This is a genomic window from Corynebacterium sp. HMSC074H12 (genome assembly GCF_001813755.1).
GTDB lineage: Bacteria > Actinomycetota > Actinomycetes > Mycobacteriales > Mycobacteriaceae > Corynebacterium > Corynebacterium hiratae.
The window spans coordinates 1-101,139 of the sequence record NZ_KV813914.1; the positions used below are offsets into that span (position 1 = coordinate 1).

General features: G+C 60.9%; 96 protein-coding genes, 6 tRNA genes and 2 pseudogenes. 63 read left to right on the plus strand and 41 right to left on the minus strand.

The window, feature by feature from the left end; all coding sequences use genetic code 11:
• Window positions 1-306 precede the first annotated feature (306 nt).
• Window positions 307-834, plus strand: a complete 528-nt coding sequence (locus tag HMPREF2932_RS07030) for a CPBP family intramembrane glutamic endopeptidase (protein ID WP_071409893.1) — start codon at window positions 307-309, stop codon at window positions 832-834.
• Here the strand turns inward: HMPREF2932_RS07030 and HMPREF2932_RS13700 are convergent.
• From HMPREF2932_RS13700 to HMPREF2932_RS07045, 4 genes are all read right to left on the minus strand, one after another.
• Window positions 831-1,034, minus strand: coding sequence for a hypothetical protein (locus tag HMPREF2932_RS13700; protein WP_210397772.1), 204 nt, complete (start codon window positions 1,032-1,034; stop codon window positions 831-833). The two genes, HMPREF2932_RS07030 and HMPREF2932_RS13700, sit on opposite strands and share 4 nt — an antisense overlap.
• A 216-nt stretch (window positions 1,035-1,250) precedes the next feature.
• Entirely contained in the window at window positions 1,251-2,615 is a 1,365-nt protein-coding gene (gene mgtE, locus HMPREF2932_RS07035; RefSeq protein ID WP_071409894.1) for a magnesium transporter, read from the minus strand.
• Between the two features lie 169 nt (window positions 2,616-2,784).
• Window positions 2,785-4,299 (minus strand): phytoene desaturase family protein, encoded by a 1,515-nt coding sequence (gene crtI, locus HMPREF2932_RS07040; RefSeq protein WP_071409895.1) that lies wholly within the window; start codon window positions 4,297-4,299, stop codon window positions 2,785-2,787.
• Window positions 4,300-4,301: 2 nt separating this feature from the next.
• Window positions 4,302-5,150 (minus strand): phytoene/squalene synthase family protein, encoded by an 849-nt coding sequence (locus tag HMPREF2932_RS07045; RefSeq protein WP_070547169.1) that lies wholly within the window; start codon window positions 5,148-5,150, stop codon window positions 4,302-4,304.
• Window positions 5,151-5,243: 93 nt separating this feature from the next.
• On the opposite strand from HMPREF2932_RS07045, the gene HMPREF2932_RS07050 reads away from it, so the two are divergent.
• Both HMPREF2932_RS07050 and HMPREF2932_RS07055 read left to right on the plus strand, forming a co-directional pair.
• Complete coding sequence (locus HMPREF2932_RS07050; protein WP_070547170.1) at window positions 5,244-5,984, plus strand: ABC transporter ATP-binding protein; 741 nt, start codon at window positions 5,244-5,246, stop codon at window positions 5,982-5,984.
• A gap of 3 nt (window positions 5,985-5,987) precedes the next feature.
• Window positions 5,988-8,534, plus strand: a complete 2,547-nt coding sequence (locus HMPREF2932_RS07055) for an ABC transporter permease (RefSeq protein ID WP_071409896.1) — start codon at window positions 5,988-5,990, stop codon at window positions 8,532-8,534.
• A 37-nt stretch (window positions 8,535-8,571) separates the two neighbouring features.
• Here the strand turns inward: HMPREF2932_RS07055 and HMPREF2932_RS07060 are convergent, their stop codons facing one another.
• Window positions 8,572-8,931, minus strand: a complete 360-nt coding sequence (locus tag HMPREF2932_RS07060) for a fluoride efflux transporter FluC (RefSeq protein ID WP_049157650.1) — start codon at window positions 8,929-8,931, stop codon at window positions 8,572-8,574.
• The gene (locus HMPREF2932_RS07065) at window positions 8,928-9,245 is read right to left on the minus strand and encodes a fluoride efflux transporter family protein (protein WP_049157652.1); all 318 of its coding nucleotides are present in this window, start codon (window positions 9,243-9,245) and stop codon (window positions 8,928-8,930) included. Before HMPREF2932_RS07065 ends, HMPREF2932_RS07060 begins: the two co-directional genes overlap by 4 nt.
• A gap of 83 nt (window positions 9,246-9,328) precedes the next feature.
• Here HMPREF2932_RS07065 and pgm point away from each other — a divergent pair, with 83 nt between their 5' ends.
• From pgm to HMPREF2932_RS07100, 7 genes and pseudogenes are all read left to right on the plus strand, one after another.
• Window positions 9,329-10,951: a phosphoglucomutase (alpha-D-glucose-1,6-bisphosphate-dependent) gene (gene pgm / locus HMPREF2932_RS07070; protein ID WP_071409897.1), complete on the plus strand. Its 1,623-nt coding sequence runs from the start codon at window positions 9,329-9,331 to the stop codon at window positions 10,949-10,951.
• Between the two features lie 6 nt (window positions 10,952-10,957).
• Window positions 10,958-11,419 carry a MauE/DoxX family redox-associated membrane protein gene (locus HMPREF2932_RS07075; protein WP_070754683.1) on the plus strand — a complete coding sequence of 154 codons (462 nt, stop codon included), beginning with the start codon at window positions 10,958-10,960 and terminating at the stop codon, window positions 11,417-11,419.
• A gap of 17 nt (window positions 11,420-11,436) precedes the next feature.
• Entirely contained in the window at window positions 11,437-11,904 is a 468-nt protein-coding gene (locus tag HMPREF2932_RS07080; protein ID WP_070516121.1) for a MauE/DoxX family redox-associated membrane protein, read from the plus strand.
• A gap of 57 nt (window positions 11,905-11,961) precedes the next feature.
• Complete coding sequence (locus tag HMPREF2932_RS07085; protein WP_070700739.1) at window positions 11,962-12,717, plus strand: DsbA family protein; 756 nt, start codon at window positions 11,962-11,964, stop codon at window positions 12,715-12,717.
• A gap of 100 nt (window positions 12,718-12,817) precedes the next feature.
• Window positions 12,818-12,890: transfer RNA gene (locus HMPREF2932_RS07090), tRNA-Ala, on the plus strand.
• 22 nt (window positions 12,891-12,912) lie between these two features.
• Window positions 12,913-12,985: transfer RNA gene (locus HMPREF2932_RS07095), tRNA-Ala, on the plus strand.
• 175 nt (window positions 12,986-13,160) lie between these two features.
• Window positions 13,161-13,956: pseudogene (locus tag HMPREF2932_RS07100) on the plus strand (methyltransferase domain-containing protein).
• Window positions 13,957-14,038: 82 nt separating this feature from the next.
• Here the strand turns inward: HMPREF2932_RS07100 and HMPREF2932_RS07105 are convergent.
• Window positions 14,039-14,323 (minus strand): cupin domain-containing protein, encoded by a 285-nt coding sequence (locus HMPREF2932_RS07105; protein ID WP_046647394.1) that lies wholly within the window; start codon window positions 14,321-14,323, stop codon window positions 14,039-14,041.
• Window positions 14,324-14,534: 211 nt separating this feature from the next.
• On the opposite strand from HMPREF2932_RS07105, the gene HMPREF2932_RS07110 reads away from it, so the two are divergent.
• The 4 genes from HMPREF2932_RS07110 to HMPREF2932_RS07125 are packed head-to-tail and all read left to right on the plus strand — an operon-like array spanning window position 14,535 to window position 18,441.
• Window positions 14,535-15,500, plus strand: coding sequence for an ABC transporter substrate-binding protein (locus tag HMPREF2932_RS07110; RefSeq protein ID WP_046647393.1), 966 nt, complete (start codon window positions 14,535-14,537; stop codon window positions 15,498-15,500).
• A gap of 6 nt (window positions 15,501-15,506) precedes the next feature.
• Window positions 15,507-16,556 carry a FecCD family ABC transporter permease gene (locus HMPREF2932_RS07115; protein ID WP_083306493.1) on the plus strand — a complete coding sequence of 350 codons (1,050 nt, stop codon included), beginning with the start codon at window positions 15,507-15,509 and terminating at the stop codon, window positions 16,554-16,556.
• A 5-nt stretch (window positions 16,557-16,561) separates the two neighbouring features.
• Complete coding sequence (locus HMPREF2932_RS07120) at window positions 16,562-17,641, plus strand: FecCD family ABC transporter permease (protein WP_046647392.1); 1,080 nt, start codon at window positions 16,562-16,564, stop codon at window positions 17,639-17,641.
• A complete protein-coding gene (locus tag HMPREF2932_RS07125; protein WP_046647391.1) occupies window positions 17,638-18,441 on the plus strand; it encodes an ABC transporter ATP-binding protein in 804 nt (267 codons plus the stop codon). Before HMPREF2932_RS07120 ends, HMPREF2932_RS07125 begins: the two co-directional genes overlap by 4 nt.
• Here HMPREF2932_RS07125 and HMPREF2932_RS14010 read toward each other — a convergent pair.
• The gene (locus HMPREF2932_RS14010; protein ID WP_198525906.1) at window positions 18,430-18,804 is read right to left on the minus strand and encodes an Lrp/AsnC ligand binding domain-containing protein; all 375 of its coding nucleotides are present in this window, start codon (window positions 18,802-18,804) and stop codon (window positions 18,430-18,432) included. The two genes, HMPREF2932_RS07125 and HMPREF2932_RS14010, sit on opposite strands and share 12 nt — an antisense overlap.
• Before the next feature lie 732 nt (window positions 18,805-19,536).
• Here HMPREF2932_RS14010 and HMPREF2932_RS07140 point away from each other — a divergent pair.
• On the plus strand, window positions 19,537-20,262 hold the full coding sequence (locus tag HMPREF2932_RS07140; RefSeq protein WP_175973587.1) for a fructosamine kinase family protein: 726 nt from the start codon (window positions 19,537-19,539) through the stop codon (window positions 20,260-20,262).
• 16 nt (window positions 20,263-20,278) lie between these two features.
• Here the strand turns inward: HMPREF2932_RS07140 and nadE are convergent, their stop codons facing one another.
• Complete coding sequence (gene nadE, locus HMPREF2932_RS07145; RefSeq protein ID WP_369799707.1) at window positions 20,279-21,094, minus strand: ammonia-dependent NAD(+) synthetase; 816 nt, start codon at window positions 21,092-21,094, stop codon at window positions 20,279-20,281.
• Window positions 21,095-21,311: 217 nt separating this feature from the next.
• On the opposite strand from nadE, the gene ykgO reads away from it, so the two are divergent.
• The 4 genes from ykgO (at window position 21,312) to nrdE (ending at window position 24,768) form a co-directional block, all read left to right on the plus strand.
• Window positions 21,312-21,434, plus strand: coding sequence for a type B 50S ribosomal protein L36 (gene ykgO / locus HMPREF2932_RS07150; RefSeq protein WP_003847162.1), 123 nt, complete (start codon window positions 21,312-21,314; stop codon window positions 21,432-21,434).
• Between the two features lie 433 nt (window positions 21,435-21,867).
• Window positions 21,868-22,107, plus strand: coding sequence for a glutaredoxin-like protein NrdH (gene nrdH, locus HMPREF2932_RS07155; RefSeq protein ID WP_046647387.1), 240 nt, complete (start codon window positions 21,868-21,870; stop codon window positions 22,105-22,107).
• 9 nt (window positions 22,108-22,116) lie between these two features.
• Entirely contained in the window at window positions 22,117-22,542 is a 426-nt protein-coding gene (gene nrdI, locus HMPREF2932_RS07160) for a class Ib ribonucleoside-diphosphate reductase assembly flavoprotein NrdI (protein WP_070516120.1), read from the plus strand.
• 63 nt (window positions 22,543-22,605) lie between these two features.
• Window positions 22,606-24,768 (plus strand): class 1b ribonucleoside-diphosphate reductase subunit alpha, encoded by a 2,163-nt coding sequence (gene nrdE, locus HMPREF2932_RS07165; protein WP_071409932.1) that lies wholly within the window; start codon window positions 22,606-22,608, stop codon window positions 24,766-24,768.
• On the opposite strand, the gene HMPREF2932_RS07170 is transcribed toward nrdE, so the two are convergent.
• Entirely contained in the window at window positions 24,765-25,454 is a 690-nt protein-coding gene (locus HMPREF2932_RS07170; RefSeq protein WP_070700736.1) for a FadR/GntR family transcriptional regulator, read from the minus strand. The genes nrdE and HMPREF2932_RS07170 overlap by 4 nt on opposite strands.
• A gap of 123 nt (window positions 25,455-25,577) precedes the next feature.
• Here HMPREF2932_RS07170 and nrdF point away from each other — a divergent pair, with 123 nt between their 5' ends.
• From nrdF to HMPREF2932_RS07190, 4 genes are all read left to right on the plus strand, one after another.
• Window positions 25,578-26,567, plus strand: a complete 990-nt coding sequence (gene nrdF, locus HMPREF2932_RS07175; RefSeq protein ID WP_046647383.1) for a class 1b ribonucleoside-diphosphate reductase subunit beta — start codon at window positions 25,578-25,580, stop codon at window positions 26,565-26,567.
• Between the two features lie 351 nt (window positions 26,568-26,918).
• Window positions 26,919-28,610, plus strand: a complete 1,692-nt coding sequence (gene ctaD, locus HMPREF2932_RS07180) for an aa3-type cytochrome oxidase subunit I (protein WP_071409898.1) — start codon at window positions 26,919-26,921, stop codon at window positions 28,608-28,610.
• Between the two features lie 101 nt (window positions 28,611-28,711).
• Window positions 28,712-29,905: a phosphoserine phosphatase SerB gene (serB, locus tag HMPREF2932_RS07185; RefSeq protein WP_071409899.1), complete on the plus strand. Its 1,194-nt coding sequence runs from the start codon at window positions 28,712-28,714 to the stop codon at window positions 29,903-29,905.
• Window positions 29,898-30,623: a peptidyl-tRNA hydrolase gene (locus HMPREF2932_RS07190; protein WP_071409900.1), complete on the plus strand. Its 726-nt coding sequence runs from the start codon at window positions 29,898-29,900 to the stop codon at window positions 30,621-30,623. Before serB ends, HMPREF2932_RS07190 begins: the two co-directional genes overlap by 8 nt.
• On the opposite strand, the gene HMPREF2932_RS07195 is transcribed toward HMPREF2932_RS07190, so the two are convergent.
• Genes HMPREF2932_RS07195 through HMPREF2932_RS07205 form a run of 3 tightly spaced genes read right to left on the minus strand, consistent with a single transcriptional unit; the run spans window position 30,620 to window position 34,590 of the window.
• Complete coding sequence (locus tag HMPREF2932_RS07195) at window positions 30,620-32,581, minus strand: ATP-dependent DNA helicase (RefSeq protein ID WP_071409901.1); 1,962 nt, start codon at window positions 32,579-32,581, stop codon at window positions 30,620-30,622. The genes HMPREF2932_RS07190 and HMPREF2932_RS07195 overlap by 4 nt on opposite strands.
• A 36-nt stretch (window positions 32,582-32,617) precedes the next feature.
• A complete protein-coding gene (locus HMPREF2932_RS07200; protein WP_084739002.1) occupies window positions 32,618-33,970 on the minus strand; it encodes a nicotinate phosphoribosyltransferase in 1,353 nt (450 codons plus the stop codon).
• Window positions 33,971-34,011: 41 nt separating this feature from the next.
• Entirely contained in the window at window positions 34,012-34,590 is a 579-nt protein-coding gene (locus HMPREF2932_RS07205; RefSeq protein ID WP_071409902.1) for a spore germination YkwD domain-containing protein, read from the minus strand.
• Between the two features lie 88 nt (window positions 34,591-34,678).
• Between HMPREF2932_RS07205 and clpS the strand changes: the two genes are divergently transcribed.
• The 8 genes from clpS to rdgB all read left to right on the plus strand — a co-directional run bounded on the left by clpS (window position 34,679) and on the right by rdgB (window position 40,224).
• The gene (gene clpS, locus HMPREF2932_RS07210) at window positions 34,679-35,014 is read left to right on the plus strand and encodes an ATP-dependent Clp protease adapter ClpS (protein WP_049155733.1); all 336 of its coding nucleotides are present in this window, start codon (window positions 34,679-34,681) and stop codon (window positions 35,012-35,014) included.
• Between the two features lie 3 nt (window positions 35,015-35,017).
• Entirely contained in the window at window positions 35,018-35,554 is a 537-nt protein-coding gene (locus tag HMPREF2932_RS07215) for a DUF2017 domain-containing protein (RefSeq protein WP_046647374.1), read from the plus strand.
• A 22-nt stretch (window positions 35,555-35,576) separates the two neighbouring features.
• A complete protein-coding gene (locus HMPREF2932_RS07220) occupies window positions 35,577-36,521 on the plus strand; it encodes a P1 family peptidase (RefSeq protein WP_071409903.1) in 945 nt (314 codons plus the stop codon).
• A 13-nt stretch (window positions 36,522-36,534) separates the two neighbouring features.
• Window positions 36,535-37,257, plus strand: a complete 723-nt coding sequence (locus HMPREF2932_RS07225; RefSeq protein ID WP_232751589.1) for a rhomboid family intramembrane serine protease — start codon at window positions 36,535-36,537, stop codon at window positions 37,255-37,257.
• Complete coding sequence (murI, locus tag HMPREF2932_RS07230; RefSeq protein WP_071409904.1) at window positions 37,257-38,033, plus strand: glutamate racemase; 777 nt, start codon at window positions 37,257-37,259, stop codon at window positions 38,031-38,033. Before HMPREF2932_RS07225 ends, murI begins: the two co-directional genes overlap by 1 nt.
• Before the next feature lie 67 nt (window positions 38,034-38,100).
• Window positions 38,101-38,868: an MBL fold metallo-hydrolase gene (locus HMPREF2932_RS07235; protein WP_071409905.1), complete on the plus strand. Its 768-nt coding sequence runs from the start codon at window positions 38,101-38,103 to the stop codon at window positions 38,866-38,868.
• A 22-nt stretch (window positions 38,869-38,890) separates the two neighbouring features.
• Window positions 38,891-39,619, plus strand: a complete 729-nt coding sequence (rph, locus tag HMPREF2932_RS07240) for a ribonuclease PH (protein WP_046647369.1) — start codon at window positions 38,891-38,893, stop codon at window positions 39,617-39,619.
• Window positions 39,613-40,224, plus strand: a complete 612-nt coding sequence (gene rdgB, locus HMPREF2932_RS07245; RefSeq protein WP_071409906.1) for an RdgB/HAM1 family non-canonical purine NTP pyrophosphatase — start codon at window positions 39,613-39,615, stop codon at window positions 40,222-40,224. Before rph ends, rdgB begins: the two co-directional genes overlap by 7 nt.
• 122 nt (window positions 40,225-40,346) lie before the next feature.
• On the opposite strand, the gene HMPREF2932_RS07250 is transcribed toward rdgB, so the two are convergent.
• Window positions 40,347-40,428 (minus strand) — tRNA-Leu (locus HMPREF2932_RS07250).
• A 143-nt stretch (window positions 40,429-40,571) separates the two neighbouring features.
• On the opposite strand from HMPREF2932_RS07250, the gene HMPREF2932_RS07255 reads away from it, so the two are divergent.
• From HMPREF2932_RS07255 to HMPREF2932_RS07265, 3 genes are read left to right on the plus strand one after another with little or no spacing between them, the layout of a single operon-like run.
• The gene (locus HMPREF2932_RS07255) at window positions 40,572-40,967 is read left to right on the plus strand and encodes an SURF1 family protein (RefSeq protein ID WP_071409907.1); all 396 of its coding nucleotides are present in this window, start codon (window positions 40,572-40,574) and stop codon (window positions 40,965-40,967) included.
• Window positions 40,967-41,323 (plus strand): DUF3817 domain-containing protein, encoded by a 357-nt coding sequence (locus tag HMPREF2932_RS07260; protein WP_070443384.1) that lies wholly within the window; start codon window positions 40,967-40,969, stop codon window positions 41,321-41,323. The genes HMPREF2932_RS07255 and HMPREF2932_RS07260 overlap by 1 nt, the downstream gene beginning before the upstream one ends.
• Window positions 41,324-41,329: 6 nt before the next feature.
• On the plus strand, window positions 41,330-41,935 hold the full coding sequence (locus HMPREF2932_RS07265) for a hypothetical protein (protein ID WP_070546629.1): 606 nt from the start codon (window positions 41,330-41,332) through the stop codon (window positions 41,933-41,935).
• A gap of 41 nt (window positions 41,936-41,976) precedes the next feature.
• Here the strand turns inward: HMPREF2932_RS07265 and HMPREF2932_RS07270 are convergent, their stop codons facing one another.
• A complete protein-coding gene (locus HMPREF2932_RS07270; RefSeq protein ID WP_070754695.1) occupies window positions 41,977-43,899 on the minus strand; it encodes a solute carrier family 23 protein in 1,923 nt (640 codons plus the stop codon).
• 354 nt (window positions 43,900-44,253) lie between these two features.
• Between HMPREF2932_RS07270 and pflB the strand changes: the two genes are divergently transcribed.
• The 5 genes from pflB (at window position 44,254) to HMPREF2932_RS07295 (ending at window position 50,081) form a co-directional block, all read left to right on the plus strand.
• Window positions 44,254-46,365 (plus strand): formate C-acetyltransferase, encoded by a 2,112-nt coding sequence (gene pflB, locus HMPREF2932_RS07275; protein ID WP_256381031.1) that lies wholly within the window; start codon window positions 44,254-44,256, stop codon window positions 46,363-46,365.
• Window positions 46,366-46,400: 35 nt separating this feature from the next.
• The gene (gene grcA2 / locus HMPREF2932_RS13950; RefSeq protein WP_039676708.1) at window positions 46,401-46,652 is read left to right on the plus strand and encodes an autonomous glycyl radical cofactor GrcA2; all 252 of its coding nucleotides are present in this window, start codon (window positions 46,401-46,403) and stop codon (window positions 46,650-46,652) included.
• Window positions 46,653-47,522 (plus strand): pyruvate formate-lyase-activating protein, encoded by an 870-nt coding sequence (gene pflA, locus HMPREF2932_RS07285; protein WP_046647360.1) that lies wholly within the window; start codon window positions 46,653-46,655, stop codon window positions 47,520-47,522.
• Window positions 47,523-47,526: 4 nt separating this feature from the next.
• Window positions 47,527-48,777, plus strand: a complete 1,251-nt coding sequence (locus HMPREF2932_RS07290; RefSeq protein ID WP_046647359.1) for an alpha/beta fold hydrolase — start codon at window positions 47,527-47,529, stop codon at window positions 48,775-48,777.
• Between the two features lie 104 nt (window positions 48,778-48,881).
• Window positions 48,882-50,081, plus strand: coding sequence for an SPFH domain-containing protein (locus HMPREF2932_RS07295; RefSeq protein WP_071409908.1), 1,200 nt, complete (start codon window positions 48,882-48,884; stop codon window positions 50,079-50,081).
• A gap of 86 nt (window positions 50,082-50,167) precedes the next feature.
• On the opposite strand, the gene HMPREF2932_RS07300 is transcribed toward HMPREF2932_RS07295, so the two are convergent.
• The 5 genes from HMPREF2932_RS07300 to HMPREF2932_RS07320 all read right to left on the minus strand — a co-directional run bounded on the left by HMPREF2932_RS07300 (window position 50,168) and on the right by HMPREF2932_RS07320 (window position 57,116).
• A complete protein-coding gene (locus tag HMPREF2932_RS07300; RefSeq protein ID WP_071409909.1) occupies window positions 50,168-51,877 on the minus strand; it encodes an ABC transporter family substrate-binding protein in 1,710 nt (569 codons plus the stop codon).
• A 62-nt stretch (window positions 51,878-51,939) separates the two neighbouring features.
• A complete protein-coding gene (locus HMPREF2932_RS07305) occupies window positions 51,940-53,910 on the minus strand; it encodes an ABC transporter ATP-binding protein (RefSeq protein WP_070546621.1) in 1,971 nt (656 codons plus the stop codon).
• Window positions 53,907-54,992: an ABC transporter permease gene (locus HMPREF2932_RS07310; RefSeq protein WP_070546619.1), complete on the minus strand. Its 1,086-nt coding sequence runs from the start codon at window positions 54,990-54,992 to the stop codon at window positions 53,907-53,909. Before HMPREF2932_RS07310 ends, HMPREF2932_RS07305 begins: the two co-directional genes overlap by 4 nt.
• On the minus strand, window positions 54,993-55,976 hold the full coding sequence (locus HMPREF2932_RS07315) for an ABC transporter permease (protein WP_070516086.1): 984 nt from the start codon (window positions 55,974-55,976) through the stop codon (window positions 54,993-54,995). It abuts the gene before it with no gap.
• A gap of 369 nt (window positions 55,977-56,345) precedes the next feature.
• Window positions 56,346-57,116, minus strand: a complete 771-nt coding sequence (locus HMPREF2932_RS07320; RefSeq protein ID WP_071409910.1) for an HNH endonuclease family protein — start codon at window positions 57,114-57,116, stop codon at window positions 56,346-56,348.
• A gap of 37 nt (window positions 57,117-57,153) precedes the next feature.
• On the opposite strand from HMPREF2932_RS07320, the gene HMPREF2932_RS13570 reads away from it, so the two are divergent.
• From HMPREF2932_RS13570 to HMPREF2932_RS07345, 6 genes are all read left to right on the plus strand, one after another.
• Window positions 57,154-57,324 (plus strand): hypothetical protein, encoded by a 171-nt coding sequence (locus HMPREF2932_RS13570; protein WP_168166988.1) that lies wholly within the window; start codon window positions 57,154-57,156, stop codon window positions 57,322-57,324.
• 5 nt (window positions 57,325-57,329) lie between these two features.
• Window positions 57,330-66,254: a type I polyketide synthase gene (locus HMPREF2932_RS07325; protein ID WP_071409911.1), complete on the plus strand. Its 8,925-nt coding sequence runs from the start codon at window positions 57,330-57,332 to the stop codon at window positions 66,252-66,254.
• A gap of 97 nt (window positions 66,255-66,351) precedes the next feature.
• Entirely contained in the window at window positions 66,352-67,347 is a 996-nt protein-coding gene (locus HMPREF2932_RS07330; RefSeq protein WP_070509737.1) for a substrate-binding domain-containing protein, read from the plus strand.
• Window positions 67,344-68,402, plus strand: a complete 1,059-nt coding sequence (locus HMPREF2932_RS07335) for an ABC transporter permease (RefSeq protein ID WP_070702290.1) — start codon at window positions 67,344-67,346, stop codon at window positions 68,400-68,402. Before HMPREF2932_RS07330 ends, HMPREF2932_RS07335 begins: the two co-directional genes overlap by 4 nt.
• A gap of 2 nt (window positions 68,403-68,404) precedes the next feature.
• Window positions 68,405-69,157, plus strand: a complete 753-nt coding sequence (locus tag HMPREF2932_RS07340; RefSeq protein WP_071409912.1) for an ATP-binding cassette domain-containing protein — start codon at window positions 68,405-68,407, stop codon at window positions 69,155-69,157.
• Window positions 69,158-69,188: 31 nt separating this feature from the next.
• A complete protein-coding gene (locus HMPREF2932_RS07345; protein WP_071409913.1) occupies window positions 69,189-69,620 on the plus strand; it encodes a holo-ACP synthase AcpS in 432 nt (143 codons plus the stop codon).
• Window positions 69,621-69,633: 13 nt separating this feature from the next.
• Here the strand turns inward: HMPREF2932_RS07345 and HMPREF2932_RS07350 are convergent, their stop codons facing one another.
• Together HMPREF2932_RS07350 and bcp are read right to left on the minus strand one after the other, a co-directional pair.
• The gene (locus HMPREF2932_RS07350; RefSeq protein ID WP_046647350.1) at window positions 69,634-70,272 is read right to left on the minus strand and encodes a TetR family transcriptional regulator; all 639 of its coding nucleotides are present in this window, start codon (window positions 70,270-70,272) and stop codon (window positions 69,634-69,636) included.
• A 3-nt stretch (window positions 70,273-70,275) separates the two neighbouring features.
• Window positions 70,276-70,746, minus strand: coding sequence for a thioredoxin-dependent thiol peroxidase (gene bcp / locus HMPREF2932_RS07355; RefSeq protein WP_046647348.1), 471 nt, complete (start codon window positions 70,744-70,746; stop codon window positions 70,276-70,278).
• A gap of 198 nt (window positions 70,747-70,944) precedes the next feature.
• On the opposite strand from bcp, the gene HMPREF2932_RS07360 reads away from it, so the two are divergent.
• From HMPREF2932_RS07360 to HMPREF2932_RS07380, 5 genes are all read left to right on the plus strand, one after another.
• Window positions 70,945-71,223 (plus strand): DUF3618 domain-containing protein, encoded by a 279-nt coding sequence (locus HMPREF2932_RS07360; protein WP_046647347.1) that lies wholly within the window; start codon window positions 70,945-70,947, stop codon window positions 71,221-71,223.
• A gap of 195 nt (window positions 71,224-71,418) precedes the next feature.
• Window positions 71,419-72,639 carry an ABC transporter substrate-binding protein gene (locus tag HMPREF2932_RS07365; protein WP_084739004.1) on the plus strand — a complete coding sequence of 407 codons (1,221 nt, stop codon included), beginning with the start codon at window positions 71,419-71,421 and terminating at the stop codon, window positions 72,637-72,639.
• Between the two features lie 2 nt (window positions 72,640-72,641).
• Window positions 72,642-73,757, plus strand: a complete 1,116-nt coding sequence (locus HMPREF2932_RS07370) for a FecCD family ABC transporter permease (protein WP_232745235.1) — start codon at window positions 72,642-72,644, stop codon at window positions 73,755-73,757.
• A complete protein-coding gene (locus tag HMPREF2932_RS07375) occupies window positions 73,748-74,509 on the plus strand; it encodes an ABC transporter ATP-binding protein (RefSeq protein ID WP_046647345.1) in 762 nt (253 codons plus the stop codon). The genes HMPREF2932_RS07370 and HMPREF2932_RS07375 overlap by 10 nt, the downstream gene beginning before the upstream one ends.
• Before the next feature lie 11 nt (window positions 74,510-74,520).
• Window positions 74,521-75,063: a 2'-5' RNA ligase gene (locus tag HMPREF2932_RS07380; protein ID WP_071409915.1), complete on the plus strand. Its 543-nt coding sequence runs from the start codon at window positions 74,521-74,523 to the stop codon at window positions 75,061-75,063.
• 388 nt (window positions 75,064-75,451) lie between these two features.
• On the opposite strand, the gene HMPREF2932_RS13825 is transcribed toward HMPREF2932_RS07380, so the two are convergent.
• The 9 genes and pseudogenes from HMPREF2932_RS13825 to HMPREF2932_RS07420 form a co-directional block, all read right to left on the minus strand.
• Entirely contained in the window at window positions 75,452-76,126 is a 675-nt protein-coding gene (locus HMPREF2932_RS13825) for a hypothetical protein (RefSeq protein ID WP_246818641.1), read from the minus strand.
• Between the two features lie 315 nt (window positions 76,127-76,441).
• Window positions 76,442-76,585 (minus strand): annotated as a pseudogene (locus HMPREF2932_RS14015) (WhiB family transcriptional regulator); the annotation flags it as partial.
• A gap of 58 nt (window positions 76,586-76,643) precedes the next feature.
• Window positions 76,644-77,144, minus strand: a complete 501-nt coding sequence (locus HMPREF2932_RS07390; protein ID WP_071409917.1) for a hypothetical protein — start codon at window positions 77,142-77,144, stop codon at window positions 76,644-76,646.
• A gap of 182 nt (window positions 77,145-77,326) precedes the next feature.
• A complete protein-coding gene (locus HMPREF2932_RS07395; protein ID WP_071409918.1) occupies window positions 77,327-78,001 on the minus strand; it encodes a hypothetical protein in 675 nt (224 codons plus the stop codon).
• Between the two features lie 311 nt (window positions 78,002-78,312).
• Window positions 78,313-78,498, minus strand: a complete 186-nt coding sequence (locus tag HMPREF2932_RS07400) for a hypothetical protein (protein ID WP_071409919.1) — start codon at window positions 78,496-78,498, stop codon at window positions 78,313-78,315.
• Between the two features lie 266 nt (window positions 78,499-78,764).
• Window positions 78,765-79,814 (minus strand): AAA family ATPase, encoded by a 1,050-nt coding sequence (locus HMPREF2932_RS07405; protein WP_071409920.1) that lies wholly within the window; start codon window positions 79,812-79,814, stop codon window positions 78,765-78,767.
• Window positions 79,811-80,359 carry a hypothetical protein gene (locus HMPREF2932_RS07410; protein ID WP_071409921.1) on the minus strand — a complete coding sequence of 183 codons (549 nt, stop codon included), beginning with the start codon at window positions 80,357-80,359 and terminating at the stop codon, window positions 79,811-79,813. Before HMPREF2932_RS07410 ends, HMPREF2932_RS07405 begins: the two co-directional genes overlap by 4 nt.
• Before the next feature lie 299 nt (window positions 80,360-80,658).
• Window positions 80,659-80,916, minus strand: a complete 258-nt coding sequence (locus tag HMPREF2932_RS07415) for a hypothetical protein (protein ID WP_071409922.1) — start codon at window positions 80,914-80,916, stop codon at window positions 80,659-80,661.
• Window positions 80,917-80,987: 71 nt separating this feature from the next.
• On the minus strand, window positions 80,988-81,173 hold the full coding sequence (locus HMPREF2932_RS07420) for a helix-turn-helix domain-containing protein (protein ID WP_071409923.1): 186 nt from the start codon (window positions 81,171-81,173) through the stop codon (window positions 80,988-80,990).
• Between the two features lie 138 nt (window positions 81,174-81,311).
• Between HMPREF2932_RS07420 and HMPREF2932_RS07425 the strand changes: the two genes are divergently transcribed.
• On the plus strand, window positions 81,312-81,971 hold the full coding sequence (locus HMPREF2932_RS07425; RefSeq protein ID WP_071409924.1) for a hypothetical protein: 660 nt from the start codon (window positions 81,312-81,314) through the stop codon (window positions 81,969-81,971).
• The gene (locus HMPREF2932_RS07430) at window positions 81,928-83,112 is read left to right on the plus strand and encodes a tyrosine-type recombinase/integrase (RefSeq protein WP_071409925.1); all 1,185 of its coding nucleotides are present in this window, start codon (window positions 81,928-81,930) and stop codon (window positions 83,110-83,112) included. The genes HMPREF2932_RS07425 and HMPREF2932_RS07430 overlap by 44 nt, the downstream gene beginning before the upstream one ends.
• A 68-nt stretch (window positions 83,113-83,180) precedes the next feature.
• Here HMPREF2932_RS07430 and HMPREF2932_RS07435 read toward each other — a convergent pair.
• Window positions 83,181-83,253, minus strand: a tRNA-Lys gene (locus tag HMPREF2932_RS07435).
• A 286-nt stretch (window positions 83,254-83,539) separates the two neighbouring features.
• Between HMPREF2932_RS07435 and HMPREF2932_RS07440 the strand changes: the two genes are divergently transcribed.
• The 4 genes from HMPREF2932_RS07440 (at window position 83,540) to sucD (ending at window position 87,732) form a co-directional block, all read left to right on the plus strand.
• A complete protein-coding gene (locus tag HMPREF2932_RS07440; protein ID WP_049155797.1) occupies window positions 83,540-84,769 on the plus strand; it encodes a L,D-transpeptidase in 1,230 nt (409 codons plus the stop codon).
• 55 nt (window positions 84,770-84,824) lie between these two features.
• Window positions 84,825-85,469, plus strand: coding sequence for a hypothetical protein (locus tag HMPREF2932_RS07445; RefSeq protein WP_046647341.1), 645 nt, complete (start codon window positions 84,825-84,827; stop codon window positions 85,467-85,469).
• A gap of 203 nt (window positions 85,470-85,672) precedes the next feature.
• Complete coding sequence (sucC, locus tag HMPREF2932_RS07450) at window positions 85,673-86,845, plus strand: ADP-forming succinate--CoA ligase subunit beta (RefSeq protein ID WP_175973599.1); 1,173 nt, start codon at window positions 85,673-85,675, stop codon at window positions 86,843-86,845.
• 8 nt (window positions 86,846-86,853) lie between these two features.
• Window positions 86,854-87,732: a succinate--CoA ligase subunit alpha gene (sucD, locus tag HMPREF2932_RS07455; RefSeq protein WP_070509719.1), complete on the plus strand. Its 879-nt coding sequence runs from the start codon at window positions 86,854-86,856 to the stop codon at window positions 87,730-87,732.
• Between the two features lie 47 nt (window positions 87,733-87,779).
• On the opposite strand, the gene HMPREF2932_RS07460 is transcribed toward sucD, so the two are convergent.
• The 4 genes from HMPREF2932_RS07460 to orn form a co-directional block, all read right to left on the minus strand.
• Window positions 87,780-88,325 (minus strand): DNA-3-methyladenine glycosylase, encoded by a 546-nt coding sequence (locus HMPREF2932_RS07460; protein WP_046647337.1) that lies wholly within the window; start codon window positions 88,323-88,325, stop codon window positions 87,780-87,782.
• 27 nt (window positions 88,326-88,352) lie between these two features.
• Entirely contained in the window at window positions 88,353-89,213 is an 861-nt protein-coding gene (locus HMPREF2932_RS07465; RefSeq protein WP_049155805.1) for a siderophore-interacting protein, read from the minus strand.
• Between the two features lie 222 nt (window positions 89,214-89,435).
• Window positions 89,436-89,508 (minus strand) — tRNA-His (locus HMPREF2932_RS07470).
• Between the two features lie 49 nt (window positions 89,509-89,557).
• Window positions 89,558-90,190, minus strand: a complete 633-nt coding sequence (gene orn / locus HMPREF2932_RS07475; RefSeq protein WP_070516132.1) for an oligoribonuclease — start codon at window positions 90,188-90,190, stop codon at window positions 89,558-89,560.
• Between the two features lie 260 nt (window positions 90,191-90,450).
• On the opposite strand from orn, the gene HMPREF2932_RS07480 reads away from it, so the two are divergent.
• A complete protein-coding gene (locus HMPREF2932_RS07480; RefSeq protein WP_071409926.1) occupies window positions 90,451-91,995 on the plus strand; it encodes an alanine/glycine:cation symporter family protein in 1,545 nt (514 codons plus the stop codon).
• A gap of 46 nt (window positions 91,996-92,041) precedes the next feature.
• Here HMPREF2932_RS07480 and cmrA read toward each other — a convergent pair whose 3' ends face one another.
• Window positions 92,042-92,854 carry a mycolate reductase gene (gene cmrA / locus HMPREF2932_RS07485; protein ID WP_071409927.1) on the minus strand — a complete coding sequence of 271 codons (813 nt, stop codon included), beginning with the start codon at window positions 92,852-92,854 and terminating at the stop codon, window positions 92,042-92,044.
• A 129-nt stretch (window positions 92,855-92,983) separates the two neighbouring features.
• Between cmrA and HMPREF2932_RS07490 the strand changes: the two genes are divergently transcribed.
• On the plus strand, window positions 92,984-93,169 hold the full coding sequence (locus HMPREF2932_RS07490) for a PspC domain-containing protein (protein WP_046647333.1): 186 nt from the start codon (window positions 92,984-92,986) through the stop codon (window positions 93,167-93,169).
• Here the strand turns inward: HMPREF2932_RS07490 and HMPREF2932_RS07495 are convergent, their stop codons facing one another.
• From HMPREF2932_RS07495 to HMPREF2932_RS07505, 3 genes are all read right to left on the minus strand, one after another.
• The gene (locus HMPREF2932_RS07495; RefSeq protein WP_071409928.1) at window positions 93,170-93,802 is read right to left on the minus strand and encodes a hypothetical protein; all 633 of its coding nucleotides are present in this window, start codon (window positions 93,800-93,802) and stop codon (window positions 93,170-93,172) included.
• 76 nt (window positions 93,803-93,878) lie between these two features.
• Window positions 93,879-93,952 (minus strand) — tRNA-Arg (locus HMPREF2932_RS07500).
• A 39-nt stretch (window positions 93,953-93,991) separates the two neighbouring features.
• On the minus strand, window positions 93,992-94,924 hold the full coding sequence (locus HMPREF2932_RS07505; RefSeq protein WP_070679998.1) for a LysR family transcriptional regulator: 933 nt from the start codon (window positions 94,922-94,924) through the stop codon (window positions 93,992-93,994).
• Between the two features lie 76 nt (window positions 94,925-95,000).
• On the opposite strand from HMPREF2932_RS07505, the gene HMPREF2932_RS07510 reads away from it, so the two are divergent.
• The 5 genes from HMPREF2932_RS07510 (at window position 95,001) to HMPREF2932_RS07530 (ending at window position 100,792) form a co-directional block, all read left to right on the plus strand.
• Window positions 95,001-97,073, plus strand: coding sequence for a bifunctional copper resistance protein CopD/cytochrome c oxidase assembly protein (locus HMPREF2932_RS07510; protein ID WP_071409929.1), 2,073 nt, complete (start codon window positions 95,001-95,003; stop codon window positions 97,071-97,073).
• A gap of 208 nt (window positions 97,074-97,281) precedes the next feature.
• Entirely contained in the window at window positions 97,282-97,872 is a 591-nt protein-coding gene (locus HMPREF2932_RS07515) for a single-stranded DNA-binding protein (protein WP_049155822.1), read from the plus strand.
• Window positions 97,873-97,952: 80 nt separating this feature from the next.
• Window positions 97,953-99,623 (plus strand): energy-dependent translational throttle protein EttA, encoded by a 1,671-nt coding sequence (gene ettA, locus HMPREF2932_RS07520; RefSeq protein ID WP_070516054.1) that lies wholly within the window; start codon window positions 97,953-97,955, stop codon window positions 99,621-99,623.
• A 49-nt stretch (window positions 99,624-99,672) separates the two neighbouring features.
• The gene (locus HMPREF2932_RS07525) at window positions 99,673-100,146 is read left to right on the plus strand and encodes an acyl-CoA thioesterase (RefSeq protein WP_071409930.1); all 474 of its coding nucleotides are present in this window, start codon (window positions 99,673-99,675) and stop codon (window positions 100,144-100,146) included.
• The gene (locus HMPREF2932_RS07530; protein WP_071409931.1) at window positions 100,136-100,792 is read left to right on the plus strand and encodes a DUF8185 domain-containing protein; all 657 of its coding nucleotides are present in this window, start codon (window positions 100,136-100,138) and stop codon (window positions 100,790-100,792) included. Before HMPREF2932_RS07525 ends, HMPREF2932_RS07530 begins: the two co-directional genes overlap by 11 nt.
• Here HMPREF2932_RS07530 and HMPREF2932_RS07535 read toward each other — a convergent pair.
• Entirely contained in the window at window positions 100,789-101,091 is a 303-nt protein-coding gene (locus tag HMPREF2932_RS07535; RefSeq protein WP_083306492.1) for a chromate transporter, read from the minus strand. The two genes, HMPREF2932_RS07530 and HMPREF2932_RS07535, sit on opposite strands and share 4 nt — an antisense overlap.
• Between the last annotated feature and the right edge of the window lie 48 nt (window positions 101,092-101,139).

Here is a 101,139-nt window from a genome sequence, read left to right on the forward strand (position 1 = left end):
AAGAAACCGCCGACACCAAACAAAACAAACAACTCAATACAAAGTTGAAGGACCAAGACTTATCGAGTCTTGGTCCTTCAATTCGTTTTACAACCATTGTGTGTTGCAATTTAAGGGTCCATTTCTGATTGCGCACGAACCACCCGAGACGTTGCGTATATCGATACCTGGAGCCAATTTGTCAGGGCGGCATTACTTACCCCACCAATGTTGCTCAGTCCTGTTCTCACACAGAATCGTAGAATGAGAAGCGCGAGTATTTTAGGGTCGCGTTGCTTCGCCGGTTCACGTTAAAGGACTAGGAACATGGTTGAATTTCTTTTCTTCCTTGCCCCTTCAGTGCTCTATATCCTTGTCCGACGCGGGTCAATCGGGGTGTCTCGAGCTCGGGCAAATGTGGGTTGGCGCTGGGGAAACCTGCAGGCAGCAGCTTTAAGTGTCATCTTGTTCCCTGTGCTGCTTGGATTAGGTTATCTTGGTATCCGTCTTGTATCTACGGATAGTCTCGGCATGCCGGGCGTCGTTTTTGTTCAAGGGGTAAGTGTTGCCGCGATTCTAAGGGCTGTAGGCGAAGAGTTTTTCTTCCGCGGATTTCTCGGGGGTTTACTTCTTCGGCGTTGGGGATTGTGGGCTGGAAACACTTTTCAGGCGGCTCTTTTTCTTTTGCCCCATTTGGTGTTGTTGAGCTTTGATGCTCATCTGTGGCCCGTACTTCCGGTTCAATTCCTCGGTGGGTGGATACTTGGCGCGGTGAGATTTCGCTCCGGTAGCGTCATTGAGTGCTCAGTCTTACATGCTGCCCTTAACATAGGTATCGGATTGCTGGCGGGTTAGGCGAAGGATTGCATGTGGCTGCTCAGGGCGACTATTTGTTGACACTGAGCACAAAGCCGCGTGCCGCAGGCATTTTCTTCGGACGTCAGGCGGGCAACTGCTTCGCGAATGACTTCAGGACGCTTGCAGAAGGCAAGGCGCACCTTGTACTGCCACGGTTCTGGGCCGTCCGTAAAAGCGGCAAGAGAGGTTGCAGCCACACTCTTTGTGGTGGACAGTTGGACGCAGAAATCGATGGTGTTCAGCCCGGTAGAGGAGAGGGGGTAACCGCATAGCAAGCGGCTCTAGTGTCATGCATGTGGAAGCCCAGCTGCTCTAGGGTGCTAAGGACTTGTTTCCAAGAGGACGATGCGGCTCTAGTACGGCCGCAGGAAGGTCGGCAGGCCGTGCGATGCAGCGCCGAAGCTTCTATCGGACTAGATACCCAGGACGGACTTTGCGATGAAGAAGTAGATAATCAAGCCCGTCGCGTCACAGAACGTGGAAATAAACGGGTTAGAAAACACAGCGGGATCCGCGCCCACCGTCTTAGCCACAATTGGCATGAGCCCACCTACCGTCGCTGACATCGAGCAGATAAGAAACAGGGTGGAACCGATCACGATACCGATATCGACGCCGTAGACCACCGTCGCCAAGACGAGACCAGCCAGTCCCAGTACGGCGCCGAGCAGCATTCCGACGCGCAGCTCGCGCCACATTACGGAAAGGAGGTCGCGCGTTCGGACGTCGCCAAGCGCGAGCGCACGGGTCACTGTAGTAGCCGCCTGGTTTCCTGTATTGCCGCCCGTGCCGGTGAGCAGAGGGATGAACAGCGACAGTACAACCGCCTTGGCCAAGGTGTCCTCGAAGGAATCGAGAACCCGCACGGTCAGCAGAGCTGACACAGCGAGCACGAGCAGCCAGAGAATGCGGGAGCGAACGAGCTTGAGCAACGGCGTCGACAAGTAAGGCTGCTGGAGTGCTTCCGTACCACCGGAACGAGCCGAGTCCTCGCTGTCCGCTTCCTCCATGATGTCCGTAGCGTCGTCCCACGTAAGAAGACCGACGAGGCGGTGGGAATCATCCACAATCGGCAGCGCTAGCATATCGAGGGGCAGGAACCACCGCACGGTTTCTTCGGCGTCAGCAGTCGCACGCGCATAAACCGGTTCCTTCATGATGTCCTCAATGAGCACGCCCCTCTTCGCGGTGAAGAGATCGCGCAGGCTTACGACGCCCACCAGGCGACGGTCCTTGCGCGTCACCGGAACGGTATAGATGGTCTCCAGTTCATCGGCCGTATCCCGTAGCGTGTACAGGGCATCTTCCATGCTCATTTCCGGGTGAATGTCGGGCACCTCGGGCGACATACGACGCCCGACGGAGCCCTTCGTGTATCCAAGGATCACTCCGGTCACATCGCGCTGGGTTTGGGTCAGCGATCGGAGGAGGCGATCCGCAATCTCGGCGGGCAGCTCATCCAAGAGGGCCACGCGGTCTTCGGGATCCAACTCGTCGAAGAATTCATAAACATCGGCATTCCCCAGCTCATCAATGATGTCCGCCTGGTGCTTTGCATCGAGCGCATCAAAGACCGCGATGGACTTTTCCCGCGGCAGCAGGCGGAGGGCTAGCGCAGCGCGGAGAGCATTTTGACGCTCCACAATCGCGATGAGGTCTTGACGGGGAACGCGGGCTAAGAGCTCCTGGAGACGAGGGGCCTTTTTAGGATCGATAGCGTCTTCTTGCTTCAGCCATGACTCTACGGTCTCGCTGGCCTGCTCAGTAGTTTCTGCCATCGCTTCGCCTTTCCACTCGACGTCAACCTCCTCAGACTACGCTATGCAGCGCTGCACGGCCTTTTCGTGAATTCCATGCCGTGGAGTGGGGACTGAGAACCAAGTTCTGTCACGGGGGTCAGCACTGGGGGAATTCAGCGCGAATTGAGAGTGCACTCGGGCCCAACGTTTAGCGCTGTTCACGCATCCGCGTGAGGACGTTGTGCGCAGAAATAAGGCACATTGGCACTCCCACGCCCGGCACGGTCGTTCCGCCCGCGTAGAACAGGTTCTTCAGTTTTCGCGAGACGTTGCGCCCACGGAAGAACGCGGACTGCTGCAGCGTATGTGCAGGCCCCACCGCTCCACCTGCCCACGCGTTATAGCGCTGCGCAAAATCAGAGGGCCCCACCGTTCGGCGCACGACGATGCGCTCGGCAAAGTCCGGAATGCCAAGCCATGTGCCTAGCTGGTGGATAGCGGCGTCAGCAATCGCGGCGACGCGGGCAGATTCTGTGTCGTTGTAGGCACTTCCGTGGCCAAACGCTTCTTCCGCCGGCACAGGGACGAGCACAAAGAGGTTCTCGCAGCCCTCCGGCGCCACGTCAGGATCCGTCGCGGACGTCTTCGACACGTAGATCGACTCCGAAGCACCCAGCGGGCGCGAGGCCTCCGGGCCGTGGTAGACGGCGCGGAAATCGGGCTCCCAGTCCTTGCTAAACAACAGAGTGTGGTGCTCAAGCTGCGGCAGCTCGCCGCGGACGCCGAGGAACACCAGAACCGTACCCAAACCCGGATCGCGCCGTGCGAAGTAGCTTTCCGGGTAGGTCCGCGCTGCCTCTGGCAGTAACGCGGTTTCGGTGTGGCGCAGGTCCGCCGCCGACACCACGGCCTCTGCAGAAATGAAGCGGCCGTCATCCAGCCGCACGCCAGTTGTGCGCCCGTCCGTGCACTCAATTGCCGTCACCGCGGTACCCATGAGGAAGGTTGCACCCTCCGCTTGGCGCGCAATCGCCGCGACCACCGCGGCGAAGCCCCCCTGCGGGTAGCGCACACCTTCGACCAGGTCGGTGTGGCTCATCAAGGAATACAGGGCCGGCGCGGCCTGAGGCTCGGTCGACAAAAACACCGCCGGATAGGTCAGGACCTGACGCAGGCGATAGTCCTGAAACTGCGCCGCTACCAGCCTGTCCAGCGAACGCGTCAGCAGCATCGCGAGCGTGCCCAGCCGCGTGAGCACCTCCCGTGTCAGCAGCTCAGTAGGGCGCGAAAACGTGGTGTACAAAAAGCTGCTCAGCGCCACCGCGTAGACGTCGGAGGAGCGCGCCAAATACGCCCGTACGCGCTCACCCGCGCCCGGCTCAATAGACTCGAATAGGTGCGCGACCTCCTCCACGCCGCTCTCCACATCTAGGAACGCGCCGTCCTCGTTGTACACGCGATACGCAGGCGAGAGGGGGACGAGGTCCAGCTCACGCTCGGTGCTCGTCCCACAGGCCCGGAAAAACTCATCAAAAGCCTCCGGCATGAGATACCACGAAGGCCCCGTATCGAAACGGAAGCCGTCGACTTCTAGGACTCCCGCCCGCCCGCCGACGCTACGCTGCTTCTCGACGACGACCACGTCCCAGCCCTCCCGCAGCATCAACGCCGCGGTGGCAAGCCCCGCGATGCCAGCGCCGATGACGACAACCCGCTTGCCCATGTTTATTTCACCGCCGATGCAGCTGCCCGGCTCACGAGGAAGGCCTTACGCGCTGGTGATACCGACACCCTTGTCGTGAGGATCTCGACGGCGGGGGTTGCCTCGAGCTGGTCGGTGAGCTCAGTAAAGAGGGCGGTAGCCGCCGCCACGCCCATGCGGGAGCCGCGCGGCAGCAACTCGATGGCACCCTGCGCTACAGACAGGTCCTCGCGAATATCAGCGATGATGGCAGCCTTCCTCTCCTCGTCCAAGCCAGTGGGATCGGGCAGCGCTGGAAAATACGAGCGGCCGAGGTCTGCGGAGTCCTCGCGCAGATCGCGCAAGAAGTTGATCTTCTGAAACGCCGCGCCCAAGCGCCGCGCGCCTTCCTCGATGCCGGCCGGTCGCGCCTGACCGGCGTAGAAGGCATCCAAACACAAGAGCCCAATGACTTCCGCGGAGCCGGACACGTAATTCTCGAAGGAGTCGTGTGTGTGCGTGCTCTGGGTCAGATCGCAGCGCATGGAAGCAAAGAACTCTGCGATGTGCTCGTCCTGGAATCCGCAGCGCCGCGCGGAGAGCGCATACGCGTGCACCACGGGGTCGGCGTGAAAACGCTGGGAGGGGGCGGCGCGGACGGTGGCCTCGTAGGCGTCGAGAAGCACGGCGGCGTCCTGGGGAGCAAGCCCCGCGTCGACGATCTCATCGGCCGTGCGCACCATGGCGTATAAGTTACGGATATCCACGCGCACCCTGGGTGAGAGAAGCCGCGTGGCCAGGGAAAAACTAGTGGAGTAGTGGCGCATGACCTGAGCCGCGGCTGCTTCGGCACAACGGTCGTAATGCTCTAGAGCGGAAAGGGATGCGCGCATGGAGCATATTTTAGACCACACGCGTCACATAACTTACCCAAGGCAAGATAGGGTAGTGACGTTACTTTCCCTATCTATAAGGAGAACACGTCCATGACCACCCCAACGACGACTGCCGCGGCACGCGCCGTTGACCTGTTCAAACAATACGGTCAGGGAGATACCGCAGTCACCGCGTTGGACCACGTCGACGTTGAGTTCGCGCGCAATACCTTCACCGCCATCATGGGCCCGTCGGGCTCCGGCAAATCCACCCTCATGCACACTATGGCGGGCCTCGATTCGGCGACGTCCGGCTCGGCTTTCATCGGTGACACCGATATGTCGCAGCTCAGCGATAAAGACATTACCGCCCTGCGCCGCGACCGCTTGGGTTTCATCTTTCAGTCCTTTAACTTGGTGCCCACGTTGACCGCGGCAGAGAACATCACGCTGCCTACCGATATCGCTGGCAACAAGGTCGATAAGGCGTGGTTTGATGAGGTCACCACGCGTCTTGGTCTGTCCCACCGCCTGTCCCACCGCCCAGCCGAGCTCTCCGGCGGCCAGCAGCAGCGCGTGGCGTGTGCGCGCGCCCTGGTTTCCCGTCCGGAGATCATCTTCGGTGATGAGCCCACCGGCAACCTGGATTCGAACTCCTCCGCCGAGGTGCTCGACATTTTGCGCACCGCCGTGGACAAGGATGGGCAGACCGTGGTTATCGTTACGCACGACGCCAAGGCCGCCTCGTACGCCGACCGCGTGGTCTTCCTCGCCGATGGCCGCCTGGTTAATGAGCTCATGAATCCGACCATGGAGTCCATCCACGCCGTGATGGCAGAAATCGAGGGCTAGAGCATGGCCACAAAGAACACCATGCGCACGGTCTCCGTGCGCAATATTCTCGCGCATAAGCTGCGCCTTGCCCTGACCCTGCTGGCGGTGGTGCTGGGTACCGCGTTTATCTCGGGTTCCTTCATGTTCACCAACTCGCTGTCGAACACCTTCGACTCTGCGGTGTCTACCGCATTTACCGGTGTGGATGCGGCCGTGAGCCAGAAGGAAGGCGGCCCAATCCTCGACCAGAAGATGCGCGATGACATCGCCGCCGACCCCGACGTGCGCGCAGTCAACATGCAAAGCAGCCAGACCGTCGTGGTTGCCAACAAGGATGCCGAGGCCTTTCAAACCGGCGGCGGCACCTCCAGCGTGCAGCCCTACTACCCGGAGGACCAATCCGTCGGTGAGCCCGCCACGCTTGTCGACGGCTCCGAGCCCCACGGGACCGGCGAAGTCCTCATCAACGACTCCGCCGCCGAGAAGTTCGGCATCCACGTCGGCGACACCCTCCTCGTCGTGCACCCGGACCAGCGCGATGAGGTGAAGGTCGTGGGCGTCGTCAAGCCTGTGGTGGACCAGGGCCCCAGTCTGACGTTGCTCATGGAACACGAGGCCTTCGTTGAGCGCTATGGAGACTCTTCCCAGCTGAAGGTCGCTGCGGCCGACGGCGTCGATGCCGATGCGCTCGTGGAGCACCTCAACAACACCTTCGAGGTCGAGGCGGAATCCGGCCAGAAGCTGGCCGATGAGCTGTCGGATCAGATTTCCTCTGCCCTGAAATTCGTCAACTACTTCCTCATCGCCTTTGGCCTCATCGCGCTGCTGGTGGGCACGTTCATTATCGCGAATACCTTCTCCATGATCGTGGCCCAGCGCACCAAGGAGTTCGCGCTCCTGCGTGCGCTCGGTGCTTCCCGCAGCCAGATCACGCGTTCGGTGGTGACGGAGGCCTTCATCGTGGGGCTCGTCGGCTCAGCCGTCGGCGTGGTGGCAGGTATGGGCTTAGTCGCACTCATCAAGGCAGTCTTTGAAGCTAAGGACATGCCCATGGGCGGCGGTCTGGGCCTGAGCGTCAGCGCAGTAGTCGTGCCGCTGCTCTTGGGCGCGGTGGTCACCATCGTGTCCGCGTGGGCGCCGGCGCGCCGCGCGGGTGCGGTAAAGCCGGTGGAAGCCATGCGCACAACCGAGTCTGCAGCTGGTTCTTCGCTCCTCGTGCGCAGCGTGCTGGGTGGACTGTTGCTCGTCGCGGGCATTATCTTCGCGGTCCTCGGCGTGCTTATCGACGCCTCCACGGGCATCCGTGCCTCCCTCGTGGGTCTTGGCGCGCTCAACCTGATCCTTGGCTTCTTCCTGGCTGGACCGGCCATCTCCCTGCCCATCGTTCCGGCGATTGGCCGCGTGATTGGTGCGCCCTTTGGTGCGGTGGGCAAGCTAGCCTCGACGAACTCGGCGCGCAACCCGCGCCGTACCGCGGCGACCGCATTCGCTCTCATGCTGGGCGTGGCGCTGGTGACCTCGATCGGCATGTTGGGTGCGACGATGAAGGCCTCGGTGGCCGGCACCGTCGAGCAGGACGCCCGCGCGGACTTCTTGCTGTCCGGCCCGACGTCTGGAAACTTTCCGACCCCGAACGAGACCGTGCAGCGCGCCAGCGATACTGAGGGCGTCGGACAGGTCGTGTCGATGAGTACCGCGCCGTTGCAGGTCGATGGTCAGGCCTCCATGAACTACAGCCCGGAGATGGCGATCAGCCAGGTGGTTGACGGCAACGCCGATGACGTCCTTAACCTCACCCTGGTGGAAGGATCGCTGAAGACGGGCGAGGAGCCGGGCTTCATCGCCGAAGCCGACCTGGCTGCAGAGCAGGGCTGGGAGGTCGGCCAGAGTTATGAGCTGGCGGGCCCGGATCTGTCTCGTACCACGCAGGTGAAGCTCCTCGGCACGTATGAGCCCTTCCAGATGCTCCCGCGCTTAGCTGTCTCCGCCTCCGCGGCAACGGAGGTCGTCGACCCGACTAGCCTCAACGTCATGGTGGTCTCCGTGAACGCGGAGGAAGGCTATGACAAGGAAAAGCTGCGCGCCAACCTGGAGGAGGCCGTCAAGGACCTCGTCGTGGTGCAGGTGCGCACCGGCGAGGAATACGCAGGCGAAGCCGCCGGCATGATTGACCAGATGCTCACCATCCTTTACGCGCTGCTGGCGTTGGCTGTGGTCATCGCGATCCTGGGCATCGTCAATACCCTCACCTTGGGCGTGATTGAACGACGCCAAGAGATCGGTATGCTGCGCGCGGTGGGCACCCAGCGCCGCCAGATTCGCACGATGATCACCGTGGAATCGGTACAAATTGCTCTCTTCGGTGCGCTCATGGGCATCCTCATGGGGCTGGGGATGGGGTGGTCCTTCATCTCCGTGCTTGCGGACGAGGGCCTCGACTCCACGACGGTGCCGTGGATGATGCTCGTCGTCATGCTCGTCGGCTCCGGCATCGTCGGTGTGCTGGCGGCCCTGTGGCCGGCCCACCGCGCGGCAAAGACCCCGCCGTTGGACGCCATCGCCGACTAACACTTCGCGCGCTTAGACGCGGAGTGCGGTGAGAAGGCTAGGCCAAAAGCGAGCCGACCCACGCCCCGCGCCACGCCAGGACGATGCCCAGGCCCACCGTCCAGAAGAGATACCGCGCCAAGCGCCACCAGCGCTTGGCCTTAATCATGTCACCGAGCTCTTTGGCCAACGTGGACCATGTCGATAGCCCGCCCGCCACGCCGGCCGCGAGCAAGGGGAGGAAGAACTCGGGGGTGTGCGCGTGCGTGGCGTAGCCATAGGCCACGCCGGCCACCGCAGAGCCGATGAGGTTGGCGGCGAAGGTACACGTGGGGGAGGGCAGGATGCGGGTTAACAGGTAGCGCCCGCAACCGCCCACAAAACCGCCGGCGAGTACGGCCAGGATGGAGAGGATCATGCATGCCTCCGATCCTGCAGGCGGTCACCTATGAGGTAGGCCCCGGTGCAGCCGACGACCGTCGCCAGCACGTAGGCCCCCGCCTGCGCCGGCCCGAAACCTGAAGTGAGATACGCAAACGCGGCAAAGCTGGTGAACCCACCCAAGAAACCCGTGCCCCAGAACGCGGGCGGTTTGGCATAGCCCATGACAGCGCTGCCAACAACGTTGATGAGCAACAGCGGCAGCGCGCCGCCCCCGAGAAGCGAAGAAAGGCCAAAGCGGGCCAGCGCCCCGAGCGCGGTCCCGCAGCCCACAAGAAGGATCTGTGGCATAGGCACCATCCTAGTTGGGATGCGAAAACGTCGTGAAGCAGGCAAGCTTAAGGTACATCCACATCCCCAAGGAGGAAACCACCATGGCACACGAGCGCGCCGGCCAACTAGCCCAGCCTTCGGATCTCATCGATATCGCGGAGTTGGTCACCGCGTATTACACCCGCACCCCCGACGCCGATAACCCTGACCAGCAGGTTTCCTTCGGCACCTCTGGACACCGCGGCTCAGCCTTGGACACCGCCTTCAATGAGGCCCACATCCTGGCCATCACCCAGGCCATCGTGGACTACCGCGCCGAGCAGGGCACCACGGGCGCCATCTTCATCGGCCGTGATACCCACGCCCTGTCCGAACCCGCCATGGTCTCCGCCCTCGAGGTCCTCCTTGCCAATGAACTGGAGGTTCGGGTGGATGACCGCGGCCGCTACACCCCGACCCCGGCCGTCTCCCACGCCATCCTGACCAACCCGGGCACCGACGGCATCGTGATTACCCCCTCCCACAACCCGCCGCGCGATGGTGGATTCAAGTACAACCCGCCAACGGGCGGTCCGGCGGATACCGATGCCACCGACTGGATTGCAGCAAAAGCCAACGACTACCTGCGCGCCGGGCTCGACGGGGTGAAGCGCGTACCGGTTGACGGCGTGCTCGATGCGCGCTGCGTCAAGCACAATTACCTCGACTCTTATGTGTCCGATTTGGCCAACGTCGTGGACATGGCGGCTATCAAGGACGCCGGCGTGCGCATCGGCGCGGACCCGATGGGCGGCGCCTCGGTGGACTACTGGGCGGCCATCGCTGAGCACTACGAGCTGAACATGACCGTGGTGAACCCCGACGTCGACGGCACCTTCCGCTTCATGACGCTGGATACCGACGGCAAGATCCGCATGGACTGCTCCTCCCCGGACGCCATGGCTTCGTTGGTGGATAACCGTTCCAAGTACGACCTGGCCACGGGCAACGACGCCGACGCGGACCGCCACGGCATTGTTACGCCGGACGCTGGGCTGATGAACCCGAACCACTACCTGGCTGTGGCCATCGAGTACCTGTTTAGCCACCGCCCCCAGTGGGGAAATGCGGGCGTGGGTAAGACCTTGGTGTCCTCTTCCATGATCGACCGCGTCGTGGCCAGCCTGGGCCGGGAGCTCGTGGAGGTGCCGGTGGGCTTCAAGTGGTTTGTGCCGGGGCTTGTCGACGGCTCCCTCGGCTTCGGCGGCGAAGAATCCGCCGGTGCTTCCTTCCTGCGCTTCGACGGTACGGTGTGGTCCACCGACAAGGACGGCATCATCTTGGACTTGCTGGCCGCGGAGATCCTGGCGGTGACGGGCAAGACCCCGTCGCAGCGCTACGCGGAGCTGGCGGAGGAATATGGTGCGCCGGCCTATGCGCGCACCGACGCCCCAGCTACCCGTGAACAGAAGGCCATCCTGAAGAAGCTCTCCCCGGAGCAGGTGACGGCTACGGAGCTGGCGGGCGAGGAGATCGTCGCTAAGCTCACCGAGGCGCCGGGCAACGGTGCGGCGATCGGCGGCCTCAAGGTGACGACGGAGAACGCGTGGTTTGCCGCGCGCCCGTCCGGCACGGAGGATAAGTACAAGATTTACGCTGAGAGCTTCCGTGGCGAAGAACACCTCAAGCAGGTGCAGGAAGAAGCACAGGCGCTGGTGTCACAGGTTCTCGGAGGTCTAGGCTAATGGTTTATGACAGCCTTACGATCCCTATCGGTGCCTGACCTCATCAGCGCGCTCGCACGCTATGGAATGGCTGCCGTGTGGATTATCGCCGGCATACAGAAACTGGATGCCCGGATGGAGATGACCCAGGCCATCGAGGCCTATGGCATCTTTACCCCGGAGTGGTCCGGATACTTGGCCTACCTCATCGGGCCCCTAGAACTCATGGGTGGGGTGCTGCTGTTGTTGGGGCTGTTCTTGCGGGAGGCGTCGTCAGTCGCTGCGATGGTTGTGGTGCTGTTCATGGTGGGCATCACGCAGGCGTGGGCGCGGGGGCTCGTCATTGATTGCGGGTGTTTTGGCTACGACCCCGCCGACATAAGCCAGGGCATGAACTACGCACTGACGCTGCTTCGCGACGCTTTCTTCCTCGCCCTCACTGTCTGGACCATCCGGCGCCCCTACCGCCGCTATGCCCTTCACCCGTAGATTGTTAGGCTAACTCCGTGACCAAAACCAAGATCAGTGCACCTCTCGTGCTCGACATCATTAGTGCATTCGCGCGATTCTATATGGCCTATGTGTGGATCAAGGCGGGGGCGTCGAAGCTGACGGATCAGCTCGCGGTGTCGCAAAGCATCAAGGCATATGAAATCTTTACCCCTGAGTGGTCGCACTACTTGTCCTACCTGATTGGCCCGCTGGAGATCTGTGGCGGCCTGCTGCTATTGCTGGGGCTGTTTTTGCGACCATCGGCGTGGGTTGGGCAAATAGTTCTGGTGCTGTTCATGATCGGCATCGCGCAGGCGTGGGCGCGGGGACTCGGAATTGATTGCGGTTGCTTCTCCGTGAGCCCTGATGAAGACGCGCAAGTGATGAATTACATGATGACACTTCTGCGAGATGTCTTCTATTCTGTCTTAATGGTGTGGACGATCAAGCGTCCTTTCACCAAGTTTGCATTGCACCCTTAACAGTGGTGTGTAGGCTTTCATCTGTTCGAACTTAAGTCATAAAGGCAAGGTTGTTTAATGAGTACAGTCAAAGACCCCAACTCCAAAGGCAATAGTGGATTCGTCTGGGGCCTCGCTGTTCTGCTGGTTATTATTGCCGTGGTCATCGGATACATCGTCTATCAAGGGCGAGGTGCACAGACCGATGCGCTGGGGGACTACGCCGCCGAGGGCGTCTCCATGGAGATTTCCTACGCGGACAATGCGGTAACCCTCAAGTCCGCGGATGCAGCAAAGGACGCAACCGAAGTAGACCTGTACGAGGACTACTCCTGCCCGCACTGTGGTGACCTGGCGAAGGAAACCGACGAGCAGATGAAGGATGCGATTGATGCGGGCGAGCTCGTCGTGCACGTGCGCACCCTCAACTTCCTTGACGGCAGCCCGAACGGCTTGGAGAGCATCAAGTCCAACACGGGCCACTCCTCCAAGGCGGCAGCTGCGATGGAGCAGGTAGCAAAGACCGGTGATGCCAAGCTCTACTGGAACCTGCGTAAGTACCTCATGGAGAATCAGTCCAAGGTGTACAACAAGTGGGAGATGGAAGACTTCGCTGCTGCCGCGAAGGAACTGGGCGCAGATGATGCCACGGTAAAGGCCATTGAAGAAGCCCCGGTTGGTGAAGGAAACCCACTGGTGACCTCGAACTACGAAAAGCTGGAGAGCGAAACCGGAAGCGTGTCCTCGCCGCGCATCATCAAGGACGGCAAGGACATTCCAGAAGACGAGAACACGTCCATCATGGAGTGGGTTGGCCTCGTCCTAGACAAGTAGCCATTGAGAAAATAACGCGCCCCAACTCGCGATTTGGTGAGTGAATGGGGAGCGGATATATTGATACGAGTTGCAATCGTGAAGGTTGTACCTCGTATGAGGGGCTATGGCGCAGTTGGTAGCGCACCACACTGGCAGTGTGGGGGTCACGGGTTCGAATCCCGTTAGCTCCACTTCATAATTCAATACAGCTTTGGGGCTATGGCGCAGTTGGTAGCGCACCACACTGGCAGTGTGGGGGTCACGGGTTCGAATCCCGTTAGCTCCACTTTATACCCTCTTTCCACTGGTCAGAAGGTTTTATTTTTGTCTGGGGAATTCTTTGTTGACGTCTAGTTATGACTGTGTTTAAAGCCAGGTGAAATCCAAGGTTGAGTGCCGGGGACGTGGTCGACGAACTGGTAAAACCGGACTGATTCATTGGGGAGGGCAATCAGGTCCTCATGAGTGAACAAATGATCGGCACATCACGTGCGGATGAATCCATGCAAGGCCACTGGCTTTTGGCCAAATTGGGAAAGTGAGTCCTTTGCCTCGGTGGGCGCAGACTAACAGATGAATTGCTCGAACTATCCGGAATTCCGAACGTTGATGTAGTTGAACCAGCGCCTAGTCTTGGGCGCACGCCGGGTAGGATTCTTGAGCTCACGCCTTCGAGTTATACAGGTGCGGATAGTGATCCGGATGCTGTGGCTGCAGTGCGCCGCGTCTTTGGCCTGCGTGCAAAGCTAATTGAGGCCGACGCCGCTGAAACTGGACTGGCCGATGAGTCGGCTGACCTTGTGATTGGGAAGCGATGCTCACCATGCAGGGTGAGAAGGCTAAGAATGCAATCGTTGCAGAGGCTGCGCGCATCCTACGTCCGGGTGGGCGGTACGCCATTCACGAACTGGGGCTAGTTCCTGAAGAACTAGCAGATGGGGTGAAGGATGAAATCCGTCAAAGCCTTGCGCGCGCAATTAGGGTGAACGCGTGTCCGCTGACCTTGGGCGAATGGACGGCAGTGTTTGAGGCTAATGGCTTTTTAAAGCCGCCAAGGTTGAGACCGCGCCGATGGCTTTGCTGCAGCCGCGTCGAATTCTTTCCGATGAAGGATTCTTAGGCACGCTGTGCTTTGTGAAGAACCTTCGGAATAACTCCGATGCCCGCAAGCGGGTGCTGCAGATGCGAAAAACCTTCAACACGCACAGCGAGCACCTCAACGCCGTGGCAATCGTGGCAACGAAGCCAGAGCGTTAGGAAGCTGGAACGCTATCTAGGCGCGATTGCGCACTACGGTCGGCAGGATTGCTGAGTCTTCCAAGGAGAGCAGTCCATGACGCTACTGAGGCACCACAGCATGCTCATCGGCGCTCAACTCTAGTGAATCGTCGTCTGCGGTAAGCCGAACTTTTCCGCTCAATACGTGCAAGAGTGCCTCGCCAGGGTTCTCGTGCTTAGACAATTCCTTGCCGTCTTTCAGGACAAGCAAGACCTGTAAAAGGGAACCACCAGGCACTGCGCGGAACACGTGGGTTGCACGCCCGCTTTCTGTCCCAGCCGCCTTATTTAGCAGTTCTTCAGCCAGCGCTTTTAGATTAACGCTGACGCTTGGTGTCTCAGCCATTTTCGAAATCTCTTCCAAATGTTAAAGGGGATTGAACTGCGCTAAGCGATGCCAGGTGTAAATGGTTGACCGTCTAGTGTCGAGTCTATATCTTTGGTATATCAATCCTTACAATGAATAGTCCTACCTATTGAAAGTTAGGCAACCCTACTCAAGTGGTGTATATTTGCCATGGTTAATTGATCCCTGTTCCCAGCAAAGGAAATAACAAGTGAAAAAGACGGCATTGATGGCTTTAAGTGCTGCTGCAGCCCTCGTTCTTGCGGCGTGCTCCACCTCGGGGGAAGAAGCCTCGGGGGAAGATGCAGCGACTGGCGACGGTGAGCAGCTGACTCTGTCCCACCCCAGTATTGAGGGGCTAAACATCGACTTCGAAAACCAGCCAGAAACCATCGTTATGGACTGCTACGCCTATAGCTCTCTGCACGAGTACGGCATTGAGCCGGATGCGTTGTTTGGTTTTGAGTGTGACAACCCAGCGTTGATGGGTGATGCTGACATCGAAGGTATTGAGACCATCGGCCAAGATGCTGAGATCGATCTGGAAAAGCTGGCTGAACTGCGCCCGGATGCCATCATCGGCAACGGTAACGCGAAGGGTTGGTCTTGGTTCGATGAAGACGTCAACGCTCAGTTGCAGCGCGTTGCGCCTTTCGTGCCGCTGCCATCGGAAGGCTCTATTGATCAAAGGATTGCGGATACCCGCGAGATTGCAGAGTTCTTCGGCGCAGACGTAGAAGCTGACAACATCGTGGCGGCAGATGGAGACTTCGCAGCGGCCAAGGAAGCGTTCACCGCAGCAGTAGACGGCAAGGATTACAACTTCCTGCTGACCAGCCCAACCAAGGAAATGCTCTATACCGGCGTGGGCTTCCCGCAGGCGGACATGCTGGAAGAACTTGGCGCAAACATCGCAGGCCCAGACACACCAGCGGAAGGAAACCCGTGGGGTCGAGTGGCGTGGGAAGATGCTTCGACCTACCCTGCTGATGTCATCTTGGTAGAAAACTATGACCCAGAGGCGCCATTTACTGCGGAGCTGTGGGACAACCTTCCAGCTGTCCAGGCAGACCAGGTATCCACGTGGTCTTCCAAGGGTGCGTTGACCAGCCGTAACTATGCCGATTGGCTGCAGGATCTTGCAGACAAGGTAGAGACCTACGACAAGGTGAGCTAGTCTTTTATGCCAGCAAGTTCCACCACCTCCACAGCCCCGAAGGCTGTGGAAAGGCCAGTTGCTCCGGCCAACCGGCTCATTGGTTTCATTATCATTGCGGTCTTATGTGCCGGTGCGCTGGTGTTGAGCATGATGGTGGGCTCACGCAGCATTCCACCGTCGGATGTTTTTCATTATCTGATTAACCCGGATCCGGCGGATCCGGTATCGCAGGTGGTCTGGCAGTCTCGCGTTCCACGTACTTTCCTGGTGTTGGTTGCCGGTAGTGCGTTGGGGGTCGCGGGTGGTTTGATGCAGGCTGTGACCAGAAACCCAATGACGGACCCGGGGATTTTGGGCGTTAATGCGGGTGCTTCTCTCATGGTGGTTGTTGGCCTGGCATTTTTTGGGGTTACAGATATCTCCCAGTACATGTGGTGGTCTTTTGCTGGTGCGATTGTGACCTCGGCGGTGGTCTTCGCCATTGGCAACAGTGGTCCATTGCGTGGCAGTCCGGTGCGCATGACCTTGTCCGGTGTGGCATTGGGGGCGGTGCTGGGCGGTTTTGCATCCGCGGTGTTGCTGACCAATTCAGAAGTTTTGGAACGCATGCGTGGCTGGTCAGCGGGCACCACAGCATCGCAGCCTCTCGATGCCACCTTGTCCATCACCCCATTTATCTTGGTAGGCTTGCTTATTGCGCTGGCCAGCACTCGCGCATTGGATGTGCTTTCACTGGGTGAAGCGGCATCGGTTGCTATGGGCGCGCACCCGCAAAGAACCAGGCTGGTGGTATTGGTAGCAATTGCACTGCTAGCCGGTGGCGCTACTGCGGCGGCGGGGCCCATCGGATTTATTGGGCTGTTGGCACCACATCTATCCCGCATGATCGTGGGCCCACATCAAGGGTGGATTATGGCCTATTCAATCGTCTTGGCCCCAGCGGTTTTGGGCGTGAGTGATGTTATAGGTCGCGTGATTACTGCTGGGGAAGTGCCCGTGGGAGTAGTAACTGCATTCGTTGGCGCACCGCTGTTGATTTACATGGTGCGTAAGTACCGCATTCCGGAGGTTTAAGCGCGATGGTTCACACAACGAATCCGGATACGAAGCAAGAGCTTGAATTCGGGCGAAAGATTTTCCGCATCGGTCCCAAAGAACGCCCGGTGATGCTTATCGGGGTGCGCACAGCTGTCGTCACAGGTGGACTCTTATTGGCGACTGCGCTGATTGCGGTGTACTCCTTGGTTGATGGTTCTGCATCCATCACCGTTGGTGAAGCGTTCCAGGCGTTGACCGGCAACGGTGATTCCTACACCAACATGATTGTGGTGGAATGGCGCGCACCGCGCACGCTTCTGGCAATCCTGCTGGGCGCAACACTGGCCATGAGTGGAGCTATCTTTCAAAACCTCACCGCGAATCCATTGGGCTCACCGGATGTGATTGGTTTTCAGACCGGTTCCTACACTGGCGCGCTCATCGTCATGTTGATTCTCGGCGGTGGCACCACCGCTACGTTGTTGGGGGCTCTCACTGGAGGTATCGCTACCGCGATGGTGGTGTTCTTCCTTGCCTCCAAGCGCGGATTCGCTGGTGGCGTGCGTCTTATCATCGTTGGCATTGCTGTCAGCGCCATGCTGGCCTCGGTCAACGTGTGGATTTTGCTCACTGCCACGGTGGAAGATGCCATCATGGCGAGTTTGTGGGGCGCGGGAAATCTCTCCGGCACCTCCTGGAATTCGCTGCTGCTGGCATTTTGTGGTTCTGCCGTGTTCATCCTGATGGCAGCACTGCTGGCGCGCCCGATGCGTTTGATGCAGATTGGTATTCCTTTCGCGGTTGCGCTGGGGCAAAACGTCCGCAGGGTGCAACTATTGGCAGTTGTTGCCGGCATCGGATTAACGGCGCTGGCAACTGCCACCGCCGGGCCGATTTCCTTCATCGCGCTGGCCTCGCCCCAGATTGCCCGTCGCCTGGTACACGTTGATGGCCTGGCGCTGGCCCCCACCGCAGCCGTGGGGTCTTTCCTGTTAATACTCGCCGATACGGTTGCCCAAAGAATTGACCCTGAATCCCCGCTCCCAGTAGGTATTGTCACCGTATCCATCGGTGGCGTGTACTTCCTGTGGTTGCTCATGAGAGAAGGCCGACGCAAATGACACGACTTCTAGTAGAAAACGCCCAGCTTGGATACGGCGACAAAGTTATCTGCCCAGGCGTGGATCTTCAGATTCCAGATGGCCAGTTCACGGTCATCGTTGGCCCCAATGCCTGCGGCAAGTCCACTTTGCTCAAGAGCTTGACCCGTTTGATTGCGCCGCAAGAGGGGAAGATTCTTTTAGACGGGCAGTCTTTGCACAAAAAGCCCACCAAAGAAGTAGCGCGTGAAGTGGGTCTTCTGCCGCAAGGCCCGGTTGCCCCGGACGGCATTCGCGTCATCGATCTGGTCTCACGAGGACGCTACCCGCACCAGAGTTTGTTCAAGCCTTGGTCGCCCGAGGATGAGCAGGCGGTGAAAGAGGCCATGGAGGCAACCGGAATTAGGGAGCTTTCAGGCAGGCTTGTCGATGAACTCTCGGGCGGTCAACGCCAACGCGTCTGGATGGCGGTGGCGTTGGCGCAGCAGACGCCAATCTTGCTTCTCGATGAACCTACCACATTCTTAGACGTCAGCTACCAGATTGAGTTGCTGGAACTTTGCCGCATGCTCAACCGGAAACGGGACTACACACTGGTCGCCGTATTGCATGACTTGAACCAGGCAGCGCGCTACGCCGATCACATCATCGCCATGAAAGACGGCGAAGTTGTAGCCACCGGCGATCCTGCAACCGTTATTACTGAAGAGCTCGTGCGCACCGTATTTGGTGTGGATTCTAAGATCATCGCTGACCCAGAGTCTGGAGCACCGTTGATGATCCCAACGTGGAGCCACCAAGTATCAAATTCAAACAGATAATTCTGACGTTAATTTTACCTGTTCCATGTGCACCTCAGTTTTCGCGTTGTGGACGCAATCGATGCGGGTGAGATGGTCGATCTGAAATTGACGATAAGCGGTGAGATCGGCCGCCACTATTCGCAGCATGACATCGCATTCACCAGCCATGAGGTGGCATTCCACGGCTTCTGGAAGTGGCTGACTCTCTTGAATGAATCGCTCAACAGTCTCAAGGTCCTGGCTGGTGAGCCAAACTCTGGCATAGGCGGTAAATCCTTTGCCGACCTTTGTGGGAACAAACAGGGCAACGTAACCCCGAATAATTCCAGCGTTCTCCAGTGCATGGACTCGTCGGATACAAGTGGAAGGGGACAGGTGCACGGCATCCGCGAGTTCATTGACGATTCAATCCAAGCGGAAGTCCACGCTTGAAGACCTGGTGAAACGCCTATTTGATCAAGGGCAGCTTAATCGAGTGTGTGAAGCGTCCTGGGTTTAGTTCCTCAGCTAAGGAAGGATTGAACTATGCCTAGAAGGTATTCCGTTGAGTTCAAGGAGAAGGCTGTCATCCGGCGGCGATGGAATTGCCTAGTGCTCTCTTTTGTAATGCTGTCGCTCTCGTTTAGCCAAAGGTCTATTAGCTGTTCCACGGTTGTGCTGTTTGTCAGCTCTAGCTTCTCTTTTTCAGCGGGGGAGATCCATTTAATCCCCGATGCCTCTGCCTTATCGATGTCTGCCTTATTGCGGTTCAACCAACTTTCGGCGTCCTTCTTTTCTTTAAAGGTGATCGGTGCTCTGTGCAAAATGCCTTGGTGTTTGAAACTGGCACGCCACCTATTTTTTCCGCGTTGCTCAATTCGCCCCCACGAACGATGGGGCTTATACTTCGGGCCTTTTTCTTTTCGTTTTCGTTCTGCATATTGGGGAACCTTCGGGGAACTCTAGCGCCGTTTTGTGTCATATAATGATGTTAGAAATTACCTAAAATAAATGCAGGTTAAATAGGCATAATGCCAGCTAGGCAAGGGGTAATATTTAGAAACCGATGGAATCCCGTTAGCTCCACCAGTGGCCGTCTCTGTTATGGAGCCGGCCTTTTCCTATGCTGGGAACATGGATGTTTTCACCAAGACCGTGTCCCGTCCTGATCAAGCTGGTGCCGAGGCTGCTGGGTTGAGATGGCTGGCGCAGGCGCATGGCGACGTCGTCGTGGACGTCGCCGAAGTCACCCCCACATCTATTAGCACTCGGCGGGTTGAGCAGTCGCGACCGAGTGCCCTCGCTGCCCGCGCTTTTGGTGCTGCGCTCCGTACGGTCCATGAAGCAGGAGCGCCCGCTTTCGGCGCGCCGCCGGCGGGCTGGGAGGGCGCGAATTTCATTGGACGCGTGGAACAACGCTGCGAACCATGCGAATCCTGGGGCGAGTTCTACGCCGAGCAGCGGGTGTCGCCTTTTATAGGAGGACTGCCTCAAGAGCTACAGGGGATAGTTCGACAAGCATGCGAGGCTATAAAAGCCGTTGAGTGGGACGTGAAACCGGCGCGAATTCATGGCGACCTGTGGGCAGGAAACGTATTGTTTACTGCCTCGTCGGCCGTGATGATCGACCCAGCCGCACACGGCGGACACCCGTGGACGGATTTGGCCATGCTGGAGCTATTTGGCACGCCGTACTATGGCGAGATACTGCGTGGTTATGGGGTGGGGGAGGAGTATCACCAGTGGGTGCCGGTGCATCAACTACACCCGCTGGCGGTTCATTCGATGACGCATGGTCCCGCGTATTATGTACCGCTCGAGCGGGCCGCACGTGCCACGCTCGAAGCGTTGGGCGGATAGTCTTCCTTGTGAGGCGTTAGGCACTAGTGGGTCCTGGCGGCATGGCGCGCTTATGGGCGCCGCGGCGCCAGAGGCTTTCGATGCGCTCGCGGGCGTCGTCAGGCACGGCCTTGCCCTCGAGGTAGTCGTCGATATGGGCATAGGTCACGCCGAGTGCTTCCTCATCAGATAACTGTGGGCGGTCATCCTCCAAGTCGGCGGTGGGAACCTTCTTCCACGTGGACTCGGGCGCCCCCAGGTGCTCGAGAAGCTGAGCGCCCTGACGCTTGTTGAGTCCGGCGAGCGGGATGACGTCAGCGGCGCCGTCACCCCACTTGGTAAAGAAAGCCGTGACGTTTTCGGCGGCATGGTCGCTTCCGATAACGAGTGCGCCGACCTCACCAGCCACCGCATATTGGGCGGACATGCGCAGACGTGCCTTTAGATTTCCACGGTTGAAATCGTCCAAATGCTCCGTGTTGAGTGCGGAAGCAACGGCGCCGTCGAGAGCCGCTGTGGCGTCCGCGATGTTGATGGTGAGCCGGTAATCGGGCTGGATGAAATCGAGCGCTACTTGCGCATCGTCCTCGTCCGCTTGCGTGCCATGGGGAAGACGTACGGCCCAAAAGTGAGCGCCATCGACACGCTCGACGGCCAGCTGGGCCAAGCGACCGGCAAGGGTAGAATCCTGACCACCGGAAATGCCGAGGACAAAGCCCTGAGCGCCGGTGTTGCGTAGATACGTGGCGAGGAAGTCGACGCGGCGTTCAACCTCCTCTGCCGGATCAATGGAGGGTTTCGCCCCTAGCGCAGCGATGATCTCTTCCTGAAGCTCCCTGGATGCTTGTGTCATAGCGACCATGGTAGCCATCACGCGCGGCGGTGGTCCGAGGGTCTGCGAGGTTGGTTCGAGGAAAAGTTGGCGTGGCTACTTCTCGATGACGTGAGTGTTTTGGTAATGAGGCGCTCGTGGGGTAATATTTTTCCTCGTGTCATTGCTGGGTGTTTGCCCAGCTGTGCTTTGAACTAATCAATCGCATCAAGATTGCGCATAACGAAAGGAGCGCCCGATGAAGGTTCGCAAGTCGCTTCGGTCGCTGAAGAAGAAGCCGGGCGCCCAGGTTATTCGCCGCCACGGTAAGGTCTTCGTGATCAACAAGAAGGATCCGCGCTTCAAGGCTCGCCAGGGCTAAGAAACAAGTGTCCTTGGTCCGCCGTCCCCGCGTTGTGGGGGCGGCGGATTTTTTATGCCTCCCTTCACGGCCGGGGGAGGGTGTCGCGGGTGATCTGCTCCCTTTTGTGGACTTTGTCACAAACTGAGTGAACGTTTGGTAAACGTGCAGGGAATATCACCCGTGTAGTTACCGCCGTGACGGCGGGGGTTGTGGCGGGGTGTCAACATGTGGGGTCGGGCCGAGTTACATCCTGGGAATACCAGCCATGTAACTACTACATATTGTGTTAGTTGCGGGGTGCGGGCACAAAGTATAGTGTCGTTGATGTTGCTCGGGCGGCGGCCCTACATCACCGCTCAGAGCTCGCATGCAGAGCCGCTAAACGCTCTGCTCGTATCGAATTCAACAGTCACTCCGCGTGTAGTGCCGAAGGAAGCTAAAGGAACGTCACATGAGCATCACCCTCTACACCAAGCCAGCTTGTGTCCAGTGCAACGCCACCAAGAAGGCCCTCGACCGTGCTGGCCTCAAATACGAGACGGTGGATATCTCCCTTGATGATGATGCCCGCGACTACGTGATGGCTCTGGGGTACGTCCAAGCGCCGGTCGTTGAGGCGCACGGTGAGCACTGGTCCGGCTTCCGTCCTGACCGCATCAAGGCACTCTCTGCGATGGCGGCGAGCGCCTAGGACAAAACCATGTTGGTCGTGTATTTCTCTTCCGCTACGGAAAACACCCACCGCTTCGTCGAGAAGCTCGGCCTTCCCAGCGTCCGCATCCCGCTGCGCCTCAGTGATGAGCCCCTCACCGTGAATGAACCCTACGTCTTGATTTGTCCGACGTATGGGGGAGGGGCATCGATGAGCGGGCGGAACACGCGGCCTGTCCCCAAGCAAGTCATTCGTTTCCTGAATGACGAACACAACCGCGGTTTCATTCGTGCTGTCGTCGCTGGAGGTAACAGCAACTTCGGCAGTGACTTTGGCAAGGCCGGCGAGGTCATCGCAGCCAAGTGTAAGGTTCCTTATGTGTACCGCTTCGAACTTCTCGGAACCGAGGAAGATGTCACAATTTGCCGTGAAGGCCTCTTGGCCAACGCGGCCGCTTTAGGTTTAGCCGCCTAAGGCTTTAATTCCTACCAACCCATCTCTCCATTTCGCCATAGCAAAGAAAGGCCCGTGAAAGTCGTGACCACGCAACTGGGTAAGACCGTCGCTGAACCTGTGAAGCCGGAAGAGCAGCTGGACTACCATGCGCTCAACGCCCTGCTGAACCTGTATGACGAAAACGGCAAGATTCAGTTCGACAAGGACCGCGAGGCCGCGAACCAGTTCTTCCTCCAGCACGTCAACCAGAACACCGTCTACTTCCATGACTTGGAAGAAAAGATGCGCTACCTGGTAGAAAACAAGTACTACGAGCCGGAACTGATCGAGCAGTATGACTTTGAGTTCATCAAGTCCCTGTTTAAGCGCGCCTACGCTTTTAAGTTCCGCTTTAAGACCTTCCTGGGTGCCTACAAGTACTACACCTCCTACACGCTGAAGACTTTCGACGGCCGCCGCTACCTCGAGCGCTTCGAGGACCGTGTATCCATGACTGCCTTGTTCCTGGCTGACGGCGCCACGAAGCTGGCGGAGCGCCTCGTCGATGAGATCATGACCGGTCGCTTCCAGCCGGCCACCCCGACGTTCCTCAACGCCGGCAAGGCACAGCGCGGCGAGCTGGTGTCTTGTTTCCTGTTGCGCATCGAGGACAATATGGAGTCGATCGGCCGCTCCATTAACTCTGCTCTGCAGTTGTCCAAGCGCGGTGGCGGCGTCGCTCTGCTGCTGTCCAATATCCGCGAGTCTGGTGCACCCATCAAGCACATCGAGAACCAGTCTTCCGGCGTCATCCCCGTAATGAAGCTGCTCGAGGATTCCTTTTCCTACGCCAACCAGCTGGGCGCTCGTCAGGGTGCTGGTGCGGTCTACCTCAACGCGCATCACCCAGACATCATGAACTTCCTCGACACCAAGCGTGAGAACGCGGATGAGAAGATCCGTATCAAGACTCTCTCGCTCGGCATCGTGATCCCGGATATTACATTCGAGTTGGCAAAGAACAACGACGACATGTACCTGTTCAGCCCGTACGATGTTGAGCGCGTCTACGGTAAGGCCTTCGGCGATATTTCCGTCACTGAGCACTACGAAGAGATGGTCGAGGATCCGCGTATTCGCAAGAAGAAGATCAACGCTCGCCACTTCTTCCAGACCGTCGCGGAGCTACAGTTCGAGTCCGGATACCCGTACATCATGTTCGAGGACACCGTGAACCGTGCCAACCCGGTCAAGACTGGGCGCATCAACATGTCGAACCTCTGCTCGGAGATTCTGCAGGTGAACTCCCCGTCGGAGCTCAACGAGGACCTCACCTACAAGACCTTGGGCAGCGACATTTCCTGCAACCTTGGATCCCTCAACATCGCCGCGACCATGGATTCTCCGGACTTCGCCCTCACGGTGGAAACGGCCATCCGCGGATTGACCGCTGTGGCAGACAAGACTTCCATCAACTCCGTGCCCTCCGTGCGCAAGGGCAACGATGATTCCCACGCCATTGGCCTTGGGCAGATGAACCTTCACGGCTACCTCGGTCGCGAGCACATCGAGTACGGATCGGAAGAGGGCCTCGATTTCACCAATTCCTACTTTGCGGCGATCATGTACGCTGCGCTGCGCGCATCTAACAAGCTGGCGCGTGAACGAGGCGAGTACTTCACGGAGTTCCCGGAGTCTGAATACGCGAGCGGCGAATTCTTCGACCGCTACGACCCGGCCGACTTTGCTCCCCGCACGGAGAAGGTCAAGGAGCTCTTCGCTAAGTCGTCGATCCACACCCCGTCGGTAGAGGAGTGGGCGGAGCTGAAGGCGGACGTCGCCAAGCATGGCATTTACAACCGCAACCTGCAGGCGGTGCCGCCGACGGGCTCGATTTCCTATATCAATAACTCGACCTCCTCGATCCACCCGATCGCGTCCAAGATCGAGATTCGTAAGGAAGGCAAGATCGGCCGCGTCTACTATCCGGCGCCGCACATGGACAACGACAACCTGGAGTACTTCAAGGACTCCTACGAGATCGGCTACGAGAAGATCATCGACACCTACGCCGAGGCTACGAAGTACGTTGATCAAGGTCTGTCGCTGACGCTGTTCTTCAAGGACACCGCCACTACCCGCGATATCAACCGCGCCCAGATTTACGCGTGGCGCAAGGGTATTAAGACCCTCTACTACATCCGCCTGCGCCAGATGGCTCTGGAGGGAACCGAGGTTGAGGGCTGCGTTTCCTGCATGCTCTAATCCTTATTCGCACGCGCCTCAAGCAAGATGGCGCGTGCGATTTTTTCTGCCCCAGGTGAGTCGCCTCGGACGATGGCTTCCGCCAAATCGAGGTGGAGCTGGGCGGTACCGGCCGTCGGGTTTCGCTTGCGGGAACCATAGAGTGAACGCCCGCGCACCATGGACAGCAGATAGGGGCTCAGCGCTGAGAACATCTCATTGCCTGAGGCGTGGAGGACCATGGCGTGGAATCGTAGATCTGTGGCGAGGTGCTCGCCGACGCGCCGCGTGGGTGTGACCTGGAGACGCTGGGCCAGCTCCAGAATCTCTTCCTTATCTTCAGGGGAGGCATGCTGTGCGGCTAAGCCCGCGGCGACAGGCTCGATGGCGAGGCGCAGATCATTAAGGGAGGTGCGCTGGCTATCGCGCGCTTTCTCTGAGCCCAGGCGCCACGAAATGATAGCGGGATCGTAGACCGCCCATTCGCTGATGGGGAGCACTGTAATGCCGACGCGGCGCGAGGAAGAGACCATTCCTAGTTGCTCCAGTGCGCGCATGGCTTCGCGCGCCACGGTTCGGGAAATACCGAAGCGCTCGCAGAGGTCGTTGAGCGTAAAACGTTCACCGGCGGGGAGGGCGCCGCTGACGATGTCAGTGCCCAGCGCGTCCAAAACAGTGCTGAGTAGGGGAGCGGAGGGTTCAGTCATTCCATCGAAATCGGGGTCGTGGGAGTATGGCTTAAGTATAAAACATGCAGGAATTTTGGCCCCTAGTTTTACCGGGTACGATGGCACCAGACATATAAAAACTAGTAAGACGAGGTGACGTGCGTGTCTCACGAGTACGACGATTACATCGCCAGCCACGAGGCTCCGGTGAAGGCAATCAACTGGAACACCATTCCAGATGAGAAGGATCTTGAGGTGTGGGATCGTCTAACCGGCAACTTCTGGCTCCCAGAGAAGGTTCCGGTGTCCAACGACATCCAGAGCTGGAAGACGCTCACGGAGAAGGAGCAGGAGACCACCATGCGCGTCTTCGCTGGCCTGACGTTGCTTGACACTATCCAGGGCACCGTGGGTGCGGTATCGCTGCTTCCCGACGCCGTCACGCCCCACGAAGAGGCCGTCTACACCAACATCGCCTTCATGGAGTCGGTGCACGCGAAGTCCTACTCCAATATCTTCATGACACTGGCGTCGACCCCGATGATCAACGATGCTTTCCGCTGGTCTGAGGAAAATGAGAACCTGCAGCGCAAGGCCAAGATTGTTATGTCCTACTACCAGGGTGACAATCCGCTGAAGAAGAAGGTCGCCTCCACGCTGTTGGAGTCCTTCCTCTTTTACTCTGGTTTCTTCCTGCCAATGCACTTCTCTTCGCGCGCGAAGCTGACGAACACCGCTGATATCATTCGCCTGATCATCCGTGATGAGGCCGTCCACGGCTATTACATCGGCTACAAGTTCCAGCAGGGGTACAAGAAGCTGTCGGGGCCGGAGCAGGAAGAGATGAAGGGCTACGCCTTCGACCTGCTCTACGACCTCTATGAGAACGAGATCGACTACACAGAGGATCTGTATGACGAGCTGGGCTGGACCGAGGATGTGAAGCGCTTCCTGCGCTACAACGCCAACAAGGCACTGAATAACCTCGGCTTCGAGGGGCTGTTCCCGGCTGATGAGACCCGCGTGTCTCCGGCCATCCTGTCCTCGCTGTCCCCGAACGCGGACGAGAACCACGACTTCTTCTCCGGCTCCGGCTCCTCCTATGTCATTGGTAAGGCGGAGGAAACGACCGATGATGACTGGGACTTCTAGCTAGTTCCTCGCATTTACCTGTCGCCGTACCGCACCTTCTGGCAGGGATCATCCGAAAGGTTGATTCTTTCAGGGGGTGCGTTTTCGGGTTTTGGGGGACGACACCCCCGCGTTACTGTGTTCTAGATCACCGTATGCTAGGGCGTGGTGTGGGCAGTTGGCCACGTACATGGCGTTATCTGCTCCAAACGGGGTTAGCAAAGTTGGCGGAAAATAACCGAGCGCTGGAAATTCGGCCCTGAGGTGGCCTAATATAATGCGAGTAAACCTAGGTGTTTGGCCACTGAGCGTGTGGCGCGAGAAAACGCGTGATGCCGATGTGGTTAAGCACTTGTTCTTCAGGAGGATTTTATGACCGCTGTGGCGCCACGGCTCGACGATTACGTCGCGCCTACACGTCCAGAGCCGACTGGTAACGCAAAGACCGGTTCCAAGGCTTGGATGATGCTAACCACCACCGACCACAAGCAGCTGGGCATCATGTACATGATCATGTCCTTCAGCTTCTTCTTCCTCGGTGGATTCATGGCTCTGCTGCTTCGCGCTGAGCTTTTCACCCCAGGACTGCAGTTCCTGTCCAACGAGCAGTTCAACCAGCTGTTCACCATGCACGGCACTGTCATGCTGCTGCTGTTTGCTACACCAGTGGTGTGGGCATTCGGTAACTACGTTATGCCCCTGCAGATTGGCGCACCGGACGTGGCCTTCCCGCGTCTGAACGCCTTCGGCTTCTGGATTACCCTGACCGGCGGCATTGTTATGCTCGCGGGCTTCTTGACCCCGGGCGGCGCTGCTGACTTCGGCTGGACCATGTACATGCCGCTGGCTGATTCCGTCCACACCCCGGGCATCGGCGCGGACATGTGGATCGTTGGTGTGGGTGCTACCGGTGTTGGTACCATTGCTTCCGCCATCAACATGATCACCACGATTCTCACCCTGCGTGCGCCGGGCATGACCATGTTCCGTCTGCCGGTTTTCACCTGGGCTATCTTTACCGCTTCCATCATCGTGCTGATGATCTTCCCGCTGCTGACTGCTGCGGCTCTGGGTGTTCTGTATGACCGCAAGCTGGGCGGCCACATCTATGACTCCGCCAACGGCGGCGCCATCCTGTGGCAGCACCTCTTCTGGTTCTTCGGCCACCCGGAGGTCTACGTCTTGGCACTGCCGTTCTTCGGCATCATTTCTGAGGTTGTGCCGGTCTTCGCCCGCAAGCCGGTCTTCGGCTACATTGGCCTGGTCTTTGCTCTGCTGGCCATCGGTGCGCTGTCCATGGCCGTGTGGGCTCACCACATGTTCGTGACCGGTGCTATTCTGCTGCCGTTCTTCTCCTTCATGACCTTCCTGATTGCGGTTCCGACCGGCGTGAAGTTCTTCAACTGGGTCGGCACCATGTGGAAGGGCCACATCACCTGGGATACCCCGATGATCTTCGCCATGGGCTTCCTGGCAACCTTCCTCTTCGGCGGTATGACCGGTATTATGCTGGCCTCCCCGGCACTGGACTTCCACCTTGCTGAGTCCTACTTCCTGATTGCTCACTTCCACTACACCCTGTTCGGTACCGTGGTGTTCTCCGCCTTCGCTGGCCTGTACTTCTGGTTCCCGAAGATGACCGGACGCATGTTGGATGAGCGTCTGGGCAAGATCCACTTCTGGCTGACCTTCATCGGCTTCCACGGCACCTTCCTTATCCAGCACTGGGTGGGCAACATGGGTATGCCGCGTCGTTACGCCGACTACCTGGAGTCTGATGGCTTCACGGTCTTCAACCAGATTTCCACCATCTTCTCCTTCGTCCTGGGCGCTTCGGTTATCCCGCTGGTCTGGAACGTCTTCAAGTCCTGGCGCTACGGCGAGATCGTCACCGTGGACGATCCGTGGGGCTACGGCAACTCCCTCGAGTGGGCTACCTCCTGCCCGCCGCCGCGCCACAACTTCGTGTCCCTGCCGCGCATCCGCTCCGAGCGTCCGGCCTTCGAGCTGCACTACCCGCACATGGTTAAGCGCATGCGCGAGGAAGCACACACCGGCCACTAAGCACTCACGAGCTGAGTACTCCTGATAACGCCGCCTCCCCATCACCACGATGGGGAGGCGGCGTTTGCCGTAGGTCAAGCAGTGCTCAGCGATGTGAGATAATGAGCCCCGTGGATAATCAAAGTGAACAAGTTTTCGCCGTTGTCACCGCCTCAGGTCCCGACAAACCAGGCGTGTCTGCCGCCTTCTTCCGCGTTCTCAGCTCCCACAATGTAGAGCTTGTCGACGCCGAACAGGCCATCTTCTCCGGCCGCATCTCCCTCTCCGCGTACATCCGCGTTAACGCCTCGCGTCTGGAGGCCATGGAGCAGGGGCTGCGCAACACGTTGAGCATCTATGCGCAGTCCATCTCCGTGGAGCCTCGGGAGGAGGAAGCCACCTCACGTCCGCGCTCGACACACGTCGTCGTGGTGCTGGGCCGTCAGGTCAACGCGAGCCACATGTCGGCCATCGCCAAGGAGCTGGCCAACCTCGATGTCAACATCGATCGCATCCGCGGCCTGTCCACGTACCCGCTCAACGGCCTGGAGCTCTACATCACGATCGATGGCTCCTCTGACCCTGTTCGCGCCATGTTGGCACGCCTGGCTACCGAGCAGGGCGTGGACATCGCCATCGAGCGCTCCGGATTGCAGCGCCGCTCGAAACGCCTCATTTGCTTTGACTGCGACTCCACCCTCATTACCGGCGAGGTCATCGAGATGCTGGCCGCCCACGCGGGCAAGGAAGCGGAGGTCGCCGCCGTCACGGAACGTGCAATGCGCGGTGAGCTGGACTTTGAAGAATCCCTCCGCGAGCGCGTGGCCACCTTGGCAGGTCTGCCTGAGTCCGTCATCAAGGAAACCGCCGCCGATATCCGCCTCACGCCCGGCGTGCGCACCACCATCCGCACGCTCAAGCGCATGGGCTACCGGGTTGCGGTGGTGTCGGGAGGATTCATCCAGGTCCTCGAGGATCTAGCTAAGGAGCTCGACCTTGACTACGTGCGCGCCAACACCCTGGAAATCGAGGACGGTAAGCTCACCGGCCGGGTCATCGGGGACGTGGTGGACCGCAAGGCCAAGGAGATGTTCTTGCGTGAGTTCGCTGCGGATTCGGGCCTGAGCATGCGGCAGACCGTTGCGGTCGGCGATGGTGCTAACGATATCGACATGATTTCCGCTGCCGGCCTGGGCATTGCCTTCAACGCCAAGCCCGCCCTGCGCGAGGTGGCGGATACCTCTGTTAACCACCCATACATGGACGAAATCCTGCAGATTCTCGGCATCCCTATGGAGGAAGTCGCTAGTGAATAACCTCCGCGAGGCCCACCGCCGCCTTGCGGTAGCGTGCAGCGACCGCAACTGGCGCGATGATCCCGAGGATCCTGACAAGCCCGAGACCATCCAGGCGATGCAGATAGCGCTCAACCTGCCCAAGCAAGACCCGCCCACGCGCACGGAGGTGCTGGAGGCAGCGGCGCGGGGTGTGGTTAAGCTCTGCCTCGACGATCGGGCCGGGCAGGATGGGGCCTTCGCCGAGGCCTTGGGGCAGTGGTACGGCCACCGCATCCGCAAGGTGGCCCGCCGCGCGCGCAACAAGGCGTGGCGCGATGTCCAGGCCCTGCCTGGGGTGACAGTTGCTGACCGCGCGCGGGTGTTCGTTCCTTCGGCGGTGCAGGACGTGCATCCGCTCGTCGCCAAGCTGCAGATCAGCCATACCGATCTCCCTCAGGATGACCCGGGCCCCGCGCTTGCCGACGCACCCGTGATCTACATCGACTCCTCCCTTCACATGAGTGCGGGAAAGGCCGCCGCGCAAGTCGGGCACGGTTCTATGCTGCTTGCCGCTGCGATGAGCGTTGAGGAAGTGGAAACCTGGGCGGCGCAGGATTTCGCGCTGTCCGTGCGCGAGATTGCCCCAGCGGATTTTGCCGCGGCGTGCACGCGCCCCGATGCGGTGGTGGTGCATGACGCAGGTTTCACCGAGGTCGCCCCGGACTCAGCCACGGTCTGCGCGCTGCCTCGCCCCTAGCGGGCTTCGACTAGGCGCTTGAGTGCCCCGCGCACGACCTCTGGGTCGCTCGTCGGCCACATCTGCGGCATGGAGGCTCGCAGGTAGGAGCCGTAACGCTTGGTCTCTAGACGGTTATCGAGCACGGCGACGACTCCGCGGTCCGCAGTGGAGCGCAGCAGGCGGCCCGCGCCTTGGGCCATGAGTAGCGCCGCGTGAGTCGCAGAAACCTCCATGAACCCGTTGCGCCCTGCCGCCTTTGCGGCCTCGGTCCGCGCTTGCATGAGTGGGTTATCCGGGCGGGGGAAGGGGATGCGATCGATGAGGACCAGGGAACAGGAGGGCCCCGGCACGTCGACGCCCTGCCAGAGTGTGAGCGTGCCGAAGAGACAGGAGTTTTCGTTCTTCGTGAACTTGTCCACGAGCGCACCGATGGAGTCCTCGCCCTGGAAGTAGATGTCGAAGGGGATGGTGGGCTTGAGTTCTTCGGCTGCCTGTTGCGCGGCCCGCCGCGAGGAGAAGAGTCCGAGCGTGCGCCCGCCGGCGGCCATGATGAGCTCGCGGATCTCTTGGAGGGTCTGGGGGCTCAGCCCATCGCGGCCCGGCTGCGGCAGGTGCGCCGCGGTATACAAGATGCCGCTGCGCGCGGGGTCAAAGGGATAGCCCACATCGAGGCTGTCCCACGTGCCTTTCGGCAGGCCCCACTGCGCGGCCATGGCGTCGAAGCGCCCGCCTAGGGCCAGCGTGGCGGAGGTGAGCACCACGGTCTGCTCGCCGAAGAGCTTTTCGTGCAGCATGCCTGCGATGGACAGAGGGGCCACGGCAAGGGTGTCGTTCAACGTGCGCTCATCGCGCTCCAGCCACACCACGTCGGCATGCGCGGCGGGGTCACCGGTGGCGAAAACATCGAGGATGCGGGCGATGGCTTCGACGAGGCTAGCGAGGTGGTTGGCCAGGTTTTGGCGCTCCGCAGATTTTTCCGGGTCTTGGGCCTGTTCACCCTCGGGGGCGCGGGCGATGGTTTCGCGGCAATCGGCCAGGGTATCCGCGAGGCCCATGAGCTGCTGCTTGGCTTCCTCTGGCAAGTCGGTCCAGCGGCCCGGTGCGAAATCCGCGAGGAGTTGGCTCAGTTCGTTGGCCTGCTCAGTGAGGCGTTGGTCCTTGCCGTTGGCGCCGAGGGACTTGGCGCGGTTGGCCGCCATCTTCAGCGCGCGCCCGGTGATTTCGGCGGTAGACACCGAGGTGATGCGGCCGTCCAGCTCGTGGGCCTCATCGATGATGACGACGTCGTGTTCCGGCAGGATGTTGATGTCTGCTACTGCGTCGATGGCGAGCAGGGCGTGGTTGGTGACGACGACATCGACGTCCGCCGCGCGGCGTCGCGCGAGTTCCGCGAAGCAGTCCTCGCCGTGCGGGCAGCGGGTGGCACCGAGACACTCGTTCGAGGTGACGGATACCTGCCGCCACGCTAAGTCTGGCACGCCCGGTTCCAAGTCTTCGCGGTCACCAGTCTCGGTGTCTTCCGCCCACTCGTAGACGCGCTGGACGTGGCGGCCGAGGTAAGAAACAGCGTCTTCGTCGAGCAAGGCGTCCTCGTCCTCAAGCTCAGCGGCGCGGGAGACTTTGTTGAGGCAGACGTAGTTGGAGCGGCCCTTCATGATGGCGAAGGTTGGTTTCTTTTCTAGGTGCGGCTCGAGGGCCTCGGCCAGACGTGGAAGGTCCCGCTCCACCAGCTGACGTTGGAGCGCCAGGGTGGCGGTGGAGACGATGACGGTGTGACCGGTCTCTTGCGCGTGGCGGAAGGCGGGCACGAGATAGGCCAAGGACTTACCTGTGCCTGTTCCTGCCTGCACGGCGAGGTGGCGCTCTTTCTCCAACGCGGTGGTCACGGCCGTCGCCATGCGTACCTGGCCGGCGCGCCGCGAGCCGCCGAGGGCGGCGACGGCGGCGTCGAGGAGGTCAACCGTTGTGTCCTGCATTGGTGCCAGTGTAGTCGGTCGCCTCCCACGTACTTCTTAAGCGTCGAAGCCGATGAACCGGGTCGGGACCGCGGGCTCATCGCGGGTGAGTGCGAGGCCCTCCCATGGCAGCGTCGTAATGGCCTGGGCCAGGTACTCGCGGGATTCCTCGAGGGTAGGCAGGGCGTCGAGGATCTCACCGTCGCGCATGAGCGGCACCGTCATCTCGCGGGTGCGCAGCGTGCCGGTCTCCGGGTTCTCGGCGGAGAAGGGCAGCACGAGCTCCTCGACGGCCACCCCGGAGGAGCGGTAGGTGCGCAGGGCGCGCTTTGCCCCGCCCTGCGACTTCTTCGAGGAGGAACGCTTAGCCACTGGGTGTCCTTCGACCTCGACGACCTTGTAGACCATCCCCGCAGTCGGGGCGCCCGAGCCGGTAACCACCGAGGTGCCTACGCCATAGACATCGACGGGATCGCCGCGCAGACCGGCGATGGCGAACTCATCCAGGTCGGAGGAGACGACGATTTTGGTGTTGTGGTTGCCCAAATCATCGAGCTGCTTGCGCACGCGGCGGGTGACGGCGGCCAAATCGCCGGAGTCGATGCGCACACCGCCCAGCTCGGGTCCGGCCACCTTGACGGCGGTTTCCACGCCCTTGGTGATGTCATAAGTATCCACCAACAGGGTTGTATCCACGCCGAGAGTTTCGATCTGCCCGCGGAAGGCGGCCTCTTCGTTCGGGGTGCCGTCCTCATTGACGTGCGCCAGCGTCCACGCATGCGCCGCAGTACCGGAGACCGGGATGTCATAGCGGTAGCCGGCCTCCAAGTTGGAGGTGGCCTGGAAGCCCGCGAGGTAGGCAGCGCGGGCAGCAGTCACTGCAGCGTATTCGTGCGTGCGGCGCGAGCCCATCTCAATGATGGGGCGGCCGTCCGCGGCAACCACCATGCGGGAAGCCGCAGAAGCCACCGCGGAATCAGAATTCATGATGGAGAGGATCACGGTTTCCAGGATGAGGCACTCGCCGAAGGTGCCGCGCACGGTCAACAGTGGCGAGTTGGGGAAGTACAGCTCGCCTTCCCGGTAGCCATCGATCTGCCCGGAGAAACGGTAATTGGCCAGGTATTCCTTGGTTGGAGCATCCAGGAAGTCCATCTCCGCCAGTTGCTGGGCGGTGAAACGGAAGTCCCGGACTGCGCGAAGAACGCGTTCGGTGCCGGCAACAACGCCGTAGCGCCGTTCGTTGGGAAGGCGGCGGGCAAAAACTTCGCAGGCTACCTGGCGGTGCGCGGAGCCATCGCGCAGCGCCGCTTGCAGCATGGTCAGCTCGTACTTATCGGTAAGAAGGGCCGTGGAACGATCTGCAGGGTCGTTTCCGGCATCCCGGACGTTATCTGAGGTAGTAGTCACATCGAAGATGCTACTCAGGGCGTCCTAAAAAATCAGCTGTTCTATTCCTCAAGCTGAATGACGACGTACACCTCGCCGTCGTTATAAGCCACGCCAACGGCCGCGGTGGTCATCCGGCGATCCCGCAGGGCGGCCACGTGGTCGGGGGAGGCCCGGAAGGCCTCGACGAATTCATATGCGCTGGCCTTGTCCACGGGCAGGTGGTGCTGAACCATCTGCACATTTTCTTCCGATGGCTCTTGCGTCTTGGTCACCGCGTTGCACTCTGCCTTTTCGCGGGCTGCGGTTTGGCGGTCGATCCAGGGCACCAGTGGGGCTTGGCCGTCTTCCTTACGCCAGGTGTTGAGCGCACCTATCAGCTCCTCTTGGATGGTGTTGAGCTGACGTTGGACGGAAACGTCGGGAAGCTCGTAGTCGCACGCCTCCGACGTCGGGGGTTCCGCATCCGTCGAGCTGCCGTCGTTCGACGGGTTGGTCAGGCTCAATACGGCAGCCACGAGCGTGCCGCCGAGAACGAGCACGGTCAGCACTCGTTGCAGGAGGAGGACGACATCCTCCTTCGCCGGTTGGCGTCCCGTGAGAATGTCAACAACGGCTGGGGGAAGGGAGAAAGAATTCATTGATGCCACCTGGAAACGATAATCAGGTTAAGGGTCGCTGACAGTATAACTGCTCGCGACGCGGAGAATTTTAGCTAGTGTAGAGGGCATGAAAGCGCACAACGAAACGTCCGCGGGCGTGGTGATGAGTTCACCCATGGCCACCCCGGAGCTGGATGAGGCGATTGACGTCGACGTCGCCACGAGCGAAAACCTGCCGTGGATGTGCATTGTCTGGGATGATCCAGTCAACCTGATGAGCTACGTCTCCTACGTGTTCCAGACCGTTTTAGGCTATGACAAGAAGCGAGCCAACGAGCTGATGATGCAGGTCCATACCGAAGGTAAGGCAGCCGTGTCCTCGGGTGAACGCGACAAAGTCGAAGCCGACGTGAAGAAGCTGCAGGTCGCGGGCCTCTGGGCCACGATGCAGCAGGCAGGGTAGGTTATGCAGGCTTGGAAGAAGAAAAAGTCCTTCATGCGCGGCGCCAAGTACACGGCTGTTTTCGAGCCGATGGAGCGCGAAGTCTTGGGCGACCTCACCGCGACGGTCTCTGAGGCGATCATCGCTCGCGCGCAGTCGGCGCCGAAGGATGAGCTGGCGGACATGCTCGACATGCCCACCGGCCACACCGAAGCCCCCGAAGACCCCTCGCTGGCCCGCCTCTTTCCGGACTTCAAGAAGCCGGGGGATGAGGAATTCGACGGAGACAATTCCCTCATGCGCTCGCTCCACGAGAACGACATCGCGCGCGCCAAGCTGGAGAACCTGCAGGTTATTAACACCGCGCTGGGGCCGACTGGCGGGGTAGAGGTAGCCATTAGTGAGGAAGAGGCGCATGCCTTCCTCGCGGGGCTTAATGATCTGCGCCTCTATATCGCCGCCGGGGACGTGCCGGAGGATACCCCTGGGGCGGACCGCGATACGCTCGTGGAATGGCTGGCATTCTGCCAGGATTCGCTGCTCGACGTTCTCATGGACTAGCACCGTGCGCACACTTCCCGACATGGGCTTTTCCGTCGGCCACGTCACACGTGAGGATACCGGCGTCACCGTCATTTACTGCGGCGAGCAGGGGGCCGTGGCCGGCGTCGACGTGCGGGGCGGCGGCCCAGGCACGCGCGAGACGGATCTTTTAGAGCCACACAACACGGTCGAGCGCGTTCATGCGTTTCTTCTGGCAGGCGGCTCGGCCTTTGGGCTGGCCGCTGCGGATGGCGTCATGCGCGGGCTGGAGGAGGCAGGGATTGGCTTCCCCGTCTTTGGGGAGGAGATCCCCGGCCCGCGCGTTCCTATCGTCCCGGGCGCGGTCATCTTTGACCTGCTCGCCGGGCCGCAGCGTCCCTCGGCGGCAGACGGCGAGGCGGCTCTACGCGCCGCGTTGGCAGGACACGACGCCACGAGTGGCAGCGTGGGTGCGGGCACTGGGGCCTGTGCCGGCAAGGTGCGGGGCGGGGTGGGCACCGCGCTTGTCGACGTCTCCTCGTTCTCCGTCGCCGCCGTCGTCGTGGCGAACCCGGTGGGGCAGGTGATTGATGCTGAGACTGGGCGCTTGTTTGGCGCGCCGGGTGTACCAGCCGTCGACGTTGAGCGGTTTGCCGCAGCCCGCAGCCTGGCCGAGTCATTCGCGGAATCCTCGCGGCTTAATACCACCATTGGTGCGGTGTTGACCGATGCGCCTTTAAGCAAGGCCCAGACCAAGCGCCTTGCTCTCGCGGGCCACGATGGCATCGCTCGCGCTGTGCGCCCAGCGCATTCCCCGCTGGATGGGGATACGCTGTTTGCTGCCTCCTCGGGAGTCCGCTCAGCGGAGCGGGGCAACGGCCCGGCGGAGTTGGCGTCGTTAAGCGCAGCTGCTGCCGATGCCGTGGAGGCAGCCATCGTTGACGCCGTGGTGAGTGCAAGCCCAGGGCTGGGTTTGGAGGCGTATTCCTCGCTGCGGGCTTGCTAGAGTTGGAGGCATTATGACGACGAGTGGACCCTTTGGCCAGCAGCATTCGCATGAGCCTAACCCCTTCCAACCCCGCCCCGCTGCCGCGGGACAGGGACAGCAGCCCCTCCTTAATACAGGCGATTCGAAGAACTACACGCGGGCCGGCCGCCTCAAAACAGCCGCGTCTCTCACGGTGGGATTCCTCGCCGTCGAGTGGATCATCCACATCATTAACTTCCTGTTCTTTGGAAGCGAGCTGGGGCAGTACGGCATTCATCCGCTGGACTTCAACGGCATCTGGGGGATTTTCACCGCGCCGCTGCTCCACGCGAACTTCGAGCACCTCATCGGAAACTCGTTGCCTGGTGCGATCTTTTGTTTCCTGATCGGCTTGTCAGGCCGCAAGGCATGGTGGGAGGTCACCATCATCGTGGTGCTCATTGCCGGCGTGGGCACGTGGCTGCTGGGCGGGCCGGGGACCTCGCATATCGGTGCTTCGGGCATGGTCTATGGCTGGCTGGCCTATCTCATCGTGCGCGGCATCTTTAACCGCTCGCTGGGGCAGTTCCTGATTGGTGTTGGTCTAGGGTTCGCCTACTCCGGCCTCATTTGGGGCGTGCTGCCGATCTACGAGGGAGTCAGCTGGCAGGGCCACCTCTTCGGCGCCATCGGTGGCATCGTCGCGGGCATGGTGATCACCTCCGATGACCCGATTAAGAAGGTCAAGCCCGCGCCTCGGGGAGCGATGCGTTAATGCCTGACGCGACCTCTCCGATCGGGATTTTTGATTCGGGCGTGGGCGGCCTGACCGTCGCTCGCACGATCATCGAGCAGCTTCCCGACGAATCCATCATCTACATCGGCGATACCGCCCATACCCCCTACGGCCCGCGGCCCATCGCCGAGGTGAGGGAGCTCTCCACCGCCATCGCCGACGAGTTGGTGGAGCGCGGCTGCAAGATGCTGGTGATCGCCTGCAACACCGCCACGGCCGCCTTCCTGCACGATGCCCGCGAGCGCTATGCCATTCCGGTCGTGGAGGTTATCCGCCCGGCCGTGCGCCGCGCCATCGCCACCACCCGCAACGGCAAGATTGGCGTGATTGGTACTGAGGGAACCATTAATTCCGGGGCCTACCAGGATTTGTTCGCCGTCAACCCGAATGTTGAGTGCACGGCCGTGGCCTGCCCGGACTTCGTGAACTTTGTCGAGCGCGGCATTACCGCTGGGCGCCAGATCCTGGGTGTGGCCGAGGGCTACCTCGCGCCGCTGCAGTCGGCGGGCGTCGACACGCTCGTTCTTGGCTGCACGCACTACCCGCTGCTGACGGGCGTCATCCAGCTCGCTATCGGGGATAACGTCACCTTGGTGTCCTCGGCGGAGGAGACTGCGAAGGATGTGTTGCGCATCCTCACCAACACGGACATGCTGGCCCCGGCGGGGCAGGCACCCACACGTAGTTTCGAGTGCACTGGCGACCACGCCGCCTTCGAGCGTTTAGCCGCGCGCTTCCTGGGGCCCAAGATTTAGAGCGGGTGAGGATGTACAATCGACCCAAATCCCGCATCCCCCATTGTTTCGTGGAACTATTGAACGCATGAAGCTGACCATCCTAGGCTGTTCCGGCTCGGTGCCCACTGTGGGTAATCCGGCCTCTGGCTATCTCTTGTCTTTCCCCTCTGCTCCGTCCATCATCATGGATTTGGGCCCGGGTACGCTTGCACGCCTGCAGGAACTCCAGGATCCGTGCGATGCACACGTGGCGTTAACTCATCTCCATGCCGATCACTGCCTGGACTTTCCGTCTTTGATGGTGTGGCGCCGCTTCCACCCCACAGAGCCCGCAGCCTCCCGCAATTTCTGCCTCGGGCCGTCGACGACTGAGACCCACCTGGGCCGGCTGTCCTCGGATACTCCGGACGGGGTGGATGACATGAGCGATACATTTGCGTTCAGCCCCTGGGTGGATCGGGAACGCCAGCTTGTCGACGATGTCTATATCACCCCCTTCCGCACAGTTCACCCGGTAGAGACATATGCCCTGCGGGTCGAGCACACGAAGACCGGCGCAACTGTGTGTTATTCGGCGGATTCCGCTTATACGCCTGCGCTCGTTGAGGCTGCCCAAGGCGTGGATGCTTTCCTCTGCGAGGCTGCATGGGGCGAGACTTCGGAGGATAAGGCTCCAGACATGCACATGTCGGGAGCAGAAGCTGGGCGCCTAGCGCGTGAGGCAGGGGTAAAGAAGCTCGTGCTTGTTCACCTCCAGCCGTGGGGCGATGTCGCCGCAACATATGCCGCCGCTGCCCGCGAGTTCGACGGAGAGATCGTCGTCGGCGCCGCTGGGATGGAGCTCGACTTTTAACACGCGCGGTAGGGTAGGGGGCATGACTGATTTCACTCGTGCCGATGGTCGCGCGCTCGACCAACTCCGTAGCGTTCGTATTACCCGCAACTTCACCACCAACCCGGCCGGGTCGGTCTTGGTGGAGTTCGGCAACACCCGAGTCATGTGTACGGCTTCCGTGGAATTCGGGGTGCCGCGCTTCAAGAAGGACTCCGGCGAGGGCTGGCTGACTGCTGAGTACGCGATGTTGCCTGCGGCCACCCACGACCGCATGCCGCGCGAGTCTATGAAGGGCAAGGTCAAGGGCCGTACCCACGAGATTTCCCGCCTGGTGGGCCGCAGCCTGCGCGCCGCCGTGGACCTGTCCGAGCTGGGGGAGAACACCATCCAGCTGGATTGCGATGTGCTGCAGGCAGATGGCGGTACCCGCACGGCGTCGATTACCGGCGCGTATGTGGCGCTGGCTGATGCGATTGCTTACCTCAAGGAGGAGGGCGTCGTCCCGGGCGAGCCGCTGCTGGATCCCATCGCTGCGGTTTCCGTGGGCATCATCGACGGTCACGTGTGCTTGGACCTGCCCTATGAGGAGGATTCCCGCGCGGAGGTTGATCTCAACGTGGTGATGCAGGAAGGCGGGGACTTCGTCGAGATTCAGGGCACCGGTGAGCACGGGCTGTTTGGCCGCGCGGAGCTCAACGACATGTTGGACGTTGCCCAAGCCGGCTGCGCCCAGCTTATCGACGCTCAAAAGGCGGCCCTCGGATGGTAAAGCTCCTCGTCGCTTCGAATAATGCCAAGAAGCTCAAGGAGCTGGAGAAGATTCTCGCCGATGCCGGCATTGAGGGCATCGAGCTGCTCCCGCTGTCCGCTGTGGAGGCCTATCCGGAGCCCGTGGAGGATGGCCGCACGTTTGCTGATAACGCACTGATCAAGGCGCGCGCCGGGGTGCAGCACACCGGTTTGGCGACAATCGCGGATGATTCCGGCCTCGCGGTGGAAGAACTTAACGGCATGCCAGGTGTGCTCTCTGCTCGATGGTCGGGCGGCCACGGTGACGATGAAGCCAATAACCGGCTGCTGCTGGGGCAGATGTCCCACGTGCCCGCCGAGCGCCGCGCGGCTGCCTTCGTGTCGGTCTGCGCGCTGGTGACCCCGGATGGGCAGGAACACGTGGTGGAGGGCCGCTGGCCAGGCTCCTTGCTCACCGCCCCACAGGGCGAGAATGGCTTTGGCTACGATCCGCTCTTCCAGCCCGAAGGTGAATCCCGCTCTGCTGCGGAGATGTCCCCGGAGGAAAAGAATGCGGTTTCGCACCGTGGCCGCGCACTGTCGCAACTGCGCGAACCTTTGGCGGCGCTTGCCGGCCAAGCCTAAGCCTCCGCCAAACCATTACCGCAAGCCCGGCATCCGCAAGCCCGGCATCCGCGAGCTGGGCTGGCTTGCCGGGCGCTGTGACGACAAGACCCCGCACGGAAACCGTGCGGGGTCTGAATATGTGCGCCCGGTGAGACTTGAACTCACACGTCATAAGACACTAGAACCTAAATCTAGCGCGTCTGCCAATTCCGCCACGGGCGCTGGTTTCGTTGCTGCGGAGCGCTCTTTGCTCTGCGCAACGTTCACTAGCTTACAGGGCGGCGGGCTACGGACGGAAATCCACTTTTCTGGGCGTGGTGGGTAGGCTGTTCAGAGTGAGCACCAACCCAGCACCGAAAAAGCGGATGAAGGTTCGATGGTGGCACATCGTCCTCATCGTGCTCTTCGTCGTGCTCTTTTTGTTCCTTGCTTACTGGCAATGGACGCGGTTCCGCTCCGGTTCGGGAACCTTCCAGAACTTGGGATACGCCTTCCAATGGCCGCTGTTCGCGGTATTTGTTGTTTACGCTTACCGCACTGCCATGCGCTACGAGAATGAGCGAATCGATGCCGAGAACGAAGCTCTCGAGCGGGGAGAAGAGCCAGCCCAATATGAGGCAGAGGACGTGCGCGCGGCCAAGGAGCACACCGAGACTAAAATCGACGAAGATTTCCTACCGCCCCGTCCGCAGATTGATGTGGACACCTTCAACGCTATGAACAAGCAGCGCCGCCGTCGCGGCACTGAAGAGGAGTATTAATGAGCAACTCAGTCAACAACGCTGTCCATCCTGACCGTCAGGCGCGTATCCGTGGCCCGCTGAAGTTCTTTTCCATTGCCGCCACTATCACCGGTATTTTCCTTCTCATTCTCGTCGCGCGCATGATCCTGCAATACGGCGTGGGGATGGAGATGCCATCCTGGGCTACGCTCATCGCCCAAGCGCATGGCGTGGCCTACATGGTCTACCTCGTGTCCATCCTGGTCCTTGGTCCGCGTGCCATGTGGCCGGTAAGCAAGCTTTTCACCACGGCGCTTGCCGGTGTTGTTCCATTCCTGTCCTTCTGGATGGAGCACAAGCGCCGCACTGAAGTTGTTGAGCAGTTCCAGCTGTAGGTAGGTATGACGAGCCGCAAACTGAGCACCACACTTATCGCGATTGTGGTGCTTCTTTCACTCGCTTGCGCTGGCTTGGGTGTGTATGCCGTACGCCAGCCGCACGAGGTTTATACCGCGCCGGTGCAGTCAACCAACACGCAGGTCGTTAAGGCTGTCCAGCGCGAAGAGCAGGTGGTCTTGCTCAGCCTGGGTATCCAGGGGCTGGCGGAGAAATCTTCCGTGGGTCAGGTCTTAGGCGTGAAGGTTCCGTGGACTAGCCGAACACAATTTGTGCAGTATTCCTATAAAGCCAAGCTCGGTATCGAAGGCAAGGACGTTCGCGTCACTGAGACCGGCGAGCATGCCTACACTGTCCACATCCCGGACTTCATCTTCATTGGGCATTCCGATGAAGAGTTTAAGACCGCCGTGGAAAACAACGGCGTGCTCAGCTGGACCACCCAGCCGATCGACGCCGCATCTACAGTGTCGGATGTCCTCAGCGCCGATAAGAAGCGCGAGGACATCGACGACAACCGCGAGCTCCTGCAGGACCAAGCTCGCAATTTCTATGAGGGCATCATCCGTGGCGTTGACCCCGAGGCCCAGGTCACCATGGAGTTCAGCTAGTCCTCACGTCGAGTGTCCCCCGTACGTGGAATGAACTATGTTCATTCCACCTCCGTGAACTTGCGGTCCCAGTAAGCTCGCACCGGGTTAGCGTCCGCAAGGAGGATATCGAAGCGGTCATTGGCAATCTCGATGATTTCGCTCAAGACCACGCGCTGCTCCAGCTCATCCGAGTTGGACAAGCGGCGCACGCCCGCATCGATCACGCGATCGGCCGAGTCATTGGTGTCCAGGTATGCCACGAACGGCATGTCGAAGCGCTCGCGGTAGGCCTGTGAGACGTCGATAAGCTGCTGCGTCTGCACGTCATCGAGGTCATCCAAGGCCAAGGAACCGCGGTCGGCGGAGATGGTGGCGACCGTGTCGGAATCGGCAAGCAGTAGCTCATCCATCGCCGGGTAGTCGTGGATCAGGGCACGACGCTGCTCGCCCGGGGCGGTGAGGACCGTGACCTGGATTGCTTCGCGCAGCTGGCTGACATCCTGGAAGGGGCGCAGCTCCCAGGCGGCTTCGAGCGGCCAGGTTTCGTTGTTGAAGAGCGGGCGCAGCGCACTGACGAAGCCATCGCGGTTCATCTCGTTGAGCTCCTTGAGCGAGACGCCGGCGCCGTCGAGGCGGCTGACATCATCGCCAGACTGCGAGCCGACGTGGAAGAAGAGCAAGTTGAGCAGGATCGCGGTGATAGCGCCGATCGACATTCCGGAGGAGACGAAAATCTGCGCCCACTCCGGGAAGGCGGTGGCCACGTCCGGTTTGAACGTGACGAGCATGGCCAGCCCCAGCGCGGTGGTGACGATGGCCGCGTTGCGGCCATCACTAATGTCTTCCTTCGCGATGGTCTGCAGGCCAGCCCACGCAACGTTGGCAAACAATGCGAGGGAGGCGCCGCCGAGCACCGGGGAGGGGATAGCCGCAACGATCGCTGCGGCCTTGGGCAGCAGGCCCAGGATGATCATGAAACCGGCTGCCGATACAGCCACCCAGCGGGACTTCACGCCGGTGAGGCGAACCAAGCCGACGTTTTGCGCGAAGCAGGTGTAGGGGAAGGAGTTCATCACGCCGCCCAGGGTGGTGGAGAGGCCATCGGCGCGAATGGCGCGCACCACGTCATCGCGCTTGATGCGCTTCTTCACAATCTCACCGGTAGCGAAGACATCGCCGGTGGTTTCCACCATGGTGATGATCATGACGATGATGAGGGAGAGAATCGCCATGATGTCGAACTTCGGCATACCGAAGTAGAAGGGGGTAGTCATACCGATGGCATCGGCCTCACGCACGCCGTCAAAGGACGTATCGCCCAGCACGAAGGCCACGCCAGTACCGATGACCAAACCAAGCAGCACAGACAGCGTGCCCAGGAAGCCGCGGAAGAAACGCTGCACGATGATAATGATGGTGAGCGTGCCGAAGCCATAGAGCAGATCGCGTGCGGCCGGGACCCCGTCCGCGTAATTAACGAAGTCATTGGCAGAAACCGCCAGCAGCGACGTACCCATGACCAAAAGCACGGTGCCGGTGACAATCGGCGGGAAGTACTTGAGCACGCGTCCGAAGACCGGCGCGGCGAAGAAGGTAAAGATACCGGCAGCAATAATTGCGCCATAAATCGTGGGCAGCGGCTGGTCACCAGCGCTCATGCCGATGGCAATGATGGGGCTGACCGCCGTGGTGGTCACACCCTGGATGATGGGAAGGCGGACGCCGATGTGCTTGCCGACGCCCACCGCTTGGATCAACGTCGCCAGACCACAGGTCAACAGGTCAGCGTTGATGAGGTGAATCGTGGTGGCCTCATCAAGGCCCAAAGAACCGGCGATGAGCAGCGGCACGATGACCGCGCCAGCGTAGAAAGCGAGGACATGCTGCAGACCTAGCGCCGCTAACTTGGGCGCAGGCGGAACAACATCAACGGGGTGTGTTGGGGGAGTGGCAGGGCTAGCTGTAGCGGCGGTGTCAGACACGCAAAGAGCTCCTTGCTGAAGGGCGAGACGAGGATACTGCGCATAACAATAGAGGGCGGCGGGGACACGGGCCAAGAAGTGACCTGGAAGGTGTGGGAAAGGCCACGTCAGGGGGTGATTTACCCCCGCATCCAACCGTACGGTCGTTACCTATGAGAGAGCTGACCTGTGTGGTGCTAAAACCAGCCCGTTCGGTGGCGCGGGGAACGCATTTGCCGATGTGAGGTTATGCGTTTGTCCCCCTACTATGGGCTACAGAGAGGGGTTCGGTGACGATACGTGTTGACCGAATTGCCCGTGAGCCGAAGTCACCCACAGCCCTTCTGCGACTAAGTGTTACGCGTCGTGTGAACTATGAAGGGAGTCAATATAGTGACCACCGCAACGGAACAGTCTGTGCAGTTCGAGGCATGGAAGGGGTTTGAACCCGGCCCGTGGACTGAAAACATTGACGTTCGTGATTTTATCCAGCGCAACTACACCCCTTATGACGGGGACTCCTCCTTCCTCGCTGGGCCCACCGAGAAGACGCAGCGCGTGTGGGATCATTTGGAGAAGAACTATCTCTCCGTCGAGCGCCAGAAGCGCATCTTCGATGTGGATACTCACACCCCGAGTGATATCGATGCTTTCCCGGCTGGGTATATCTCCGAGGATGATGATGTCATCGTCGGCCTGCAGACGGATACTCCGCTTAAGCGCGCCATGATGCCCAACGGCGGATGGCGCATGGTCAAGCAGGCCATTAAGGAAGCCGGCAAGGAGACCGATCCGGAGATCGAGAAGATCTTCACGCGCTACCGCAAGACCCACAACGATGCAGTCTTCGATATCTACACCCCGCGCATCCGCGCAGCGCGTTCCTCCCACATCATCACCGGCCTGCCGGATGCCTATGGCCGCGGCCGCATCATCGGCGACTACCGCCGCGTGGCCCTCTACGGCGTGGACTTCCTCATTGCTGAGAAGGAAGCATCCAAGCATGCGGTGGGGGACCTCGGCTTCTCCGAGCACTGGGCACGCTACCGCGAGGAGCACGCCGAGCAGATCAAGGCCCTGAAGAAGCTCAAGGTCATGGCTGAGTCTTATGGCTTCGATATCTCGAAGCCCGCGAAGACCGCCCACGAGGCAGTGCAGTGGACCTACTTTGGCTACCTGGCCTCCATTAAGTCCCAGGACGGCGCCGCCATGTCCATCGGCCGCCTCTCCGCATTCTTCGACTGCTACTTCGAGCGCGACCTGAACGCGGGCATCATCACCGAGGAAGACGCCCAAGAAATCATCGACCAGCTGGTGCTCAAGCTGCGCATCGTCCGTTTCCTGCGCACCGAGGACTATGACCAGATCTTCTCCGGTGACCCGTACTGGGCAACCTGGTCCGATGCCGGCTTTGGCGACGATGGCCGCCACATGGTGACCAAGACTTCCTTCCGTCTGCTGCAGACACTGATCAACCTGGGCCCGTCCCCGGAGCCAAACATCACCATCTTCTGGGATCCGCAGCTGCCGGCGGGCTACAAGGAGTTCTGCGCCCACATCTCGATTGAGACCTCCTCCATCCAGTACGAGTCCGATAAGCAGATTCGTGACCAGTGGGGCGATGACGCCGCGATTGCGTGCTGCGTGTCCCCGATGGCCGTCGGCAAGCAAATGCAGTTCTTCGGTGCCCGCGTGAACGCCGCCAAGGCCCTGCTCTACGCCATCAACGGCGGCCGCGACGAGGTCAGCGGCAAGCAGGTGGTTGACGGTTACGAGCCCATCAAGGGCGATGGACCGCTCGACTTCGATGAGGTCTGGCAGAAGTACGAGGAGATGCTGGATTGGGTTGTGGGCACCTACGTTGAGGCCCTGAACATCATCCACTACTGCCACGACAAGTACGCTTACGAGTCCATTGAGATGGCGCTGCACGATTCCGATATCGTGCGCTCCATGGGCTGCGGTATCGCCGGCCTGTCCATCGTGGCTGACTCGCTTTCCGCCATTAAGTACGCCAAGGTCTACCCGGTGCGCGATGAGACCGGCCTCATCGTGGACTACAAGACGGAAGGTGACTTCCCCTTCTACGGCAACGATGATGACCGCGCCGATGACATCGCCGCTACCATCGTCCACACCGTCATGGCGAAGATTAAGGCCATCCCGATGTACCGCAACGCCATTCCGACCCAGTCGGTGCTGACCATTACTTCCAACGTGGTCTACGGCAAGGCAACTGGTTCCTTCCCGTCCGGCCACGAGGCAGGTACCCCGTTCGCCCCGGGCGCTAATCCGGAGAACGGCGCGGATAACCACGGCATGGTCGCCTCCATGCTGTCGGTGGGCAAGTTGGATTACAAGGATGCCCTCGATGGCATCTCGCTGACCAACACCATCACCCCATCCGGATTGGGCCGCACCCCGGAGGAGCGCATCACCAACCTGGTGGGCGTCCTTGATGCCGGCTTCATCATGGATTCTGAATAGACCACGTCCACACCACTTCCTAAGGAGAACACATCATGGCAACCCCAACTTTTGACGAGCGCCTCGCCACCATGAAGGCCAACCGCACCGCCAACAACATGGACTCGGGCCTCTACCACGCCAACATCAACGTCCTGGACAAGTCCACCCTGGAGGACGCCGTTGAGCACCCGGAGAAGTACCCGAACCTCACGGTTCGCGTTTCTGGCTACGCGGTGAACTTTGTGAAGCTCACCCGCGAGCAGCAGCTCGACGTCATCTCCCGTACCTTCCACCAGGGCTCCTAAATGGCAGATGGCATTACCGGCGTCGTGCGTCTTTCTCCGGAAGAAGGGGAAAAGGTGCGCGGCGCCGCCGCCGGTTTAGGAACGGACAATGACCTCGACGGCTACACCCGCTCGGAGTTGATGCAGGCTCGCCGCTCCGGCGACGTCGCACTCGTGCACTCCTGGGAGCTGGTGACGGCTGTGGATGGGCCCGGAACACGCATGACCATGTTCATGTCCGGGTGCCCGTTGCGCTGCCAGTACTGCCACAATCCAGACACCATGGAGATGAAGGTCGGCACCTTGGAGCGCATCGAAGACGTGGTTAAGCGCGTCAAGCGTTATAAGCCCGTCTTCAAGGCTTCCGGGGGTGGGCTGACCATCTCTGGTGGTGAGCCACTCTTCCAGATCGCCTTCGCGCGGCGCCTGCTCAAGGAAGTCCACGATGCAGGCATCCACACCACGATCGATACCTCGGGCTACCTCGGCGCGCGCCTGCGTGATGAAGACCTGGACAATATCGATTTGGTGCTGCTGGACGTCAAGTCCGGTGACGAGGAGACCTATAAAAAGGTCACCCGGCGTGAATTGCAGCCGACGATCGACTTTGGGGATCGCCTCAATGCCATCGGCAAACCGGTGTGGATTCGCTTCGTGGTGGTGCCGGGGCTTACCGACTCCCCAGAGAACGTCGCCAACGTTGCGCGCATTGTCTCCCGCTGGAAGAGCAACATTGAGCGCATCGAGGTGCTGCCCTTCCACAACATGGGCGCGGATAAGTGGCACGAGCTGGGCTACCCCTACACCTTGGAGGATACGAAGCCGCCGAAGCCGGAAGACGTCGAAGCTATCCGCGAGGTGTTCCGCAAGGAAGGTTTCGTGGTCTACTAGAAGCATGAAACGCTTCGGCCACACCATCAAGGAACACACCATCACCGTCCCCTGGGACTATGACAATCCCGCCGCGGGGGAGTTCGAGCTCTACGCCCGGGAAATCATCCCGCCCGGCGGTGAGAATTATCCGGCGCTGCTCTATAACCAGGGCGGGCCGGGCTTCCCGGCGCCGCGGCCGACGGGTGCTTCCGGACTCATCGGGAAGGGCTTGGAGCGCTACCGCTGGATCCTCATGGACCAGCGCGGCACCGGGCGCAGCCACCGCATTGACGAGCTCAGCCCGGCTGAGGATCGCAGCGCTGCGCGTCTGGCGCAGCTGCGGCAAGAAAATATCGTGCGCGATGCCGAGCGCCTGCGCGAGCACCTCGGCGAGGAATCCTGGGATCTCTTCGGCCAATCCTTCGGCGGCTTCATCATCACCGCCTATGTCTCGATGTTCCCTGATTCCATTGGGCGTGCCTTCCTCACTGGTGGACTGCCCACCCTGACCAAGGGCGCTGATGATCTCTACCGTACGACTTTTGCCAAGCTCAAGGTGCGCCACGAACGCTTCTATGCCCAGTTCCCGTGGGCACAAGCGCGCATCGAGGAAATCCTCCACCACCTAGACAACTCGGAGGAGCTGCTGCCGACAGGGGAGCGCCTGTCGTCGCGCCGCTTCCGCACCATCGGAATTGAGCTGGGCCGCGGCACTGGCTTCGATTCTTTGGGCTACCTGCTGGAGGAGCCTTTCCGGACGGTGAACGGCGAAAAGCGCTTGCGTTCGGACTTCCTCAACGACGTGGGGCAGCGCGTGAGCTTCCAGGCTGGCCCGCTGTATGCGGCCATCCATGAATCTATCTACGGCGGCGTCGGCGGCCAGGCCGTCACCGGCTGGGCTGCTCACCGCGTGCGCGAGGAATTCCCCGAGTTTGCCGAGGACGGTACCTATCTCACTGGTGAGCACATCTTCCCCTGGCAATTCGATGAGGATCCGGCGCTGCGCCCCTTCAAGCAGGCCGCCGAGGAGCTCGCCGCCCACGAGTGGGCAAGCTCTCCGTATGACGCCGCTGCGCTTGCCGACGCCCCCGTGACCGCCTCCGCCGCCATCTACCTCGACGATATCTTCGTGCCCTTCGAGGATTCCCTGGCTACAGGGGAGACCTACCGCGACCTGCGCCCAGTGGTGACCAACCGCTTCCAGCACAACGGGATTAGTGAGGACGGCGCGGGGATTTTGGGTGAGCTCTTCCGAGCGGCTGACGAGCATTAAAGGCTCCGAGTGAGCTCGGGGAGTGATCTCCTTCGGGATGTGGTGGTGGTCACCGTGTGGCACACTGGTTAGGAAAATCTAAATCGAGCAGAAAGGATAAGCCTATGGCCGGTCTCATCGTCATTGGCGTGATTCTCCTACTTATTATTGCCACCGCCTTCGACGGTTTCTTCATCGTCCGGACGAAGGAAGCCGCCATCATTGAGCGGATGGGTAAGTTCGTGAACGTTGCTCACGCGGGCTTGCACTTCAAGCTGCCCTACGTCGACCGCGTGCGCGCCAAGATCAGCCTGCAAATCCGTCAGCTCGATGTCATGGTGGAAACCAAGACCAAGGACAACGTCTTCGTTCAGATCCCCGTTGCCGTGCAGTATGAGGTAGTCCAGGGCAGCGAGCGCCAGGCCTTCTACACCCTGTCCAACCACGAGCAGCAGATCGTGGCCTACGTGCAGGACAATGTCCGTTCCTCCGTGGCAAACATGAATCTGGATGATTCCTTCTCTTCCAAGGACACCATCGCCCGCAACGTGGCGATGTCCCTGCGCGATAACATGGCCGCCTACGGCTGGAACTTCGTCAATACCCTGGTCACCGATATTCGCCCGGATGCCCGCGTGCGCGAGTCCATGAACTCCATTAACGCGGCGCAGCGTGAGCGCGAGGCAGCCGTAGCCCAGGCGGAGGCCGAGAAGATCCGCGTGGTCAAGGAAGCCGAGGGTGCGGCCGAGGCTAAGAAGCTGCAGGGTCGCGGTGTGGCTGACCAACGTAAGGAGATCGTCGAAGGTATTGCCCAGCAGTATGAGCTGCTGCGTGCTGCCGGCGTGCAGGAGAACCCCGAGACCCTCATGCTGGTCTCCCAGTACCTCGACGCCATGGTGGATGTGGCCGACCGCGCCCACACCAACGTGCTGTACATGCCGTCTAACCCGGGCGGCATGCAGGATCTCTTCGGCGGTATGCGCGATACTTTGCTGTCCACCAACGCTATTAACGAAGCTCCGAAGCCGAAGGTGCCGGCCGGCGAAGCAAAGCACAGCCGCGAGAACGCCGCTGCTGAGCGTCGCCGCCGTGAGGAGCAGGAGCGCCGCGAGCGCGATGAGCGTGCCCGCCGCGATGCTGAGCTGATGGAGCAGGCGCAGCGCGCACAGCAACAGGCTCAGGAAAAGGTGCAGAACGCACAGCAGGGCCAGGGCTTTGGTCAGTTCTCGGGCTTCCCGGCCCCGCCCCAGGGCAACAACCAGCCGCAGAGCGCGCGCGATTACTTTGACCAGTTGCGCAACCAGCTCAACAAGGGCAATAACTAATTAACTAAGCGCAGCACAAAAGGAGGGCCTTCCCGTTTAGGGAAGGCCCTCTTTCGCTGCCTTGGGTGGTGCCAGGCGGCCGCTACTTACTTGACGTAGCCGATGTTTTCTACCTCGATGACAGCGAAAGATTTGGCACCGAAGTTAGCGATATCCGGGTTGGTTGCCACCATGTCCGGACCGTTGTAAATCGGCATGATGCCGTACTGGGCCATTGCCTCCTTCTCCAGCTTGTTGGCTTCCTTGATCTGCTCGTCTGGGTCGGAGATCTTGGCGAGCTCATCGATCTTCTTGTCCATCTCCGGGCTACCCGTGCCGGAGCGGTTGAGCTGAGAACCGGAGCGGTAAACCTGGCCGAAGTAGGCCACACCGAACGGATCGCCGGAGGTGAAGCCCATGGGGAAGACATCGAAGTCATAGGAGGAGGTGATCTTGGAGAAGTCCGCGGAGGGGCGCTCCTCCACCTTCAGGTCCACGCCGATGTCCTTCATCATCTTCTGGGTGGCGGTAGCCAGGGCCTTGCTGATGGAAGAATCACCCAGCAGTGTGTAGCGCATGGACAGCTTCTTGCCATCCTTCTCGCGGATGCCGTCGCCGCCTTCCTTCCAGCCGGCCTCATCGAGCAGCGACTTGGCCTTCTCGGCGTCGAACTTCACGACGGAGCCGAAGTTATCCTCGTAGCCCTCCTGGGTCTGGTACAGGTTGAAGGAACCTGGCAGGTCCTCGGTGTAACCGTTGAGACCGTTGAAGCGGATGCCGGACAGCGTGGAGCGGTCGATACCGGTCATGATGGCCTCGCGGACCTTGGCATCGGAAAGAATCTCGTTCTTGGAGTTGAGAACGATGAGCGAGTTGGATGGGACCATGGCGGTGCGGATCTCAATGCCCTCCATGTCCTTGACCGCAGCCAGACGCTCCTTGTTGCCTACGCCGGTTGCATCAATTTCGCCGGCCTTGAAGGCGTTGATGGAAGCCTGGCTCTCCATCTGTCGGTAGGTCACCTTGTCCAGGAAAGGTTTGTCGCCCCACCACTTCTCATTCGGGACGAAGGTAGCGCTGCCGCTCTGGAAGTCAACGTTTTCAACCTTGAATGGGCCCGCACCCCACTCCGGGTGAACCTTGCTTAGGTAGGCGGTATTGAACTTCTCCGCAGAATCCACCTGCGGCGGGAGTAGGAAGTTGAACAGACCCTGCCACCAGGGATAGGCCTGCTTGAAGGTGATGACGGCTTGCTTGTCGTTCTCGCCCGGCTCCACGGACTCGATGAGCTCGTAGCCGTCGGTGGAGGAGACGTTGGCTTCCTCGTCCTCACCGTTGTTGAACTTCCAGGTGTTTTCGAAGGATTTCCAGTCAATCGGCGTGCCGTCGTTGTACTGCGCCTTTTCGTGGATGGTGTAGGTGACGACGGTCTTGCCGTCCTTCTCCTCGTCCTTGACATCCGTGATGTAGTCATTGTTGACGTGGAATTCACCTGCGCCATCGAAGAGACCGATCTGCGGGTTGTAGTACTTCCACACGTCGTTGGTGTACAGAGTGCCGTCGGCCTGGAAGGGGTTCTGCTGCTGGGAGATCTCGGTGATGGCCAAGCGCAGCTCACCGCCCTCCTTCAGCTCGGAGCGGTCCTTGGCGTTGTAGGAGCCGTCCAGTTTGACGTCGAGCTTCTCGCCGGAGGTGGAGTTGCTGGAGTCCTTGGAGCCCTCAGAGCTGCCGGAGCCGCCATCGGAGGCGCAGCCGGTGAGGATGAGGGCAGAGGCGGTGACCACTGCGAGGGCGGTCCTGCGGAGCTTCATGTTCATTTTTGTGTCCTTTCGAGAGGAAACATGGAGACAAAGGGGTGAGTATTCAGTTATAAGTCTTGCTAAGCCGGGGTTTCGGCGGGCTGGTAAATCTCGCGCACCCGGTCACGTTCCACGGCTGGGTCCGGCACCGGGATGGCGGAGAGCAGCGCGCGGGTATAAGCGTGTTGGGGGTTGTCGAAGACCTCGTCGGTGGGGCCGTATTCCACGAAATCGCCCTTGTACATCACGGCGACCTTGTCGGAGAGGTGGCGCACAACGGACAGGTCGTGGGCGACGAAGACCAGGGAGATCCCGAGGCGGTTCTTCAGATCGTGCAGCAGGTTGATGATGCCAGCCTGGATGGACACGTCGAGGGCGGAGACGGGCTCATCGAGCACCACGATGGAGGGGTTGGTGGCGAGCGCGCGGGCCAAGCCGATGCGCTGGCGCTGCCCGCCGGAGAAGTGTCCGGGGAAGCGGTCCACCTGGTGGGACTCCAAACCGACTAGTTTCATCAGTTCAGCCACGCGCTGGCCGACGTCCCCCTCGTACCCCAGCGACTCCAGCGGCTCGGCGATGATCTCGCGGATGGTCATGCGCGGGTTGAGCGAGCTCATTGGGTCCTGGAAGACGATCTGGATGTCCTTGCGCAGAGAGCGGCGTGCAGACGCGCTCAAACCAGAAGTATTGGTGCCATTAACCACGATGGTGGAGCCCTCTGGCGGGTTGAGGTCCATGATCTCCAGCAAGGTCGTGGTCTTGCCTGAGCCGGACTCGCCCACGATGGCGAAGCACTCGCCCTGGTGGACATCGAAGCTGACGTTCTTGACCGCGTGCACGGTGCCGACGCGGCGCTTGAGAATCGCTCCCTTGATAAGCGGGAAGTCCTTGACCAGGTTCTTGACCTCCAAGGTGACTGGCCGCTTCTCATAGGGTGTGTCACCCAGCGAGTCCGGAGAGATCGTGGGCAGCGGGTACATGCGTTCACCACCGATCGTGCCGTCCTTAATCTCATCGGAGCGCAGGCAGGAGGCGAAGTGGTTGGGGGCGTCGTCCAGCGCGCGCAGCTCCGGCTCCACGGTGCGGCACTCTGACTGCACTACGGGGCAACGGTCGGCGAAGGGGCATTCGGCTGCGACCTCGATGAGGCGCGGCGGAGTACCGGCGATAGGCGTGAGAGGCTCATCGGTGGCCTTGTCCACGCGCGGCGTGGAACCGAGAAGCCCGACGGTATAGGGCATCTTGGGGTTGTTGAAGATGGTGTCGACATCGCCGAGCTCCACCGGGCGTCCGGCGTACATGACGAGAACGTCGTCGGCGGTGCCGGCGACCACGCCCATGTCGTGGGTAATCATGATGACCGCAGCGCCGGTTTCGCGCTGCGCCACCTTGAGCACCTCCAGGATTTGGGCCTGGATGGTGACGTCGAGGGCCGTGGTGGGCTCGTCAGCAATGATGACGCGCGGGTTATTCGCCATGGCGATGGCGATGACCACGCGCTGACGCATACCACCGGAGAACTCGTGCGGGAAGGACTTCACGCGTTTGTCCGCCTCCGGGATACCGACGAGTTCGAGCAGGCGAATGGCTTCCTTCTCGGCGTCCTTCTTGGAGATATCGCGGTGGGTTTGGAGTGCCTCGATGAGCTGGTCGCCGATGGAGAAAACCGGCGTCAGTGAGGAGAGTGGATCCTGGAAGATCATGGCGATGTCCTTGCCGCGGATCTTCGACATCTCCTTGTCGGACTTGCCGATGAGCTCGGTGCCGGCATAGACCACGGAGCCTTCCACCTTGGCGTAGTCGGGTAGCAGACCCATAACCGCGAGGGAGGTCACAGACTTACCGGAGCCGGACTCACCCACAATGGCCAGGGTACGACCCGGCATGAGATCGAAGTCAACGCCACGTACGGCGTGGACGGAGCCAGCTTCCGAGGGGAAGGTGACGGACAGGTTGCGGACGGACAGGACCGGGTCGGCGGACCCGGCGGGACCGGTGGCGCGGCTGGCCGGGACGGCGTTGGCGGTATGCGCAGTATTCTGCGGGGTCATGCTCGGCCTCCAGAGTTCGAGTTGGGGTCAATGGCGTCGCGCAGACCGTCGGCGATGAACGCCATGGAGACGGTCAGCAGCGTGAGGATGCCTGCAGGGAAGTAGAAGAGCCAGGGTGAGGCCTCGACGGCGTTGGCGCCGCCGGCCAAGAGGGTGCCCAAGGAGACGTCGGGAAGCTTCACGCCCAAGCCCAAGAAGGACAGCGCGGTTTCCGACATGATGGTGGACACCACGCCCAGGGCCGCTTGGATGATGAGCAGCGAGCCGATGTTGGGCACCACGTGGCGGAAGATGGTGCGCAGGCGCGAAACACCCATGTAGTCCGCGGCGCGGACGTAGTCGTTCTCTCGCACACTCAGCGCCATAGCCCAGATAACACGTGCCGGGTACATCCAGCCGAAGGCAATAAGCACGACGATGAGCAGCTTCCAGTCGCCGCCGGAATCGGAGACCACCAAGGCGATGAGCAGGAAGGTCGGGATGGCCAGCAGGAAGTGGATGACGGCCAGGATGACCTTTTCCACTGCGCCGCCGTACATGGCCGCGGCTGCGCCGATGAAGGCGGAGATCAGTGTGGAGGCTAGCGACACGATGAGCGCAATGATGAGCGAGCGGCCTAGGCCGTGGACGGTCTGCGCGAAGAGGTCGTTACCGGAGTCAGTCGTGCCGAACCAGTGCTCAGAGGAAGGACCGGTGGAGAGGTTGAAGAAGTCCGGCTCATCGAAAGCCCACGGGGTGAGGAAACTTCCGAAAATGGACAAGAGCGCGAGCAGCACGAAGATGACGAGTCCGATAGCAGCCGCCTTGTTGCGGAAGAAGCGGCGAACGTACAGCTTGAGCTTTGAGGTGCCGCGGAAATCGCTGCTGGAGTATTGCTTGCGCTGTGCGTCATCGACATCAACGCCAGAACCAAGCGCGGACTGTGCGCTGGGTTCGGTCTGCGGTGAAAAGTCAGCGGTGGCGGTATGCGGGCGCACGCCGAGGTTGTCAGCAGCGGAGTCGATGGCGAGATCGTTGCGGCGGTGGCGCTGCGGCTGGCGCGCTTCCGAGCGCGGCGACGTGGATTTCTTTTCTGGAGACATTTAGCTCACCCTTACTCGCGGATCGAGGGCTACGACGACGAGGTCAGCCAGAATTGCGGAGAAGGCAATCATGACGGCACCGAAGGCGGCGACGGCGGTGGTGCCGTTGACGTCGTTGCGGCTGATGGTTTCGATGAAGTACTGGCCCATGCCCTTCCACGCGAAGATGGTTTCCGTCATGATGGCGCCGGTGAAGATGCCGGGAACGGAGAAAGCGACGGAGGTGGCGACCGGGATGATGGAGGTTCGCAGGGCGTGCTTGCGGATGGCTTGGGAACGGGTCAGGCCTTTCGCCCGTGCAGTGCGCACATAATCGGCGTTCAAGTTATCCAGCAACAAGGTGCGCTGCATCATGTGGTAACCCGCGTAGCTGATGATGATGAGGGAAATCGACGGCAGGATGAGGTGCTGCGCCATATCGAGAAGCTTGGGGAAAAAGCCCTCGACGCCGAGGCTGGAAGCGCCCGTCACATAGACCACGCGGTGGCCGGTGACGCGGTTGATCCACAGGCCACCAGCAACAACCAGAATGGAGGCGACGACCACGTGGGTGTTCATCGTGATGATGGAAACGCCCTGCCAGAAGCGGTCAGCTGCCTTGTACTGGCGGGAAGCGGTGTAGACACCGAGGCCGACGCCGATGATGACGGAGAGGATCGTGGCGACGAGCAGCAGCTGCGCCGAGACGAGAGCGCGGTGAGCGATTTGCGCGCTGACCGGGTCGCCGAGAGGGGAGGTACCCCAGTCCCAGTGGAAGAGAATGTTAGAGAGCCAGCCCCACCAGCGCTCAATAAGCGGGGTCTCAGGGTTGAGCCCGAGCGGAGTGAGGATGCGGCCGATTTCTTCCGGCTCGAGCGGTGGGTTGCGGCCGACGTAATTTGATCGGGGATCAAGGAAGGTTGCGGCCAGGAGATACGCGATATTAGTCGCGAGGAAGATGACTACCAGCCAGCTGGCGGTCTTCTTGATGATGTACTTGAACATCACTATTCCTTCGCAGGGTTTGTCTCGGCAGATTCGGTGACTATGGCGGCCGATAAGAGATAACGGCACTCATGTGACCTAGGCCTCAGGCTAGGTGCTGTGTCACATATTAAAAGAAATGTGAGACGGGAGAGGGATAATGATTGTTTTTGTTTCATGGGGGTGCTCCCCGTGTGTGAAACTTTGTATTAATTACATATTAGTTGGCCTATAGAATTTTGCGGGCATGGGGGTGTCGGCGCAGGGCCTGAAAGCTTCTTTGGGCTCACAAATCATGCCTGATTGCCTGGGTGGGAGTGAATAATATGCGCATAGTTTGGGGGTAGTGTGCAGGGGGATTGCGTTGAATAGATAAGAATTAAGGAACGCTCAGCAAGCATGCAGCAGCCGGCTCAGTGCATCTTGTTCTGCTTCCGTGACCCAGATTTCATAGACCGCTTTTACCTCGACGATGCGGCGTGCATACTCACAGCGAAAACCTTTATTGGGCGGCAGCCACGTGGCGGCATCGCCAGCGCCTTTCTGCTGGTTGAGAGGGCCATCGACGGCCAGGAGGTTGAGTGGGTCATTGGCAAAGTTGCGGCGCTTTTCGGGTGACCATTGCTGGGCGCCTTTCTGCCAGGCGTCGGCCAGCGCCACAACGTGATCGATCTGCACCGCACGTGAGGTCTGTGCCCCGCGCTGGAACTCAATGTCCTGGCCCGAATAGGGATCGTGCAAGGTGCCGGACAGTACCACGCAGTCGTGGGTGCCTTCCTTGAGCACGAGGCTTTCCGAATCTAGGTCCCTGCGGAGGATGTCGTTGCGGGTATCGCAGCCGTTGTGGCCGAAGTCCACCGTGACGTCATCGGACCACGCCTGGCCAAACTCTTCGCGCTCATAGCCGGTCTTGGGCGCGCGGCCTTTGACCTCCAGAGAATTTAGGGCGGTGAGAGCGTCACCAATCTCCGGCGCGGGCACGGTTTCCTCGGAGTGTTCTTCTGTGGGGGCTTCTTGCGAGGGTGTCGCTGGCGTTGTGGAAGCACTCGGCCCCGCCGCTGGGGGAGCAGCCGGGGAGGGGAGGAGCAGGCCGATCGCCACGAGCACAGCCACCGCGGCGTTGAGGAGCGCGGCGATGAAGAACGGGGTACGAGGGGCCATGACGAATTGATCCTAGTGGGTAGAATCGGCACACGGTATGAGTATCGATATGTTCTTTGACGACTACCTCGCTGAGCGCGGCCTTACCCGCTCGGCGGAGGTCATCCCGGATCACGCCTGCCAGGTCTTTTGCGGTATGCCGAAGCCGACAACGCATCTTTCCCTCGATGAGGCCGTGCAGCTTGTGGCGCGCACCTTGGGGGAGTAGCGCAGGTGTCTGATTTTCGCGTCTTCCAGTCTTTGGCGTCGCGCCTAGACGCCGAGCCCTTCGCACTCTCTTTCTCCGGACAAGGCTATGCCTGGCTGCCGACGTTGCGCAGCGCCCTCGCAGCCGGCGTGCGACCGCGCATAGCGGAGTACCTCGCCGAAGCTGAGGAACTCCTTGCCCCTCTGGAGGAAGAACTCTTGCCCGTTGCGCCGCACGGTTTTGCGCCACTGGTGTGGGCGGACGGGGAGCCAGGGAGGGCACAAGCGTTGGACGACGCCGCACTCTCCGCCCCCGGCATCCTCACCGCTCAGCTGGCGGTGCTCGAATGCCTGCGCGCGCACGGGATAGAACTCGAGGATGCCGTTTCGAGTATCGGGCATTCTCAGGGAGTACTTGCCGCAGCGGTGGTGGAGAAGCACATGCGACCTGCGGAGGCCCTGGCGTTGGCACGCCTCATCGGCGCGGCTATGGTAACCACCGCGCGCAGCGCTGGGCTCATGCGAACCGCACAGGGCGCGCCCATGGCGGCGGTGACGGGCGCGACGAGGCAGCAACTGCGCGAAGCCGGAGCACACATCGGACTCGACAATGGCCGTGGGCGCTTCGTCATCGTCGGAACATCGGCTGAGCTCGCCCGGGTGAAGACTGCGCTGCAGGAGAACTCGACCTTTAAGGAAGGGCGGGAAGGGGAGTCAGCCGCCGTCGTTGTCACCGACCTTGAGGTTTCAGCCGCATTCCACCATCCCACCATGCAGTGTGCGGTGGATCAGGTAGAAAGCTGGGCGGGGCGAATTGGCTTGGAGCCAGAGTCCACCGCGCAGCTCGCGCGCGCCGTGCTCACGGACTACGTGGACTGGCCCGAGCGCGTTGACTCGGCGCTCGAAGCTGGGGCTCACTGGATCCTTGAAGTCGGGCCCACCCGCGGGGTGGAGCCGCTGACACGCGATCTCGTTGCTGGACGCGGCGTGGGCACGCTTGCCGTGGGGGCGGCGGAAGGACTGGCCCAGCTCGTGGAACCGGGCCGCGCACCGTCTCTGCCCCGTGCGTGGTCCGAGTGGACACCGCGCGTTGAAAGCGGGCGTCTGGCGACTGCCTTTACGCGGGCCACCGGCTACTCACCGGTTATGCTCCCCGGGATGACCCCCACCACTGTGGACCCGGAAATCGTCGCCGCAGCCGCCAACGCCGGGCATTGGGCGGAGCTGGCTGGCGGGGGCCAGCACACCGATGACATCTTGCAGGAGAGCCTGCGCGTACTGCGCAGGCTGCTGCAGCCAGGGGTGAATGCCCAGTTCAACGCGCTGTATCTCGCGGCCTCCCAGTGGCGCCGCCAGATCGAGGGGCCGAATTCGATTCTGCGAGCACGTGCAGGAGGAGCCCCTATCAACGGAGTAGTGATTTCCGCTGGCATTCCGCCCGTGGAGGAGGCGATAGAGCTGGTAACAAAGCTCCACGCCGCGAACATCCCTTGGGTCGCCTTCAAACCGGGAACGTCAGCGCAGGTGGAGGAGGTTCTCCGCATTGCCGATGCTCTCCCTGACGCCACCGTCATCATGCAGATCGAAGGCAGTGAGGCTGGTGGGCATCACTCCTTAGAAGGCCTCGATAAGGTCCTTGTTGCTACCTACGCGCGAATCCGTGAGAGGGCTAATGTTCTTCTCGCCGTTGGTGGGGGAATCGGTACCCCAGCGCGTGGTGCAGAGTACCTGCTGGGCACGTGGGCGCAGCGCTACGGTCTGCCCGCAGCACCAGTCGATGCCATCATGGTGGGCACCGCTGCCATGGCGGCGAAGGAATCCACCGCATCCAATTCGGTAAAGCAGGCGCTCGTCGCTGCGCACAGTGGGGACGTTATATCGGGCCGCTCGGACCTGGGTGCGGACATTCATGAGCTGGATAATTCCTTCGCCCGCGCCGGGCGGCTCTTGGATGAGGTGGCCGGCGATGCCGCGGTCGTGGAGACCCGCCGCGCGGAGATCATTGAGGCCATCGGGCGCACGTGCAAGCCCTATTTCGGGGACCTCGATGAGATGTCCTATTCCGAGTGGCTGCAGCGCTACCTTGAGCTGTCTTACCTGGACGGCTGGGTCGATGAATCCTGGTTGAGTCGATTCACGCGCATGGTGGCTCGCGCCGAAGCCCGCCTTCATCCGACCGACCACGGCGAGATTGAGTTGCGCGTTGAGGTTGACCGCGAAAACCCAGCTGAGGCAAGTGCACAGCTCACCGAACTCTACGGTGACGCCGCGCTGCACCCGACCGACGCCGCGTGGTTCATTCAACTCGTGGATGGACCGGGCAAACCCGCAAACTTTGTGCCGGTCATCGATTCTGACGTGCGCCGCCGCTGGCGTCGCGACACCTTGTGGCAGGCGCACGATGAACACTACGAGGCCGATGAGGTCTGCATCATCCCCGGCACGGCGGCTGTTGAGGGAATCGAGCAGGCTAACGAGCCGGTGGCGCAGATACTTGGCCGCTTCGAACAGGCGGCACTTGCGCTTCTTGACCAGACCGAGGATGACTCTGGCGAGCCCGCTTTCAGCACTGAAGAGCTCATTCGCCGCGCCCCGGGGCTGAATTGGGCCGGGCGCGAGCAGCCCAACCCCCTGCGCCTTGGCCTTGATGGGGCCGAGCTGGAAGCTAGGGGCGAGGACGCCATGTGGTTGACCGTTCCTTTCCACTCCGGAGCTGGGCTGCGTGTGCGCATCACTCTGCCGCGTATTCCGGGTGCCTCACCACTGGTCACTGTCGACGATGCCGAATCCGCCATGCGGGAGCTGCTGCGCCAAGCCGCCGGCGGTGACCTGCCAGGCGTTGCTTCCGGGACCGCAACAGTCAACGTTCACCTCAGCGCCACCGACATTGCCCAGCATGGTGCGGTGACGAGCGGGGAGATGAGCACTGCTGTCTCGCCCGATGTCCTCCTTGGTCACGCCTGGCCGGCACTCTTCGCTGTCCTGGCCAGTGCCCACACAGAGTCTGGGGAGCCGTTGGTCGAAGGCTTCCTTGACCTCGTCCACCTCGAGCACTCGCTGAGCCTCACGCCAGACACCTGGGAGCTGCTTCGCAGCAGCACCGCGCCGGGAGCTGAGCCTTTGGACCTGCGCTACACCGCCGAGCTGGAGGAGGTACGCGATACGCCCTCGGGACGCCTCGTCGACGTGAGCGTTGCGGTCAACGTCGCCGTGCACGGCGAAGAACATGAGTTCGCGCAGTTGCACGAGCGCTTCCTCATCACTGGGCGCCGCGGTGATGCGTCAGAAAGCAGCGTGCGAGAAAACGGTCAAGAAGACAGCGTAAAGTCCTCCTTCCGGGAGACTCCGCGTTCCTTCCGCCACCGCACCACCGCGGTGGCACCGCAATCACTGCGGCCCTTCGCCGTTGTAACGGGGGATAGGAACCCCATCCACCTGTCATCGAACGCTGCGGCACTGGCGGGGCATCGTCAAGGCCCGATCGTCCACGGCATGTGGACCTCGGCGCTGGCGCAAGCAGCCGTGGCTTTCGACGGCGCTCGCGTCCTCGAGTGGTCCGTTACCTGGCTTGCACCCGTGCTTCCCGGCAGTGAGGTGGAGTTCGAGGTGGAACGGGTGGGTGTTGACAAGAGCGGCGGCTACGGCGAGGTCCGCAGCGTGACCGCCACCAGCCAGGGCGTGCCGGTGCTGCAGGCGCGGGCCACGATGAGCAGCCCGACCACCTTTTACGCCTTCCCGGGCCAGGGCATCCAACCCCCGGGGATGGGGATGAAGGACTATGCAGAATCCGCAGCGGCGCGCGCCGTGTGGGAGCGTGCGGATGAGCACACGCGGCAAAGCTTGGGCTTCTCCATCCTGGAGATCGTCCGCCACAACCCCGACACCGTGGTGGTGGCTGGTGAGACCTTCACGCACCCGGATGGCGTGCTGTATCTGACGCAGTTCACGCAGGTGGCCATGGCCACACTGGGCTGCGCACAGATTGCAGCGCTTAAAGAATCCGAGGTCCTTGAAAGTTGTGCCTTCTTCGCTGGACACTCGGTGGGCGAGTACAACGCCCTGGCCGCCTATGCCGAGGTCCTGTCCTTGGAGGCGGTCCTGGACATCGTTTATGTCCGCGGGCTGACCATGCACCATCTGGTCGAGCGCGATGCCGCGGGCCAGTCGCTCTACGGTCTGGCGGCGCTGCGCCCGCACAAGATGGGGATGAGCGCGACCGAAGCCTTCGCCCACGTCGCGGGCGTGGCCGCGGAGACGGGCGAGTTCCTTGAGGTGGTCAACCACAATATCGCCGGGCGACAATATGCAGTGGCCGGTACGAAAGCGGGGCTGGATGCGTTGGCGGATGACGCCGAGCACCGCGCCCCTGGGCAGCGTGCCGTTATCCCCATTCCGGGGATTGACGTGCCCTTCCACTCCTCCCGCTTAGTGGGCGGCGTGGCGGATTTCCGCGCGCATCTTAACGCCCTCATCCCTCAGGAGGTCAACCTTGAGGTGCTGGTGGGGCGCTATATTCCAAACCTCGTGGCACGGCCCTTCGCGCTGAGCCGCGAGTTCGTGGAATCCATCGCCGCGGTGGTGGATTCGGAACCCATCGCGGAGATCCTCGCGGACTTCGATGGTGCCGTGGCGAGCCCGGCGCGCCTGGGCCGCACCCTGCTCATCGAGCTTCTGGCCTGGCAATTTGCTTCCCCCGTGCGCTGGATAGAGACTCAGGACCTGCTGCTCGGGCAGCTCGGCGTGGAGCGTTTCATCGAGGTCGGCGTTGGTGCCGCGCCGACGCTGACCAACATGCTGGGCCAAACCCTGCGCCTGCCCCAGTACGCGGGCAGTACCGACATCGAGGTGCTGAATTACGAGCGCGACCGCGGGCGAGTCTTTGCCGAAGACGCCGAGTCGGCGCCCAAGGCAGCAGCGAAGGCGGTCGCAGAGCATGCCGCACAACCGGTTAGCGCCGAAGCGGAATCGGTCGAATCTGAGTCGAGGCAGGCAATCGACAGGGCACACCAGGAAGAAACCGTGCAGGCACCCCGTGAGGAGGCGCCGGCCGCCATCGAGGACCTCCCGCTGAGCGTGCACCAGGCCCTCGAGATGCTTATTGCGCTGTGGACCAAGGTCCGCCCCGACCAGATCGCGCCGACTGATTCGATCGAAACCCTCGTGGAAGGCGTGTCCTCCCGCCGCAACCAGTTGCTCGTCGACCTCGGATCGGAATTCGGCATCAGTGCCATCGAGAATGCCGCGGATGCTGCCATCCCGCAGCTGGCGGAGAGCGTGGCTCAGCGCGCGCCGGGTTATGCAACCTTCGGGGAGGTCCTCAGAGAGCAGGTCTCGCAGGCACTGACTCGGCTGACGGGACCGGCGGGCAAGAAGCCGGGCTACGTGGCTGAGCGTGTGAGCGGTACGTGGGGATTGGGCACTGGATGGGCCGACCACGCGACGGTACAGCTGGTCCTGGGCACGCGCGAGGGCTCCTCGCTGCGCGGCGGGGATTTGGCTAGCTTGCCCATGACTGCCGTGGTGTCGGTAGCTGAGCTCGATGAACTGATCGACTCCGCGGTGCGCGCTGCCGGCGAGTGCGAAGGAATCGCGCTGCAGAAGGCCGCAGCGGCAACGCCACACGAGACCGTGGACCCGGAGGCGGTGCGCGCCTATACCGAGCGTCTTGAATCGGCGCTGGAGGACTCCGCCCGCGCCGCACTCGCCGCCCTCGGCCGTGAGGAGACCCCGATTGAGCAGGGGGACAGCGCAGCACACACGGAGCTGGAGCAACTCGTTGCCACGGAGCTGGGGCCGGACTGGCAGCAGCGCGTCGCCCCCGCTTTTGATGCGCGCAAGGCAGTGCTTCTCGACGACCGCTGGGCCAGCGCCCGCGAGGACATCGCTCGCGCGGCGGCCGCCGGGGAAGCAGAGCCCGAGCTGGACGTGTTGGGCGCCGGCGAGGAAGTTGCGCTCCTAGCCGAGCACTTCGGCTATGAGCATCTGGCCCGCGATGCCCGCACCCCGGCCGACGGGTTGCTCTTCGCTGACCAAGTAGCCGTGGTGACGGGTGGCTCGCCGGGCTCGATTGCCGCCGAACTCATCGGTGAACTGCTCGCGGAGGGCGCAACCGTCATCGCGACGACCTCCCAGCTAAAACACGAGCGCCTGGAGTTTTATAAGGAGCTCTACCGCAGCCGGGCCGTCGGGGCGGCAGCGCTGTGGGTGGTTCCAGCAAACCTTAGTTCCTTCGCGGACGTGGATGCGCTCGTGGAATGGATTGCGGCGGAGCACACCGCCATCGTGGGCGGAAAGTCCGTACAGCTCAAGCCTGCTTACGTGCCGGATCTTCTCTTCCCCTTCGCCGCGCCGCGTGTGGCCGGCACTCTTGTGGATGCCGGGGCAGGGGCGGAGTCCCAGATGCGTCTGCTGCTGTGGTCGGTGGAGAAGCTCATCGCGTCGCTGTCCGCCGTGGGCGCGGATACACATGTTGGCCACCGGCTACACGTGGTGCTTCCGGGCTCGCCGAACCGCGGGCGCTTCGGCGGCGACGGCGCCTACGGCGAGGCCAAGGCGGCCCTCGACGCCTTGGTTAACCGCTGGTCTTCCGAGCAATCCAGCTGGGGTGCGCGGACCTCGCTGGTGCATGCCCACATCGGGTGGGTGCGCGGCACCGGCCTGATGGGCGGCAACGATCCATTGGTTGCTCAGGTGGAGGCCCGCGGCGTGCGGACCTTCTCGGCGAAGGAGATGGCGGTGCAGCTTATCGACGCCACCGCCTCCCCCCACATTCGCGCCCAGGCAGCGTCTTCACCGCTGAGTTTTGACCTCACCGGCGGGCTGGCCGAGGCCGAGCTAGACCTAGCCGCGCTTGCCCGGGATTCACAGTCAGAGGATGCAGATGCATCGAGCGCAGCTGCTAGATCGGGCGAAGAGAAGGCTCCGCGAACGGCGAAGGCCCTGCCGAATGTGTTGAAGCCTGCAGAGTGGACCAGCCCCGACTTCAACACGGTGACGCAGTCCCTCGAGGACATGGTGGTCATCGTTGGCGCGGGAGAGCTCGGTCCGCTGGGCTCCTCGCGTACCCGCTATGAGGCGGAGGTCGGTGGAGAGCTCTCTGCGGCTGGCGTGCTGGAGCTGGCGTGGAGCCGCGGGCTCATCAGTTGGGATGAGCACACGGCCGGCTGGTTGACTGCCGAAGGCGAGGAGATAGCCGAGGAAGACGTCTACGCGCGCTTCCACGACGAGGTGCTCGCCGGGATTGGTGTGCGGCGCTTCCACGATGACTTCGGCCCGCACCTGCCCATGGTGGATAACCTCGCGCCCGAGCTGACCACCATCTACTTGGAGAAGCCGCTGAGCTTCACTGTGCAGGACGAGGAGACGGCGCGCAGCTTCGTTGATAGCTGCGAAGGCGCTACGCTGCGCCGCGTCACTGATCCGAACGGTGAGGTCGAATGGCAGGTCACACGGCCCGCAGGCTCGTCGGTGCGGGTTCCGCGGCGCGTGACCATGACCCGCTTTGTGGGCGGCCAGATTCCGGAGGGCTTCGACCCACAGGTCTACGGCATCCCCGCGGACATGGTGGATAACCTCGACCGCCTCGCCCTGTGGAACCTTGTGTGCACCGTGGATGCCTTCCTTTCCGCAGGCTTCAGCCCGGCCGAGCTCTTGGCCCACGTCCACCCGGCGCGCGTGAGTTCCACCCAGGGGACCGGCATGGCAGGCCAGGAGGCGCTGCGTTCGCTGTACGTCGATAAGCTGTTGGGCCAGCCGCGCCCCAACGACATCCTCCAGGAAGCGCTGCCCAACGTCATTGCCGCGCACGTGATGCAGTCCTATGTCGGCGGCTATGGCCAAATGGTGCACCCGGTGGCCGCTTGTGCCACGGCGGCGGTGTCGGTGGAGGAGGGCGTCGACAAGCTGCGCCTGCACAAGGCGGACTTCGTCGTGGCCGGTGGTATCGACGCCCTGTCCATCGAGGGGATTACCGGCTTTGGTGACATGGCGGCCACGGCCGATAGTGCCGAGATGGCGGCGAAGGGGATTGAGCACCGCTTCTTCTCCCGCGCTAACGACCGCCGCCGCGCCGGCTTCGTGGAATCCGAAGGCGGCGGAACCATCCTGCTCGCCCGGGGATCCTTCGCAGCGCAGATGGGGCTGCCGGTGCTCGGCGTGGTGGGCTTTGCCGAGTCCTTCGCCGACGGCGCGCACACCTCCATCCCCGCGCCGGGCCTGGGTGCACTCTCGGCGGCGCGGGGCGGCACGAATTCCCGCCTGGCCCGCTCGCTGGCGGCCCTCGGCGTGGGCGCGGACGATATCGCGGTGGTGTCCAAGCACGATACCTCCACCAACGCCAACGACCCCAACGAATCGGATCTGCACGAGCGCATCGCCGCCGCACTCGGCCGCAGCCCCGGCAACCCGCTGTATGTGGTTTCGCAGAAGAGCCTGACTGGGCACGCCAAGGGCGGTGCCGCCGCCTTCCAGCTGGTGGGGCTGTCCCAGGTGCTGCGCAGCGGAATTCTCCCGCCGAATCGTTCGCTTGATTGCGTCGATCCCGTGCTGCGCCGTCACTCGCACCTGCTGTGGCTGCGCCAGCCGTTGGACCTTCGCCGCACCCCGCCGAAGGCGGGCCTGGTGACCTCCCTGGGCTTCGGGCATGTTTCCGCCCTCATCGCGCTGGTCCACCCGGGTGCTTTCTTTGCTGCGTTGGCTCGGGAGCAGGGTGGGGGCGTGGCCGAAGCCTGGCGGGCAGCCGCTACCGATCGCGAGCGGCGTGGTCTGCGGCGCCTAGAAGATGCCATGCGAGGTGGAGCAGCGCTGTACGAGAGGCCGGTGAACCGCAACCTCGGCTCGGGCCCAGCTACCGAGGTGACCGAAAGAGAGGCCGCAGCGTTGCTGAGCGAGTCCGCGCGCTTGCGCGGAGGCACCCTGGATCCGGAGGGAGGAAACACAACACAACGGGGGTAGCGGGCGCTAGAGTATCCCCAGCGTGCACCCTCTGGAACGATAAAGAAGCAGGTCAGGTGGGTTGGAGAAGTCCCCCAATCTGGGGCACCATGCAAGGGTGAATAAAGCTAAGAAGCCACTACTAGGCCTTATTTCGGTAGCCGCTGCCACCCTTCTTGCCGCTTGCTCCGCCACCGGTGGTGCGCCCCGCCCCGAAGCGGACGGCGAGCTAGCCGGTGGCGTCGACACCGAGCGTCTTGTCGTCGCCATGATTTCCCACGGCGCGCCGGGAGATACGTACTGGGACCTCGTGCGCAAAGGTGCGGAGGATGCCGCCCGCAAGGACAACATCGAGCTGCGCTACTCCTCCGACCCGGAAGCGCCCAACCAGGCTAACTTGGTGCAGTCCGCCATCGATTCCGGCGTGGACGGCATCGCCGTGACCATGCCTAACTCTGGGGCGATTGGCCCTGTGGCCAAGAAAGCTGCGGATTCCGGCATCCCCACCGTGGGGCTTAACGCCGGCATGGATGATTACCAGAAGTACGGCATGAGCGCCTTCTTCGGCCAAGAGGAAAAGGTCGCCGGCACCAAGGCCGGTGAGCGCCTCAAGGACGATGGCGCCAAGCACGTTCTGTGCGTCATCCACGAGCAAGGCAACTCTTCTCAGGAGTCGCGCTGCGCCGGCGTGAAGGACGGGCTGGACAACGGCAAGGTGGAGATCCTGTACGTCAACGGCAAGGATCTCACTGCTGCGCAGTCCACCATCAACGCGAAGCTGAGCCAGGACCCGTCCATTGACTGGGTCATGGCGCTGCAGGCCTCCGTGGCGATGCGCTCCGCCGACGCGGTTGCTGACGCCTCCTCCCAGGCCAAGGTCTCCACTTTCGACACCAACGCCGAGCTTGTCGACGCCATCGCGGACAACCGCATAGAGTGGGCCGTCGATCAGCAGCCTTATATGCAGGGCTACCTCGCCGTCGACTCGCTGTGGTTGGCGCACCGCAACGGTTCCACGATGGGCGGCGGCCGCCCCGTGTACACCGGTCCCTCCTTCGTGGATTCCACCAACGTGGACATCATCTCCGAATCCGCTAAGGCAGGTCTGCGATGAGCGAAACCGCTACTGCATCAGACGAGGCTCTATCTAGCCCCGCCGATACGCGCCTGACCCGTCGCAGCGGTTTCGCGCGCCTCATCCGCCGCCCAGAGTTGGCCAGCCTGCTCGGTGCTGTGGTCATCTTCGTCCTCTTTATGATTGTGGCGCCCGCCTTCCGCTCAGTGGAGGCCTTCTCCACGGTGCTCTACGCCAGCTCCACGCTGGGCATTGTGGCCCTAGCAGTGGGCCTGCTCATGATTGGTAATGAGTTTGATTTGTCCTCCGGCGTGGCGGTGACCTCCGCGGCGCTCGTGGCCACCATGCTCAACTACAACTTCCACCTAAACTCGTGGGTGGGCGTGGGGCTGTCCCTCATCACCGCACTGGCCATCGGTGCGCTCAACGGCTTCCTTGTGGTGCGCACCAAGATTGACTCCTTCCTCATCACCCTGGCGGCCTTCCTCATGCTGCAGGGTCTCAACCTGGCGATTACCAAGCTGGTCACCGGCCAGGTAGCAACCCCGATTATCTCGGACATGGAGGGCTTCGGCTCTGCTCGCGTCATTTTTGCCGGCACTATCCACATCGGCAGCTTGAGCATCCGCGCTACCGTCATCTGGTGGATCCTCTTCGTCGCTATTGCCTCGTGGGTGCTCTACAAGACGCGCTGGGGAAATTGGATCTTCGCCGTTGGTGGCGACGATGAAGCCGCCCGCGCCGTCGGCGTTCCCGTGCGCCGCGTCAAGGTGGCGCTGTTCATGCTCGTCGGATTTGCAGCGTGGTTCGTGGGCATGCATACCCTTTTTGCCTTCGACTCCATCCAGGCCGGCCAAGGCATTGGTAACGAGTTCCTCTACATCATCGCTGCGGTCATTGGAGGCTGCTCCATGACCGGTGGGCGCGGTACCGCGGTGGGCACCGCCATCGGCGCGCTTATTTTCGGCATGACCAACCAGGGCATCGTGTACGCCGGTTGGAACCCCGACTGGTTCAAGTTCTTCCTCGGCGCCATGCTGCTCTTCGCCGTGCTCACGAACACCTCGGTGGCCAACTTTACGAGGAAGCGATAACCATGATTGAGCTGCACGATATTTCCCAAACCTTCGGCAACTTCCACGCCCTGCGCGGTATCAACCTCAGCGTCAAGGAAGGCGCAGTGACCTGCGTGCTGGGTGATAACGGCGCGGGCAAGTCCACGCTGATCAAGATCCTCGCCGGCCTCAACCAGCCCACGGGCGGCACCATCACCGTCGATGGGGAAGAGGTGAACTTCACCAGCCCGCGCGATTCCCTCGACGCCGGTATCGCCACCGTGTACCAGGATTTGGCGCTGGTGCCCTCGTTATCGGTGTGGCGGAACTTTTTCTTGGGCCAGGAACTCACCGGGGCGCTGGGGAGCTTGCGGGAGGAAGAGATGAAGCGGATTACGCATGACCAGCTGGCCGAGATGGGCATTGAGCTTGGCGACGTCTCCGTGGAACTCTCCGCCCTCTCCGGCGGCCAGCGCCAGGTGGTCGCCATTGCTCGCGCCATTTACTTCGGCGCGCGCTACATCATCTTGGACGAGCCGACCGCCGCGCTCGGCGTGAAGCAATCGGGCATGGTGCTGCGCTTTATCGACGCCGCCCGCGAACGCGGCATGGGGGTGGTGTTCATTACGCACAACCCGCAGCACGCCTACCTCGTGGGAGATCACTTCATCGTGCTCACGGTGGGGCAGATGTCTCTCGACGCTTCCAAGGAGGAGGTCACGCTGCCGGAGCTGACCCAATGGATGGCCGGCGGCGATGAGCTGGAGGAGCTCAAGCAAGAGCTAGCGCGTTAGAACGCGCTGTGGGGCAGCTAAGCTGGCCCGTATGACAGTGAGCGGCGTGAGCGTGGGCACCGACCTAGTGCACATCCCTTCTTTTGCCCAGCAGCTGGAGCTTCCCGGAACGCGCTTTGCGCGGGTCTTTAGCGCTTCCGAGCTGCGCGTGGCGCAGGCCCGTGGACTGAGCGGTGCCGCCCGCGCGCAGCACTTCGCGGGGCGCTGGGCAGCGAAGGAGGCCTTCATCAAGGCGTGGTCGCAAGCGCTCTACGGGCATCCGCCGGTCCTGGCGGAGGAGGCCGTGGACTGGGCCGAGATTGAGGTCCGCCCCGATGCGTGGGGGCGCGTAGCACTCGAGCTGCGGGGGGAGATTGCCCGCCTCGCGCGGGAGTCCTTGGGGGATTTTTCACCGGCGTTGTCCATCAGCCATGATGGTGATTACGCCACCGCTATCGTGCACCTTTCGCGGCACACGCCATAACCCACGCCATGATCTAGGCGCTGGTGGCGATGGCAAAGAGATAGGCGATGAGCATGCGCTTAATTTCTTCCACCACGCCATCGAAGCTCTCCTCCGAGCGCATGGTGCTGTAGTTGAGCAGCGAGACTACGGTGTGGACGAGGAAGGCCGCAATTTCCACTCGGGCGGACTCGTTCATGCCTTGGGCAAGTGGTTCGATGATCTCGGCGATAGGTTTGAGCAGAGACAGCTCCGTATCAGCGGCCGTGGCGCGGGTGGCCGGCGTGGACTGCACGGCATGCCACACCGCGCGGCGCGAACGGTCCTCGCGCCAGACCCGCGCCATGCGATCAATGAACTCCTCGAGAAAGTCCGGCCACTGCAGGGCCGGCACGCGCTGGGAGAATCGCTCTACCTCCGCCAGCATTTCGGCGGTGTCCTGGCGGTCAAGCTCGCAGATCAGCACGTACTTGTTGGCGAAGTATTGATACAGCGTGCCAATCGGCACTTCTGCGCGGCGCGAGACCTCATCGAAAGTAAAAGACTCGAAGCCATGGTCCACGAGCGTCTGACGCGCGCAGGACAAAATCCGGTCATACTTGGCCCGGCTACGCGCCTGCGCTGGGCGACGCCTCGGGACCAGTATCTCCGGAGACTTCGAGCTAGATTCCACGGTTTAGTTGAGCCCCTTGAGCACGCGGGCGACGTGGCCGGTGGCCTTGACGTTGTACATGGCTTGGCCAATGGTGCCGTCTTCCTCGACGAGGAACGTGGAGCGGATAACACCCTGGACGATCTTGCCGTAGTTCTTCTTCTCACCGAAAGCGCCGTACGCAGTCATGACCTCCTTATCGGGGTCAGAGAGCAGCGGGAAGTTCAGCTCGTGGTCCTCACGGAACTTAGCCAGGGCCTCGGGCTTGTCGGGGGAGATGCCCACCACGGCGATGTTCATGCCATTGAGCTGCTCTAGGCTATCGCGGAAGTCGCAGGCTTCCTTCGTGCAGCCAGGGGTGTTGGCGCGCGGGTAGAAGTAAACCACGACGCGCTGGCCGGCATAGTCGCTCAGGCTTACGGTGTTGCCGGCATCATCGCTGAGGGAAAAAGCGGGGGCTTTGTCACCCACGGACAGTCGTTGTGCTTCAGTCATGGTGTATAGCCTACCGTGCTCTCCCTTAGGACTCTTTGGTGAATCTCAGTTCGCTCGCCGCAGCACAGCTGAGACAAAACGTGGCCAACTCTGCAGGGGAGCCGGTGGTCAATGTAGAATGTCCACGTTAGAACCTCAACGGTTAGAAAGACACTAACCGCAACAACACCGAACGAAGCCAAAATTCAGGAGATTCACGTGGCACGCAACATTGATGATATCCAGCGCGACATCGAGCGCACCCGCCGTCAGCTGGCTAGCACCTTGGATGAGCTGGCTGATCGCAGCAAGCCGCAGAACCTCGTCGAGGACGCCAAGGGCGCGGCCACCCAGAAGCTGCAGGAGCGCAACGTGCAGATGGCGCTCGCCGGCGTGGGCGCTGCCGTCGTAGGCCTCATTGCTTTCTCCGTGTTCCGCTCCAAGCGCCGCAAGTCTGACATCAAGGAGCTGCAGCGCCTGCTTGCTGAGCGCCGCTAACGCCGGCTAGCGCCATTGGGCGCGATTGCGCGCGTAGAAGCCCTGCCTTGGGAAATGTCCGGGGTGGGGCATTTTTGAGCTCGGTATGCGTTAGTAGAAGTATTGCCTATCCTATCTAAGCTTTGGGTAGCCTTACCTACCGGTGTAGTATGAGCCTCCGTGCAGACCACAAGACGAAAGTTTGAAGGAGAAATCGTGCTTCACGTATCGACGCCTGCAGCTCAGGCATCCCGTCACCGCGCGGGGCGAGTGGTAGGAGCGTGTGCCATTGTGACGGCGCTGGCTGGCGCGCTGGCAGGCTGTGCTTCCGACAATGCCGATGCCGGCAGCGAGCAGTCAACGGGAGCGCAAGGGGCCGCCGCTGTGAGTTTCACAGACCTTGCCGGCCGCCAAGTGGAGCTGGACCACGAGCCAGAACGCGTAATCCTGGGAGAGGGCCGCAGCGTCTTTGCCACCGGCATCCTTAACAAGGAAGATCCGCTGGACAAGGTCGTGGCCATCGGATCGGACCTGAAGCAGAACGTGCCCGACTACTACCACGAGCTGGAAAAGGCCACGCCCAAAGTCAACGAGCTGCCCGAAATCGGCGGCTTCACCAAGGGCGACGTCACCGTGGAGGAGCTCATCAGCCTCGACCCGGACCTCATCGTGCTCTCCAAGGATCAGTACGAAGCCTCCCAGACCGCTGGGCTCACTGACAAGCTGGACCAGGCCGGCCTGACCTATGCCGTCACAGACTTCCGCGCCAAGCCCTTGGAGAACACCGTCCCCACCATGGAAATATTCGCCGATATCTTTGGCCACGAGGACCGCGCGGAGGAGTTCATCGCGGACTGGCAAAAGAACGTGGACCTGGTGACCGAGCGCGCCACCAAGGCGCAGGGCAAGCCCTCTACCTTCGTGTGGCGCGCAGCAGGTATTTCCGACTGCTGTGGCTCGTGGAACGACTCCAACATTTCTGAGCTGGTCAACGTCGCCGGCGGGAAGAACGTGGCAGACGGCATCATCGAAGGTGAGTCCGGCGCGCTGACCCCGGAGAAGGTCATCGATGCTGATCCCGACATGATCATTGCTACCGGCGGCGACTGGTCCGCCAAGGCTGATAACGCAAAAGGGCACACCGGATTCGCTGCCGTCGGCTATGGCATCAGCGATAAGGATGCCCACGACAGCGCTGCCACGTTGGCCGGCGTCCAACCTGGTTTTGAGGACCTCTCCGCCGTCAAGGGGCACAACCTCCACGGCCTGTGGCACCAGTTCTACAACTCGCCCTTCAACTACCTAGCACTCCTCCAGATCGCCGCGTGGCTCCACCCGGAGGATTACGCAGACGTCAACGTGCAGCAAGAATGGGCAGAAGCCCAAGAGAAATACTCGCCCGTCCCAGGCGACGGAACCTTCTTCAGCACCAATTAGTCATGAGCATTCTCACATCAACCGGGCGCTCGGCAAGCCCTGAACGGACCACGCGCGCAGAAACCGCAGTTCTTCCCGTGGAGGCCCTGGCATGCGAGCACTCCCGTGTAACACGCCGCCGCATCGCCATCGTCGCCGGGCTAATCGTCGTGGCTCTCGCCGCCTTCGTCGTCAGCGTTATCGTCGGCGCCATCGACCTCACCCCGGGTCAGGTGCTGCGGGGGATGGTGGATCCGGGAGGTGTCGACAAGCAAACGCGTACAGTCCTGTGGAGCCTGCGCCTGCCTATGGCTGTCATGGCGCTGCTTATCGGCGCCAGCCTGTCACTGGCTGGCGCACAGATGCAAACCATCCTGGATAATCCGCTGGCGGAACCCTTTACTCTCGGTATTTCCGCGGCGGCTGCCTTCGGCGGAGCCAGTGCCATCGTGTTGCGTTGGCAGCTTTTGGCCCAGCCGCAGTTCAACCTCGCGCTCATCGCGTGGCTGTCGGCGGCGCTCGCCACGGCCATCATCGTCGTTGCCGCCGTTATCCGCGGCGCGAAGTCCGAGACGATGGTGCTGCTCGGCATCGGCCTCGTCTTCTTCTTTCAGGCTATGCTGGCGCTCATTCAATACCGTTCTTCCAGCGAGGCTCTCCAGCAGATCGTTTTCTGGTCCATGGGCTCGCTCACCCGCGCCAGCTGGCAGGCCAACGCCGTGCTAGCCGGCGTGCTTGCAGTGGCGCTGCCCATCCTGGGCGCGCTGTCGTGGCGGCTGACGGCGCTGCGGCTTGGCGATGCCCGCGCCACCGCCCTCGGTGTCAACACCTCCCGTCTGCGCGTGATCGTGCTCGTCGTGGTCTCACTCGTCGCGGCCACCACCGTGGCCTTCGCTGGCATCATCGGCTTTATTGGCCTAGTAGGCCCTCACATCGCGCGCATGCTGGTGGGGGAGGACCAACGCTACTTCGTGCCGGCATCCATGGCCGCGGGCGCGGCGGTGATGTGTGCCGCCCATGCGCTGAGCCTCGTCATTAAGCCCGGGCTGGCCATCCCCATTGGCATCGTGACCTCACTATTGGGCGTGCCGTTCTTCATCGCCATCGTCATGACCCGGAGGAGGGCATTGTGGACGTAGAACTCACCATCGCTGATCTGACCGCCGGCTATGGTTCGCGCACGGTGGTAGACGGGCTGAGTCTCCCCACGCTGCGCGGCGGGCAGGTGGTGGGCTTGCTGGGGCCGAACGCGTCTGGCAAGACCACCACCATTAAGGCGCTCGCCGGCGTGCACCGCGCGCGGGGTGGCACGGTTGATTTTCGTGTCGACGGCCAAGCCCCGCGCGGGCAGCGGCGCCGCCAGCTCATTGGCTACGTGCCGCAGGGCCTGCCGCACACCGCGGCGCTGCGGGCGTTTGAGGCGGTGCTGATTGCGGCGCGGCGCGAAGCATGCGAGGACCCAATCACCCGCACAGCCGAGGTCCTGCACTCCATGGGGCTCGATGAGATTGCGCAGCGCTACCTCAATGAGCTCTCTGGAGGCCAGCGCCAGCTCGTCGCCGTGGCGCAGATGCTCGTGGGGACCCCTGGGCTCATGCTTCTCGACGAGCCCACTTCTGCCCTCGATCTCAACCGCCAGCTCTTCGTCTTGGGCCGCGTGCGGGCAAAAGCTCGGGAGGAAGGCAGCCTCGCGTTGGTGGCGATTCATGACATCAATCTGGCCGCCCGGATGTGCGATCAGCTTGTCGTGCTTCACGGCGGCAAGGGACGCGCTCACGGCGCGCCGGGGGAGGTGCTCACGGAGGAACTCTTGCGCGAGGTCTACGGCGTAGAGACGGATGTGCTGGACCACCGCGGGCAACCCATCGTGGCGCTGCGAGAGGTTAGTTAGACTCGGGCCGTGTGAGCCGAAATTCGCCCGAGAACCTCCTGCTGTACCTCACCCCGGAGGATGAAGACACGATCTGGGAAGTCTATGCTGCCCTGGCTCAGCGTGGCTTTCCGGTGCAGCACCAGCGCCCGCACATTACGGTAACGTTTGCGCCGGCGCTCGAGACCGCAGTCGTCGACGAGGCCCGCACGCTGTTGCCGCCGCTACTGCCGGCGCTGTTTCATCGCGTCGGGACGGTGGTATTCGGGAGGAAAAGCAAGCAGACCGTGGCGTGGCTTCTGGAAACCACGGACGAGTTGGAGATCGCTGCGCGCCAGTTAAGCGCCGCGAACCCGGAAGGCCGCGGGCCGCGATGGACCCCGCACCTGACGATGGGGCTGCGCCTGCCCCGAGCGCTCGTTCCCGACTATATGCGGGCACTCGATGAAATCTCGACGTTTGAGCACAAGGAATTCATGGCGGCGCAGGCCGCGTGGTGGCGGCCTAAGACGCAGCGCCTCGACATCTTTGGCGGGTCTGTGGCCGTCGGTCGCGAGCGCGAATCCGGGGATTAAGAAACAGGAAACCCCCGCTCCGGCTAACCCGGGCGGGGGTGATATTGTGCGCCATCAGGGAATCGAACCCCGAACCCACTGAATACGGTTAGTAAGTTTGTGCTATTTACATCTTGTTTGTGCTGGTTCGATTTTTATTGCACGTTATGGGGTTGACGTGCGCAAAGAGTACATGGTGGTACATCTTGGTACGTCCGAAACTTTTTACAAAGTACGGGATAGATACGGGCCTTTGTCTCAGCCGTGAAAGTCTAGTGAGTGGTGTGGGGTGTGGGGTGGTGCGTAAGACCGTTCACAATATCCACCACCCCACACCACAAGGACATGAGCGTGTCCAACGCCCCGGATAGTGCCGTGACCCCGGGGCTATCTCCTAATCTATGGCGGCCTAATCTGCGGTTAAATCTTGGCGCACGGCTGGTGCGAAACAGTAGTCCCGATACCCAACCTTCACGAGCACCCCCAGCTTTTCTGCCCGTCTCTTTACGGTGCTCTCACGCCTGCCCAGCTCCCCGGCCAGCTCAGCGCATGCCTGCATGTCCTTCAGAGACCCGCCCCGCTGGTGGGCCTCCACGGCCAGGGCGGCGAGCCTATCGCCCCGCCCGGCCTCCAGCGCCCGGCGCACTACCTCCGCATCACAGTATGTTCTGCCGCTCTTAAGCACGAGTACCCCATGCTCTTTGGCCACCTCAATGACCAACTTCTTAGGCTCCCCCAGTTCCTCGGCCAGGGCGGCGCATGACGGTAAATGCTTCCTGTGCTCTACTGCCTCCAGCGCCCGGCGCACGGCGGGGGCGTAGCAGTACCACCGTTCCCCAACCTGCACGAGCGCCCCCAGCTTCTCGGCCCGGCGGGTGACTGTATCCGCTCCCCGGCCCAGCTCTCTTGCCAGCGCTCCGCATGTCATCATGTCCTGCACGGTGCCTCCGTGTTGGGCGGCGGCGGCGGCCAGGGCGGCCAGCTTTTCCCGGCGTGCCTGCTGCGCATCTCGGCCCGGCGTATTAGCCCGGTTAGGCTCTCTCCATCCCGCTCCCCGGCGCTCATCTTTCGGAATGTGGCGCATGACTTCACGCTTTAGAGCGGCCCTACAGTGCGTGCAGTAGCCCCTGCTGTAGTGCATCACATGCCCAGCGGGTATCTCTTCAGGGGTGCGTGTCCACCTGTGCATGGGGCGTCCACACGAGGCGCACGGGGTGCCCAGCTTTATGACAGTGCGCGGCGTGGGCTTGCGGCGCGGCGGCGGTGGTGAGGCGGCGACTCCGCCTATCACCCGATACAGTCCCGTGATTGATTGCTGCGTGCCGGTACAGGCGACTCCACCCATCACCACGTCTATGGCCGGGGCGGGGTGCCCGTCTGGTGTGGTGCCAGATGTGAGGGCATACAGGGCGCATGGGATACGGATAGGGCACGAGGCGCACAAGGTCTTAGCCCGGTTGATTTCGCTAGCTGTGGCGCTATCCAGGTCAATGAAAGCGGGGTTATCACTCCCCGTGCAGTTAGGTGCATATGTGCTGGTCATGGCATATTTTTACCCCCGTCACCAGCATGGGCGCGGGGGCTAAATTCCTTCCTTCGGACTATCCCAGTTGGCGGCGGCTACGGCCAGGAATAATCTCCCCGTCCACCTTCACGAGGCCACCGTGAATCTCATGGGGGATCGACTCATCGGCAACGTTGCCGTGCTCATCACGAGGCGCATCAACCTCCCACACAATGCTGCGCATCCGCTCATACAGGTCTGCCTCCACCTTGCGGGCGGCGGCGTACTCATTCACGGGCTTCATTGCTGCCGCGTGCTTTTTCTCAGCGGTGGCGGCGGCGGCGGCCAGCTCGGCACGCACCGTGGCGAATTGCTCCAGCAGCTCGGCCTGTTTCTCGGCCCGCTTCTTCTCGCCAGCTTCACGAGCGGCGTTCAGTTCTTGCTCGGCCTTCTTCATCGCTGCATCCTCGGCGGCGAGGTCTGCCAACTTGGCCAGGGCAGCAGACATCTCCGACACCTCTACCGGCTCCCCAGCAGCGGCGCGCTCACGTAGAGCGGCCAGTTCGTCCTTAGCGCGGTCTAGTGCTTCAGTGCTCATTGCTCTTTCTCCTTCAATCGGTCTAGGCCCCGCGAAAGCATGTCAATAAGGTCATCCACGTGCTTGATTTCACGGCCCACCGGCTCCCCCCGGCGTTCCGCCTCAAACAGCTGTGTACGGCGCTCACGGGCCTGTTTAAGATGCTCTGCCGCTATTTCTCCTAAAGTCGCCACAGCGGCCTCCTAACGGCTAGTAGGGATAGCGGACAGGGTGGGCACCTTGGTCACGGGTAGCGGCTCCGCAAAGAATTTATCCATGTAGTAGCCGATCTGCTTCAGCGCTTCATCGTTATAAGCACCCTCACGCGGCGGGAGGTTCTGCATCTCCACGAGGCTATCCAGCTGGTGCTTCGCAAAGCGCGTGACCGTCTCAGCGGCAGTCACGATGTTGTCCTCACCGGACAGGGCGGGCTGGTCTGCCACCTCCATGGCGCGAATCATCTCCAGCTCCGCCCCACCCTTAGCGCGAACCTCCCCAACCCAGAGAGTGCGAGCCGGTACCGGGCCTAGCTCCTCCCACACCGGCTTTACGCGGCGGTGCTCATGCCCACGGCGGGCGATACGAGCAACAGCCAGCTCGGCGGCCATCTCTTCCTGTGCCCCACGTGCTTCGGGGTACAGCGGAGCGCGCAATGCTTCATAGTGAGCCTTTACAGCCGGTACAAGCATGTCCCAGACTCCGCGTAGCTCTTCGACGAGGGCGTTATAGCCCACCCGCTCACAGTGTTCGTTGGCGGCCTCCGCCTGCCCCTCCTGCGTTAGCTTCGAGTCATTGCCGTAACGCTCCAGCACCGTCGCCATTGCCTTCGACAGCAGCACCAGCTGCGAATATGCATCCTTAAAATTGAATTCAGCCATGCAAGAATGATCCCCCACCGGGGCGTGCAGTCAGAACGGCTAGGCCACCGCCCCATGCCCGCCCCGTCACGTGCCCGGCCGATACACTCACCTGTGGGGCGTGGATAACCCCCATAACGAGAGACGAGCACCCCTACTACCTTCATCGGTGGCGGGGGTGCTCTTTTTGCTCAAAAGCAGGGGTCTAGGGAGCAGGTGTTTCGGCCAGCGGAAACGGGGGTGATTACCGGCCCTTGTGTTACCGGCCAGCGGACAGCTCAGCTACACGCTCATTCACGAGGTTGGCCATGTCATCGGGTGCCAGCGGCGCATCATCGTTGCTCTTCTTCTTGGTTGGGGAGCATGCGGCCCAGTTCGGCCAGCTCGGCGGTGGCGGCGGCTAGCTCCGCATCACTGATTTCATCGACAGTTCCGGGGGCGGCCAGGGAGTCCAGTAGGTCGCACTCTTCGTCGGTCATCTCCAGGGCGTCCAGTAGGTCGCGCTCTTCGTTTCTCATGGTTTCACCTTAGGTGTAGTGGTAGGTATGCCCTTACGGGGCATCGAACAAATGTGTGTGAGTGGGGTGGGGGTGGTGGCCTGTCAAAGTGGTGTACGAACTGTACGAAGTGTCCTAATGCCAGGTCAAAGCCTATATATTCACAGACCTATTCGTACACTTCGTACACTGCCTAAAAAGAGAGGGAGTTGAGTTTCGTACACTTCGTACACAGGGGGAGGAAGAGGGGAGGGAGAAAAGTGCCCCTCTACCTGCGATTAGTACACTTAGTACACTTCGTACACGTATTTATAGAGTCCGCGTTCGACCTTCTCAGCCTGCCCGGCCTTCTCCAAACGACGAAGGTACGTACCGGCTTTATCGTTCGTTATCCCCACGGCTTCAGCAATGCTCTTTGCCGTGAGTGGGGTTTCACTGTCACGGAGAGTCTGGATAATCAACCTAGACATGTCTCCGTAACGCTTCTCGTTATCGGACTCACGTTGTGCCCGGCGCACCTCTTGAGCGTTATCGCGGGCGGCTTCAAGGCTGCCGCCCATCAATTCCCAACGGCCATCGTTCATACTCATGGCGTATTCCGCTTCATGCTCAAGGTCACGGCCAGAGACTGAGATAATGGCGTCACGTTCGCCACGGGCGCGACTGAGCACTAGGACGGCATCGCATGCGCCTGTGACGCCTTGTGTGCCAGACACAGAGTTCATGAAGTCACTGTGTTCGCCCTTATTGGTGTGGTGGACTGCCAGCACGGTCGTTCCGGGCCATTCCTGTGCAAGTTTCTGGAGTGTAGCCCCTAGTTGGTAATCAGCCTCAAAGTGAGACTGGGAAGAGGTACGGCCTGGGGAGATTCGGCCAAGGGTGTCAACGACGATAACGGGCGGTTGCTCGCATGTCTTTAGGAACTGCCGTGCAATGGCGAGAAGGTGCTCGAGTGATGGTGCTGTGAGCACGCGGTAGACATATTCGGGGATTGTTCCGGTAGGGGATACTTTTCGGAACCTTGTTTGTAGTCGCCGGTCGCCATCTTCAAGTGCGAAGTACAGCACTTTTCGTAAGGGTGACTTAATGCAGCCGAACGTGTGCCCACCAGTAGCGCACGCGGTGGCAATGTTTGCCACCAGCCAGGACTTACCAACCTTTGGCGGGCCTGCAAGCATGCAATAGCCTTCAGGGAGTATTCCAGGTACAGCGAATTGCAGCGGGGGGAATTGTTGCTTCTCCAGCCAGGTGCCATTACGTACGAAGCGCTCGAGAAGGTTAGGTGTGGGGCGCTGCCCACTTTGAACGTTGTTGGTGGGGAGTTGTGTTGTGGTCATGCTCCTACCTGTCCTTCCTTCCGCGTCTCAGTCGATTGCTTTGGAAGAGCGACGGGCGGCGTTAAATGGCCCGCTGCCGGGCGAAACGGGTAGGCCCTTACATAGTGCTGCCGTACCGTTTCTAGACCCGCTAGCGCGGCTATGAGGTCTGTTTCCGAACTGTCTATGTGCTGAAGGATTCGCTCCGCATAGTCTTTGGCTTCATTCCTCCAACGAGCGGAGATCAGAATCTTAGAGAGGGAGGCAAACATCTCTGGTTGGCCTTTAATGTTTGCCAGTTCGGCCAGTTCAGCTCTCAGCCCGTTATCGGTGTCTTTAAGTTGACCTGTCTCGAGAAGGTGAGCATGCACCTGTACTAGTAGGGCACCGCCTTCACTGGTGCTCGAGTTGAGTGTTTCCTCTAACGCCTTGAAAATTGTCTGGTGTATCCAGTTGGGAAAGTCGTTTGCCTGTAGGCGCTTTACAGCTGAGCTACTGAAGTCGTGAGGGGCGGCCATGAGGGCCGCTAGGACGTGGCGGGCGTTGAATGTAGTGATGCTAGGCACTAGTACACCTCCGTGAAGTAGCCACGGCTGCCGTTGCGGTGGGGGAGTGGTTCGCAACGTTGAGCGAACATGAATCTCCGCTCCATCTGTCGTTTCCACTCAGCGAAAGCTTTGGTTTGCTCTTCGTTGAGTGTCGTGGCTCGAACTCTGTTGTTGTTCATGAGAAAAGTGCTCCTCTGTGTCGGTGGGGAGAGTGCTTTGTCCTTTCGCGCTGTGTGAAGGTGAGGGAGCTTCTCACGGGGGAGACAGCACGCTTTTCGGGTGCGGCTGTCTCGAGTGGTTTCAGGGAGCTGTGGCGTTTATAGCGCGCTGGGGTACAGGTTTATGGGGCGGTATTCGTCCGCAATGACCCGCGCCTTGAGAAGGCCTTTAATGAGGGCGTCTACCTCTTCAACCGTGAAGTCTTCGACCTGGTGAGGGGTAAAGGTCGCGCTCAAAGTGATTGCGGTGTAGCCGTCGCTAGGGTCATGGAACACGTCAATGTTGTACTGCCCGTGGGGTGCATCTGTAACGATGGGGATACAGAGTGGTGTAAGGTTGAGGTCACTGTTGTTCATGAGGATTTCTTCCTTATGGTCGTCCCCTTCAGGTAGCTGCAACTACTTGAGGGGGTTTAGTCGTTTCGGGGTCATGCTGAGGCCATTTGGGCCTGAAGCCACTCTTCGACGTCGGTCTTGAAGTAGCGGATTCGACCGGCGACGCGGTGCCATTTCGGGCCGGTTTTGCGGTGTCGCCATGTGTGAAGGGTGGTTGGTTTGCAGCCGATTACTTCAGCGGCTTCGTTGGTCGTGTAGGTGTCCCGTGTGATGTTCATGTCTCAAACTCCTTTGCGATTGTTTGACATGTTGTGATGTGGACAGATTTGATACTACTCACTAGTATAAGTTTCGTGCAAGCGATATAAGTTAATATCTCTTGCGCAAAGGAACTGAATAGTGGGACACTAGCGCGCATGGGTCAATGGAGATTTGAGCGTGCATTTGGCACTTTGGATCTAGGTGACGTTGAAAAAGGCCTGCTAGTAGGCCAGCCAGGAACTGTTTCTGAAACGTTCGTCTTTACGGACGGAACGAAGACAGTTCAGATGAAACTGCGCTTCACAGAGGAACTTCATCCTGAAGGCGACTCAGTAGAAGTTCTCAACTCTGTCGATCTCCCCGTTATCTACTACGTTGTTGATAGCGTGCTGATTAGTAGCGAAGGTGGCGTAACCTCCAAAGACCTAAGGGCCGTTCCCCTCAAACGGCTAGGCAGAATGATCGCTAACCTCTACCTCAAGCCCTTCAACGAAGACCTGATAGAAGCGAGGGACAAGAAAGAGGCGCTTCAAGTACCGGACGAAGTTCGTGCGCAATGGCCGTGGGGCGATAGGGACCTGGTACTGGAGTGGGTAAAGCGAATCTACGAAGGTGCACTGTTGCGGGGCCTGCCGCCTACTAAGAGCGTGGGAGAAGCGTTTCAAGTATCCACGGCTACCGGCCAGCAACTAGTTCGACGTGCCCGTGAGGCTGGTGTCCTAACTGCTAGTTCCGTTCATGACCCAACGAAACGGAAAAGGCGAAACACTCATGCCACGAAGGAAACTCCCTGTAGGTCAACTCGGAACGATTAGATACGAGAAGATTGGCCCACGACGGTGGCGCGCTCATGGCTACGTCAGAACGTTTGCGGATAAACGGCTCGAGCTGCAAGCAACAGGGGGCACGAAAGACGAAGCTGCCGCTGCCCTTGAAGCGAATGCCCGTGTCCGTGTGTACGAAAACGCTGGGGCCATCATTGACGGCGATACGCCCCTTCTCGAGCTTCTCGAGCTAACCCTTAAAGCTATGCGAGATGGCACGGTGGGTAACCGTAAACTCCGCGTTCAATCGGTAAACACCTACGAAAGAATCCTGCCGCTCTTTTCAGGCAAACAGGGGGATAGGGCTATTGGGCGGCTGCCCATTGCCGAATGCACTCAGCCAATTATCGTGAACTGGTTAATGAAGCTGTCAGAGCGTGCGCCTGCTAATGCGAAGCTCTCGAAAGTGCTTCTCTCACGTGCTTATGACGTGACGGCAATGCACGGTGTCAACGTGTGGCCAATGAACCCTACTTATGGTGTGAAGCTTAGGGCTAAAGACCGTGAAGACGAAGAGCCTGTAGCGTTGACCCTCCCTGAGATACAGGCCATTTGGCAGAACGTTCAGGCGTGGCAAACCCCGTATAAGAGAGTTGACCTAGTGGGTATCGTTGGCGCGCTCATGGCGACGGGGTTTCGTCCTTCAGAGGTGTTAGCGCTCCAATGGTCGGACATTGACCTTAATGCGACTCCTAAGGCGCGTGTGACGCTCACGGGGGCGATTGTGCGCCAGGACGGGAAACTGGTTCGTCAGGGGTACACGAAGACGAAGGCGGGGTACCGTGTGGTGTCGCTGCCGAACTGGTTTCGCGACATGCTGATTGAGCGCGTAGTCAATGCCGAAAGTGTGCTGGTGTTTCCGAACACGAAGGGCGGGTTTCTAGACATTGTTAATGTTCGTTCAAAGTTCCGTGATGCGCGGGGCGAAACCTATTCTCATGTGAAGCTGAAGTCTTTTCGTTCGTCGGTGGCGACGGCCATTGAAGAGGTCTCTGGTGTTGAAGAGGCGGCGCGACAGTTGGGGCACGCCTCCCCGGCGATTACGGGGCGGTACTACGTGCGGCGTGCGGCTGATGCTGGTGACCATACGGACGTGCTTGAGTTGTTCGCGCCTACTCAAAGTGCGGGATAGATACTGGTTCGTGTGACTTGTAAACGAAACCCCCTTCACTGTAGATGCTGGTGAAGGGGGTTAAACTGTGCGCCATCAGGGAATCGAACCCCGAACCCACTGATTAAGAGTCAGTTGCTCTGCCAATTGAGCTAATGGCGCTGGTGTTTACCTAGCTGGCTCTGATTTCCTCAGTGCCTGCCGTGCAACGAGATGTAACTTTAACACCCTCTTCCTGAAAAGGTAAAATCGCCAGGTGAATAAAGGTTTTTGAGCTCCTTAGGTAGCGGCTACTTTTCTCTTCTTTGAAAGCGTGGAATGTGGGAGTGGGGAAGACCGGTAACGAAACGGTTAAGGGCGGTGGCGCTAACTAGTGAGAAGGCCGTGCAGGCAGTTAGGCTTAGTGCACTCTTGTCCTTGTTCGTCCTTTTATGAGCTAGGGGTTTGTGTGCACTCTCTATTCCCTTCTGCACGTCCCGCAGTGCTTCTCTCGAGTCTCATTGCGACTGCCTCCCTTCTGACCGCCTGCACCATTGGCGGGGTCGAGAACTCCAGCCCGGCCGATAGCCACTCTGAGGCAGACGCCCAAGTGAGTGCGGCGGCGGATGCGTCGGCGTCGGCAGCCGCTAAGGCGAAGCAACTACAGTTCTCTGTCAAAGACGGTGCTAGTGATGTCGATCCTTCCGAACCGGTCGAGGTCACTTCTCCTGCGGGCCTGAAGTCGGTGACGATGACCAACGAGGCTGGCAAAGTGGTGGAGGACGAGCTGTCGAGTGATTCGACCACGTGGAAGAGTGCCGAAGTTTTGGGCTACAACCGCACCTACACCATCGATGCCACAGACAAGGATGGCACCCACAAGACCATCACCTTCACTACCCCGCAGGCCGCGGCGGTGTCTGAGGTGGCGTTGAGCCCGCTGCCGGACTCCGAAGTAGGAGTGGGCCAGGTTATCGGCGTGCGTTTCGGCAACTACGTCACCGACCGCAAGGCGGCCGAGAAGGCCATCACGGTCAAGACCGAGCCTGCCGTTGAGGGGGCGTTCTACTGGGTAAATAACCAGGAGGTGCGCTGGCGCCCGCAGAACTACTGGGAGCCGGGCACGAAAGTGACTGTCGACGTCGACCTGTACGGTCGCAACCTCGGCGGCGGTGTTTACGGCGGCGAGGATGCCTCCACCAACTTCACTATCGGTGACCGCGTCATCACGCTGGTCGATAACAACACGAAGATGATGTCGGTGTTCAAGAATGGCGAGGTGCTGCGCCGCATTCCGGTGTCGATGGGCAGGGATGGCCAGTGGGACACCCCGAATGGCGCCTACATCATCGGTGACCAGTACCCGTCCCTCACTATGGACTCGACTACCTTTGGCCTGGCTCTCGACGCCGGCGGTTATAAGACCGACGTTCAGTGGGCGACCCAGATGTCTTACTCCGGAATCTATGTCCACGCGGCGCCCTGGGCTGTGGGTGCGATGGGCAGTTACAACCAGTCCCACGGCTGCATCAACGTGACTACTGAGGCTGCTCAGTGGTTCCAAAACACGGTCAAGCGCGGCGATATCGTGAGGGTTTCCAACACCGGCGGTGGCGTGTTGAGCCCGCTCGACGGCCTGGGGGATTGGAACATGGACTGGGAGACGTGGTCTGCGGGGAACGCTACCGCTAACCAGTAGCCCGGTTGATTGCCGGGGTAGTCTTGCGGAAAAACTGCCAAGGAAAGGGCCCCGGATGAACTGGTATAAGCGAGCTGCGATAGTGCTACTAGCGCCGTTGGCGTTGGTGGCGTGCTCCTCGGAAGGCGGTAGCACGCATGAGGAAAGCGAAAGTGCAAGCCCGTTTGTATCAAGCGTTAGCGCTGCCGCTCCAGCTGAGGAAGGTACGTGCGCGACTGAATTCGATGTCCCGGCGCTGTTGGAGGCGATGCCGGAGGAATTCGCTGGCCTGGCGCACGACCCCACATATGACGCGGGTGAGCCTGATGGCTGGGGGCGCTTCTATCAGGCGGATGGGCTGCAGTTTATGGTCGGTTCCAGCTATCTAGATGAGAAAGAAACTGACCCCTGTCCACAGGACAATGAGCAGGCCGCGCGAGACGTGCGCTCGTTCATTGCCGAGGACTATCAGCGTCAGGAGCGAGAGAACGGCGAAGAGGTCAAACCTTTTGAGGACCTCGACTTCACTGAGGGTGGCCGCTACTTTGCCTGCGCGAAGCACCCGGAGGCGGACCTGCGGCAGTTCTTTTGCGTGACCACCGTGGGTAATGCGGAAGTGGTTAACTACATGTTCCGGCACTCGATGGGTGATGCGAAGGACGTGGAAGACATGAAGAGCGCATCGAAGGAATTGGCCGCGATTATTGACAGCGTTGCCTAGGGTTACCGTCTAGGGTGCCCCCGAAAGTGAAGTCAGTTAATTCGCTATTGGCATACTGTGGCCTTGCAACGGGCGGCGTTGCGTCATGCCCGCGCACTTTGTGAAGCACTGCGCAGGCGCGAATGTTAAGTGGTTTGCATCACGTCTCTGTTTTGGTGAATCTTGTGGAGAACTAGTTATTCACTGCAAAGATGGAGGCAGAAGTGGATCTCTACGAGTACCAAGCTCGAGACCTCTTTGAAGCTCATGGGGTTCCCACCCTGAAGGGCATTGTTGCGACCTCGGCCGTGCAGGCTGAGGAAGCAGCCACGAAGCTGGGCACGCCGGTGGTTGTGGTCAAGGCACAAATCAAAACCGGTGGGCGCGGCAAAGCCGGGGGAGTCAAGCTAGCGCACAGCCCCGCGGAAGCCGCGGAGAAGGCCAACGAGATCCTGGGCCTGAAAATCAAGGGCCACACCGTGCGCAAGGTGATGGTGGCAGAAGGCGCAGACATCGCTGAGGAATACTACTTCTCGATCCTCCTCGACCGCACCAAGCGCCGTTACCTGGCCATGCTCTCCAAGGAAGGTGGCGTGGAGATTGAAAAGCTGGCCGAGGAGCGCCCAGATGCCCTGATTAAGCGAAGCTTCTCCCCGCTCGACGGCATGACGGACACCCTCGCTAGGGACATGGCATATGAGGCGGGGTTTGATGAGGGGGACGTCGCCAAGCTCGTGCCCGTGTTCAAGAAGCTTTACACGGTCTATACCGAGGAAGACGCCACGCTGGTGGAAGTTAATCCGCTGGTCAAGACGTCAAGCGGCGAAATTATTGCGCTCGATGGCAAGGTCACGCTGGATGATAACGCGCAGTTCCGCCACCCCGAGCACCGCGACCTGCAGGACCACGGTGCGACCGACCCGCTGGAGCTCAAGGCGCAGAAGATGGGGTTGAACTATGTCAAGCTCGATGGTTCGGTGGGTGTCATCGGCAACGGCGCTGGCTTGGTGATGTCAACGCTCGACGTCGTGGCCTACGCCGGCGAGGATCTTGCATCGCAGCCGAAGCCCGCGAACTTCCTCGATATCGGCGGTGGTGCCAATGCGGAAGTGATGGCTAACGGGCTTGAGGTGATTCTCAGCGACCCGCAAGTGAAATCTGTCTTCGTTAACGTCTTCGGTGGCATTACCGCGTGCGACGAGGTTGCCAAGGGCATCGTGCAGGCGTACAAGATTTTGGATTCTGAGGGGATCGAACCCAAGCCGCTCGTGGTGCGCCTCGACGGCAATAATGCCGAGCTGGGACGCTCGATTCTTAATGACGCACACCTGCCCAAACTGGAGCAGGTTGAAACCATGGATGCTGCTGCCCGCAGGGCTGCTGAGCTGGCGAACTAGGAGTAGATATGTCGATTTTTCTCAACAAAGACTCGCGGATCATTGTGCAGGGCATGACGGGTTCGGAAGGCATGAAGCACACGCGCCGCATGCTGGCGTCCGGGTCCAACATCGTAGGTGGCGTCAACCCGCGCAAGGCAGGCGAACGCGTGGACATTGATGGGCGCGAGATCCCTGTGTTTGGCAGCGTGCGCGAGGCTATGCAGGCGACAGGCGCTAACGTCACCGTCATCTTCGTGCCGGCAAAGTTCACCAAGGATGCGGCGGAGGAGGCGATCCGCGCTGGCATTGAGCTCGTCGTGATCATCACCGAGGGAATCCCCGTGAAGGACACTGCGGAGCTCTATGCGTTGGGGCGAGAGTCCAAGACGCGCATCATCGGCCCCAATTGCCCAGGGCTGTACACGCCGGGTGAATCCAATGCGGGCATTATCCCGGCGGAGACCGCTCCGAACCCGGGAAAGATTGGCTTGGTGTCGAAGTCGGGCACGTTGACGTACCAGATGATGTACGAGCTCTCTGACATCGGCTTTAGCACGTGCGTGGGAATCGGTGGTGACCCGATCATCGGTACGACGCATATTTCTGCGATCGAGGCATTCCAGAATGACCCGGACACCGAGGCAATCATCATGATCGGTGAGATTGGCGGCGACGCAGAAGAGCACGCTGCGGCTTATATCAAGGACCATGTGACGAAGCCGGTCATTGCCTACATTGCTGGATTTACCGCACCAGAGGGTAAGACGATGGGCCACGCCGGTGCCATCGTCTCGGGCGGTTCCGGTACGGCAGAAGGAAAGAAGGCAGCACTGGAGGCCGCCGGTGTAAAGGTAGGAAAGACCCCGTCCCAAGCAGCAGAGTTGGTGCGAGCAGCCTTGGCGTAGTTGGGTGAGGCATGGGGCGGTTCGCCCCCATGTCCCTCCAATAAGAACTAGCGGGGGAGACCGCGGCGTCGCGACACCGTCTTATCGAAGGGAATCCAAAAGCGTAAGGCTGCGTCTTGGTTCTTGGAGATTCCGATGCGCGGCCCGCGAACCCACTCGGGCTCCCTTTCGCGATCGCTGAGGAGGACGGGCGTGCCGTTGTCCTCGATGCTGAAACCAAGGGCCTTGCCCACATTGCCAGGGCCGCGGGCGAGATTATGAAACTCCGTGTCGCCCCTCCGCTGGTAGGCGAGGTCTACACCATCGACTACTTCGCCCGCTCGGAGTAGGCAGCCCTCGCCGGTCCCTTCGGGTGCACAAACGATATTGCCGTTCCGGTGGATGCCGTAGGACACATAGACGTAGAGGCGGCCGGGCGGACCGAACATGGCGGCGTTGCGTGGGGTACGTCCGTTAAAGGTGTGCGAGGCCTCATCGCCTGAGCCGAGGTAGGCCTCCACCTCTGTGATGCGAATGGAGACGCCGTTGTGTGTCAGCACCATTCCCAGCAGTTGGGGAGCGACGATGTCTGCGGAGGCGGTGAAATCGATCATTGCCGCAGTCTAACGTGCGAGCGAGATTTAGGCTTTGGCCTTGTCTTCTTCGGCTTCAATTTCGGCGTTGAATTCGCGCTTGGAGGCCTGCCACTGGTCCTCAGTCATGCCGATGCGCCAGTAGCCAGAGATAGAAACGTCTTCCTTGGGAATTCCAGATTCAACGAAAAGGAAGCGACGCAGTTCTTTGATCATCTCGGCGACACCGTGAATGAACCAGCTGGTTGTCTTCCCCGTGGGGATACCAGCTTCGCGCACCACGCGGGATAGCTCAGTACCGGGGGTAGCGCCATTGCGGACCACCCAGATGACCTCCACGCCCTCGCGGGTGGGGAGTTCAAACGTGCGGTCTTCGGCCGCGATCTCGATGTATGCAGTTGCAGTCGCGCCTTCGGGGAGACGCTTCAAGCCGGCACTGATGGCCGGTGCCGCGGATTCATCGCCGGCGAACACAAAGTGCGCATACTCTTCGGTGGGTCCCCACGCGCCACCTGGGCCGAGGAAACCGATCTTCTCTCCGACCTCAGCTACTCGTGCCCATGGACCGGCCAAGCCGGAATCACCGTGGGTGACAAAGTCAACGTCGAAGTCCCCGGTTTCCGGGTTCAGGTTGATCAGGGTATAGGTGCGGAGAATCGGGTGTTTATCACGCGGCTGCTCTTCACGAATCTGTTGGACATCAAACGGCCAAGAGTAGTCAGCGCTTTGTGGCACGAACAACAGCTTGATGTAGTGATCCGTAAACTCCAGCTCTTTGCCCACAAAAGCCGGGGAGTTCATGCTCAACCGAACCAAGTCCGGAGAGACCTGGTGACGACCAGTCACGGTTGCTTCATGTGCCTTGCGGGGCTTGCGCTTCGGCGCTACTTCTTTAGTTTGGGCAGCCATTGTTATCACTGTCCTTCGGAATACTTGAGTTGCTGTGCGGATATAAGCCTACACACTATGTAATTAGGTAAGGCTAAAATATCTAAGGCTAGGGTTGGTTGCGGGCTTCGCGGTGCAGGCCGCCGTGCGCGGCGTGGGGAGTGGGGAGTGGCTCTGAGCCCGAGGATTGGCGCAAAAAGTTAACCCCGCATCCTGCTCAAGCACAATGCGGGGTTTGTTCGGGGTGGCTGACGGGGCTCGAACCCGCGACACCCAGGATCACAACCTGGTGCTCTACCAGCTGAACTACAGCCACCATCGTTGCCCGAAAGCAACGAGATACAGGTTAACCCACGTCGTCGGTTTTACAAAAACGCCTGGTAATCGGTGGTTGTAGCGGCCTTCAGTTCCTCGGCTTCCGTGGAGGAGGGGCCGTCGTCGGTGCGGAAAACGCTGCGGCGGTAAAAATCGAGCTCGCGGATGGACTCGATAATGTCCTGCAGTGCCCGGTGTGCCATTCCCTTATCCGGCTGGTTGTAATAAGCCCGCGGGTGCCAGCGGCGGGCGAGCTCTTTAATGGTGGAAACATCAATCATTCGGTAGTGCAGCGCGGTATCCAGACGTGGCATGTAGGCGCGGATGAAGGCGCGGTCCGTAGCGATGGAATTTCCCGCCAAGGGTGCAGGGTGGTTCGGATCGCAGTGCTTCTCGACGAGTTTCAGTACTGCTTCCTCTGCTTCTTCGATCGTGAGCGTGGATTCCCGAATTTCCTTGTCCAGCCCGGAGTTTGCGTGCATTGTGGTGACGAAGTCGTCCATCTCCGCGAGCTGCTCCTCCGTGGCGTGCACGACGAGGTCGATGCCTTCGTCAAGGATGTTCAGCTCGGCGTCGGTTATCACGGCGGCAACTTCCACGATGACGTGGCGCTGTGGTTCCAGTCCGGTCATTTCCAGATCGATCCAGACAAGGCGGTCATTCTTAGCGGGGATATCACTCATGGGTTCCACCATAGTTTCTCCTTGGTAGCGGTTCGGTAGGTGTTGGGATGGGGGTAAGTGGGGGTAGAGCGAAGACTCGGGCGGTAAAAAGCTTCTTGAACGATGTGAACTGGGGTTTTGTGGCGATTGCCCGGGTTGCGAGAGGGGGCATTCTCAACTTTTTTATGATTTTGCTCACGAAAGCCTCAGTCGATGGGACATTATTAGGACAGCCTTTAACGTGATGGCACTCACATATAGCGAAGGACGGTAACCTACCGATGTCAACCTTTCTCGATACCCTCAATGCTCTAATCTGGTCACCAGCACTGGTCTTCCTGTGTCTCGGCGCGGGAATCTATTTCACTTTGGCGACCAAGTTCCTGCAGGTACGCTGCATTCCGGACATGATTAAGCAGCTGAAGGATGGTGAGAGCTCCGATTCGGGTGTCTCGTCCTTCCAGTCGCTCATGATTTCCTTGGCCGGCCGTGTCGGCGTGGGCAACATCTCCGGCGTTGCTACGGCTATTGCGTTCGGCGGCCCAGGCGCTGTGTTCTGGATGTGGGCGGTGGCGCTGCTGGGTTCCGCAACGTCGTTCGTGGAATGTACCTTGGCGCAGGTCTACAAGGAGAAGGACCAGGACACTGGTGAGTACCGCGGCGGCCCGGCCTACTACATCGAGAAGGCCTACAAACACACCAAGGCTGGCCCGTTCATGGTGGTCTACGGCATCGTCTTCGCCATTGCGATGATCCTGGCTACCAGCTACTTCCTGCCGGGAATTCAGGCTAACGGTGTGGCTGCGGCAGTCCAGAACGCGTGGGGCATCGAAGTTGGTTGGTCTGCGCTGGTTCTGGGCGGAATTCTGGCCATCATCATTATCGGTGGCGTCAAGCGCATCGCGAACTTCGCGTCCCTCGTGGTTCCGTTCATGGCGGCTGCCTACATTCTCTTTGCCATCATCATTCTGATCATGAACTTTAACCAGATCCCTGAGGTCTTCGGCATGATCTTTAAGTCTGCTTTCGGCGCCGAGCAGGCCTTCTCTGGCCTGTTGGGTTCGGCCATCATGTGGGGCGTGAAGCGAGGCATCTACTCTAACGAGGCAGGCCAGGGTACCGGTCCGCAGTCTGCTGCGGCCGCGGAAGTGTCCCACCCAGCGAAGCAGGGTTTCGTCCAGGCTTTCGCGGTGTACATCGATACCCTCTTCGTATGCTCCGCAACCGCCTTCATCATCATCTCCACGGACATGTACAAGGTCTTCGAGGGCGAATCTGAGGACGGTCCCGTGCGTTATGCCGGTTCTATCCCGGATGGTGTTGAGGTGGGTCCGGGCTTTGTCCAGCACGGCCTAGACACCCTGTTGGCAGGTTTCGGACCGAGCTTCATTGCCATCGCCATCGCGTTCTTTGCCTTCACCACCGTCTTGGCCTACTACTACATGGCAGAGGTCAACCTGACCTACTTCAACCGGTGGATTAGCAACAAGACCACCCGTCGCGCACTGGTTTGGCTCCTGCGCATTCTCCTCGTGGTGTCCGTGGTTATCGGTGCTACGACAACTCCAGGCGCTGCCTGGGCGCTGGGTGATATCGGTGTTGGCGCAACGGCCTGGCTCAACATCATTGCCATCCTTTTCCTGCAGGTTCCGGCTCTCAAGTGCCTTAAGGACTACAGCGCACAGAAGGCTGCTGGCAAGGATCCGCAGTTCGACCCAGAGGCGCTGGGTATCCAGAACGCTGATTTCTGGGTAGAACGCAAGCTTGCCCGCCAGGAGGCCGCGCAGAAGGCCATCGCGCAGGACTCTCCGCTCCAAGGTAAGTAAAGCAAAGCCCGCGCTCCTTGAAACGGAGCGCGGGCTTTGGCGTGTTTTAGGCCATCTTGGAATAGAAGCTGCCGATGATCGGCGCAACAATCGGGGTCGGCACAATCTTGCCCAACGCGTTCATCACCTTGGAGAGCGGGCCGGGGACTACGCGCCGCTGGTTGCGGGCCATGGCCTCGAGGGTTTCTTCGGAGCAGGACTCGTAGGTGGTCCACAAGAAGTCCGGGACGACCTTATCCACGATGGACTGCTCCTCCTCGGGAATAACAGCATCGCGCACTGGGCCAGGAGCCAGCAGAGTGCAGGTCACGCCCGAGCCCTTGAGCTCATAGTGCAGGGCCTCAGTAAAGGCATTGACACCTGCCTTGGTGAAAACATAGGTGGCGTTGTTCGGAATGGAGACGTTGCCCGCAGCCGAGCCCACGTTACAAATAGCGCCGCTGCGCCGCGGCAGCATCTGCTCCAGTGCGGCACGGGTCAGACGGTGAACGGCCTTGCCGTTGAGATCGAACTGCCGGGTTTCATAATCCCAGTCCTGATCCATGAACTTGCCAAAGCTGGCGATGCCCGCCGAGTTGACGATGATGGAGATTTCCTTGCCCGCCATGAACTCGATAACGCGGTCAACGTCCGCCGCCTCGGAGAGATCCGCAGCCAGCGCAATGGCATCAACCTCGTGACGGGAGCGTAGGTCCGCAGCGATGGATTCGAGGACTTCTTCGCGGCGGGCAACGAGAATGACGTTGTAGCCGCGAGCAGCCAAATCTCTGGCCATCGCAGCGCCAATGCCCTGGCTGGCACCAGTCAGCAGTGCATACGAGGAGCGGGTAGGGGCGGGCAGCCCAGGGGAGTGAGCCATGAAACGGCGTCCTTTCTCTCAGGGGTGGGAAGTCTCCACCCAGCGTAGAGCACTCAGGGTTTAAATCAGGGTAAATACTGATGTCTCCTCGGCCCCAACTCTGGATAATAGAAAGCGAAAGGAGACATCATGACCAACCAACGTTTAACTCGTTCCACTACTGACACGATGCTCGGCGGCGTCTGCGGCGGCATCGCACAGACCTACAACCTCGATCCGACCCTGGTGCGCATTCTCTTCGTTGTTGCGACTCTGCTGGGCTTCTCAGGAATCCTGCTCTATCTCATCCTCTGGGTTGTTATCCCGGTGGAGTAGCTACTGCAGCGGGCCTAAAGCCATAAACCTCTTCCACGTTTCCCACTCCTCCTGCAGACGCGGCAAGGCGCTGGGCGGGGTGGCGGAGGCGTCGACAAGCACGGCGTCCTGCATACGTACGCCGTTGTCGAAGAAGAGTGCTGCGTGCCCGGAGGCGCCGTAGCGGAGCACCGGAACCAGATTGAGACCGTCGAAGGACAGCGGGGCGTTGGGGCGCACATCCAGCCCCGCGATTGCCGCGAGCGTGGGCGCTAGGTCGAGAGGGGAGACGAGCTCTGCGCAGACCCCAGACTCCGCTACGCCGGGCCATAGGAGGGACATCGCGGACTTCTCGCCCTGTAGGGAGCAGACCGCCACGACGCCCTCCAGGTCACCCAGCAGCTGGGGTTTTGGCTGCTCGAGGAGGCGAAAGACCGGTGAGGACGCGGGGAGGGCATCTTCTCGGACCTCGAAGCCGGCGGCCGCGAAAATCTCCGTGATGCGGGTGGTGGCGCCGCGCTGCGGGTACTGTCCGGTGAGCACCCCGCGGCGCGATTCCGCATAGCTTGGCGACGGCACCCAGGCGTTACTGAAACGCAGTCCGCGCAGCGCGGATTCCGGGGCGTAGTCAAAAGTGGCGAGAGTAATGTCCATAGGAGTGTGCCCAAAAGGTGCCTAAAGGCCACTTTTTGACGTTATGGCAAATCTCAAAAAGTGGCTCTGAACTGCGTGCCCCCAGCAGGATTCGAACCCGCGACACATGGGGTAGAAACCCACTGCTCTAATCCACTGAGCTATGGAGGCGTACCGAGCCATCATAACGCACCGGAGAGCGAAGTCAGACTATCGGGCTACTGCTGGCGTTGATTCGGTGCTGGTGCTGAGGAGGGTGGAGACCAACGTGCGCGCTGCCGGGCTCAATGCACGGTCCGTACGGTGGATGAGAAGCGCCTGCATAGTAGGCAGCGTTTCCGCAACGCGGCGGAAATGAACGCCGCTTTGGCCCAAGGCCTGCGCGGTGTGCGGCATGAGGCTGATGCCATAGTCGCCGGCAACGAGCGGCAAGCCTGTTTGCAGCGTGGAAATTTCCTGGACACCCATAGGTTTGCTGAGCGGGGCCGCGGCCCATACCTGGTCCAACACTTCGGGCAGGCTGCTGAGCTCCGGACAGCGCGGCGGCAGGAGCCACGTTTCGGCGGCAAGATCGGAGAGCTGGACGGGGTCGGGTAGGTCCGCCAGGCGTTGGGGGAGTGCGACGCGCAGGTCCATCTCGGCGGCGCAGTCAATGGTGAGCTGTGTGCCGTAGTCTTGGCGGAACCGCTGTGGGTTGGTGGTGAGGATGATGCCGATCTCCACGGAGCCATCCAGGACCTGCTTGAGCGTGGAGGTAGGTTCTAAGTCCTTTAAGGAAACACTTACCTCTGGCGCGCGTTGCCGCATGCGGCGCAGAACCGCCGGCATATACAGCCAATTGAACTCGGGCGCGGAGCACAGTGTGACTGACCCGGCACTGCCCGACGCAATCTCGGCTAGGCGCACGGCAGCGGTGTTGAGGAGGGAATCGATCGAGGTCGCGACACCATAGAGGTAATCCCCAGCCTCCGTTGTTTGGACTCCGCCGCGCCCGCGGGAGAGCAGCTTCACGTTGAGATCTTTTTCGAGTTTGCGCACGGTAAGGCTCAGGGAAGGTTGCGTGAGCTGCAGCGATTCCGCGGCCTGCGTAAACGAACCGTGGTCCACGACGGTTCGAAAGTGATGAAGCTGGCGTGAGTCCATAAGTGAAGACTACCCGAAAGCTGAGAGTTGTCTACCTTTTAGGTAAGAGAACATGTGTGGCGGTAGACTGCCCACCATGCACACTGAGAAGGAAAACACCAGCTCACAGTACTCGCCGGGGCTGGCGCACTCGGCGTCGGGAGCGCGGCCCTCCCGTTTGTTGAATCTTTCTTTCGTCGTCTTCGCTGGTCTCGTGGGCGGGATCATTTCCCTGTTCTTCCTTGCAGATTCGCTCGCTGCCCTCGGTATCCCGGACCCGGGGCGCGTCACGACCTTTGGTTTGCCCTTCTTCCGTGCCGTCGCCTGGATGCTGATGGCCCTGTCCATCGGCTCATTCATGTCCAGCGCATTCTTGATTTACCCGGCCGTGCCAGATAAGGACAACGAGCGTTTGATCAAGGCGCGCCTCACCGTCGACGGGCACATCGCTGCGCGGACCGGTGCCTGGGCCGCTGTGGGGGCCGCGGTGGTGTCCTTGCTCGAGGTTCCCCTCGTCATGTCGGATCTCACTGGTACTCCGTTGCGCCAGGTTCTTAACCCGGAGCTGATGGGCATGGCGGTGGGCCAGATTGCGGCGTCGCAAGTCTGGCTCCTCACCGCGGGGATCGCAGCGATCGTCGCCGTGGCGGGGTTTGTTGCGCGGACGTGGGCGGGACAGGTCGGTACGTTCTTCTTGTCGCTGTTGCTCACCGTGCCCCTCGGGATGGAGGGGCACTCGGCCTCTGGCGGCGACCATGACTACGGCACGAACTCACTGCTCTTGCACCTGTTCTTCATCATGCTGTGGGTTGGTGGGCTCATGGGGCTCATCGCGCACGGCCGCCGTCTTGGTCCGGATATGGGCGTTGCCGTGCGCCGCTATTCCACGCTTGCCCTCCTAGCCATTCTGGGGCTGACTGCCACGGGCGTGGTCAACGCGCTGATTCGGGTTGAGCTGGGAGATCTCTTTACTACCCGCTATGGTCTGCTGGTGTTGAGCAAAGCGGTGCTCACGGTGGTGTTGGCGGCTATTGGGTTTGTGCACCGTCGCGTCACCATCCCGCAGCTGACGAACGCCCCGCGCCTGTTCATCAGGGTGGCCGTGGTGGAGGTCCTCATCATGGCGGCCACCGTTGGAGTTGCCATCTCGATGGGGCGCACGCCGCCGCCACCGCCGCGCGACCCGAACCTTAATGCCATGCAGATTCTGGTGGGCTACGAGCTTTTCGACGCCCCCACGTTCACCAACGTGTGGACCATGTTCCGCTTCGACCTCATGTTTGGCTCGCTCGGCCTCGTGCTGGCCGGTTTCTATCTCTATGCGTTGTGGCGCCTGAAGCAGCGCGGGCTGACGTGGTCGGCGGGGCGCACGACCTGGTTCCTGTTGGGCTCGTTGGGCATGACCATCATCATGAGCAACGGTATTGGTCTGTACATGCCGGCGCTGTACTCCATGCACATGCTGGTGCACATGATTTTGTCCATGGCGATTCCGCTTTGCCTCGTGTTGGGTGCCCCAGTGACCTTGGTCATGGAGGCGTTTGAACCGGGCGAGCCGGGCAAGCCCACGCTTCACGACGCCGCCGTTGCCCTCACCAAATCCACCACGCTGCGCATCCTGACGCATCCGGCGGTCAACGTCCTGCAGTTTCTGGCCATTCTCTACGTGCTCTACCTCTTTCCGAGCTTCTACGAGGTTGCCATTTCGGAACATGCCGGGCATGTCATCATGAACTGGGTCTTCCTGATTTCCGGCTACATCTACTACTGGGAGGTTATTGGCCCGGATCCGTTGCCATGGCGCGCGCCCACTGGCGTTCGCCTGCTTATCCTGTTTGTGTCGATGCCTCTGCACCTGTTCGCCGGTGTCTACCTCATGCAGATGCAGGTTATTCTGGGCTTGGATTTCTATGAATCCTTGAACCTGCCGTGGAACCCGGACTTTGTCACGGATCAGCGGACCGGCGGTGGCATTTCGTGGGGCTTTGGCCAGTTCCCGCTGGTGATCGTGTTTGGTTCACTATTCCTGGATTGGCTGCGAGAGGATCGCGCCACTGCTCGCCGCCACGATGCTAAGGCGGATGTTGACGGCGATGCCGACTTGGCAAGCTACAACGCCATGCTCAAGCAGATGAACGAAGGCGACGATTCCAGCTTCCGCCAGCACTAGCGTGAGTGGGCCCACCTTGGGGGTTCGAAAAGGGTCTTTGAACTGTGCGAATGGATATTTTGTTGAGTCTTTCAACAAGTTATCCACAGGTTCGCGGTGACGCTATTGCGGGTGCGGTGATCGGTGGCGATGATGCGAGGTAAGGGAGGCGTATTGCTTCCTCACACTCAAGAAGATCACCAACCACACATGGCAAAGGAATCACGCAATGTCTCAATACCCAATCTCACTCACTGGGCGTCTGACCCACGACCCGCACCTGACCAAGATTAGCGACACCATGTACAAGGCCCGCCTGCGCTTTGCCTCCTCCCGCAGCGTTCCGGAAAAGGATGAAGAAGGCAAGACGGTGTGGCGAGAGCTGGACCTCAACTATATCGACGGCGAGGTGTGGGGCCAGTGCGCCATCAACGTCAAGAAGTCCCTGTTTAAGGGCATGCCGGTCTTTGTTATGGGCTCCATCGTCACGGATCGGTGGGAGGATCAGCGCGGAGCGACGCGTTCTAGGACCTATATCAAGATTGCGCACGTGGGGCTCGACCTCAACCGCTTCTGCATTACCTCCACCAAAATTGGCACCTCCTACGGCGAGGAGGGCAGTGAAGCCCTCTGGCTGGGGGAGAATCCACCGGTGCCGGACGTAGATTACACGGCGCCACCCAGCGCCACGGAGAATGAAGCAATGCCGGCTGCCCTGCAGTCGGGAGATACTCCGCAGGACACCGCGGCGGACCGTCAGCAAGCGCAGTCCGCGGCCGAGTCACACGTCGAACCGGAACCTGAGGACGCGATGGTCTAAGGACAGAGGACCACCGCCGCCCATGTGATGTAGTCTTTGTACTGTTATTTACCAATCCTGACAGAAGCAAAGGGTGAAACATGGGCGAATTCATCTACACGATGAAAAACGTGCGTAAGGCCATCGGTGACAAGGTTATTTTGGATAACGTCACCATGGCTTTCTACCCGGGCGCCAAGATTGGCGTCGTGGGCCCCAACGGTGCAGGTAAGTCCTCGATCCTGAAGATCATGGCCGGCCTTGATCAGCCTTCCAACGGTGAGGCTTTCCTTGATCCAGGCAAGACGGTCGGCATCCTCCTCCAGGAGCCACCGCTCAATGAGGAGAAGACGGTCCGCGAAAACGTCGAAGAGGGCCTCGGGGAGATCTTCCAGAAGAAGCAGCGCTTCGAGGAGATCGCGGAGGAGATGGCCACCAATTACTCCGACGAGCTCATGGAGGAAATGGGCAAGCTGCAGGAGGAGCTCGACGCCGCCGATGCCTGGGAGGTTGATTCCAAGATCGAGCAGGCTATGGAAGCACTGCGCTGCCCGCCGTCCGATGCCCCGGTAACCAACCTCTCCGGTGGCGAGCGCCGCCGCGTCGCGCTGGCCAAGCTGCTGCTGAGTGAGCCCGACCTGCTGCTGCTCGACGAGCCCACGAACCACCTGGACGCCGAGTCTGTCCAGTGGCTGGAGAAGCACCTCGAGTCTTACCCGGGTGCGGTCCTGGCCGTGACCCACGACCGTTACTTCCTCGACCACGTCGCGGGCTGGATCTGTGAGGTTGATCGCGGCAAGCTCTACCCCTACGAGGGCAACTACTCCACCTACCTGGAGAAGAAGGCTGAGCGTCTGGAAATTGCCGGCGCCAAAGACAAGAAGCTGCAGAAGCGCCTCAAGGACGAGCTCGCATGGGTTCGCTCCGGTGCGAAGGCCCGCCAGGCCAAGAACAAGGCCCGTCTCCAGCGCTACGAGGAGATGGCTGCGGAGGCCGAGAAGTACAAGAAGCTGGACTTCGAGGAGATCCAGATTCCGACCCCGCCGCGCCTGGGCAACAAGGTGGTAGAGGTCAAGAACCTGACCAAGGGCTTCGATGATCGCGTGCTCATCAAGGACTTGTCCTTCACCCTGCCGCGCAACGGCATTGTCGGCGTGATCGGCCCGAACGGTGTGGGTAAGTCCACGCTGTTCAAGACCATCGTGGGTCTGGAGCAGCCGGATTCCGGCAGCGTGGACGTTGGCGAGACCGTCAAGCTGTCCTATGTCGACCAGGGCCGCGAGAACATCGACCCCGAGGCCACCGTGTGGGAGGTTGTCTCCGACGGGCTGGATTACATTCACGTCGGTCAGAACGAAATGCCGTCCCGCGCCTACCTCTCCGCTTTCGGTTTCAAGGGTGCCGATCAGCAGAAGCCTTCCAAGGTTCTCTCCGGCGGTGAGCGCAACCGCTTGAACCTGGCCCTGACCCTTAAAGAGGGCGGCAACCTGATCCTCCTCGATGAGCCGACGAACGACTTGGACGTGGAAACCCTGGGCTCGCTGGAAAACGCCCTGGAGAAGTTCCCCGGCTGTGCCGTGGTTATTTCTCACGACCGCTGGTTCCTCGACCGCACCTGTACCCACATCCTGGCCTGGGAGGGCAACGTGGCAGAAGGTCAGTGGTTCTGGTTCGAGGGCAACTTCGGTGACTACGAGAAGAACAAGGTTGAGCGCCTCGGTGAGGAAGCTGCCCGCCCGTCTCGCGTTACCCACCGCAAGCTCAGCCGCTAGGGCCGTCTAGCCCTAGCGTCCAAAGGAAGAACTCCGAAAGGATCCTGGAATGTCCGCTCAGAAGGTTGTGTCGGAAAAGGCCACGGACAATGTCCATGCGCTCACCGTAGGTGTGCGCTGGTCGGACTTCGACATGTACGGCCACATGATGAACTCCAATTTCATCGAGCTGGCGCAGGAGGCGCGCTTGGCCTTTGCCATGCACAACTTCTACGCCCGCGGCGTCAACATGGTGGCATTCGTTCGCCACATCGACGCGGACTATGTCCGCCCCATTAAATGGGATGGACAGCACGGTACGGTCACGGTGGAAACCACGGTGGTGCGTCTTGGCACTACTTCCTTCACCACCCGCCAAAAGATTAAGGATGCCCAGGGTCAGGTGGCCTGCGTCATCGACTGCGTGCAGGTCGCCATCGACCCGGGTACACAGATGCCGCGCGAGGTCTCTGAGGAGGAGCGCAACATCATCCTGGAACACGCCGTCGTCGAGCTCGATGAGCAGCGCGATCATGGAGAGTGAAACTCTCCGGGTGCGTAGCGGTGGGGGAGGGCTGCGTGCCCTCCTCGCCCGCGCGACGGGGCTCGATGCCTCAGCTTCGGTGCGTCTGCGCCAGCATGACGCCAACCAGGTCGAGGTCTTTGTCACGACGCCCTTCGATGTCGTTGTGGCGCGGCGGTGCGGAGGCACCGTGGGCCGCGATGGGGCAGTGGTGTCCGCGCAAGCGCTTGCCGACGCCCTCCACACCGCCCCCGACCCTGTCCTTGCGGAGGACGGTGTGGAGCTTTCGCTGGGGCCTGCGCGCGATCCATCGTGGCCAGGCGCGTTACCGCCGGCGCAGGGGTTTCGTGAAATCGATTCCTTGCCGGTAGACGTCGTTCGCGAGCTCGCCGATAAGGGCCGCCAGCTGGCCCGCCAGTTCTCTGGACCGATGGGCCCACCACAGAGCTTGTTGAATCAGACCGTGCTCACCGTAGAGAACTCGGAGGCACAGGTGGAGATTCCCATGCGGATGATCTTCGCCTGCACCAGCCTCGGCCTCATTCCGGGGTTTGCCGCATCACTCAAGATCCCCCGTCACTTGCGCGTGGCGGGCAAGGGGCGCTGGGTGCGTCTCGATGCGCCCTATGGCAGCGTCTACCACTCGACGCGTTTGTCCCTGTTCTAAAGCAGCACGAATCCCGCCAGTGCGGCGCCCACGGCGACCGTCCACGGCGGGGCTTTGCACAGTAGTGCTACACCTGCGCTGACAGCGATAAGCACCGAAGCCCACCCCGTAACCCCGTGGGTGATAATGGGGTCCCACAGCGCCGCGATGAGCAGGCCGACCACGGCTGCATTGATGGCGGTGAACGCGCCGCGCAGCCAACCAAGATGATTCCAGCGCGTCCACAGATGCAAAGCGGCGAGCGTGAGCAAGGCACCCGGCACGAAAATAAGAACGGTCCCCAGGAGCGCTCGGCCGATCCCGCCGTCAAAGACCTGAGGTTACCCTCGTTTAGTGGACACCCTATT

What these genes read in the sequence shown, in the direction of transcription:
- pgm (WP_071409897.1), top strand. Translation starts at nt 9,329, where the DNA reads ATGGCACACGAGCGCGCCGGCCAACTAGCCCAGCCTTCGGATCTCATC.
- HMPREF2932_RS07050 (WP_070547170.1), top strand. Translation starts at nt 5,244, where the DNA reads ATGACCACCCCAACGACGACTGCCGCGGCACGCGCCGTTGACCTGTTC.
- HMPREF2932_RS07290 (WP_046647359.1), top strand. Translation starts at nt 47,527, where the DNA reads ATGAAACGCTTCGGCCACACCATCAAGGAACACACCATCACCGTCCCC.
- nrdI (WP_070516120.1), top strand. Translation starts at nt 22,117, where the DNA reads ATGTTGGTCGTGTATTTCTCTTCCGCTACGGAAAACACCCACCGCTTC.
- HMPREF2932_RS07395 (WP_071409918.1), bottom strand. Translation starts at nt 78,001, where the DNA reads ATGGCTGAATTCAATTTTAAGGATGCATATTCGCAGCTGGTGCTGCTG.
- HMPREF2932_RS07300 (WP_071409909.1), bottom strand. Translation starts at nt 51,877, where the DNA reads ATGAACATGAAGCTCCGCAGGACCGCCCTCGCAGTGGTCACCGCCTCT.
- serB (WP_071409899.1), top strand. Translation starts at nt 28,712, where the DNA reads ATGAGCCCCGTGGATAATCAAAGTGAACAAGTTTTCGCCGTTGTCACC.
- HMPREF2932_RS07430 (WP_071409925.1), top strand. Translation starts at nt 81,928, where the DNA reads ATGCCACGAAGGAAACTCCCTGTAGGTCAACTCGGAACGATTAGATAC.
- sucD (WP_070509719.1), top strand. Translation starts at nt 86,854, where the DNA reads ATGTCGATTTTTCTCAACAAAGACTCGCGGATCATTGTGCAGGGCATG.
- HMPREF2932_RS07045 (WP_070547169.1), bottom strand. Translation starts at nt 5,150, where the DNA reads ATGCGCGCATCCCTTTCCGCTCTAGAGCATTACGACCGTTGTGCCGAA.
- HMPREF2932_RS13825 (WP_246818641.1), bottom strand. Translation starts at nt 76,126, where the DNA reads ATGCGCCACATTCCGAAAGATGAGCGCCGGGGAGCGGGATGGAGAGAG.
- HMPREF2932_RS07345 (WP_071409913.1), top strand. Translation starts at nt 69,189, where the DNA reads ATGACAGTGAGCGGCGTGAGCGTGGGCACCGACCTAGTGCACATCCCT.
- HMPREF2932_RS13570 (WP_168166988.1), top strand. Translation starts at nt 57,154, where the DNA reads ATGAGTATCGATATGTTCTTTGACGACTACCTCGCTGAGCGCGGCCTT.
- HMPREF2932_RS07255 (WP_071409907.1), top strand. Translation starts at nt 40,572, where the DNA reads ATGAAGGTTCGATGGTGGCACATCGTCCTCATCGTGCTCTTCGTCGTG.
- HMPREF2932_RS07460 (WP_046647337.1), bottom strand. Translation starts at nt 88,325, where the DNA reads ATGATCGATTTCACCGCCTCCGCAGACATCGTCGCTCCCCAACTGCTG.
- nrdH (WP_046647387.1), top strand. Translation starts at nt 21,868, where the DNA reads ATGAGCATCACCCTCTACACCAAGCCAGCTTGTGTCCAGTGCAACGCC.
- HMPREF2932_RS07085 (WP_070700739.1), top strand. Translation starts at nt 11,962, where the DNA reads ATGAGTACAGTCAAAGACCCCAACTCCAAAGGCAATAGTGGATTCGTC.
- HMPREF2932_RS07335 (WP_070702290.1), top strand. Translation starts at nt 67,344, where the DNA reads ATGAGCGAAACCGCTACTGCATCAGACGAGGCTCTATCTAGCCCCGCC.
- HMPREF2932_RS07505 (WP_070679998.1), bottom strand. Translation starts at nt 94,924, where the DNA reads ATGGACTCACGCCAGCTTCATCACTTTCGAACCGTCGTGGACCACGGT.
- HMPREF2932_RS07225 (WP_232751589.1), top strand. Translation starts at nt 36,535, where the DNA reads ATGACGACGAGTGGACCCTTTGGCCAGCAGCATTCGCATGAGCCTAAC.
- bcp (WP_046647348.1), bottom strand. Translation starts at nt 70,746, where the DNA reads ATGACTGAAGCACAACGACTGTCCGTGGGTGACAAAGCCCCCGCTTTT.
- grcA2 (WP_039676708.1), top strand. Translation starts at nt 46,401, where the DNA reads ATGGCAACCCCAACTTTTGACGAGCGCCTCGCCACCATGAAGGCCAAC.
- HMPREF2932_RS07105 (WP_046647394.1), bottom strand. Translation starts at nt 14,323, where the DNA reads ATGGCTGAGACACCAAGCGTCAGCGTTAATCTAAAAGCGCTGGCTGAA.
- HMPREF2932_RS07530 (WP_071409931.1), top strand. Translation starts at nt 100,136, where the DNA reads ATGGAGAGTGAAACTCTCCGGGTGCGTAGCGGTGGGGGAGGGCTGCGT.
- crtI (WP_071409895.1), bottom strand. Translation starts at nt 4,299, where the DNA reads ATGGGCAAGCGGGTTGTCGTCATCGGCGCTGGCATCGCGGGGCTTGCC.
- ykgO (WP_003847162.1), top strand. Translation starts at nt 21,312, where the DNA reads ATGAAGGTTCGCAAGTCGCTTCGGTCGCTGAAGAAGAAGCCGGGCGCC.
- HMPREF2932_RS07510 (WP_071409929.1), top strand. Translation starts at nt 95,001, where the DNA reads ATGCACACTGAGAAGGAAAACACCAGCTCACAGTACTCGCCGGGGCTG.
- HMPREF2932_RS07075 (WP_070754683.1), top strand. Translation starts at nt 10,958, where the DNA reads ATGACAGCCTTACGATCCCTATCGGTGCCTGACCTCATCAGCGCGCTC.
- HMPREF2932_RS07220 (WP_071409903.1), top strand. Translation starts at nt 35,577, where the DNA reads ATGGGCTTTTCCGTCGGCCACGTCACACGTGAGGATACCGGCGTCACC.
- HMPREF2932_RS07420 (WP_071409923.1), bottom strand. Translation starts at nt 81,173, where the DNA reads ATGAACATCACACGGGACACCTACACGACCAACGAAGCCGCTGAAGTA.
- murI (WP_071409904.1), top strand. Translation starts at nt 37,257, where the DNA reads ATGCCTGACGCGACCTCTCCGATCGGGATTTTTGATTCGGGCGTGGGC.
- mgtE (WP_071409894.1), bottom strand. Translation starts at nt 2,615, where the DNA reads ATGGCAGAAACTACTGAGCAGGCCAGCGAGACCGTAGAGTCATGGCTG.
- HMPREF2932_RS07405 (WP_071409920.1), bottom strand. Translation starts at nt 79,814, where the DNA reads ATGACCACAACACAACTCCCCACCAACAACGTTCAAAGTGGGCAGCGC.
- HMPREF2932_RS07115 (WP_083306493.1), top strand. Translation starts at nt 15,507, where the DNA reads ATGCCAGCAAGTTCCACCACCTCCACAGCCCCGAAGGCTGTGGAAAGG.
- cmrA (WP_071409927.1), bottom strand. Translation starts at nt 92,854, where the DNA reads ATGGCTCACTCCCCTGGGCTGCCCGCCCCTACCCGCTCCTCGTATGCA.
- HMPREF2932_RS07055 (WP_071409896.1), top strand. Translation starts at nt 5,988, where the DNA reads ATGGCCACAAAGAACACCATGCGCACGGTCTCCGTGCGCAATATTCTC.
- HMPREF2932_RS07495 (WP_071409928.1), bottom strand. Translation starts at nt 93,802, where the DNA reads ATGGACATTACTCTCGCCACTTTTGACTACGCCCCGGAATCCGCGCTG.
- HMPREF2932_RS07170 (WP_070700736.1), bottom strand. Translation starts at nt 25,454, where the DNA reads ATGACTGAACCCTCCGCTCCCCTACTCAGCACTGTTTTGGACGCGCTG.
- HMPREF2932_RS07370 (WP_232745235.1), top strand. Translation starts at nt 72,642, where the DNA reads ATGAGCATTCTCACATCAACCGGGCGCTCGGCAAGCCCTGAACGGACC.
- rdgB (WP_071409906.1), top strand. Translation starts at nt 39,613, where the DNA reads ATGGTAAAGCTCCTCGTCGCTTCGAATAATGCCAAGAAGCTCAAGGAG.
- HMPREF2932_RS07065 (WP_049157652.1), bottom strand. Translation starts at nt 9,245, where the DNA reads ATGCCACAGATCCTTCTTGTGGGCTGCGGGACCGCGCTCGGGGCGCTG.
- ctaD (WP_071409898.1), top strand. Translation starts at nt 26,919, where the DNA reads ATGACCGCTGTGGCGCCACGGCTCGACGATTACGTCGCGCCTACACGT.
- HMPREF2932_RS07060 (WP_049157650.1), bottom strand. Translation starts at nt 8,931, where the DNA reads ATGATCCTCTCCATCCTGGCCGTACTCGCCGGCGGTTTTGTGGGCGGT.
- HMPREF2932_RS07480 (WP_071409926.1), top strand. Translation starts at nt 90,451, where the DNA reads ATGTCAACCTTTCTCGATACCCTCAATGCTCTAATCTGGTCACCAGCA.
- HMPREF2932_RS07125 (WP_046647391.1), top strand. Translation starts at nt 17,638, where the DNA reads ATGACACGACTTCTAGTAGAAAACGCCCAGCTTGGATACGGCGACAAA.
- HMPREF2932_RS07320 (WP_071409910.1), bottom strand. Translation starts at nt 57,116, where the DNA reads ATGGCCCCTCGTACCCCGTTCTTCATCGCCGCGCTCCTCAACGCCGCG.
- HMPREF2932_RS07525 (WP_071409930.1), top strand. Translation starts at nt 99,673, where the DNA reads ATGTCCGCTCAGAAGGTTGTGTCGGAAAAGGCCACGGACAATGTCCAT.
- HMPREF2932_RS07515 (WP_049155822.1), top strand. Translation starts at nt 97,282, where the DNA reads ATGTCTCAATACCCAATCTCACTCACTGGGCGTCTGACCCACGACCCG.
- pflA (WP_046647360.1), top strand. Translation starts at nt 46,653, where the DNA reads ATGGCAGATGGCATTACCGGCGTCGTGCGTCTTTCTCCGGAAGAAGGG.
- nadE (WP_369799707.1), bottom strand. Translation starts at nt 21,094, where the DNA reads ATGACACAAGCATCCAGGGAGCTTCAGGAAGAGATCATCGCTGCGCTA.
- HMPREF2932_RS07260 (WP_070443384.1), top strand. Translation starts at nt 40,967, where the DNA reads ATGAGCAACTCAGTCAACAACGCTGTCCATCCTGACCGTCAGGCGCGT.
- rph (WP_046647369.1), top strand. Translation starts at nt 38,891, where the DNA reads ATGACTGATTTCACTCGTGCCGATGGTCGCGCGCTCGACCAACTCCGT.
- HMPREF2932_RS07295 (WP_071409908.1), top strand. Translation starts at nt 48,882, where the DNA reads ATGGCCGGTCTCATCGTCATTGGCGTGATTCTCCTACTTATTATTGCC.
- clpS (WP_049155733.1), top strand. Translation starts at nt 34,679, where the DNA reads ATGAAAGCGCACAACGAAACGTCCGCGGGCGTGGTGATGAGTTCACCC.
- pflB (WP_256381031.1), top strand. Translation starts at nt 44,254, where the DNA reads ATGAAGGGAGTCAATATAGTGACCACCGCAACGGAACAGTCTGTGCAG.
- HMPREF2932_RS07195 (WP_071409901.1), bottom strand. Translation starts at nt 32,581, where the DNA reads ATGCAGGACACAACGGTTGACCTCCTCGACGCCGCCGTCGCCGCCCTC.
- HMPREF2932_RS07415 (WP_071409922.1), bottom strand. Translation starts at nt 80,916, where the DNA reads ATGAACAACAGTGACCTCAACCTTACACCACTCTGTATCCCCATCGTT.
- HMPREF2932_RS07310 (WP_070546619.1), bottom strand. Translation starts at nt 54,992, where the DNA reads ATGTCTCCAGAAAAGAAATCCACGTCGCCGCGCTCGGAAGCGCGCCAG.
- HMPREF2932_RS07445 (WP_046647341.1), top strand. Translation starts at nt 84,825, where the DNA reads ATGAACTGGTATAAGCGAGCTGCGATAGTGCTACTAGCGCCGTTGGCG.
- HMPREF2932_RS07390 (WP_071409917.1), bottom strand. Translation starts at nt 77,144, where the DNA reads ATGAGCACTGAAGCACTAGACCGCGCTAAGGACGAACTGGCCGCTCTA.
- HMPREF2932_RS07340 (WP_071409912.1), top strand. Translation starts at nt 68,405, where the DNA reads ATGATTGAGCTGCACGATATTTCCCAAACCTTCGGCAACTTCCACGCC.
- HMPREF2932_RS07315 (WP_070516086.1), bottom strand. Translation starts at nt 55,976, where the DNA reads ATGTTCAAGTACATCATCAAGAAGACCGCCAGCTGGCTGGTAGTCATC.
- HMPREF2932_RS07205 (WP_071409902.1), bottom strand. Translation starts at nt 34,590, where the DNA reads ATGAATTCTTTCTCCCTTCCCCCAGCCGTTGTTGACATTCTCACGGGA.
- HMPREF2932_RS07265 (WP_070546629.1), top strand. Translation starts at nt 41,330, where the DNA reads ATGACGAGCCGCAAACTGAGCACCACACTTATCGCGATTGTGGTGCTT.
- HMPREF2932_RS07425 (WP_071409924.1), top strand. Translation starts at nt 81,312, where the DNA reads ATGGGTCAATGGAGATTTGAGCGTGCATTTGGCACTTTGGATCTAGGT.
- HMPREF2932_RS07305 (WP_070546621.1), bottom strand. Translation starts at nt 53,910, where the DNA reads ATGACCCCGCAGAATACTGCGCATACCGCCAACGCCGTCCCGGCCAGC.
- HMPREF2932_RS07400 (WP_071409919.1), bottom strand. Translation starts at nt 78,498, where the DNA reads ATGAGAAACGAAGAGCGCGACCTACTGGACGCCCTGGAGATGACCGAC.
- HMPREF2932_RS07465 (WP_049155805.1), bottom strand. Translation starts at nt 89,213, where the DNA reads ATGGCTGCCCAAACTAAAGAAGTAGCGCCGAAGCGCAAGCCCCGCAAG.
- HMPREF2932_RS07490 (WP_046647333.1), top strand. Translation starts at nt 92,984, where the DNA reads ATGACCAACCAACGTTTAACTCGTTCCACTACTGACACGATGCTCGGC.
- HMPREF2932_RS07120 (WP_046647392.1), top strand. Translation starts at nt 16,562, where the DNA reads ATGGTTCACACAACGAATCCGGATACGAAGCAAGAGCTTGAATTCGGG.
- HMPREF2932_RS07215 (WP_046647374.1), top strand. Translation starts at nt 35,018, where the DNA reads ATGCAGGCTTGGAAGAAGAAAAAGTCCTTCATGCGCGGCGCCAAGTAC.
- HMPREF2932_RS07235 (WP_071409905.1), top strand. Translation starts at nt 38,101, where the DNA reads ATGAAGCTGACCATCCTAGGCTGTTCCGGCTCGGTGCCCACTGTGGGT.
- HMPREF2932_RS07030 (WP_071409893.1), top strand. Translation starts at nt 307, where the DNA reads ATGGTTGAATTTCTTTTCTTCCTTGCCCCTTCAGTGCTCTATATCCTT.
- HMPREF2932_RS07140 (WP_175973587.1), top strand. Translation starts at nt 19,537, where the DNA reads ATGGATGTTTTCACCAAGACCGTGTCCCGTCCTGATCAAGCTGGTGCC.
- orn (WP_070516132.1), bottom strand. Translation starts at nt 90,190, where the DNA reads ATGAGTGATATCCCCGCTAAGAATGACCGCCTTGTCTGGATCGATCTG.
- ettA (WP_070516054.1), top strand. Translation starts at nt 97,953, where the DNA reads ATGGGCGAATTCATCTACACGATGAAAAACGTGCGTAAGGCCATCGGT.